At 41.2% G+C, this 115,343-nt stretch carries 105 protein-coding genes, 1 tRNA gene, 5 pseudogenes and 1 riboswitch (1 of these 112 running past the window's edge); of the genes and pseudogenes, 104 read left to right on the top strand and 7 right to left on the bottom strand.

The window, feature by feature from the left end:
- Positions 1-29: 29 nt before the first annotated feature.
- The gene (locus EYS05_RS06330; RefSeq protein ID WP_138276822.1) at positions 30-578 is read left to right on the top strand and encodes a stage V sporulation T C-terminal domain-containing protein; all 549 of its coding nucleotides are present in this window, start codon (positions 30-32) and stop codon (positions 576-578) included.
- A 69-nt stretch (positions 579-647) separates the two neighbouring features.
- On the opposite strand, the gene EYS05_RS06325 is transcribed toward EYS05_RS06330, so the two are convergent.
- Both EYS05_RS06325 and EYS05_RS06320 read right to left on the bottom strand, forming a co-directional pair.
- On the bottom strand, positions 648-1,211 hold the full coding sequence (locus tag EYS05_RS06325; protein ID WP_059086458.1) for a M15 family metallopeptidase: 564 nt from the start codon (positions 1,209-1,211) through the stop codon (positions 648-650).
- 72 nt (positions 1,212-1,283) lie between these two features.
- Positions 1,284-2,744 carry a nicotinate phosphoribosyltransferase gene (locus EYS05_RS06320; protein WP_138276821.1) on the bottom strand — a complete coding sequence of 487 codons (1,461 nt, stop codon included), beginning with the start codon at positions 2,742-2,744 and terminating at the stop codon, positions 1,284-1,286.
- A 275-nt stretch (positions 2,745-3,019) separates the two neighbouring features.
- Between EYS05_RS06320 and EYS05_RS06315 the strand changes: the two genes are divergently transcribed.
- The 40 genes and pseudogenes from EYS05_RS06315 to EYS05_RS06135 all read left to right on the top strand — a co-directional run bounded on the left by EYS05_RS06315 (position 3,020) and on the right by EYS05_RS06135 (position 43,647).
- Positions 3,020-3,091 (top strand) — tRNA-Gln (locus tag EYS05_RS06315).
- A gap of 145 nt (positions 3,092-3,236) precedes the next feature.
- Positions 3,237-3,944, top strand: a complete 708-nt coding sequence (locus EYS05_RS06310) for an acyl-[acyl-carrier-protein] thioesterase (protein WP_015526738.1) — start codon at positions 3,237-3,239, stop codon at positions 3,942-3,944.
- A gap of 64 nt (positions 3,945-4,008) precedes the next feature.
- Positions 4,009-4,710: an L-ribulose-5-phosphate 4-epimerase gene (locus EYS05_RS06305; RefSeq protein ID WP_138276820.1), complete on the top strand. Its 702-nt coding sequence runs from the start codon at positions 4,009-4,011 to the stop codon at positions 4,708-4,710.
- Between the two features lie 204 nt (positions 4,711-4,914).
- Positions 4,915-5,157, top strand: coding sequence for a helix-turn-helix domain-containing protein (locus EYS05_RS06300; RefSeq protein WP_138276819.1), 243 nt, complete (start codon positions 4,915-4,917; stop codon positions 5,155-5,157).
- A 193-nt stretch (positions 5,158-5,350) separates the two neighbouring features.
- Positions 5,351-5,521, top strand: a riboswitch (Lysine riboswitch).
- A 185-nt stretch (positions 5,522-5,706) separates the two neighbouring features.
- Positions 5,707-7,293, top strand: coding sequence for a Na+/H+ antiporter NhaC family protein (locus EYS05_RS06295; protein ID WP_442858070.1), 1,587 nt, complete (start codon positions 5,707-5,709; stop codon positions 7,291-7,293).
- 178 nt (positions 7,294-7,471) lie between these two features.
- Positions 7,472-8,314, top strand: coding sequence for a CvfB family protein (locus EYS05_RS06290; RefSeq protein WP_021652585.1), 843 nt, complete (start codon positions 7,472-7,474; stop codon positions 8,312-8,314).
- 106 nt (positions 8,315-8,420) lie between these two features.
- On the top strand, positions 8,421-11,888 hold the full coding sequence (locus EYS05_RS06285) for a DNA polymerase III subunit alpha (RefSeq protein ID WP_138276817.1): 3,468 nt from the start codon (positions 8,421-8,423) through the stop codon (positions 11,886-11,888).
- 68 nt (positions 11,889-11,956) lie between these two features.
- The gene (pfkA, locus tag EYS05_RS06280; RefSeq protein ID WP_059086454.1) at positions 11,957-12,946 is read left to right on the top strand and encodes a 6-phosphofructokinase; all 990 of its coding nucleotides are present in this window, start codon (positions 11,957-11,959) and stop codon (positions 12,944-12,946) included.
- Positions 12,947-12,954: 8 nt separating this feature from the next.
- Complete coding sequence (locus EYS05_RS06275; protein WP_243119244.1) at positions 12,955-14,349, top strand: TrkH family potassium uptake protein; 1,395 nt, start codon at positions 12,955-12,957, stop codon at positions 14,347-14,349.
- A gap of 13 nt (positions 14,350-14,362) precedes the next feature.
- On the top strand, positions 14,363-15,022 hold the full coding sequence (locus EYS05_RS06270; RefSeq protein WP_138276816.1) for a potassium channel family protein: 660 nt from the start codon (positions 14,363-14,365) through the stop codon (positions 15,020-15,022).
- Between the two features lie 36 nt (positions 15,023-15,058).
- A complete protein-coding gene (locus EYS05_RS06265; RefSeq protein WP_138276815.1) occupies positions 15,059-15,835 on the top strand; it encodes a TrmH family RNA methyltransferase in 777 nt (258 codons plus the stop codon).
- Positions 15,836-15,850: 15 nt separating this feature from the next.
- Entirely contained in the window at positions 15,851-16,291 is a 441-nt protein-coding gene (locus EYS05_RS06260) for an NfeD family protein (protein ID WP_118515154.1), read from the top strand.
- Positions 16,292-16,294: 3 nt separating this feature from the next.
- Positions 16,295-17,236 carry an SPFH domain-containing protein gene (locus tag EYS05_RS06255; RefSeq protein WP_118515152.1) on the top strand — a complete coding sequence of 314 codons (942 nt, stop codon included), beginning with the start codon at positions 16,295-16,297 and terminating at the stop codon, positions 17,234-17,236.
- Between the two features lie 26 nt (positions 17,237-17,262).
- Positions 17,263-18,261: an ornithine carbamoyltransferase gene (gene argF / locus EYS05_RS06250; RefSeq protein ID WP_138276814.1), complete on the top strand. Its 999-nt coding sequence runs from the start codon at positions 17,263-17,265 to the stop codon at positions 18,259-18,261.
- A complete protein-coding gene (locus tag EYS05_RS06245) occupies positions 18,261-19,067 on the top strand; it encodes a biotin--[acetyl-CoA-carboxylase] ligase (protein ID WP_138276813.1) in 807 nt (268 codons plus the stop codon). The genes argF and EYS05_RS06245 overlap by 1 nt, the downstream gene beginning before the upstream one ends.
- A 131-nt stretch (positions 19,068-19,198) precedes the next feature.
- Complete coding sequence (locus tag EYS05_RS06240) at positions 19,199-19,567, top strand: DUF6145 family protein (protein ID WP_118515146.1); 369 nt, start codon at positions 19,199-19,201, stop codon at positions 19,565-19,567.
- Positions 19,568-19,576: 9 nt separating this feature from the next.
- On the top strand, positions 19,577-20,545 hold the full coding sequence (dusB, locus tag EYS05_RS06235) for a tRNA dihydrouridine synthase DusB (protein WP_138277693.1): 969 nt from the start codon (positions 19,577-19,579) through the stop codon (positions 20,543-20,545).
- A 114-nt stretch (positions 20,546-20,659) separates the two neighbouring features.
- Positions 20,660-21,610, top strand: a complete 951-nt coding sequence (locus EYS05_RS06230) for a glycosyltransferase family 2 protein (RefSeq protein WP_138276812.1) — start codon at positions 20,660-20,662, stop codon at positions 21,608-21,610.
- A 268-nt stretch (positions 21,611-21,878) separates the two neighbouring features.
- Positions 21,879-22,364 (top strand): transcription elongation factor GreA, encoded by a 486-nt coding sequence (gene greA, locus EYS05_RS06225; RefSeq protein WP_015526720.1) that lies wholly within the window; start codon positions 21,879-21,881, stop codon positions 22,362-22,364.
- A gap of 64 nt (positions 22,365-22,428) precedes the next feature.
- Positions 22,429-24,450 (top strand): lysine--tRNA ligase, encoded by a 2,022-nt coding sequence (gene lysS / locus EYS05_RS06220; protein WP_118626599.1) that lies wholly within the window; start codon positions 22,429-22,431, stop codon positions 24,448-24,450.
- A gap of 230 nt (positions 24,451-24,680) precedes the next feature.
- Positions 24,681-25,148 (top strand): DUF6075 family protein, encoded by a 468-nt coding sequence (locus EYS05_RS06215; protein WP_005421540.1) that lies wholly within the window; start codon positions 24,681-24,683, stop codon positions 25,146-25,148.
- Positions 25,135-25,299, top strand: a complete 165-nt coding sequence (locus tag EYS05_RS17455) for a hypothetical protein (protein WP_002594292.1) — start codon at positions 25,135-25,137, stop codon at positions 25,297-25,299. The genes EYS05_RS06215 and EYS05_RS17455 overlap by 14 nt, the downstream gene beginning before the upstream one ends.
- A 17-nt stretch (positions 25,300-25,316) precedes the next feature.
- A complete protein-coding gene (locus tag EYS05_RS06210) occupies positions 25,317-26,093 on the top strand; it encodes a ParA family protein (protein WP_005421541.1) in 777 nt (258 codons plus the stop codon).
- On the top strand, positions 26,086-26,991 hold the full coding sequence (locus EYS05_RS06205; protein WP_138276811.1) for a ParB/RepB/Spo0J family partition protein: 906 nt from the start codon (positions 26,086-26,088) through the stop codon (positions 26,989-26,991). Before EYS05_RS06210 ends, EYS05_RS06205 begins: the two co-directional genes overlap by 8 nt.
- Positions 26,972-28,147 (top strand): DUF6017 domain-containing protein, encoded by a 1,176-nt coding sequence (locus EYS05_RS06200; protein ID WP_005421627.1) that lies wholly within the window; start codon positions 26,972-26,974, stop codon positions 28,145-28,147. The genes EYS05_RS06205 and EYS05_RS06200 overlap by 20 nt, the downstream gene beginning before the upstream one ends.
- Before the next feature lie 6 nt (positions 28,148-28,153).
- A complete protein-coding gene (locus tag EYS05_RS06195; protein ID WP_005421628.1) occupies positions 28,154-28,492 on the top strand; it encodes a DUF6050 family protein in 339 nt (112 codons plus the stop codon).
- A 110-nt stretch (positions 28,493-28,602) separates the two neighbouring features.
- Positions 28,603-28,959: a helix-turn-helix domain-containing protein gene (locus EYS05_RS06190; protein ID WP_082246469.1), complete on the top strand. Its 357-nt coding sequence runs from the start codon at positions 28,603-28,605 to the stop codon at positions 28,957-28,959.
- A 114-nt stretch (positions 28,960-29,073) separates the two neighbouring features.
- Positions 29,074-29,223 (top strand): hypothetical protein, encoded by a 150-nt coding sequence (locus EYS05_RS17450; protein ID WP_005421631.1) that lies wholly within the window; start codon positions 29,074-29,076, stop codon positions 29,221-29,223.
- A 169-nt stretch (positions 29,224-29,392) separates the two neighbouring features.
- Complete coding sequence (locus tag EYS05_RS06185) at positions 29,393-30,043, top strand: sigma factor-like helix-turn-helix DNA-binding protein (protein WP_005421632.1); 651 nt, start codon at positions 29,393-29,395, stop codon at positions 30,041-30,043.
- A complete protein-coding gene (locus EYS05_RS06180; RefSeq protein ID WP_005421633.1) occupies positions 30,033-30,455 on the top strand; it encodes an RNA polymerase sigma factor in 423 nt (140 codons plus the stop codon). Before EYS05_RS06185 ends, EYS05_RS06180 begins: the two co-directional genes overlap by 11 nt.
- 505 nt (positions 30,456-30,960) lie before the next feature.
- Entirely contained in the window at positions 30,961-36,870 is a 5,910-nt protein-coding gene (locus tag EYS05_RS06175) for a SpaA isopeptide-forming pilin-related protein (protein WP_138277692.1), read from the top strand.
- Between the two features lie 70 nt (positions 36,871-36,940).
- Entirely contained in the window at positions 36,941-37,087 is a 147-nt protein-coding gene (locus EYS05_RS17445) for a hypothetical protein (RefSeq protein ID WP_174235837.1), read from the top strand.
- Positions 37,068-37,586 carry a PcfB family protein gene (locus EYS05_RS06170; protein ID WP_005421637.1) on the top strand — a complete coding sequence of 173 codons (519 nt, stop codon included), beginning with the start codon at positions 37,068-37,070 and terminating at the stop codon, positions 37,584-37,586. Before EYS05_RS17445 ends, EYS05_RS06170 begins: the two co-directional genes overlap by 20 nt.
- Entirely contained in the window at positions 37,583-39,109 is a 1,527-nt protein-coding gene (locus EYS05_RS06165; protein ID WP_138276810.1) for a VirD4-like conjugal transfer protein, CD1115 family, read from the top strand. Before EYS05_RS06170 ends, EYS05_RS06165 begins: the two co-directional genes overlap by 4 nt.
- Positions 39,110-39,670: 561 nt before the next feature.
- Positions 39,671-41,488: a reverse transcriptase/maturase family protein gene (locus EYS05_RS06160; protein WP_055057444.1), complete on the top strand. Its 1,818-nt coding sequence runs from the start codon at positions 39,671-39,673 to the stop codon at positions 41,486-41,488.
- Between the two features lie 107 nt (positions 41,489-41,595).
- A pseudogene (locus tag EYS05_RS06155) lies at positions 41,596-42,036 on the top strand (TraM recognition domain-containing protein); the annotation flags it as partial.
- A gap of 145 nt (positions 42,037-42,181) precedes the next feature.
- Complete coding sequence (locus EYS05_RS06150) at positions 42,182-42,340, top strand: Maff2 family mobile element protein (RefSeq protein WP_002595213.1); 159 nt, start codon at positions 42,182-42,184, stop codon at positions 42,338-42,340.
- A 154-nt stretch (positions 42,341-42,494) separates the two neighbouring features.
- On the top strand, positions 42,495-42,767 hold the full coding sequence (locus tag EYS05_RS06145; protein WP_002584334.1) for a helix-turn-helix domain-containing protein: 273 nt from the start codon (positions 42,495-42,497) through the stop codon (positions 42,765-42,767).
- A complete protein-coding gene (locus EYS05_RS06140; RefSeq protein WP_002584333.1) occupies positions 42,727-43,104 on the top strand; it encodes a TnpV protein in 378 nt (125 codons plus the stop codon). The genes EYS05_RS06145 and EYS05_RS06140 overlap by 41 nt, the downstream gene beginning before the upstream one ends.
- Before the next feature lie 51 nt (positions 43,105-43,155).
- The gene (locus tag EYS05_RS06135) at positions 43,156-43,647 is read left to right on the top strand and encodes a nucleotidyltransferase domain-containing protein (protein WP_009266803.1); all 492 of its coding nucleotides are present in this window, start codon (positions 43,156-43,158) and stop codon (positions 43,645-43,647) included.
- A gap of 118 nt (positions 43,648-43,765) precedes the next feature.
- Here EYS05_RS06135 and EYS05_RS06130 read toward each other — a convergent pair whose 3' ends face one another.
- Positions 43,766-44,572 carry a helix-turn-helix domain-containing protein gene (locus EYS05_RS06130; RefSeq protein ID WP_002584331.1) on the bottom strand — a complete coding sequence of 269 codons (807 nt, stop codon included), beginning with the start codon at positions 44,570-44,572 and terminating at the stop codon, positions 43,766-43,768.
- A gap of 483 nt (positions 44,573-45,055) precedes the next feature.
- Between EYS05_RS06130 and EYS05_RS06120 the strand changes: the two genes are divergently transcribed.
- The 8 genes from EYS05_RS06120 (at position 45,056) to EYS05_RS06085 (ending at position 50,640) form a co-directional block, all read left to right on the top strand.
- Positions 45,056-45,244: a hypothetical protein gene (locus tag EYS05_RS06120; RefSeq protein WP_002584330.1), complete on the top strand. Its 189-nt coding sequence runs from the start codon at positions 45,056-45,058 to the stop codon at positions 45,242-45,244.
- Positions 45,241-45,582, top strand: coding sequence for a DeoR family transcriptional regulator (locus EYS05_RS06115; RefSeq protein ID WP_002584329.1), 342 nt, complete (start codon positions 45,241-45,243; stop codon positions 45,580-45,582). The genes EYS05_RS06120 and EYS05_RS06115 overlap by 4 nt, the downstream gene beginning before the upstream one ends.
- Complete coding sequence (locus EYS05_RS06110; protein WP_002594808.1) at positions 45,575-45,871, top strand: DUF3847 domain-containing protein; 297 nt, start codon at positions 45,575-45,577, stop codon at positions 45,869-45,871. The genes EYS05_RS06115 and EYS05_RS06110 overlap by 8 nt, the downstream gene beginning before the upstream one ends.
- Before the next feature lie 311 nt (positions 45,872-46,182).
- On the top strand, positions 46,183-46,437 hold the full coding sequence (locus tag EYS05_RS06105; RefSeq protein ID WP_002594807.1) for a CPCC family cysteine-rich protein: 255 nt from the start codon (positions 46,183-46,185) through the stop codon (positions 46,435-46,437).
- Positions 46,438-46,458: 21 nt separating this feature from the next.
- Positions 46,459-46,863: a hypothetical protein gene (locus EYS05_RS06100; RefSeq protein ID WP_002594806.1), complete on the top strand. Its 405-nt coding sequence runs from the start codon at positions 46,459-46,461 to the stop codon at positions 46,861-46,863.
- Between the two features lie 182 nt (positions 46,864-47,045).
- Positions 47,046-48,626 carry a MobQ family relaxase gene (mobQ, locus tag EYS05_RS06095; RefSeq protein WP_138276809.1) on the top strand — a complete coding sequence of 527 codons (1,581 nt, stop codon included), beginning with the start codon at positions 47,046-47,048 and terminating at the stop codon, positions 48,624-48,626.
- Positions 48,627-48,689: 63 nt separating this feature from the next.
- Entirely contained in the window at positions 48,690-49,334 is a 645-nt protein-coding gene (locus EYS05_RS06090; RefSeq protein WP_138276808.1) for a CHC2 zinc finger domain-containing protein, read from the top strand.
- Positions 49,303-50,640 carry a virulence-associated E family protein gene (locus tag EYS05_RS06085; protein WP_138277691.1) on the top strand — a complete coding sequence of 446 codons (1,338 nt, stop codon included), beginning with the start codon at positions 49,303-49,305 and terminating at the stop codon, positions 50,638-50,640. Before EYS05_RS06090 ends, EYS05_RS06085 begins: the two co-directional genes overlap by 32 nt.
- 28 nt (positions 50,641-50,668) lie before the next feature.
- Here the strand turns inward: EYS05_RS06085 and EYS05_RS17885 are convergent, their stop codons facing one another.
- Positions 50,669-50,908, bottom strand: coding sequence for a hypothetical protein (locus EYS05_RS17885; protein WP_021682886.1), 240 nt, complete (start codon positions 50,906-50,908; stop codon positions 50,669-50,671).
- Between EYS05_RS17885 and EYS05_RS06075 the strand changes: the two genes are divergently transcribed.
- The 17 genes and pseudogenes from EYS05_RS06075 (at position 50,882) to EYS05_RS05995 (ending at position 78,230) form a co-directional block, all read left to right on the top strand.
- A complete protein-coding gene (locus EYS05_RS06075; RefSeq protein ID WP_002304371.1) occupies positions 50,882-51,079 on the top strand; it encodes a hypothetical protein in 198 nt (65 codons plus the stop codon). The genes EYS05_RS17885 and EYS05_RS06075 overlap by 27 nt on opposite strands.
- A complete protein-coding gene (locus EYS05_RS06070) occupies positions 51,080-52,750 on the top strand; it encodes a recombinase family protein (RefSeq protein WP_138276807.1) in 1,671 nt (556 codons plus the stop codon). It begins immediately after the preceding gene.
- A gap of 91 nt (positions 52,751-52,841) precedes the next feature.
- Positions 52,842-52,922 (top strand): annotated as a pseudogene (locus EYS05_RS06065) (Maff2 family mobile element protein); the annotation flags it as partial.
- 27 nt (positions 52,923-52,949) lie between these two features.
- On the top strand, positions 52,950-53,819 hold the full coding sequence (locus EYS05_RS06060; protein ID WP_118401264.1) for a VirB6/TrbL-like conjugal transfer protein, CD1112 family: 870 nt from the start codon (positions 52,950-52,952) through the stop codon (positions 53,817-53,819).
- 23 nt (positions 53,820-53,842) lie between these two features.
- The gene (locus tag EYS05_RS06055) at positions 53,843-54,214 is read left to right on the top strand and encodes a PrgI family protein (protein WP_044924576.1); all 372 of its coding nucleotides are present in this window, start codon (positions 53,843-53,845) and stop codon (positions 54,212-54,214) included.
- Entirely contained in the window at positions 54,192-56,999 is a 2,808-nt protein-coding gene (locus EYS05_RS06050; protein WP_044924578.1) for a VirB4-like conjugal transfer ATPase, CD1110 family, read from the top strand. Before EYS05_RS06055 ends, EYS05_RS06050 begins: the two co-directional genes overlap by 23 nt.
- 101 nt (positions 57,000-57,100) lie before the next feature.
- Positions 57,101-57,787: a class B sortase gene (gene srtB / locus EYS05_RS06045; protein WP_243119243.1), complete on the top strand. Its 687-nt coding sequence runs from the start codon at positions 57,101-57,103 to the stop codon at positions 57,785-57,787.
- A gap of 17 nt (positions 57,788-57,804) precedes the next feature.
- Positions 57,805-60,234 carry a CD1108 family mobile element protein gene (locus tag EYS05_RS06040; RefSeq protein WP_044924580.1) on the top strand — a complete coding sequence of 810 codons (2,430 nt, stop codon included), beginning with the start codon at positions 57,805-57,807 and terminating at the stop codon, positions 60,232-60,234.
- Between the two features lie 23 nt (positions 60,235-60,257).
- A complete protein-coding gene (locus tag EYS05_RS06035) occupies positions 60,258-60,587 on the top strand; it encodes a DUF4315 family protein (protein ID WP_242650107.1) in 330 nt (109 codons plus the stop codon).
- A complete protein-coding gene (locus tag EYS05_RS06030) occupies positions 60,577-61,242 on the top strand; it encodes a CD1107 family mobile element protein (RefSeq protein ID WP_005421646.1) in 666 nt (221 codons plus the stop codon). The genes EYS05_RS06035 and EYS05_RS06030 overlap by 11 nt, the downstream gene beginning before the upstream one ends.
- Before the next feature lie 72 nt (positions 61,243-61,314).
- On the top strand, positions 61,315-63,408 hold the full coding sequence (locus EYS05_RS06025; protein ID WP_005421647.1) for a type IA DNA topoisomerase: 2,094 nt from the start codon (positions 61,315-61,317) through the stop codon (positions 63,406-63,408).
- 26 nt (positions 63,409-63,434) lie between these two features.
- Positions 63,435-71,213 (top strand): DEAD/DEAH box helicase family protein, encoded by a 7,779-nt coding sequence (locus tag EYS05_RS17880; RefSeq protein ID WP_138276806.1) that lies wholly within the window; start codon positions 63,435-63,437, stop codon positions 71,211-71,213.
- 59 nt (positions 71,214-71,272) lie between these two features.
- A pseudogene (locus EYS05_RS06015) lies at positions 71,273-75,993 on the top strand (DUF3849 domain-containing protein).
- A complete protein-coding gene (locus EYS05_RS06010) occupies positions 75,990-76,223 on the top strand; it encodes a transposon-transfer assisting family protein (protein WP_005421654.1) in 234 nt (77 codons plus the stop codon). Before EYS05_RS06015 ends, EYS05_RS06010 begins: the two are co-directional and overlap by 4 nt.
- Entirely contained in the window at positions 76,220-77,071 is an 852-nt protein-coding gene (locus tag EYS05_RS06005; protein WP_005421655.1) for a YodL domain-containing protein, read from the top strand. The genes EYS05_RS06010 and EYS05_RS06005 overlap by 4 nt, the downstream gene beginning before the upstream one ends.
- Before the next feature lie 108 nt (positions 77,072-77,179).
- Entirely contained in the window at positions 77,180-77,689 is a 510-nt protein-coding gene (locus EYS05_RS06000; protein WP_118316749.1) for a helix-turn-helix domain-containing protein, read from the top strand.
- The gene (locus EYS05_RS05995; protein WP_138276805.1) at positions 77,673-78,230 is read left to right on the top strand and encodes a hypothetical protein; all 558 of its coding nucleotides are present in this window, start codon (positions 77,673-77,675) and stop codon (positions 78,228-78,230) included. Before EYS05_RS06000 ends, EYS05_RS05995 begins: the two co-directional genes overlap by 17 nt.
- Positions 78,231-78,287: 57 nt before the next feature.
- Here EYS05_RS05995 and EYS05_RS05990 read toward each other — a convergent pair whose 3' ends face one another.
- The 3 genes from EYS05_RS05990 to EYS05_RS05980 form a co-directional block, all read right to left on the bottom strand.
- The gene (locus tag EYS05_RS05990; protein ID WP_005421657.1) at positions 78,288-78,917 is read right to left on the bottom strand and encodes a PBECR4 domain-containing protein; all 630 of its coding nucleotides are present in this window, start codon (positions 78,915-78,917) and stop codon (positions 78,288-78,290) included.
- 320 nt (positions 78,918-79,237) lie between these two features.
- The gene (locus tag EYS05_RS05985) at positions 79,238-80,899 is read right to left on the bottom strand and encodes a relaxase/mobilization nuclease domain-containing protein (protein ID WP_044924582.1); all 1,662 of its coding nucleotides are present in this window, start codon (positions 80,897-80,899) and stop codon (positions 79,238-79,240) included.
- Position 80,900: 1 nt separating this feature from the next.
- Entirely contained in the window at positions 80,901-81,308 is a 408-nt protein-coding gene (locus tag EYS05_RS05980) for a plasmid mobilization protein (protein ID WP_005421659.1), read from the bottom strand.
- Between the two features lie 368 nt (positions 81,309-81,676).
- On the opposite strand from EYS05_RS05980, the gene EYS05_RS17350 reads away from it, so the two are divergent.
- The 38 genes and pseudogenes from EYS05_RS17350 to EYS05_RS17990 all read left to right on the top strand — a co-directional run.
- The gene (locus EYS05_RS17350) at positions 81,677-81,817 is read left to right on the top strand and encodes a hypothetical protein (protein WP_005421660.1); all 141 of its coding nucleotides are present in this window, start codon (positions 81,677-81,679) and stop codon (positions 81,815-81,817) included.
- 67 nt (positions 81,818-81,884) lie between these two features.
- Positions 81,885-83,237, top strand: a complete 1,353-nt coding sequence (locus EYS05_RS05975; protein ID WP_044924584.1) for a PqqD family peptide modification chaperone — start codon at positions 81,885-81,887, stop codon at positions 83,235-83,237.
- A 17-nt stretch (positions 83,238-83,254) separates the two neighbouring features.
- Positions 83,255-84,454: a TldD/PmbA family protein gene (locus EYS05_RS05970; RefSeq protein ID WP_044924586.1), complete on the top strand. Its 1,200-nt coding sequence runs from the start codon at positions 83,255-83,257 to the stop codon at positions 84,452-84,454.
- 220 nt (positions 84,455-84,674) lie between these two features.
- Positions 84,675-85,916 (top strand): hypothetical protein, encoded by a 1,242-nt coding sequence (locus tag EYS05_RS05965; protein ID WP_005421663.1) that lies wholly within the window; start codon positions 84,675-84,677, stop codon positions 85,914-85,916.
- Positions 85,917-85,929: 13 nt separating this feature from the next.
- The gene (locus tag EYS05_RS05960; protein WP_005421665.1) at positions 85,930-86,652 is read left to right on the top strand and encodes an ABC transporter ATP-binding protein; all 723 of its coding nucleotides are present in this window, start codon (positions 85,930-85,932) and stop codon (positions 86,650-86,652) included.
- Position 86,653: 1 nt separating this feature from the next.
- Positions 86,654-87,934: a hypothetical protein gene (locus EYS05_RS05955; protein ID WP_138276804.1), complete on the top strand. Its 1,281-nt coding sequence runs from the start codon at positions 86,654-86,656 to the stop codon at positions 87,932-87,934.
- Between the two features lie 169 nt (positions 87,935-88,103).
- Positions 88,104-89,798 (top strand): IS1634 family transposase, encoded by a 1,695-nt coding sequence (locus tag EYS05_RS05950; RefSeq protein ID WP_005421670.1) that lies wholly within the window; start codon positions 88,104-88,106, stop codon positions 89,796-89,798.
- Between the two features lie 14 nt (positions 89,799-89,812).
- Positions 89,813-90,058 carry a hypothetical protein gene (locus EYS05_RS05945; protein ID WP_005421672.1) on the top strand — a complete coding sequence of 82 codons (246 nt, stop codon included), beginning with the start codon at positions 89,813-89,815 and terminating at the stop codon, positions 90,056-90,058.
- A gap of 214 nt (positions 90,059-90,272) precedes the next feature.
- Complete coding sequence (locus EYS05_RS05940; RefSeq protein ID WP_005421676.1) at positions 90,273-90,641, top strand: helix-turn-helix domain-containing protein; 369 nt, start codon at positions 90,273-90,275, stop codon at positions 90,639-90,641.
- 1 nt (position 90,642) lies between these two features.
- Positions 90,643-91,371, top strand: coding sequence for a LytR/AlgR family response regulator transcription factor (locus tag EYS05_RS05935; protein ID WP_044924590.1), 729 nt, complete (start codon positions 90,643-90,645; stop codon positions 91,369-91,371).
- On the top strand, positions 91,358-92,674 hold the full coding sequence (locus EYS05_RS05930) for a sensor histidine kinase (protein ID WP_005421679.1): 1,317 nt from the start codon (positions 91,358-91,360) through the stop codon (positions 92,672-92,674). The genes EYS05_RS05935 and EYS05_RS05930 overlap by 14 nt, the downstream gene beginning before the upstream one ends.
- Before the next feature lie 100 nt (positions 92,675-92,774).
- Positions 92,775-93,182, top strand: coding sequence for a response regulator (locus tag EYS05_RS05925; RefSeq protein WP_005421680.1), 408 nt, complete (start codon positions 92,775-92,777; stop codon positions 93,180-93,182).
- A gap of 152 nt (positions 93,183-93,334) precedes the next feature.
- Positions 93,335-93,484, top strand: a complete 150-nt coding sequence (locus EYS05_RS05920) for a cyclic lactone autoinducer peptide (protein ID WP_082246472.1) — start codon at positions 93,335-93,337, stop codon at positions 93,482-93,484.
- Position 93,485: 1 nt separating this feature from the next.
- A complete protein-coding gene (locus EYS05_RS05915; RefSeq protein ID WP_005421682.1) occupies positions 93,486-94,076 on the top strand; it encodes an accessory gene regulator B family protein in 591 nt (196 codons plus the stop codon).
- A 246-nt stretch (positions 94,077-94,322) separates the two neighbouring features.
- Positions 94,323-94,775, top strand: a complete 453-nt coding sequence (locus EYS05_RS05910) for a sigma factor-like helix-turn-helix DNA-binding protein (protein WP_044924595.1) — start codon at positions 94,323-94,325, stop codon at positions 94,773-94,775.
- The gene (locus EYS05_RS05905; protein ID WP_005421685.1) at positions 94,741-94,998 is read left to right on the top strand and encodes a helix-turn-helix domain-containing protein; all 258 of its coding nucleotides are present in this window, start codon (positions 94,741-94,743) and stop codon (positions 94,996-94,998) included. The genes EYS05_RS05910 and EYS05_RS05905 overlap by 35 nt, the downstream gene beginning before the upstream one ends.
- Before the next feature lie 387 nt (positions 94,999-95,385).
- On the top strand, positions 95,386-95,577 hold the full coding sequence (locus tag EYS05_RS05900) for a DUF6462 family protein (protein ID WP_044924599.1): 192 nt from the start codon (positions 95,386-95,388) through the stop codon (positions 95,575-95,577).
- Between the two features lie 108 nt (positions 95,578-95,685).
- Positions 95,686-95,850 (top strand): CopG family transcriptional regulator, encoded by a 165-nt coding sequence (locus tag EYS05_RS05895; protein ID WP_334290502.1) that lies wholly within the window; start codon positions 95,686-95,688, stop codon positions 95,848-95,850.
- 36 nt (positions 95,851-95,886) lie between these two features.
- Positions 95,887-97,125, top strand: a complete 1,239-nt coding sequence (locus EYS05_RS05890) for a site-specific integrase (RefSeq protein ID WP_044924602.1) — start codon at positions 95,887-95,889, stop codon at positions 97,123-97,125.
- A 164-nt stretch (positions 97,126-97,289) separates the two neighbouring features.
- Positions 97,290-97,760 (top strand): annotated as a pseudogene (locus EYS05_RS05885) (methionine--tRNA ligase subunit beta); the annotation flags it as partial.
- A 289-nt stretch (positions 97,761-98,049) separates the two neighbouring features.
- Positions 98,050-98,307, top strand: coding sequence for a DUF6462 family protein (locus EYS05_RS05880; RefSeq protein ID WP_243119241.1), 258 nt, complete (start codon positions 98,050-98,052; stop codon positions 98,305-98,307).
- 286 nt (positions 98,308-98,593) lie between these two features.
- Positions 98,594-99,571, top strand: a complete 978-nt coding sequence (locus EYS05_RS05875; protein WP_138276802.1) for a LacI family DNA-binding transcriptional regulator — start codon at positions 98,594-98,596, stop codon at positions 99,569-99,571.
- 44 nt (positions 99,572-99,615) lie between these two features.
- On the top strand, positions 99,616-100,881 hold the full coding sequence (locus EYS05_RS05870) for an ABC transporter substrate-binding protein (RefSeq protein WP_138276801.1): 1,266 nt from the start codon (positions 99,616-99,618) through the stop codon (positions 100,879-100,881).
- 144 nt (positions 100,882-101,025) lie between these two features.
- Positions 101,026-101,928 carry a carbohydrate ABC transporter permease gene (locus EYS05_RS05865; RefSeq protein WP_138276800.1) on the top strand — a complete coding sequence of 301 codons (903 nt, stop codon included), beginning with the start codon at positions 101,026-101,028 and terminating at the stop codon, positions 101,926-101,928.
- Between the two features lie 32 nt (positions 101,929-101,960).
- A complete protein-coding gene (locus EYS05_RS05860; protein WP_138276799.1) occupies positions 101,961-102,776 on the top strand; it encodes a carbohydrate ABC transporter permease in 816 nt (271 codons plus the stop codon).
- A 15-nt stretch (positions 102,777-102,791) separates the two neighbouring features.
- The gene (locus EYS05_RS05855; protein WP_138276798.1) at positions 102,792-103,469 is read left to right on the top strand and encodes a PIG-L family deacetylase; all 678 of its coding nucleotides are present in this window, start codon (positions 102,792-102,794) and stop codon (positions 103,467-103,469) included.
- A gap of 26 nt (positions 103,470-103,495) precedes the next feature.
- On the top strand, positions 103,496-104,698 hold the full coding sequence (locus EYS05_RS05850; RefSeq protein ID WP_158293308.1) for a M20 metallopeptidase family protein: 1,203 nt from the start codon (positions 103,496-103,498) through the stop codon (positions 104,696-104,698).
- A complete protein-coding gene (locus EYS05_RS05845; protein WP_138276796.1) occupies positions 104,685-106,034 on the top strand; it encodes an L-cysteine desulfidase family protein in 1,350 nt (449 codons plus the stop codon). The genes EYS05_RS05850 and EYS05_RS05845 overlap by 14 nt, the downstream gene beginning before the upstream one ends.
- A 13-nt stretch (positions 106,035-106,047) precedes the next feature.
- Positions 106,048-107,424, top strand: coding sequence for a family 4 glycosyl hydrolase (locus EYS05_RS05840; RefSeq protein ID WP_138276795.1), 1,377 nt, complete (start codon positions 106,048-106,050; stop codon positions 107,422-107,424).
- Positions 107,421-108,326, top strand: coding sequence for a carbohydrate kinase family protein (locus tag EYS05_RS05835; RefSeq protein WP_138276794.1), 906 nt, complete (start codon positions 107,421-107,423; stop codon positions 108,324-108,326). Before EYS05_RS05840 ends, EYS05_RS05835 begins: the two co-directional genes overlap by 4 nt.
- Positions 108,327-109,080: 754 nt before the next feature.
- Positions 109,081-109,245 carry a hypothetical protein gene (locus EYS05_RS17440; RefSeq protein ID WP_174235835.1) on the top strand — a complete coding sequence of 55 codons (165 nt, stop codon included), beginning with the start codon at positions 109,081-109,083 and terminating at the stop codon, positions 109,243-109,245.
- A 25-nt stretch (positions 109,246-109,270) separates the two neighbouring features.
- Positions 109,271-110,944 (top strand): IS66 family transposase, encoded by a 1,674-nt coding sequence (locus EYS05_RS05830; RefSeq protein WP_138276793.1) that lies wholly within the window; start codon positions 109,271-109,273, stop codon positions 110,942-110,944.
- 115 nt (positions 110,945-111,059) lie between these two features.
- Positions 111,060-113,144 (top strand): ATP-binding protein, encoded by a 2,085-nt coding sequence (locus EYS05_RS05825; RefSeq protein ID WP_243119240.1) that lies wholly within the window; start codon positions 111,060-111,062, stop codon positions 113,142-113,144.
- Positions 113,145-113,268: 124 nt separating this feature from the next.
- On the top strand, positions 113,269-113,577 hold the full coding sequence (locus EYS05_RS05820; RefSeq protein WP_138276792.1) for a type II toxin-antitoxin system RelB/DinJ family antitoxin: 309 nt from the start codon (positions 113,269-113,271) through the stop codon (positions 113,575-113,577).
- Positions 113,574-113,912 carry a type II toxin-antitoxin system RelE/ParE family toxin gene (locus tag EYS05_RS05815; RefSeq protein ID WP_138276791.1) on the top strand — a complete coding sequence of 113 codons (339 nt, stop codon included), beginning with the start codon at positions 113,574-113,576 and terminating at the stop codon, positions 113,910-113,912. Before EYS05_RS05820 ends, EYS05_RS05815 begins: the two co-directional genes overlap by 4 nt.
- A gap of 87 nt (positions 113,913-113,999) precedes the next feature.
- The gene (locus EYS05_RS05810) at positions 114,000-114,209 is read left to right on the top strand and encodes a DUF6462 family protein (protein ID WP_138276790.1); all 210 of its coding nucleotides are present in this window, start codon (positions 114,000-114,002) and stop codon (positions 114,207-114,209) included.
- Positions 114,210-114,302: 93 nt separating this feature from the next.
- The gene (locus EYS05_RS17435; RefSeq protein ID WP_165853800.1) at positions 114,303-114,473 is read left to right on the top strand and encodes a hypothetical protein; all 171 of its coding nucleotides are present in this window, start codon (positions 114,303-114,305) and stop codon (positions 114,471-114,473) included.
- Positions 114,474-114,509: 36 nt separating this feature from the next.
- Positions 114,510-115,343, top strand: a pseudogene (locus EYS05_RS17990) (tyrosine-type recombinase/integrase); it runs 401 nt beyond the window's last position.

The raw sequence follows: 115,343 nt of genomic DNA, 5'->3' as shown, positions 1-115,343 counted from the left end.
AACAGAAAATACAGGAGGAATTCAGGAAGATGAAAGCAACGGGAATTGTTCGCAGGATTGATGATCTGGGCAGGGTTGTGATTCCAAAAGAGATACGAAAGACACTGCGGATCAAAGAAGGAACGCCACTGGAGATTTTTACAGACAGGGAAGGACAGATCATTCTGAAAAAATATTCGCCCATTGGAGAGCTGAATACGTTTGCTGCGGAATATGCGGAAGCATTGGTGCAGACCACCGGACTGACTGCCTGTATTACAGATCGTGATCAGGTCGTGGCGGCATGTGGCAGCGGAAGCCGGGAACTGGAAGGCAAAGAGATCAGTTCTGATCTGGATGCAGTCATTGCCGGCAGAGAATGCAGACTGATCAGTAGGAGCAGCAGGGAAAATATCCCGATCATTGTTGATGACAGTGATTCTTTTGAACGAAAAATGATACAGCCTGTCCTGTGTGCCAGCGATGCGATCGGGGCTGTGATCCTTCTGGCCAGAAGTGAAAAAGCGGAAATGGGTGACACGGAGCGTGCACTTGTCCGCACAGCAGCCGGTTTTCTTGGCAGACAGATGGAGCAGTAGGGCGTGCATAGAAAGCAGGAAAAATATCCGCAGAGCTGTATATAAATATCAGATACCGGAAGCAGCAGATCAGGGAGGGTGCGGACACCGTGAAGGAAAGCAGTGGTATTCTTCCAGAGTCAGATTTGTGATAGTGAGCCAGGAAGCCAGAGGTTTGGTCACATAGCGGATGTGCCATGGCTCGTAAGGGATGCCGGTGATCTCCTCTTTGTTTTTGGGGTACCGGAGGATAAAGCCATAGAGCGGAGCGTTCTTTTTCAGCCAGCGACCTTCACCTGTTGCGGAAAACCTTTCGGAGAGCTCCATATGGATGGAAGGGCAGGAGACATCCAGAGCAAGTCCGCTCTGGTGCTCACTTGTTCCTGGCTCTGCAACGAAAGGACTTCCTGTAAAAAGCTCCTTCTGTCGCTGGTAGGAACGATATCCGGAAACTGCCCACAGGTTCAGACCGCATCTGTGACAGGCATGGAAAAGCTGGGAAGCGGCTTTTGCAGCCTGATACTCCAGAAGTCGCTTCGGATCTCCCGGTGCTGCTTCAAATGGAAGTCCGATATCGATAAGATGTTCCGGCACAAAGGCTTCCGGTAGAGGATGCTCCCTACTGATCAGCCGGGTATAAAATTCTCTGTGCAATAAAAACCCTCCTTTCCTTATCCATAAGCTTATGATAAGAAAGGAGGGTTTATGAATGCTTATTTCTGTTTATCAGAGCTCTTTTTCACTCATTTCTTCCAGGAGAGCCTTCTTCATGTCATAGAGTGACTGGGAGAGATCTACATAAACCTTCTGCGGATTAACGAAACGTCTGGATTCATCCCACAGTGTGTTCTGCTCCTGTTTGCAGTAGTCGCGGAGTTCCATGACAGATGGAGACTTGTAAACGCTCTTACCATCTTTAATTACCGGAACAAGGAGCTCACGGAGTTCGTAGGTTCCGCCAAGAACCTTGGTCTTTTTCCAGGTGTCAACCGGGTCGAAGATCACCATAGTTTCTTCCGGATCGAATTTCTCATCTGCAAGGCAAATCAGATCGGCCTTGATCTTGCCGGTCTTCTTGCTGTAGATACGGTATACAGTCTTGTTGCCCGGGTTGGTAACCTTTTCTGTGTTTTCGGAAAGCTTGATCTTCGGCTGGAAGGCATCGCTGTCAGCGTCCTTTACAGCGGCAAGTTTATATACGCCGCCGAATGCCGGATTGTTATCGGCTGTGATCAGCTTGGTTCCGACGCCCCAGGAATTGATCTTGGCATCCTGGGCCTTCAGGCTTTCGATAAGATATTCATCAAGATCGCTGGATGCGGAAATGGTAGCATCATCGAAACCGGCAGCAGCCAGCATCTTGTAAGCTTTTTTGGAAAGATATGCAAGATCACCGCTGTCGATACGGATTCCATAGTTCTTCAGCTGGATACCTTCCTCACGCATCTCCTCAAATACACGGATCGCATTGGGAACACCGGATTTCAGGACATCGTAGGTGTCAACCAGAAGAGTACAGGAATTCGGGTAAAGTCTCGCATAGGTCTTAAAGGCAGTGTACTCATCCGGGAAACTCATGATCCAGGAATGAGCATGTGTTCCGAGAACCGGAACGTTAAACATCTGGCCGGTCAGTACGTTGGAAGTACCGGCACATCCGCCGATCACTGCAGCTCTGGCACCGAAGATCCCGGCGTCCGGACCCTGGGCACGGCGAAGACCGAATTCCATGATGGGATCGCCTTTAGCTGCGTGGCATACACGTGCTGCCTTAGTGGCAATAAGACTCTGATGGTTCATAATGTTCAGGATGGCCGTCTCTACAAGCTGAGCTTCCATGATCGGTGCGATAACCTTGACCATCGGCTCTCTCGGGAAGATCACGGTTCCCTCCGGAATTGCGTAGATATCACCGGTGAATCTGAAGTTGCTCAAATACTCAAGGAAATCATCCTCAAAGATGCCAAGACTTCTCAGATAGGTAATGTCTTCTTCTGAGAAACGGAGATTTTCGATGTATTCGATCATCTGCTCCAGTCCTGCACAGATGGCAAAACCGCCTTCGCACGGATTGTTGCGGTAGAACATGTCAAAGACAACGGTCTGGTTGGTAGGGTTTTTGAAATATCCCTGCATCATGGTAAGCTCATAGAGGTCCGTGAGCAGAGTAAGGTTATTTGCTCGCATAGCGTTCTCCTTTGGATGCCTCCGGATATTGTGACCGGAGGGAAATACACGGTTGTTTCCGCTCTTTTTATTATACGGCTTATTATAACACAAAGGAGTGGATTGTAAAATTTTTTTTACTGCGTAAACCCGCATATAATAAGGAATTTTAACAGCAGTTTAAGAAATTTTGAAAAAAAATAAAAAAAATTAAAAAAAGGGGTTGCAATTTCAAAAAAGCTGTTATATAATAACATCCGTCGCAAGCGATAAGGCAAGCGAAAAACAAAACACATAGGGCTATCGCCAAACGGTAAGGCAACGGACTCTGACTCCGTCAGTTCAAGGTTCGAATCCTTGTAGCCCTGCTTCTTAAGTACCTCAGTTGCGAGGTACTTTTTTTGTACTCAAAAATAAGAAGATATTCGCAATCCGCTGCGCCCCAAAAAAACAAGTGCGTTTCTTCCTGCAAAGTGTTACAATAAAGTATAGACAGTATGACAGGAGGCACGAATGAGTTACAGTTTTGAGAGTCGAGTAAGATTCAGTGAGATCGGAGAAGATGGCTGTCTGACGCTGCCGGGAGTTCTGGATTATTTTCAGGATTGCTGTACCTTTGAATCCGAGCAGACAGGAGTCGGTATGGAAGTATTAAAGGAACAGAAAAGAGCCTGGGTACTTTCTGCATGGCAGGTGATCGTGAAGCGGTATCCGAAGCTTGGTGAAAATATAAAAGTAACAACAATTCCTTATGGATTCCGTGGATTTATCGGAATGCGTAATTTTATTCTTGAGACAATGGATGGTGAGAAGCTGGCATGGGCCAATTCCTACTGGTCCTTTATCAATACAGAAACCGGTCTTCCGGAAAAGCTGACACCGGCAGATACAGATCCCTATGATCTGGGCGAAAAAATAGAGATGGATTATGCACCAAGAAAGATTGCGCTTCCGAAGGAACGGGAAGTGCAGAATGCTTTTTCCGTACAGAAGCATCATCTGGACACCAATCATCATGTGAACAACTGTCAGTATATCCGGATGGCAGCGGATCATCTGCCTGAGGATTTTAAAGTTGGTCAGCTTCGTGTTGAATATAAACGTCAGGCAGTACTGGATAATGTTATCATTCCGGAAGTATATATGACAGAAAATAAAGAAGCTGTAGTTCTCAACGCGGAGGATAAAGAACCTTACGCAGTAGTTGAGTTTACAAAATAAATACAGGCGGTAGAGATTAGTACATCGTTTTTGAAACAACTATACCGTAAAAGGAGGGCGCGCTATGCTTGAAAAATTAAAAGAAGAAGTTTACAGAGCAAATATGGATCTGCCCAAATATGGTCTTGTTACCTTTACATGGGGAAATGTCAGCGGGATCGACAGGAAGCAGGGACTTTTTGTGATCAAGCCAAGTGGTGTGGATTATGACAAGCTGACACCGGAAGACATGGTAGTGGTAGATCTTGATGGAAATAAAGTAGAAGGAAGATATAATCCATCCTCTGATACACCGACACATGCAGTTCTTTACAGAGCGTTTCCGAATATCGGCGGCATCGTACATACCCACTCATCCTGGGCAACAAGCTGGGCGCAGGCAGGCAGATCGATCCCGTGTTATGGAACCACACATGCAGATTACATTTACGGAGAAGTACCATGTGTGCGTAATCTGACCAAAAGAGAGATCGAAGAGGCATATGAGAAGAACACGGGAGTTCTTATTGCTGATTATTTCAAAAACAAAGATTATGAAGCAGTACCGGCTGTGCTGTGTAAGAACCACGGACCTTTTACCTGGGGTAAGGATGCTCATGAGGCAGTTCATAACGCAGTTGTTCTTGAGGAGGTTGCCAAGATGGCATCTCGCTGCGAGCTGATCAATCCGGATGTAAAACCGGCACCGCAGGAGCTTCAGGATAAGCATTACTACAGAAAACATGGTGCAAATGCATATTATGGTCAGGTAGGACAGGAAGACTGATCAGAAGAAAAAACAGTTTGACCCGATGGTGGATCGTTAATATCCGCCTGAGTGGAAATGCCGCGGAACAGTACCGCGGCATTTTTTGTCGAAAAATGCAGAAAATGTCAGATTTGCTGACCTTTAACACAGGTGCCGCCGAAATATATGCTAATGTCAAGAAAAATGCAGAACATTAACACATTTATTAAAATAGGTGGCAGGATGAAAATATACACTTATCAGGGAAAAAAGAACGTTTCCGGAGAAAAAATACGCCAGATGAGGAATATGAAACGGATGTCGCAATCTGCGCTGGTAGCAAAAATGCAGGTGGAAGGAGTGATGCTGGAGCGTGACAGTATCAGCCGGATCGAAGGAGGAGAACGTTTTGTAGCAGATTATGAACTGCGAGTGTTTGCAAAGGTGCTGGGAGTGGATGTGAAGTGGCTTCTGAATGAGCAGTAAATAAGGCAATATTGGATTACAGTTCGCTGGTAATATTCCGCGAAGCGTGTTACTGAAAACGGAGTGAAAAGTAACAATATTGGTCTGAATGGCAGGAATCTGTGTAAACTACTTGATATTTATGTCGGAAACTGCTACAGTATAAAGAAAAAAAGATGGCCGGGAAGTCCTGCGGAGGGCAAACGGTCACGGATAAGAAGATAGAGGCGCGGATTTTATCAGTATTTATGGATGCAAGGCCCTGGCAGGCCGTTCATAAAGAAAGGAAAATTTGCCGAAGTGCTCTGGAAGGCCAGATGACAGGGTGCTGGGATAACGCAGAATATGCGTTGTACTGTCACGGATGTGGAGCGCTATCGGTAGCACTTCGGGAGATCTGCATTTAATATGCTGAATGGAGATTTTCTGACAGGCTATTAGTTAAATAAGGATTATTTAACCGGAGGTGTTCTTAAGAAGAGACAGCCTCCGTTTTTTTGTCCCCGAAAAGGGAGGAGAAAAATGAGTAAAAAAGCAGGAACAGCATTGTCTGTTATGGCAATGGTATTCATGGGCGCACTGGCAAGTCCCCTGACTGTGCTGGCTGCGGATGCGGAGGAGACTTACCAGCCTGCTCTGTATGCAACGATCTGGGCACTGCTTCCACCTCTTGTTGCGATCGTCCTTGCACTGATCACAAAAGAAGTATACAGTTCTCTGTTTGTGGGAATTGTAGTAGGAGCACTGATCTATTCCGGATTTAAATTTGAAGGAACGGTAACACAGATTTTTGAGGGAGGAATCATCAAGGTTCTTTCTGACAGCTATAACGTAGGTATCCTGATCTTCCTGGTTATCCTGGGATCTGTGGTATGTATGATGAACAAGGCCGGCGGCTCTGCCGCATTCGGACGATGGGCCAGCAAAAAGATCCATACACGTGTGGGCGCGGAACTTGCAGCGATCATCCTTGGAATCCTGATCTTCATTGATGATTATTTTAACTGCCTGACAGTAGGAAGCGTTATGCGTCCGGTAACTGACAGACATCACGTATCCAGAGCGAAATTTGCATACCTGATCGATGCGACAGCCGCTCCGGTATGTATCATCGCACCGATCTCATCCTGGGCTGCTGCAGTCAGCGGATTCGTAGAGGGACAGGATGGACTTGCGATTTTTGTAAGAACCATCCCGTATAACTTTTACGCGATCCTTACTATTGTAATGATGGTTGGCATGGTACTGATGAAAACCGAGTTTGGTGCCATGAGAACACATGAGATCAATGCTCTGAACGGAGATCTTTATACAACATCTGCAAGACCGTATGAGAATGCAACGGATGATGAGACACCGAATCCGAGAGGAAAGGTGATCGATCTTGTGATCCCGATCGTTGTGCTTGTTATCTGCTGTGTCATCAGTATGATCTATACAGGAGGATTTTTCAGCGGAACAGATTTTGTTACCGCATTTTCACAGAGTGATGCCTCTACAGGCCTTGCAATGGGAAGTGCTTTTGGTCTGGTGTTTGCCATTATTTTCTATATGATCCGCCGTGTGATCAATTTCAGAGACTGTATGGGATGCATCCCGGAAGGCTTCAAGGCTATGGTACCGGCGATCATGATCCTGACCTTTGCATGGACACTGAAGGCTATGACAGACTCACTTGGTGCAGCGGTATTCGTAGAAGAAGCAATGCGTTCTGTTGCCGGTGGTATTGAAGTTATCCTTCCGGCCATTATTTTCCTGGTGGGATGTGGACTTGCATTTGCTACAGGTACTTCCTGGGGAACCTTTGGTATCCTGATCCCGATCGTTGTTGCGGTATTTGAGAAATCCAGTCCTGAGATGATGATTATTTCCATGTCTGCCTGCATGGCAGGTGCAGTTTGCGGAGACCACTGCTCACCAATCTCCGATACAACGATCATGGCTTCCGCAGGAGCACAGTGTGATCATGTGACTCACGTTTCCACACAGCTTCCGTATGCGATCCTGGCTGCGGCAATATCCTTTGTAACTTATATTGTTGCAGGTTTTGTAAAAACAGCATGGATCGCTCTTCCGGTGGGAATCGTGCTGATGCTGATCGTACTTTTTGTCATTAAAAAGATGAACCCGATGCCGATTGAGAAACCAACAGAATAACAGACTAACCCAATGTGGGGGCAGATTTCCCCATGAATGGCAAATAAAAGGCAGTGACGGAAAGAAATTTCCGAAGCTGCCTTTTTTGTGCTTTCTATAATAATTCTCTTATGTTATAATGCAGGACAGACAGCAAATAGTAAATGATCATATATAGTTTTAAGGAACAGGAGTAAGAATGATAGAATTAGGTAAAAAACAGAAATTACTGGTTGTAAAAACCGTGGATTTCGGAATATATCTTGGAGAGGACCGAAACGCACCTCAGAATGAGCGGGTGCTTCTTCCGTCCAAGCAGGTACCGGAAGGAACCAAAGCAGGTGATGAGATCGAAGTATTCATCTATAAGGATTCCCAGGACAGACTGATCGCAACGACCCGTGAGCCGATGCTTCAGGTGGGACAGACAGCAGTCCTTAAGGTAAAACAGGTCACCAGGATCGGTGCTTTTCTTGACTGGGGACTGGAGAAGGATCTTCTTCTTCCGTATCATGAGCAGACCAACCGGGTCCGTGAAGGCGAGGAGTGTCTGGTAGCTCTTTATGTAGATAAGAGCAGCAGACTCTGTGCAACCATGAAGGTGTATCATTATCTTTCCACCAGAACTCCTTATGTACCGGGAGATTCGGTAAAGGGGCGTGTCTATGAGATCAGCGGGAATTTCGGCGTTTTTGTTGCGGTAGATGATAAATATTCCGCTCTGATCCCGGCACGGGAGGCAACAGGCAAGTACAGACCGGGAGCTATTCTTGATCTTCGTGTCACAGAGGTGAAAGAGGATGGCAAGATGAACGTCAGTGACCGCCAGAAGGCTTACATCCAGATCAATGAGGATGCAGAGAGCGTATTCAGCGTGATTGAGGAATTTGCAGGGGTGCTGCCATTTGATGATCATGCTTCACCGGAAGTCATCAAGAGAGAGTTTGGCCTCAGTAAGAACGCATTCAAGCGTGCAGTCGGTCATCTGATGAAGGAAGGAAAAGTAGAGATCCGTGACAAGAGGATCTACATTAAAAAATAACAAGGTGTTGACCGGCTCCGGATCAGACACGCTCCGGCACGTTCAGAGAAAAGTGCAGAGCGGGGAGGATCCGGAGCCCTGTTTTTTTACGATAAGGAGAATAAATTTGGAGTTTACACATTTACATGTCCATACAGAATACAGCCTTCTGGATGGCTCCAATAAGATCAAAGAATATGTAGCCAGAGTAAAAGAGCTGGGTATGGACAGTGCGGCGATCACTGATCATGGCGTTATGTATGGTGTCATTGATTTTTACAGGGCTGCAAGAGAAGCCGGGATCAATCCGATCCTCGGATGTGAGGTTTATGTGGCTCCGGGCTCCCGTTTTGACAGAGAAGTGGGAAGTGGGGATGACCGTTATTATCATCTGGTCCTGCTGGCTGAGAATAATCAGGGATACAGCAACTTGATGAAAATTGTATCCAAGGCATTTGTGGAAGGGTTTTATTACAAGCCACGTGTGGATCTGGAGCTTCTGGAAAAATATCACGAGGGTATCATTGCCTTAAGTGCCTGCCTGGCAGGAGAGGTCGCCAGATATCTTGCACGTGGAATGTATGAGGATGCCAAGATCGTGGCATTACGTTATCAGGATATTTTCGGAAAAGGAAATTTCTTTCTGGAGCTTCAGGATCATGGGATTCCGGAGCAGCAGACAGTAAATCAGCAGCTTCTCCGTATGCACAGAGAGACGGGGATCGATCTGGTTGCCACCAATGATGTGCATTACACTATGGCAGAGGATGCGGAACCACATGATGTTCTTCTTTGTCTGCAGACTCAGAAAAAGCTCAGCGATGAGAACAGAATGCGCTATGAGGGCGGCCAGTATTATGTGAAATCGCCGGAAGAGATGGCGAGGCTTTTTCCATATGCGCTGGAAGCGCTGGAAAACACGCACAAGATCGCGGAGAGATGTCATGTGGAGATTGAATTTGGTGTGACCAAGCTGCCGAAATATGATGTGCCGGACGGACTTACCTCATGGGAATATCTGAACAAGCTTTGCCATGAGGGACTTGAGCAGCGTTATCATCCGGTAACAGAGGAGCTGAAAAAGCGCCTGGATTATGAGCTGTCTACTATCAAAAATATGGGATATGTAGATTACTTTCTCATCGTATGGGATTTTATCAAATATGCCAGGGACAACGATATCATGGTTGGTCCGGGACGAGGTTCTGCCGCAGGAAGCCTGGTTGCCTATACACTTGGGATCACCCAGCTGGACCCGATCCGGTATGATCTGCTCTTTGAACGTTTCCTGAATCCGGAGCGAGTATCCATGCCGGATATCGATGTGGATTTCTGCTTCGAACGGAGACAGGAAGTTATTGATTATGTAAGAAGAAAATATGGTGATGACTGCGTGGTTCAGATCGTTACCTTCGGTACGCTGGCAGCCCGCGGTGTCATCCGTGATGTGGGCCGTGTTCTGGATATGCCTTATGCCCAGGTGGACACCATTGCCAAGATGATCCCACAGGAGCTGAATATCACCATTGACAAGGCACTGGGAATGAATCCGGAGCTTCGCAAGGCTTACGAGGAACAGGACGATATCCATCGTCTGATCGATCTGGCAAAACGTCTGGAGGGGCTTCCGAGGCATACCTCCATGCATGCGGCAGGTGTTGTGATCAGCCAGAAGGATGTATCGGAATACGTACCCCTTTCCAGAGCACAGGATGGTTCCATTGTCACGCAGTTTACCATGACAACACTGGAAGAGCTGGGACTTCTGAAAATGGATTTCCTGGGCCTCCGTACCCTGACGGTTATTCAGAATGCTGTGAAAATGGTGGAAAAAAGTACCGGTATGCTTCTGGATATGCAAAAGATCGACTACAACGATAAAAAGGTACTGGATTCCCTCGGAACAGGACGTACTGACGGCGTGTTCCAGCTGGAGAGCGCCGGAATGAAAAGCTTCATGAAGGAGCTGAAGCCGCAAAGTCTTGAGGACGTGATCGCGGGAATTTCGCTTTACCGTCCGGGCCCCATGGATTTCATTCCGCAGTACATCCGCGGAAAAAACCGTCCGGATACCATCCGTTATGATTGTCCGCAGATGGAGCCGATCCTGAAGCCGACCTATGGCTGTATCGTATACCAGGAGCAGGTTATGCAGATCGTCCGTGAGCTTGCAGGCTATACCCTTGGACGAAGTGACCTGGTACGCCGTGCCATGTCCAAGAAAAAAGCTTCTGTTATGGCAAAAGAACGCCAGAATTTCGTTTACGGAAATGCCGAAGAGGGAGTACCGGGATGTATCGCCAACGGTATTTCCGAGGAGATCGCAAACAAGATCTACGATGAGATGACAGATTTTGCAAAGTATGCCTTCAATAAGTCTCATGCTGCCGCTTATGCGGTGGTCTCCTATCAGACGGCATATCTCAAATATTACTATCCGGTAGAGTTTATGGCTGCACTGATGACATCCGTTGTGGAAATGCCAAACAAGGTTGCCGAGTATATTTCTGTATGCCGCCAGATGGGGATCCGGATCCTTCCGCCGGATATCAATCATGGTGTTTATGGCTTTTCTGTTGACAATGGTGCCATTCGTTATGCACTTTCTGCCATCAAGAGTATCGGCCGTCCGGTAATCGAGGGGATCGTGCGGGAGCGTGAGGAGCACGGAGAATATACCTCCCTGAAAACATTTATTGAGCGAAATATCGACCAGATCAACAAGAGGGTTGTGGAAAATCTGATCAAGGCCGGAGCGCTGGATTGCCTGGAGGGAAACCGGAATCAGAAAATGACGGTTTATACGCAGATCATAGACAGTATCAACCAGGATAAGAAGCATACCATGGCGGGACAGCTGAGTCTTTTTGATATTGCGCCTGAAGAAAATAAAAACGAATTTGAGATCCGTATGCCGCAGGCAGCAGAATATCCGAAGGAGACGATACTGACCTTTGAGAAGGAAGTTCTCGGCATCTATCTCAGCGGTCATCCGCTGGAGCGTTACCGGAATATGATGGAAAAAATGATCTCTGCAAAAACTTCTGATTTTCAGCCGGATGATGAAACAGGGATACCGGAGGTTTACGATAATCAGAAAGTGATCGTGGGCGGAATGATCACGGATAAAACCATAAAATATACAAAGAATAATAAGGTAATGGCGTTCCTTACAGTGGAGGATCTGGTAGGCACCGTGGAGGTTGTGGTATTTCCGCGTGATTACGAAAAATGCCAGATGTTCCTGAATGAAGATGCCCGGCTCTTTATTCAGGGAAGAGTATCCGCAGAAGACGACAAAGCCAGTAAGCTGATCCTGGAAAAGGTCCGTCTTTTTGATGATATGCCAAGAGAACTGTGGCTCCAGTTTGAAAGCCGGGAAGAGTACGCAAAAGCCGAAACCGGTCTGGTAGACGATCTGATGGAGTCCAGAGGAAACAGCACGGTGGTTATTTATCTCAAAGATGTCAAGGCAATGAAGAAACTTCCCCCTGCTTATCAGGTCCATATCGAGGACTCCTGGCTGGAACGCATGTGTGAAAAATATGGAAGTTCCAATGTTAAAATTGTGGAGAGAGTATTGAAAAACTTATAAAAATGCTATAAACTATACCCGAATATGTGTATTACAATAGGTTGTTTCATAAGATGGAGGATAACAATATGGCAGAGAACAAAATCAAAACGATCGGCGTTTTGACCAGTGGCGGTGACGCACCTGGAATGAATGCTGCAATCCGTGCTGTTGTCAGAAGAGGATTAAGCAGCGGACTGAACGTAAAGGGAATCTATAAAGGATACAGCGGTCTCTTAAATGAAGAGATCAGAGATATGACAGCAAAGGACGTTTCCGATACGATTGAGCGAGGCGGAACAATTCTTTATACTGCCAGATGTGCAGAGATGAGAACAGAGGAAGGACAGCAGCAGGCTGCAGAGATCTGCAGAAAGCATGGGATCGACGGCCTTGTTGTTATCGGTGGAGACGGTTCCTTCGCAGGTGCTCAGAAGCTTGCGAACCTTGGAATCAACACCATTGGCCTGCCGGGAACTATTGACCTTGATATCGCATGTACCGAGTACACCATCGGTTTTGATACTGCTGTAAATACAGCTATGGAAGCTATTGACAAGGTACGTGATACATCCACATCCCATGAGAGATGCAGTATCATCGAGGTTATGGGACGTAACGCCGGATACCTTGCAGTATGGTGCGGTATCGCAAACGGTGCTGAGGATATCCTGATCCCGGAGAAATATGATTATGACGAGCAGAAGCTTATTGACAATATCGTAGAGAGTCGTAAGAAAGGCAAGAAACACCATATCATCGTAAATGCTGAGGGCATCGGCCATTCAGAGGCTATGGCGAAACGTATCGAGGCTGCGACAGGCATCGAGACACGTGCAACTATCCTTGGTCACATGCAGCGCGGTGGAAGCCCTACATGTAAGGACCGTGTATATGCGTCCATGATGGGTGCTCTCGCAGTAGATCTTCTTGTTGCCGGAAAACGCAGCCGTGTGGTTGGATACCGTCATGGTGAGTTTGTTGATTTCGACATCAATGAGGCTCTTGCAATGCAGAAGAATGTAGATTCCTACATGTGGGAGGTCTGCAATTCTCTTTCTCATAATTACAGAAAATAAAAATATTTATGAACTTAAAAAAAGTTTCAGACGGATTGCATAAACTGAATACGTCACAAATAATTGCCCTCGGCTTTGCGGGGGTGATTTTTGTAGGTGGACTTATTTTATGGCTGCCGTTCTGCAGCGCACCCGGGCAGGCTGTTACCTTCCCGGATGCTGTTTTTACAGCGGCGACCAGCGTATGCGTGACAGGACTTTCCACAGTTGTCATGGCAGTTCAGTGGAGCCCCATTGGAAAAGCGGTTATCCTGTGCCTGATACAGATCGGCGGGATTGGACTGATCGCACTGGCAAATATGATATTCATCAGCCTCCGGCGGAAAATCTCCCTGAAAAACCGGCGGATCATCAAGGAATCCTATAACCTGGATGAAATGGGTGGAGTCGTGTCTGTAGTCCGCAGTGTGGTGAAATGCGTGTTTCTTGCAGAAGGAATCGGTGCGCTCCTGTATGCGTTTTGCTTTGTACCGGAATTTGGAATAAAAAAAGGTCTGGTGCATGCCATATTTCTGGCGGTATCTGCATTCTGCAACGCAGGGATCGATCTTTTCGGGGAAACAAGCCTTTCGGTATATGTGAGCAATCCGCTGGTCAATATCACTACGATTGGCCTGATCATTGTGTCAGGTCTTGGATTTATCGTCTGGTGGGATCTGTGGGATAAATTCCGCAAGGTTCTGAGAAAAGAGCTTTCCCCATCCAGAGTTTTTCGTGTACTGCGGCTTCAGAGCAAGCTGGTCCTTACGATGACCGGGATCCTAGTATTTTCAGGAGCATTTCTGGTATTTATCTTTGAATCCGGAAACCCTTCCACGCTGAAGGGGGCACCACTGGGAACAAAGCTCATGGCATCCTTTTTCCAGTCAGTGACAACACGTACGGCGGGATTTTATACCATGGATCAGTCGCTTTTGTCCACACCTACCGTGATCATTTCCCTGCTGTGGATGTTTATCGGAGGATCACCCATGGGCACTGCCGGTGGTGTGAAGACTACTACCATTGCGGTTCTGATCCTTTCTATTGCAGCATATCTTCAGGGAAAAAAGGATGTAGAGGTATACGGCCGCAGGATCCGTGAGAGCTATCTCCGTTCTGCCATGGTTGTTGCAGGAACCAGTGTGCTGATCCTTTTTACCATGACGGTGCTTTTGTCCGCAGTAATGCCGGGAGTGGATCTGGCAGATGTTTTATATGAGATCACTTCTGCGGGGGCTACAGTAGGACTTTCCAGAGGACTGACACCTCAGCTGAATGTGGCAGGCAAGTGGATCGTGATCCTTACCATGTATCTGGGACGTATCGGACCGCTGACACTTGGAACAGCAGTTGTGATGCGTGTACGCAACAGGCCGGGAAGCACCACGCATCTCGGTGAAGAAGATATCATGATCGGTTAAACAGGAGAATAGAATGAAAAATAAATCTTTTGCCGTGATCGGGCTTGGACAGTTTGGAATGACTCTGGCGGTGACGCTGGCAGAGTCAGACTGTGATGTCCTTGCCATTGATGACAAAGAAGAAAATATCGAAGAGATTTCCGAAAAAGTAACCTATGCGGTAAAAGCAGATGTCCGTGAACCGGGAATCCTGAAGGCTCTGGGAGTTCAGAATGTGGATGTAGCCATTATCGCAGTTGCCGAAAATCTGGAAGCCAGTATTTCCGCGACCATGCAGGCCAAGGATCTGGGAGTGCCCTTTGTAGTTGCAAAAAGTATGAATTCTCTTCATGGACGTATACTTGACAAAATTGGTGCAGATAAGATCATTTATCCGGAACAGTCCATGGGACTGCGGGTTGCCAGAAATCTTATGTCCGGCGGGTATCTGGATGTGTTTGAGCTCTCTGCGGAGTTTAGTATGGCGGAGTTTTCCATACCGGCATCCTGGATCGGAAAAAATCTGATAGATCTGAATGTGCGGGAACATTTTCACATTAATATTATTGGCATCAAGCAGGGTGAAAATGTCACGGTAGATCTGGATCCGTCCGAACCGCTTCCGGACAACTGTTCCATAATCGCTATCGGAAAAAACAAGGATCTGAATGCAAGTCGTGAGGAATTACGTTGACCGAATGCGGATTGCCAGAAGGAGAGAAATGAAAGTATGATAACCAGTGTGTCAAATGCAAAAATAAAAAATGTCATGCAGCTGAACCAGAAGGCAAAAGCCAGAAGAGAGCAGGGCCTTTTTGTGGCAGAGGGCCGGAAAATGTTTCTGGAAGCACCGGAAAGCTGGGTTTCCCAGGTGTTTATCTCCGAGACAGTTTCCCGGGATGGAGAGCTGATGTCCCGGGCAGAAAAATATCCCTGTGAGATCGTGAAGGATTCTGTATTCCGTCAGATGTGTGATACCAAGACTCCCCAGGGAATCCTGACAGTTCTGAAGCTGCCTTCCTGGAGCGAGGAGGAGGTACTGGCGGGGGAAAATCCTCTGGTCATGGTTCTGGAGGATCTTCAGGATCCGGGAAATGCGGGAACCATTCTCAGGACCGGTGAGGGCGCCGGCGTAAGCGGAGTTTTCCTCACAAAAACCTGCGTGGATATCACAAATCCCAAGGTGATCCGTTCTACCATGGGTTCCATTTACAGAATGCCTTTTCTATACGTGGAAGATGTGGTATCATTAGAAAAGAAGCTGAAAGAAAAGGAAATCCGCAGTTTTGCAGCTCATCTGAAGGGCGAGAATTCCTATGATCAGGAATCCTATAAGGGCGGTACCGCATTTTTTATCGGAAACGAGGGAAAGGGCCTGACCGATCAGGCAGCGGAGGCAGCAGACTGTCTGATCCGCATTCCCATGTGCGGAAAGGTAGAATCGCTGAATGCTGCCATGGCATCAGGAATCCTGATGTACGAAGCTGCAAGACAGAGAAGAGAATAAGAGAGGAGGGGTTTTATGACACCTTTGGCCTGGCTTGGAATACTGGCAATTTTACTGGTAATTGAAGCAATCACGGTAGGACTTACCACTGTCTGGTTTGCAGGCGGTGCTTTTGTGGCGTGCATTGCCTCGTGGCTTGGAGGGGGAATTGTTGTACAGCTCCTTTTATTTTTCGGAGTTTCCGTGGTGCTTCTTATCTTTACCAGACCTCTGGCGGTCCGCTACATGAACAAGGGCGTGGAAAAGACCAATGCAGAGAGTCTTCTGGGAAAAAGAGCCGTAGTGATACAGACGGTCAACAACCTGGCCCAGACCGGGCAGGTGAGGATCAATGACATCGAGTGGACTGCACGGACCGCAGATGACGGGGAAGAAATTCCAACAGGTGCAGTGGTTGAGATCGAAGAGATCCGCGGAGTGAAGCTGATCGTAAAAGAACTTAGCAAGGAGGGCTAAATTATGGGTGGAGTTGTTGTTTTGCTTGTAGTCATCGTTCTTGTGCTGTGGGTACTTGCATCCTGCATACGCATTGTACCACAGGCCTATGCAGTGGTACTGGAACGTCTTGGTGCTTACAAGGCTACCTGGAGTACAGGAATCCATTTCAAGGTTCCGTTCATTGAGCGTGTTGCAAGAAGAGTAAACCTGAAAGAACAGGTTGTGGATTTTCCACCGCAGCCGGTAATTACCAAAGATAATGTAACCATGCAGATCGATACGGTTGTATTTTTCCAGATCACAGATCCGAAGCTTTACGCATATGGCGTTGAGAATCCGATCATGGCTATTGAGAATCTTTCTGCTACAACACTTCGTAACATCATCGGTGATATGGAGCTGGATGAGACACTGACATCCCGAGAGGTTATCAATACCAAGATGCGTGCGTCCCTTGATGTGGCTACAGATCCATGGGGAATCAAGGTTAACCGTGTGGAGCTTAAGAACATCATTCCTCCGGCAGCCATCCAGGATGCTATGGAGAAACAGATGAAGGCCGAGCGTGAGAGACGAGAAGCTATTCTGAAAGCAGAAGGAGAGAAACGTTCCACAATCCTTGTTGCAGAGGGTAAAAAACAGTCCGCTATCCTGGATGCTGAGGCTGAGAAGCAGGCGGCGATCCTTCATGCGGAGGCTCAGAAGGAGCGTATGATCAAAGAGGCTGAAGGACAGGCACAGGCAGTTCTTAAGGTACAGCAGGCAACTGCAGAAGGACTTCGTATGATCAAGGAAGCAGGAGCAGATGAATCTGTTCTTACTCTGAAGAGCCTGGAGGCTCTTACAAAGGTTGCTGACGGCAAGGCAACGAAGATCATCATTCCGTCCGAGATACAGGGCATCGCAGGGCTGGCAACATCCCTGAAGGAAATCATGACAGATAAAACGGCAGAGCAGAAATAGATCCGCAGCCGTGAGGAGGACATATTATGAATCTTAAAGGAAGAAATTTCCTGACATTGAAAGACTTTACACCGGAAGAGATTACTTACATGATCGACCTTGCAGCAGATCTGAAGGCCAAGAAAAAAGCAGGAGAGCTTCATGAGTACTACAGAGGCAAGAATATTGCTCTGATCTTTGAAAAAACAAGCACAAGAACACGCTGTTCCTTCGAAGTGGCAGCTCATGATCTGGGAATGGGTTCTACCTATCTGGATCCCACAGGCTCCCAGATCGGAAAGAAGGAGAGCATTGCAGATACTGCAAGAGTTCTCGGAAGAATGTATGAGGGAATCGAGTACCGTGGCTTCGGTCAGGATATTGTTAAGGAGCTTGCGAAGCATGCAGGTGTACCGGTATGGAATGGTCTGACAAACGAGTATCATCCGACACAGATGCTTGCAGATATGCTGACAGTACGTGAGCATTTCGGCAGACTGAAAGGTCTGAAGCTTGTATACATGGGTGATGCCCGTTACAACATGGGTAACTCCCTGATGGTTGTATGCTCCAAGCTTGGTCTTGATTTCGTAGCCTGCACCAATAAGAAATATTTCCCGAATGATGAGCTTGTAGCACAGTGTCAGCAGTGGGCAGAAGAGGCAGGTTCCACCATCACTCTCACAGAGGATGTGGAGGCAGGAACAAAAGATGCGGATATCATCTACACAGATGTATGGGTATCCATGGGCGAGCCTGACGAAGTATGGACAGAGCGTATCCACGACCTGACACCATACAAGGTTACCAGACATGTAATGGAGAACGCCGGTGAAAAGGCGATCTTCCTTCACTGTCTGCCGGCATTCCATGATCTTAAGACAAAGATCGGAAAAGAGATGGGCGAGCGTTTCAACCTTACAGATATGGAGGTTACAGACGAGGTATTCGAGTCTCCGCAGTCCAAGGTATTCGACGAAGCTGAGAACCGTATGCACACCATTAAGGCTGTGATCGTTGCAACATTAGGAGAGCCGGAGAAATAATGTCAGATTTATTTAATGAAGAAATAATTTCACAGGCAACACATACAAAATGGGCGGGCAAAACCGTCCATTTTGCAAGAGAAACAGATTCCACCAACCTCTGGGGAAAACGTGCCTGGAGGGAAGAAGGCGCAGGACACGGAGAGCTGTTTGTGGCAGAATATCAGTCCGCAGGACGCGGACGTTTTACAAGACGATGGAGTGCGCCGCCGGACAGTGCCATTACTATGAGTATCCTTATCTGCCCGGAATTTTCCCCGCAGAAGGCGCCGATGCTGACACTTGTTATGGGACTTTCAGTTGCACAGGCAGTAGCAGAGATCGGACTTGATGTAGGGATCAAATGGCCTAACGATGTTGTTGTTTCCCGCAAAAAGATCTGCGGTATCTTAACCGAAATGACCATGAAGCAGGATAAGATCGGCTGTGCAGTTATCGGAGTGGGAATTAACGTAAATATGAAAAGCTTTCCGGAAGAAATGGCAAACAAGGCCACCTCTCTGTATCTGGAAAGCGGACATCCTTTTGACAGGGCACAGGTAGTCGGGCTTGTGATGGAGCATTTTGAGGAAAATTATGAGAGATTTGTACAGACAGAGGATCTCAGCGGCCTGAAGCCGGATTATGAGAAAATGCTGGCGAATCTGAACCAGCCGGTACGTGTACTGGATCAGAATGATCCATATGAGGGGACCGCAAGAGGGATCAATGCCGGCGGAGAGCTTCTGGTAGAGCGTGCAGACGGTACAGTCGAGGAAGTAAATTCCGGAGAGGTTTCTGTACGTGGTTTATACAGCTATGTGTAAAACATGCAGCACAGACCGGATAAAATTTCCGGCAGCGGTTTTCCGGTGATGCTTTATTGCAGTAGTGGAAGAAACAAGAATCTCCCTGCTTTAGCTGTGGGGAGTGTCAAGTTATAAATAAAGGAGATTTTATGTATCAGGATAACATTGTGCTCTGCGGAGCAAGCTCTTATGAGCAGAAATATTATTTTAACCAGGATTTTGCGTCTCTTCCTGAGACGGTAAAGCAGGAGCTGCAGATCATGTGTGTGCTTTTCACAGAGGATGTAGGAGGAATCCTGACACTGGAATTTGATGAGGATGGAAGTCTGCAGTTTAAGACTGAGGCCCTGGAGGCAGATGCCCGTTTTGACGAGATCGGAAGTGCACTGAAGATCAAGGAGCTCCAGCGTGACAAAAGAGAGCTTCTGGAATCTCTGGAAATGTATTACAAGGTATTTTTCCTGGGAGATATCCCGGATGAGGAACTGCAGAAAAAAGCAGATGCCGTTGAGGACTGATCCATGAAGATGCAGTGGAAGATCGGAAATGTGGAGATACCGAACCCCTTTGTGCTTGCACCGATGGCAGGTGTTACGGATCTGGCATTTCGAAGACTTTGCAAGGAGCAGGGGGCAGGCCTGATCTGTATGGAGATGGTCAGTGCCAAGGCGATCTCTTTTCATAATAAGAATACTGAGGCACTGATGGAGATCGATCCCGGTGAGCATCCGGTGTCCATGCAGCTTTTCGGCAGTGAGCCGGATCTTATGGCAGAGGTGGCAAAAAGCATCGAGGAGCGTCCTTTTGACATTCTCGATATCAATATGGGATGTCCGGTTCCCAAGGTGGTAAATAACGGCGAGGGCTCCGCACTTCTGAAAAATCCGAAGCTGATCGAAGAGATCGTACGGAGCGTTTCCGGGGCGGTTTCCAAGCCGGTAACGGTAAAAGTACGCATCGGATTTGATGAAAACACACCGGTGGATGTGGTGGAGATCGCAAAACGGGCGGAGGATGCAGGCGCAGCAGCTATTGCTGTGCATGGAAGGACCAGACAGCAGTATTATTCCGGTCAGGCGGACTGGGATGCTATCCGCAGGGTGAAGGAAGCGGTGACTATTCCGGTGATAGGAAACGGAGATATCGTTTCTCCGGAAACTGCAGAAGCCATGTTTAAAGAAACTGACTGTGACGCTGTGATGATCGGTCGTGCAGTACGTGGGAACCCTTGGATCTTCCGGGAACTGAACCACTATTTCCGCACCGGGGAAAAGCTTCCCAGGCCAACCGCAGAGGAAGTATGCGAGATGATCCTGCGCCATGCCGAAGATCAGATCGCGATCAAGGGTGAGTATACCGGAATCCGTGAAATGCGGAAGCATGTAGCATGGTATACAGCCGGTATGCGCCACAGTGCGGGAATCCGGAGAGAATCTAATAATATTTCAAGTTATGAAGAGCTGAAAAAGCTTACAGACATGGTACTGGGGCGATAAAAGAGAAAAGTATGTCGGAGAAAACGAAACGTTCTATTGACAAGGAACGGGGCGCGTGCTACAGTCAATTAGCGGGAATCCGCAGAAAGTTTTTTGTTTTACAGGAGAAAAATAATGACAGATAAAATAGCAGTTTTAATTCCTTGCTACAACGAAAGCAAGACGGTAGCAAAGGTTATCCGCGATATGAAAAAAGCACTTCCGGAAGCTGTGATCTATGTATATGATAATAACTCTACAGATGGAACAGACGAGATCGCCAGAAAAGAAGGAGCAGTTGTCCGCTATGAGTATCAGCAGGGAAAAGGAAACGTGATCCGCAGTATGTTTCGGGATATCGATGCGCAGTGTTATCTTATGGTAGATGGTGACGATACTTATCCGGCAGAGTTTGCAGCTGAAATGTGCAGCAAGGTTCTGGAGAAAGACACAGACATGGTAGTTGGTGATCGCCTTTCTTCTACATATTTTACAGAGAACAAGAGACCTTTCCACAACTTTGGAAACAGCATCGTAAGAGGTTCCATTAACCGTCTTTTCAAAAGCAACATCAAGGATATCATGACAGGTTACCGTGCCATGAGTTACCGCTTTGTAAAAACATTCCCGGTACTTTCCAGGAATTTTGAGATCGAGACAGAGATGACGATCCACGCCATCGATAAGAACATGCAGGTTGAGAATGTAGTCATTGAATATCGTGACAGACCGGAGGGAAGTGAGTCCAAGCTGAATACTTATGCAGATGGATTTAAGGTTCTGAAGACTATTGTGAAAATGTTCAAGAATTACAAGCCGCTGGAGTTCTTCTCCCTTATCGCAGCAGTGCTGTTTGTGGTGGGAATGGCATTCTTTATTCCGGTGCTGGTACATTTTCTGGAGGTTGGGACAGTGGAAAAGATCCCGACACTGATCGTCAGCGGGTTTGTGATCCTGACAGCTATCATCTGCTGGTTTTCCGGGATCATCCTTTCTACACTGGTCAATCAGCATAAGCAGGATTTTGAGTATCAGACACAGATGGTGACTAATCGTTATAAAGACCTTTTTCCGGAGAAGAAATAAGGAATCAGACCGGGCAGGATAATACAGAAAAGCCGTGTTGAAATCTGGGATTTCGCGCGGCTTTTTTACATACTTCAGGGATCCTTTTTCGACGTGGAATGCTTGACAATACTGGGGCTTTTCGGTATAATACAGGAATTGTGAATATCCTGAGATTTTTACGCCCTTTTTTAGAAAAAAGAGCTCTTGGGAATGGTAGCAACAGAAATATCCGAAGCTGTATTTTTTTCAGAAAAAACAGCGCGGTTTTGAAAGGAAGTAAGGCAAAATGGAAGAAGCAAAGAAGAACTTACTCACATATGCAGGACTTAGAAAACTGGAAGACGAGCTGCACGATCTGAAAGTTGTTAAGAGAAAAGAAGTAGCAGGAAAGATCAAAGAGGCCAGAGAGCAGGGAGACCTTTCCGAGAACGCTGAGTACGATGCAGCAAAGGATGAGCAGAGAGATATCGAGGCACGTATCGAGGAGATTGAGAAGATCCTCAAGAACGCAGAGGTTGTAGTAGAGGACGAAGTCGATCTTGACAGAATCAGCGTAGGCTGCAAGGTTAAGGTTCATGATTATGAGTTTGAGGAAGACATGGAGCTGAAGATCGTGGGTTCCACAGAGGCTAACAGCCTTGAGGGAAAGATCTCCAATGAGTCTCCGGTAGGTAAAGCGCTGATCGGTGCACACACCAACGATATCGTTGAGGTTGAGATGCCGTCCGGAATCATGAAATACAAGGTTCTTGAGATTCAGAGAAACGTATAAAGCAGACAACGGAGCGGATCGCAGAGATCCGCTTGAACGACAGATAGATTAAGGAGGCCAACAAGTGGCAGAGCAGAAGAAGCAGGATGTAAACCAGCTGCTGAAGGTACGTCGTGACAAACTGGCAGACCTTCAGGCAAATGGCAGGGACCCGTTTCAGATCACAAAATTTGATCAGACACATCATTCCCTTGAGGTAAAGAATCTCTATGAAGCACATGAGGCAGAGCTTCTCAAAGATCGCAAGGAGCTTGATGTAACAGGTCTTGATGAAGAGCAGGCAAAAGAGGCTCAGAAGAAGGATTATGAAGAAAGAAGAAGCATCATGGACGCAAGCCCGATCCACGTATCGATCGCAGGACGTATGATGTTCAAGCGTGTAATGGGAAAAGCTTCTTTCTGTAATATCCAGGATTTACAGGGCAACATTCAGGTTTATGTGGCAAGAGATGCCATTGGAACCGATTCCTATGCAGATTTCAAGAAATCTGATATCGGTGATATTTTTGGTCTGGAGGGATTTGCTTTCAGAACAAGAACAGGTGAGATCTCCATTCATGCAGAGAAGATGACTCTTCTTTCCAAGAGCTTACAGATCCTTCCTGAGAAATTCCACGGACTGACAGATACAGATACCCGTTATCGTCAGAGATATGTGGATCTTATCATGAACCAGGACAGCAAGAATGTATTCATCAAACGTTCCCAGATCCTTAAAGAGATCCGTAACTTCCTTGCAGGACGTGACTTCATGGAAGTAGAGACACCAATGCTGGTTTCCAACGCAGGCGGTGCAGCTGCAAGACCATTTGAGACACATTACAACGCACTGAACGAAGACGTTAAGCTTCGTATTTCCCTGGAGCTTTATCTTAAGAGACTGATCGTGGGCGGACTTGAGAGAGTTTACGAGATCGGCCGTGTATTCCGTAACGAGGGTGTTGATACCCGTCACAATCCGGAATTCACTCTGATGGAGCTTTATCAGGCATATACTGATTATGAGGGAATGATGGAGCTGACAGAGTCCATGTTCCGTTACCTTGCAGAGAAGGTCTGCGGTTCCACAAAGATTTCCTACAATGGTATCGAGATTGATCTTGGAAAGCCTTTCGCACGTCTGACCATGAACGATGCCATCAAGAAATATGCAGGAATCGACTTTGACGAAGTAGCAGATGATGAGGCAGCCAAGAAGCTTGCTGACGAGCATCATATCGAGTATGAGGATCGTCATAAGAAGGGTGATATCATCAATCTCTTCTTCGAGGAGTACTGTGAGAAAGAGCTGATCCAGCCGACATTTATCATGGATCATCCGATCGAGATCTCTCCGCTGACCAAGAAGAAACCTTCCGATCCGAACAAGGTAGAGCGTTTCGAGCTCTTTATCAATACATGGGAAATGTGTAACGCATATTCCGAGCTCAACGACCCGATCGATCAGAGAGAACGTTTCAAGGCACAGGATGCCCTTGCAGACGCAGGTGATGAGGAAGCCAACCACACAGATGAAGACTTCCTGAATGCACTGGAGATCGGTATGCCGCCAACAGGTGGTATCGGATACGGAATCGACCGTCTCGTTATGCTCCTGACAGACAGCCAGGCAATCAGAGACGTACTTCTGTTCCCGACAATGAAGTCACAGGGTGCTGCTAAGAACGAAGCAAACAATGCAGCACAGGAAACAAAGCCAGTTGAGAAGATTGATTTTTCCAAAGTAAAAGTTGAGCCATTATTCGAAGAAATGGTTGATTTTGATACTTTCAGCAAGTCAGATTTCAGAGCTGTAAAGGTAAAAGCATGTGAAGCAGTTAAGAAATCCAAGAAGCTGTTACAGTTCACTCTGGACGATGGAACAGGCACAGATCGTACCATTTTAAGCGGTATTCACGCTTATTATGAGCCAGAAGAATTGGTTGGAAAAACACTGATCGCTATCACAAACCTGCCACCAAGAGCTATGATGGGAATTGATTCTTGTGGAATGTTACTTAGTGCAATCCATGAGGAAGAGGGCGAAGAAAAACTTCATCTTCTGATGGTTGATGACCATATTCCAGCAGGTGCGAAGTTATACTAAAAATCAAAAAATGTGTTTGTAAAAGTTGCATACTACAACAAAAGTACAACAAATTTTTGTTGTATAATACGTGATAACACTTGATATTACGTTGTTGTGCTTATGAATTGAGCTTTATAAATGTATCGCAAGGACATTTTCCTAAGAGAAATTTTAGGGAAGTGTCCTTTTTTTGTTGTAGTCGAAATCCAAATTAAAGTAAAAAATAACAGTTTAAAGGAGAAGAAGCAATGACAAACACAGCGTTAAGAGCAGGGAATAGCAATTCTCGCACAATTACTTTCAAAAGCAAGGAACACGAAAAATTTTATATGGAATATCTGAAAAAATGCAGATATCAGGATGTCTACCATCAGGCTCTGGTTTATTGCCTGGGTATTGACAGAGATACGAGAAATAATGTGGATAAAATCTATAATTTTAAAACTGGATGTGTAAAAACGGAATGCCTGCAGGAAGGATGGCAGACCAGTGGAAGTTTACGGATCGTCCGCATGGCATTTAATCTTTACTGCAATGGGACACCAAGTGTCGGAGATTATGAAGCAGAGGAAGATCAGTTAAAAGAGTGCCAGTATTATACCGCAGAAGATCTGTTTTGCTGCGGATATGCCCGGTATTTTTGGGAAGCCATTAAAATCCGTTATCCAGAGTATTGTTTTTACAAAGACTGGGAGGATATGTATGCTGAAAATTAGATTACAGGGTACTTTAAAGGATATTCAATGGTTCCGTCGTATTTTGGAAAAGCATAAAGAATTGGATGTTCTGGAAGTATCGGATGCTTATGCAAATAAAGGAACAAGCAAATATTTTCGTGTTTATGTTGAAGTAGAAGAAAAAGAGTAAATCGGAGGAAAGTATATATGTGTAAGGTAATTGCTATTGCAAATCAGAAAGGCGGAGTAGCCAAAACAACGACAACAATCAATCTGGGAGCTGGACTGGTGAAGTCAGGGAAAAGAGTAGTCCTGGTAGATGCTGATCCACAGGGGCATTTGACAATGGGATTGGGATTTCCCAAAAATCTCAAGGTAACATTAAAGAGTATGATAGAAAATATTATCATGGGACTGGAATTTGATCCGAAAGAAGCAATTCTGCACCATGAAGAGGGTGTTGACCTGATTCCGTCCAATAAATTGCTTGCCGGAATGGATATGTCTTTATTTACAGTAGAGGACAGAGAAAAGGTATTGAAAGAGTATCTGGAACTGCTGAAGGATGAGTATGATTATATTCTGATTGACTGTATGCCATCACTGGGAATGCTGACGATCAATGCTTTAAGTGCAGCGGACAGTGTTCTGATTCCGGTGCAGCCACAATATTATGCGGCAGATGGACTCATGGAATTATTGAAGATGGTAAAGGGAATCCATCAGAGATTCAATCCGGATTTACAGATAGAAGGCATTTTATTCACAATGGATAATTGCCGTTACAATAATGCGAAGAGAAACAAACAGGCGATTAAAACTACATATGGAAATGACATTAAGATTTTTGAGCAGACGATTCCGAGAACAGAAAGCCTTGCAGAAACAGCATCGGAGGGTGTAAGTATCTTTGCTTATGATGGAAAAAGCAAAGGGGCAGACAGTTATCTGGAACTGGTTCAGGAGGTGTTGAAACATGCGTAGACCGAAAAAAGATATTCAGCTCACCTCTTATGATGAATTACTGGGATTAGAGGAAACACCGGAAAAGAGTATGAACCAGGTTGTGGAAATAGATCTGGCAAAGCTCTATCCCTTTAAAAATCATCCGTTTCATGTAAATGATGATGAAAAAATGGCGGAAACCGTAGAGAGTATTAAAACTTATGGTGTTTTGACTCCTGCACTGGTAAGACCTCGATCCGAGGGTGGATACGAGATGATTTCCGGTCACAGAAGAAAAAGAGGCTGTGAACTGTGCGGAAAGACGACCATGCCGGTTCTTGTCCGAAATTATACGGATGATGAAGCAGTCATTATTATGGTTGATTCCAATATTCAGCGTGAAAATCTACTGCCAAGTGAAAAAGCTCATGCCTATAAGATGAAATATGATGCAATGAAGCATCAGGGAAGTAAAGGCGAAAAATATACAGCAGATATGGTAGGGGAAGCTGCCGGGGACAGTGGGAGAACTGTACAGAGATATATCCGTCTGGCAGCATTATCCGATGCTCTGTTGGAATATGTAGATAATAATAAGATTCCTATGATTGTGGGAGAAAAGCTGTCTTATCTGAAACCAGAGGAACAGGAGTGGCTTCTGGAAGTGATTGCCAATAGCAGTATCTTTCCGACAAAGCAACAGGCAGAACAGTTAAAAGAATGCAGTGCAAATGGAAAATTAAACCAGAGTTATATCTATGCTGTTTTATTAAAAAAGGAAAGCAGTAAGATCAATGTGACGATCCCGGCAAAGAAAATCGGCAATTATTTTCCGGAGACATATTCTAAAGAACAGATAGAAGAAGTCATTTTCATGCTTTTGGATAAATGGAAAGAAAACAAAAAAGGAGTAGCAGATGCAGAAGATACAGTTTGATTATTTTACAGGGATGGAAGCGGAACAATACAGCTTCTATCGTGTCCCTAAAGTGCTGTTTACAGAATCCTGCTTTAAAACTCTTTCTTGTGAAGCAAAGGTATTATACGGTCTGATGCTGGACCGTATGAGCCTGAGCATTAAAAACAGATGGCTGGATTCAGAGGACAGAGTATACATTATCTTCACTGTGGAAGAAATTGCAGAGCTGATGAACTGCGGAACTCAAAAGGCAGTGAAACTGGTAAAAGAGCTGGACAGCAGCAATGGGATTGGATTGATAGAGAAGAAACGTCTGGGACTGGGAAAACCGAATGTTATTTATGTGAAAAATTTTATGATCAGAGAGGTTCCAGATCAAAAGCCGACAGGTAATTGTGCAGATCTGCAATCTGAGCAGGAAGATCATAAAAAAATTGCAGATTTGCAATCGAAACAGGAAAGACATAAGGAATGTGCAAATTTGCAACAAGAAGCAGAAAACAAGGGGAAAACAGGCATTTCTCTGAATTATGAAAATCATCATTCAGGAGTAGTGAAAACCACAATTCAGGATTGGGCAGAATCACAATTCCAGAATAGTGAAAATCACAATTCAAGAATGGTGGAAATCACAAATCCAGAATTTCCAGAATCACAATTCCAAAATAGTGAAAATCATCATTCCGGAATAGTGGAAATCACAAATCCAGAATACCCGAAATCACAATCTAATAATACTGATATTAACAAGACTGATATTAGTGAAACTGAGATAAATCAATCTTATCCAATCACATCAAATAATTTCCCAAAGAAAAAAGATGTGATGGAGGAGATGAGAGCATATCGTGAAGTGATTCACGAAAACATAGATTATCAATATCATGCCAAGGAAGATGTAGATGAACTGGTAGAACTGATAATTGAAGTTATGATGATGCCGGAGGATAGTATGATTCGCATTGCAGGAGTAGAAAAACCAGTTGCTTTGGTGAAAAGCAGGTTTATGAAACTGAACTATTCACATATCGAATATGTGTTGTTCTGCCTGAACCGAAATACAACTAAGGTTGGAAATATTAAAGCCTATCTTCTGACTGCCCTGTATAATGCCCCGGCAACGATAAACAGTTATTATCAGGCAGAAGTTAATCACGATATGTATGGAGGATAAAGGAACATGAAGAAGATGATTAAAAAAGTGATAGCCCCAGTGCTGGTGATTACGGTATTGTTTGCAGTATTAAGACCGTTTTGTATTCAGGATGGAGAGTGCAATTATTTCTTGCTGTTACTTCTGATGGGGATACCGTTTGGAATAGGAAAAATGTGTGTCTGGATGGTTCCAAGAGGTTTTGACCTCGGAGGAACGCTGGCAGTATGGACAATGAATCTTCTGATTGGAGGATTAATAGGAAGCATCGTTCTTCTGGCAATGATTGGACAGGCGATCATTTATCTCTGCGTTTTTCTGATTACACTTCTTACAGGAATACATAAAATACCGAGAATAAAATGAAATAGATTTTTTGAAAAGCAGCTAAGACAAAAATTAGCTGCTTTTTTTCGGGAAACTTTGCGACACGATGGCGTAAAGTTGGAACAAATTGCAGGAAAGGAGACACCGTATTGAGCAATCGTGCAATTTCCACAGAACTTATTGAATTGGGAGAACGGATCAGAAAACGCAGACAGGAAATGAAGTTGTCACAGGAATCTTTTGCGGAAAAAGCAGGTATCAGTGTCAATACGGTCAGCAGAATTGAAGGCGGGCAAACTGCAATGTCTGTTGAGATTTTCAGAAAGATGATTGAGATATTGGAAATAGATGCCAATATCCTGCTGGGGAAAGAGGCAGGTGATACAGAAAAGCAGGAATCATTTCAGGAAGTGCTTTACCGTATTCAGAAGATGGAATGGAAAGAGCAGAAAATTATCATGCAGACCATAGATTCTCTGATAGACAGTTTTAATGAATACAGGTGAAATTTCACCATATATGGGGTGTAAAATAAAAAAACTCCCCATATATGCTAAGGATAATAGAATCCTGTGTTGTTAAAATGGAAAACAGAGAGATAAAGAAGGGAGATAGGATGGATGACCAGAGAAGAAAATTTGCTTTATAGGAGGCAGTGTCCTTATGATGCAATGGGAGACTATTCTGTTTTGATGGAAAATGAAAAGAACATAAAAGCAGAAAGAAATACCAAGAAGTCTGATCCTGGCATCAGACGGAAAATAAAGTAGAGAATATTGTAACTATTAGAAAGGGCAGTAAGGAAGTTTCAGGCTCTCGTTAAAAAAAACGGGTGTACCGGAAGCTGTTTTTTACTGCCCTTTTTGTCAGTTGATCAGTAAGAATCCTATCCTTTCTGCCGATGGGCACCTGTTGCCAGCAGGCAGAAAGGTGGTAATTATGCTTACATTGCAGGAATTGAAACAAGTTGTAAGTAACAGGGAAGAAAGAAGAAAGGTTCCGTCCGCTAAATATTTAAGAGAAAACGATGTAGCAGTTGCGAAGCAAAGGTTGATGGATTGTGCGGAAATTATCGCATATCAGACCGGATATGTTCTCTATTGTGTGGGGGACTATGCAACGGTTTTTCCGTTATTTACCTGTCGAGATTATGTGTATGAAGCAGAAAGAAAAATAGCAGTTGTTGAGGAGAATTTTTTTGATGATCAACCCTGGTATGTAAGGCTGATATTAGAAGGCGAAGACCGGCTGTGGAGAAACAGGGAAACACGAGAACATAATAATTGCATTTCGTATAGCTGTATTTCCGAAGAATGGTGCGAATTGGCAGATAAAGGACAATGTCTGCTTGAAAGAATCATTGCAGAGGAAACAGTCAGGGAGTTGATGAATCTGTTGACAGAGCGACAGAGACAGATGATCCAGCGTATTTATTTTCAGCAGCAGACACAAAAAGAAGTCTCGCATGAACTGGGTATTACAGTTCCGGCAGTATCAAAGTGCATTTCACAGGCAATGCAGAAAATGCGGAATAATTCGGATGACTCTGCCAGAGTATTGAAAAAAGGAGACTGGAAGTATGCCTGGTAAAAAGCCAAAAGAAAGACAACGCTATATGCTGCGTGTAAATGATACGCTTGTGGAAGTTACCAGGGCAGTATATCTGGCTTGGTATCAGGCTGGAAGAAAAGAGCGATACCAGGTTGAAAAAATGCAGAGGCATGGAGTATGTAGTATGGAGGAATTACAGGAAAAAGGCTATGACTGTTCTTTTTCGGTATTATCACCGGAAGAAATCATTATCAGATTGTCAGAAATACAGGAACTGGAAGAAGCTCTGGGATATTTGACTAAAGAGGATGCGGAACTGATAACGCTATTGTTTTTTGAAGAATTTACAGTAAAAGAAACAGCACAGTATTTTGGGTGCTGCCCAAAGACGATCAGAAACCGGAGGAAGAAAGTATTGGAGAAATTAAAAGAACAACTGGAAAACACATAAAACAATGTTGAAATAAAAATATCTAAAAAATTTTTTAAACAGGTTAATTTTTGCCCTTTCACACATGCAGTTAGTGAAGGGGCAAATGTCTATTTGCAATTCAAGAAGATAAATCCCCTTAAAAATTGCACCTTGACAATTTCATACCAGCAGCGAGAGGATACCCGGAATTTTTCAGCTACGCATTTTTGCGGCGGGAATCCGGTGAAAACGTGAAGGGATACAGATGGGAGGCACCCTTTGCAGGAACGATTACGAATTACCTCTTGCGGCTTAATGCTTGATCCTGAACTTTACCTGAGTGTCATTCCTGTTTTACAGGATGACAGCAGATACCATGTGGCGGTGTTTCAGTAAAAGGCACTGCCATATGAATGTGCTGTTATCAGAGGTATTTCTGTATCAGCAATAAGATGTGGGAGGTGGTTCCAATGATTGAATAATGCAGGTGTGAGCCTGCATGAAAATAGAACAGATAATAGAAGAAAGAGAGGATTCAGTCAAAATGAAAATGAGATTCAAAAGATTCTTGTCCGGATTTATGGCAGTCGCAACACTGGCTTCTGTCATTATTCAGCCAGTAGCAGTTTCGGCTTCTGAATTAGAACCAGAAGAAATACCATTTGAACAGCAGTATGCAGAATTAAAAGATGTTCAGGATTCCCTTGATCCGGATGAGATCGTAAAGGCAAATGATATTGAACTTTCTTATGGGCAGGAATTTGATGTAGAAGTTGATCTGTCTGGAATCGAAGGTGTAGATGAAAGTAAGATTAAGGTTTTATTCCATGAAGCAAAGAATGAAACGGGTACAGATTTTGACACACATACACCAGATACTTACAAGGCTGTCTATGCAGTAAAACCAGTCAGCGGTCATCCTGCTTATAGAATCAGCAGAAACATTACAGTGAAAGAACCGGAAACAGAAGTACAGTCAGAGCGTGCTTCAGAAAGTACGGTAAATGTTGAAGATGATACTGGAGATACAGAGCAGAGCGAGGAAGATTCGGAATCGCACTGGGAAACACAAAATTCTGAAAGCACAGCAGATTTGGAATCTGAATTAACCGTTTCAGAAGCACTGGAGCAGGCAGAGAGTAATGGAATTGATCTGTATGCAATGAATGAAGGCGAAACAGTAACCTTTATGGCTGCGGCAGGCAATGCCAGAAGTTCACAGCAGGTTTCTGTGACCAGAGGGGCAGAATACCGATATGCAGATTATGGATATGGAACATATCTGACTTATCAGTATACTGTAAAATTCGGCAATATATCTGCCACAGCATACTGTGTGCAGCCATCCAAACCAGGGCCTGGAAGTGGAACTTATACGATCAACAAGGTTGGCGATGGAAAAGCACTTGCGAAAGTATGCTATTACGGTACAAAGGCTTCCGGTGATGATGGATTTTTTATAGAGGAAAACGGATACGGCAATTTAAGTGCAGGAGCCAGATTTATTCTGGTACATCTGGCAGCATCTTATGCAAATGGAAGTGGAGATGCTTTTTCAGGTGCAAATAGTACAGCACAGAATCTGGCAATGAAACTCTATAATTACTGTATTTCACAGCCGGAAATTCCAGATGTGGCAATGTCCTTTTCGGATGCAGATGTAAAAGCCTATGTGGATGGCAACAGTCAGAGAACAAAGGATATTACATTTAATGCGGATGCGTTACAGACCATTACCATGAAACTTCCGGCAGGTGTACAGCTTCATAACCTGACAACAGGTAAAACAAGTAAAGCCGGAGAAAGTGTGGAAATTTGTGGTGGTACAAAGTTTTATCTGTCCGCACCATTAACACAGGTGAGTGATGTGGCAGGAAGCTGGTCTGCAACCATGAAAGGAAGCATTACCAAAGATTATTCAGCTTATAAGATTTCAACAGGTTCCGGAAACCAGGATCTGGCTCTAGTATTTGGCGAAGGCGTTGACGATGAGAAATATGTAGATTTTAAAGTATCCTGGGTACAGCAGGCAAGTGTTAAGGTGATCAAGAAAGATGCCAAGTCAGACGCAAAGCTGTCTGGTGCTGTGTTTGGATTATACAGTGATGCAGAATGTACCAAACTGATCACACAGTTACCTGCGACGGATGAAAACGGTGAAGCGTCCGTACAGATCACCAAGACACAGGATACCGTATATCTGAAAGAGATTACAGCTCCAAGCGGATACCGTATCAATGCGACAGCTTATAACGTGAAACTGGAAGTCAGCAAGACCACAACTGTTACTGTTCCAGATGAAGAACAGATGGGACAGCTTACCGTTTATAAAGAAGGTGAGGTTCTGGTTGGTGCAGATGTGACAGAAAATGGCACAACATTTAAGTATGAGAAACGCAGACAGAGTGGTGCTGTTTATGATGTGTATGCTGGAGAAGATATTAAAACTGCCTATGGTACAAAGATTTACAGCAAGGGTGATCTGGTAAAAGAGAATCTGACAACAGATACAAACGGAGCTACCGTTCTTAAAAATCTGTATCTTGGTACATATATCGTAAAAGAGAAACAGGCTCCGACAGGATTCTATAATGCCGGAGAGGAAAAGACAGTAACATTATCCTATGCAGGGCAGAATGTGGACATTGTTTTCACTGAGACAACCTTTACTAATGACAGACAAAAAGTAGAAGTAATGGTAACAAAACAGGATGAAGATACAGAAAATCCGCTGGATGGCGGAATTTTTGGACTTTATGCTGCAAGTGATATTACCAATGTGGATGGAACCATCATTGTAAAGAAAGGGACACTGATCGAGAAAGCGACAACAGGAACAGACGGAACAGCGAAGTTTACAGCAGACCTGCCGCTTGGATTTTCTTATGATGTGAAAGAAGTGCAGGCCCCGGAAGGGTATGTGAGAAAAACAGATGATGTTTATACGTTTGCTTTCTCTTATACGAATGATAAAGAAGCAAAACAGACATTTAAGCATACATTCAAAAATGAACGTGTAACAGCTAAGATTTCTCTGCAGAAACAGGACAAAGAAACAAAAAAGGCAGTTCCACAGGGCGATGCAACTCTGGAAAAAGCAGTTTATGGATTGTATGCTCGTGAAGATATTGTGCATCCGGATGGTGCTACTGGTGTGATCTATAAAGCAGGAGAGCAGGTTGCCACTCTTACGACAGATAAGAATGGACAGGCTTCTGTGGATGGCTTATATCTTGGTAATTACTATGTGAAAGAGATTACTCCGCCAACTGGTTATCTGGCGGATGAAGAAGAACATGATCTGGTCTGCAATTATGAGGGAGATCTTGTAGCAGAGGTAAATCGTGAGTGTCTGTCTCTGGAGCAGGTAATGAAACAGCCATTCCAGATTATCAAAGCAGCAAATAATGGAAAGACTGACGCAGATTTATTGAAAGGGGCAGGATTTACTGCTTATCTGGCATCATCCCTGAAAGTAAAAGAGGATGGAAGCTATGATTTTGATTCTGCAAAACCGGTAGTGATCGGAGAAAATGGTGCAACAGAAATCTTTACAGATGAAAAAGGTTATGCCTGCAGTATTGCGATTCCTTATGGAACTTATATTGTGCGTGAAACCACAACGCCTCATAATTACACTCCGGTAGATGATTTTACAGTGCGTATCACTGAGAACAACCCGAACCAGCCACAGACATGGAGAGTGCTTCTGGATGACGAGTTTGAAGCGAAACTGAAAATTATCAAACAGGATGATGAGACGAAAAAGGCAGTACTTCAGAAGAATACAGAGTTCAAGATTTTCAATATGGACACTGAAAAATATGTGGAGCAGGTAACAACTTATCCGACTACGGTAAAACATAAATCCTATTTTACAGATGAGCAGGGATATTTGATTCTTCCGCAGAATCTTAAAATCGGACATTACCGCATTGAGGAAGTAAATGCACCTTATGGATATACTTTGAATGAAAATTACTATGAGGTAACAGTTGATTCCAATACTGCATATCAGATGGATGGAACTTCCGGGGATGTGATTATTGAAGCAGTTTATGAGAACCATCCAGTTAAGGGAGAACTGACTATCGCGAAAAAAGGCGAAGTTCTGGACGGATTCAAGGATGATTTTACATATCAGACAGAAAATCTGGAAGGGGCAGAGTTTGAGATTTACGCTGCCGAGGACATCTATACTGCAGATTTCCAGAAAGATGATAATGGAAATCGTATTCTGGAATATGCGGCAGGAACACTGGTAAAAACGGTCACAACGGATAAAGATGGTAAAGCGGTTCTGAAAAATCTTCCGCTTGGAAGTTATAAGATTGTCGAACAGACAGCACCGGATGGCTTTGTTTTAAACAGTGAAGCACAGATCATTACTTTCTCTTACAAAGATCAGGAAACACCAGTCATTGAGCAGACAGCTATCTTTGAAAATGACCGTCAGAAAGTAGAAATTTCTGTGGTAAAACAGGATGCTGATACAAAAGCAGCCGTTGCAGGAGCAGAGTTTGGGCTTTATGCGAAGAATGACATGGAAGCTCATGGAACTGTGATTGTGAAAGCTGACACACTCCTTGGAAAAGCTGTTTCCGGAGAAGATGGAAAGGCTGTATTTACACAGGATCTGACATTCGGTGAGTATTATATCAAAGAACTTGCAGCACCAAACGGTTATGTATCTTCTGATGAAATTCTGGAAGTAAAAGCAGAATATCAGGGACAGGATGTTAAGGTAGTACAGTTATCTTCTGTATTTAAGAACCAGCCTACAAAGGTTGTGGTTTCCAAGTCTGATTTAACTACTGGCGTGGAATTGTCGGGTGCGACACTTACTGTTCTGGACAAAGATGGAAATGTAGTTGATACATGGAAATCTGTAAAAGGAGAGCAGCATCTGATTGAACGACTTACCGTAGGGGAAACCTATACTCTCAGAGAAGAAATGGCTCCTTATGGATACCTCAAGGCAGAAGAGATCACCTTTATGATTGAGGATACTGGGGAAATCCAGAAAGTGGAAATGAAAGATGATGTGCCGACAGGAACGATTATCATCAATAAACAGGGAGAATTTCTGGATAAAGTAACTGCACTGGATTCTGTTGGAGGATGGATCAGCCATTTATTCCAGTATGTAACAGGCAGCCTGAAAGATGTTACTTTTGAAGTATTTGCTTTGGAGGACGTGAAATCTGCTGACGGAGAAAGTGAAGATTATTATAAAAAAGATGAGCTGGTGGCAACCATTACAACAGATGATACCGGTATTGCAAAAATATCCGGACTTCCGCTTGGTAAATACTATGTAAAAGAAAAAGCTACAGTAGAAGGCTTTGTTCTGGATGATGAAGCAAGAGAGATTGATCTGACATACCGGGATCAGGATACTGCAGAGGTTACTTACTCTGCTGACTGGCAGAATAACCGCCAGAAAGCGGAAGTGGAAGTTGTGAAAAAAGAGAAAGATTCTGATCGTGTACTGGAAGGTGCGGTATTTGCCCTCTGTGCCAAGGACGATATTACAGGAGCAGACGGAAAAGTAATTCTGAAAGCAGATACTGTGATCGAGGAACTGGCAACAGACAAAGAAGGAAAGCTGACTTTTACGGCAGATTTACCAATTGGTTTTGCGTATTATATCAAAGAAACATCTCCGGCACCTGGATTTGCAACGACAGATGAAACACAGGAGTTCACGTTTGAGTATGGAGGTGCAGAAAAGGAAAAAGTATCTTATGCTTTTACCTTTGAGGACGAGCCGACTGTAATCGAGATCACCAAGACTTCCCTGACAGACGGAAAAGAACTGGAAGGAGCTAAGTTACAGGTAACTGACGAAAGCGGTAAAGTTGTAGATTCCTGGACTTCCGGTAAAGAAGCTCATATCATCAAAGAACTGGTAGTCGGACAGAAATATACTCTGACAGAAACAAAACCGACAGATGGCTATGTGACAGCAGAAAGCATCACGTTTACCGTTGAAGATACTGCAAAGGCACAGAAAATCGAAATGAAAGATGATGTGACCAAGGTAGAAATTTCCAAAACAGATATTTCCGGTAAGGAACTGCCAGGAGCAAAACTGACAATTCTTGATAAAGATGGTAAGACAGTAGAGAGCTGGACTTCTGAGGAAAAACCACATTACATAGAAATGCTTCCGATTGGGGAGTATACACTTCGGGAAGAGTCAGCTCCTGATGGATATCTGGTAGCGGAAGATGTGAAGTTCACAGTGGAGGATACTGGGGAGATCCAGAAAGTAGTGATGAAAGATGAGGTAAAACCGGAAGAAACACCAACACCGGAAACACCGTCTACACAGGTAACAGATACACCGAAAACCGGAGATGATACACACATGCTGATTTGGATTCTGCTTGCGATTGCAGGCATGGCAGGCAGTGTATCAGCAGTCTGGATTACAAAAAAAAGAAAATAAAAGTTAATGTAGGGGCATTTATGGGCAGCAAAGTCATAGATGCCCTTTTGAATGATGAAAGGGGTATAAAATGAGAATGTTATTGATTATTGCAGGGATTCTTCTGGTGTTAGCAGTCAATTTTGTTCTGTACTGCTGTATCCGGGTAGGAGCAAAGGAAGATCGTTTGTTGGAAAACCATAGAAAGGAACAGATTGATGCAGGAAGAAGTGAATGAAAAAACAGTGTCCCTGTGTATCACTGGTGGAAAAGTGACAGCCCGTTTATTGAAACAGGCAATGATGCGTTTTCTGGCAGCGATGGAGAAAGAAAAAGCAGAGAAAGCAAGAAAACAGCAGGTAAAGGGACCGCCAGACAAAGATTATCATGGAAAGCAGAGTTTAAAGAAGCTGGCACAGCAGAATGTTCAGCTTTCCAACATTGAGATTACGGATAACAACATCAAGGCTTTTGAAAAAGTGGCAAAAAAGTATGGCATTGATTTTAGCCTGAAACGTGATAAGTCCGTAGATCCACCCCGATATTTCGTTTTCTTCAAGGCAAGGGATGTGGATGTGATGACTGCGGCATTCCGGGAATTTACCGGAAAGACGCTGAATAAAACAAAGAAACCGTCTGTCCGTAAGAAATTACAGCAGGCAATTGCAGCCCGCAGCCAGGATAAACAGAGAGAACGGGAAAAATCGAAAGAAAAACAGAAGGAGCCGACCTTATGAGTGGGATAAAAAATATAAAGAAAAAACTGAAAGGATTTCAGGTGCGTCCCCCGAATGCAGAAGTGATAAAAAAGGTTCTGTTGTATATTCCGTATGTGGTTGTATTTTATGTGGTAAATAAATGCACCTGGCTGTATCAGTATTGCAGGGGCAGTACAGTAGTGGACAGGCTGATGGTTCTCCTTATGAACTATCCGTTAGCGTTTAAAAAGTTGCTGCCAAGTATACAACCGAAAAGTCTGGCTGCGGGAACTATTGCTGCAGTCAGTGTGTGGGCAGTGGTGTATTTTAAGGGAAAAAATGGAAAGAAGTTTCGCCAGGGAGAAGAATATGGTTCTGCCAGATGGGGAAATGAAAAGGATATAGCCCCTTTTATTGATCCGGTCTTTGAGAACAATATTCTGCTGACACAAACGGAACGTCTGACAATGAACAGCAGACCGAAGAAACCAAAGTATGCCAGAAACAAGAATGTCATAGTGATCGGGGGATCTGGCAGCGGTAAGACCAGATTTTATGTGAAACCACAGCTTATGCAGATGCCGGATAATGTGAGCTTTGTAGTTACTGATCCCAAGGGGACAATTATCGTAGAATGTGGTAAGATGTTAGCACGAGGGACACCGAAGAAAGATAAAAATGGGAAAATCCTGCGTGATAAAAATGGCAGAGTGGTAATGGCTCCTTACAAAATCAAGGTGCTGAATACCATCAACTTTGCCAAAAGTATGCACTATAATCCGTTTCATTACATTCGTTCGGAAAAAGATATTCTGAAACTGGTAAATACGATCATGGTAAATACCAAAGGAGAGGGAGAAAAATCTTCCGAGGATTTCTGGACAAAAGCGGAACGTCTGCTGTATTGTGCTTTGATTGGGTATATCTACTATGAAGCACCGGAGGAAGAACAGAATTTTTCAACCCTGCTGGAATTTATCAATGCCAGTGAAACCAGGGAAGAAGATGAAGAGTTTAAAAATGCAGTGGATCTGTTATTTGAGGAGCTGGAAAGAGACGAGCCGAACCATTTTGCAGTAAGGCAGTATAAAAAATACAAACTGGCGGCAGGAAAGACAGCAAAAAGTATTTTGATTAGTTGTGGTGCAAGACTCGCACCCTTTGATATTGCAGAGCTGCGGGAGCTTATGTCTTATGATGAGATGGAGTTGGATATGATTGGAGATCAAAGAACAGCATTGTTTATTGTAATCTCTGATACGGATGATACTTTTAACTTTGTGGTTGCCATGATGTACAGTCAGCTTTTTAACCTGTTATGCGACAGGGCCGATGACGTTCATCATGGAAGACTACCTTATCATGTGAGAATCCTCTGTGACGAGTTCGCAAATATTGGACAAATTCCGAAGTTCGATAAGCTGATTGCAACGATCCGAAGCAGAGAAATCTCCGCATCTATTATTCTGCAGTCACAGTCACAGCTCAAGACCATTTATAAGGATGCAGCGGAAACCATCACAGGAAACTGTGTGCGCCCAGAAGTCGCCAGCGCATTATAAATTCGGCGGCGTGGTATTTATGGAATACTGCCTTTAGCAAGCAGTAGGTAAAAGTATCAAGTGATGAAAAATCACAGCCTATTATTCTACAACTTATCCGAGAGGGGAAACCCGAAGGGGAGTGTAGCATGTTGTCGCTTTTGTCAATGGATAAAAGCCTGAATGATAAGGTACTAATCCTGTGTATCTGAAAATTCAAGAATAAAAATTCGTGTATGAGGTACAAAGCTAAACTGCCTGAACGATAGCCAGAGTGGGGGAATCCGCACTCCGCATACGAAAAGGATTGAAACGTATGCTATTCCATGTTGGTTTCATTTCGCAGTTATGAAAGCAAGCGATACTCATGGAAGGACAACCGCAAGACAGCGGGTAAATGGCGAAAGTCGGTGCCGACAACACGAAACGCTAATTCCATAAATACTAACTGGGGATGACCTAAACCTGGTAACGGGCATGGTCACACAGCTCCCATAGTAGTCTGAGACGTTAATGACGTTCACATGGCGAAGGGGAGCAGCTTATTTACTAATACGATATGAAAGGACGGTGCGAGAGGCATTGAGAAATCCAATCCAAGTATTAAGTAGTTTGACGGAAAAGTCAAAGAATGAATCTTACAGGTTTCAAAGATTATATCGGAATCTGTACAATCCAGAGTTCTATTGGCTTGCATATAAAAACATATATGCAAACACAGGCAGTATGACTGCCGGTGCAGATGGAACTACTATTGATGGCATGAGTGACGAAAGAATCCAAAGGATTATTGAATCCATGCGAGATAAAAGTTACCTGCCAAAACCTGCACGCAGGGAATATATTGCTAAGAAAAACAGTAATAAAAAGCGTCCGTTGGGAATCCAGTCGGGCAATGACAAACTGGTGCAGGAAGTAGTGAAGATGATTTTAGAAAGCATTTATGAGCCTGTGTTTAAGAAAACATCTCATGGGTTCAGACCAAACAAAAGCTGTCAGACAGCATTATACCAGATACAGAAAACCTTTACGGGAACGAACTGGTTTGTTGAGGGCGATATACACGCCTGCTTCGACAGTTTTAATCACCACACAATCATCAGATTGCTGAGAAAACGTATTGATGATGAAATGTTTCTACAACTCATCTGGAAATTTCTAAAAGCAGGCTATATGGAGCAATGGACGTACAATCGGACATACAGCGGAGTACCGCAGGGTTCAGGTGTCAGTCCAGTGCTTGCAAATGTGTACCTTCACGAATTAGATAAATTTATGGAGGAATATGCACAGAAATATAACCGAGGAAAGAAGAAACAAATGAACTCCGACTACAAGAAAGTTGTCAAAAAGGCATCCTATTATAGATGTATGGGCAAAAAGAAGTGGGCGGATTTATCTCCAGAAGAACGCTGGGAACGCAATAAACATTTGAAAATGCTTGAAAAGCAAACACGACAGCTAACTCCGACCGAACCTTTGGATGAGACGTATAAACGGATTCAGTACACCCGATACGCTGATGATTTCATCATTGGAGTAATTGGGAGCAAAGCGGACGCAGAACAGATGAAAGCTGACGTCGGCAGATTTCTCAGGGAAGAACTGGATTTGGAAATGTCCGAAACCAAAACCAAAGTTACGCATACAGGAGACAGAGCCAGATTTTTAGGCTATGACATTACGGTATCCAGAAGTCAGGATTTAAAGAAATCCGCAGGAGGATACAAAATCAGAAGCAATGCAGGAGTGGTGAAATTACTTGTACCCAGAGAAAAATGGGTGGGAAAGTTACTGGAATATCATGCAATCAAAATCAAGATTAACGAAAACGGAAAAGAAAGATTTGTAGCCCTACACAGAGGAAAACTGGTAAATCAAAGCGATATAGAGATTCTGGCAAGATATAATGCGGAAGTTCGTGGACTTTACAACTATTATGCCATAGCAAATGATTCCTTCAAGATAGGCAGATTTGCCAATCTTATGAAGTACAGTATGTACAAGACATTTGCCTGTAAGTATAAAACAAATGTTCACGAAATCAAGCGCAGATATTGTGTTGGAGGTCTGTTTACAATCGCATACGATACCAGAGCAGGAAGGAAAATCACGACCTTTTACAGAGACGGGTTTAAGCGAAAAGAATCAGCTACGAAGTTTGACAATGTGAGCGAACTTCCGCAGTTCTCAAAATACGCTAAAACCAACACTCTGAAACAGAGAGTGGAACGCCATACCTGTGAACTTTGTGGAAAGGATTGCAGAAATCTGGAAATCCATCAAGTAAAGAAACTAAAAGACTTAAAGGGCAATGCGGAGTGGGTACTCCTTATGCGCAAAAGGAGACGGAAAACTCTTGTGGTATGCCCTGAATGTCATAAACTGATTCATTCTTAATACCGTAAATATAATAAGCGGAAAGCCGTATACATCGAGAGGTGTACGTGCGGTTTGGGAGGGAGGGGACGCAAGTCCTGCAAAGGATGAGCTGAACCTTACCTCATGATACCATGCTGTTCCTTGGTGGAAAGGAAAGTACCACTCTGAAAGAAATTTCAGAGACACTGGGAAAGGAAACAATTGATTTATATAACACTTCTGATACAAGAGGCCAGAGCAGATCTTATGGTCTGAACTATCAGAAAACGGGAAAAGAACTGATGAGCCGGGATGAACTGGCAGTCATGGACGGTAACAAATGTATTTTGCAGCTTCGTGGTGTCCGTCCGTTTTACAGTGATAAATTTGATATTACAAAACATAAACGGTATAAGCAATTATCCGATTATGATAAAAAGAATGAGTTTCATGTGGAAGAATATATGAAACATCAGATGGAAGTCCGGTTAAGTCCGGAAGAAGCGTTCGACCTTTATGTGTATGAAGGCAGTGAACTGGAAAAACAATCAAATAATGAAAATGAAGGCATAGAGCATGTAACGTAAAACATACATAGCTCTTTTTTTATGCCCTTTTGGGAGGTAGCGATATGCGTAAGCATGAAAGACCGCCCATCAGGGCGGAACCCTCTGAGTAGTGACCGTTTGAAAATCACAATGAAACAGCAGTTACGAAAGGAGAACATAGATTATGGCGTTTTTTACATCCGCAATTAATATTTTACAGACTCTGGTTGTTGCAATCGGAGCTGGTCTGGCAGTTTGGGGAGTTATCAATCTCCTAGAGGGGTATGGAAATGACAATCCCGGAGCCAAGTCCCAGGGAATCAAGCAGTTCATGGCTAATTAAAGGGAACAAAAAGAAAGGAAAAGCCAATCCAGACGGTATCAGCGGCAGGCTACAAGAATAAATTGTGATTTCACAAGATTGGTGCTATAATAAGAGAAAAGTTCCTGCCGGGGCAGCCGCTCCGGTGGTATGGATAGAAAGGCAGGAAAACAATATGCACATCAGCTATAAACCACTCTGGCACACACTGTTAGAGCGTGATATGAGAAAAGAGGATTTAAGGCTTGCTGCTGGTATGACAACAAATATGATTGCCAACATGAGCAAAGAGGGAAAGCACATCAGCATGGATACATTAGCCCGTATCTGCGAAACGCTGAATTGTGAGATTACCGATGTGATTGAGTTAGTACCAGACGAGCCTGCTTCCACAGGAGGTAAGGAACATGAGCGAATTGAAACCAAGAATAAAAGAAAACGGAATTGATTATATCCTTGTTGGAGATTACTACATCCCGGACTTGAAGTTGCCGGAGGAACACCGCCCCATCGGAAAGTACGGACGGATGCACCGGGAATATTTAAGAGAAGTCTGCCCAGCCAGATTACACACATTGACCCTGACCGGGGAATTGTGGACATATCTTGCAGACCTGAACGAACAGGCACAGAAACGGTTAGACACCATCATGGAGCAGATGAAAGCTGCCGAGGGCGTGACCGAGGAATTGAAGCGTACCCGTCAAATGGAATGGGTGCAGCGTTGCAATAACATTCACAACCGGGCAGAAGAAATTGTTTTACATGAGATGATTTATTCATAACGGTATGGTAGAATGATTATTACAAATTAGAAGTTGTAAAGGAGACTTTGTATGGGTAGAAAAGAAATAACAACAAAAGAAGATTTAATGAAAGTAATAGAATTATTCGAAAATACTGGAATTACATACTGGTTGGATGGCGGATGGGGTGTAGATATTTTAGCTGGTAAACAAACAAGAATTCATAGAGATATAGATATAAATTTTGATGCTCAACATACGGAAAAATTGTTAAATGTGCTTTTGAATCTGGGCTATAAAATTGATACAGACTGGAAACCGGTTAGAATAGAGTTATATAGTGATGAACTTGGTTACTTAGACATTCACCCGTTCGTTTTAAATGAGGACGGAACTTCAAAACAAGCTGATTTAGAGGGTGGCTGGTATGAGTTTGAAAAAGATTACTTTGGTAGTGCTTTTTTTGAAGGAAAAACAATTCCTTGTATATCCTTAAAAGGCCAAAGAGTTTTCCACTCAGGTTATGAATTAAGAGATAAAGATAAGCATGATATTTCAATTCTTGAAAGTTTATCAAAATAACATTGCTGTAATTTCTAAGATAAATTCCACTTTATCGCTTTGAAATTTTAACTGAATAAGTATAGCACCAACCGCTGCTACATGGAAGCAAACACAACCATGCAACAGCGGTTTTTCTTTACCGTTTTTTCCTTTGACTGATAGGAGTTCCTGTTTTCTTTGATTTTTGTAGAATCCGAATGAGCCAGCGAAATTCTTCGTCTGACAGATTTTTATAGTTGATGCCGAGCTGCTTGCAGTAAAGGACAACCAGCTTTTCATCCCGACTGCCCTTGAAATTTTCAACCGCTTCCAAATTTTCTTTCAATTCATCGGCAACGGTGGTCTGGGGCGCACTCTCGCTGTCCTTTTTGTGGGCTTCCCGAATATCCCGGATAATGAGATTGAGGTCATCAAGAACCATGTGGCTGAAATATTCATCATCGCTGATATGGGCGGCTTGCAGCACTTTCAAATGCGGGTCGTCTTCGCCGGGGCGATACCGTTCAATGATTTCATGCCGGACAGTATCGACAAGGGCGTTGAGGTTTTGAATCTGCATGGTGGCAATCCCATCTACATAAATCTCAATGTCCGCAAGAAACTTGATAAAGTCCTTATGAGTGGCAAGCTCACAGAGCAGACGGTTGTTAATCCGACCGCCTTTCAGAAGTGCCACCATCTCATCATTCAAATGCAGCTCTGTTAGTGGCGTGTTGATCTGCTCCCGGTTCTCTGTCCGGCACAGCAGATAATCAACGGAAACCCCATAGAAGTCTGCCAGCGTGATAAGGTTGCCATGATTGATTTCCTTATAATCCTCTTTTTCATAACTGCCAAGAGCTGATTTGGAAATGCCCGTCAGCTCTGATAATTCTTCCAGATTTAAGCCTTTGTCCTTGCGGAGTTCCCAAAGGCGTTCCTGTATGCTTGTCGCTCCTTTCATGGGCGCACGCTCCTTTCCGGCGGTTTCATTACTGCCGCTTAACTGGATTATATCATACTTTCCGCAATCGTGGAAATTTCTGATTTTTACCCTTAATTCCTACTTTGTGGACATACGGCACAGGGCACAAAAATGTTCTATGATACAGGTAGTTCATCGATGGATTATTCCAATCGAATGACCAGCCTGTGTGGGATATGCTTCCCCGGCGATGTAGCGCCATGACTTTTGGCAGGGATATGGAGGAACCCTGACCGAAACGAGCGTACCAAAGGGAGCGATACGCCGCTGTGAGATTCAGGGGAGGAACGACACCGGGGAGAACTGGCGAACTGATACCGAAATGATACCGAAACACGACAATCTGATAGGGGGATAGTCTACCCTATCGCTGATACTTCTGGAGATTTTAGACGGCTCTATGACCGTAATTTTGCCGAAAATCGCCCCGAAACTATACACTAAAACGGGAGGAAACGCAATATGCCGAGAATGAGCAAAAAGAGGAAGCATGAGCTTTCTTTTTACCTCAATGACCGGGGGCGTGTCACTTACAACGAATTATGCCGGAAATGCAAGCATGGGTGCAAGCAGAGCTTCCGGGCGGTTGTGGTTGACTGCCCCCGTTATTTATCCAAAAGAGCAAAGAAAAAGGAGGAACACACCGAATGAATTTTGAATTTATGACGATAGGCACACCGTTGCCGCCCTGTATGCCCTTTCCCAGAGCGTTGACAGGATTTCCAGTCAGCAGCACCGCAAAGGTCATGTACTGCCGGATGTTGGACGCTATGCTATCCAACGGACAGGAGGACGAGAACGGAATCCTGTTTATCTGCTTCCCTGTCACAGCCATTGCCGCAGTCCTGTCCCGCAGCCCCATGACGGTCAAGCGTTCTCTGAATGAACTGGAAACCGCCGGACTGATCATGCGAGTGCGTCAGGGCGTTGGAGAACCAAACAGGATTTATGTGCTGATACCGGGAAAGGAGGACGCTGCCCTTGCCTGATACCTCAAAGCTGGAAAAGCTCAACCGAGAGTTGGAAAAGAGTGAAAAGAAACTGCGGAAAGCCATCAATGATGAAAAGGCATTGCAGCACCAGCTAAAGCAGCTTACCCGAAAAGAACGGACACACCGGCTCTGTACTCGTGGCGGTATGCTGGAAAGTTTTCTGCAAGAGCCGGAACGCCTGACAGATGATGATGTCATGCTGTTGTTGAAACTCATTTTTCACAGGCAGGACACGCAGGAACTATTGAAGAAACTGCTGGAACGGGAGAAGCCGGAAACCCCTTAGTTTACTAAGGGCGCAATTATACACCACCCAAAGGTTGGTGCATTGCGTTCTCCGAAGGCTCCTCGCCGGAGGGCTGTGATTTTCCGCAGTCAAGGTCTGCTCCAAATCATACAGGGGACGCTACGCTTCCCCTGCGCTGGCTGCCGCCAGCTACCCTTTTGTGGACTTGCCATCTGGGGACACCTTGCGCTGTAAGCTGTTCCCAGCCGACAAGTTTCATAAAATATGCTATCTTTTCGATAATCGATGAAGTATAATAAAGTCAGAAATAAATCAGGAATTTGAGGTCAAGGCTTAAACGGGAGGTTTATATGAAAAAATACCAATGTCCTTGCTGCGGATATTTTACCTATAATGTTCCGGCAAATGAAGATTGTGGGTATATCTGTCCCGTTTGTTTTTGGGAGAATGACCCGTTCATTGCTTCTGATAACGAACCAAGCGACTCTAATCATGGAATAACACTAAAAGAAGCAAAATTAAATTTCTCAACATTCGGAGCTTGTGAAAAAGAAATGGTGTGTTATGTCCGACTACCAAGAGATGATGAAAAAGAAATTTCATAGTAGTGTGTAAAGGAGAATCAAATGAAGCATAAAAAGTTTTTGTTAATTGCACTGATATGTTTAATCGGTATAGGTATTAGCTTTCTTTTGTTTTCTGCTCATAGACCATTCAAAGATTTAGAGGCAGCAGATATTACTTCGGCAAGTGTTCGGTTATCGCCACCTGATACAACAATTCAGATAGTAGAAACAGAGGAATTAGTATCATATCTCAATGAGGTAGTTATTTACAATAAGGACAACTCATATACAGAATATGCCGGACAAGCAGTTATTTTCACTCTGTCTTTGGCAGATGGTTCTCAAGTGGAGATTATAGCATACAATCCATTTATTATAATTGACGGTATTGGTTATAAATGCAAATATGAACCTTGTGAAGCTCTTAATCATTATGCTAATGAGCTAATGACAAGAGAACCATAATTTTTAAGTGTACCATCTACCCATCGGGTCAACTTGTCCCGAACTTTTACAGCTAAATATCCGCCGCCCTCACAGCGGCACACCGAGCAGGAAATCTGAAAAAGGTCTCCTGCTTTTTTTCTGCCAAAATGAGGTGGTAAAACGCCACCCCATCCACCAATTACCGAAAGGAGGGACACGAAATGCCCTGCCCACACAACGAAATCACGATTGTTCAGCGCAGCCAGCGACAGTCTGCGGTTGCCGCCGCTGCTTACCAAAGCGGCAAAAAGCTGTTCTGTGAATACGACCAGCAAGTGAAGCACTACCCGGAAAAGCGTGGTATTGTCCACAATGAAATTCTGCTCCCGGCAAACGCCCCACGGTCGTATGCAGACCGCAATACCTTATGGAACGCCGCCGAAGCGGTGGAAAAGCAATGGAACTCCCAGCTTGCAAGGCGGTGGGTGCTTACCATCCCAAGAGAGATACCACCCGACCAGTATGCTGTCCTTGTCCGGGAGTTTTGTGAGCAGCAGTTTGTTTCCAAAGGCATGATTGCTGATTTTGCAATCCATGACCCCCATCCGCCGGGACACAATCCCCACGCCCATGTCATGCTCACTATGAGGGCAATGGACGAACATGGAAAATGGCTTCCCAAGAGCCGCAAGGTTTATGACCTTGACGAAAACGGGGAACGGATAAAACTTCCGTCCGGCAGATGGAAAAGCCACAAGGAGGATACGGTGGATTGGAACGACCAGAAGTATTGCGAAATCTGGCGGCATGAATGGGAGGTCATCCAGAACCGCTATCTGGAAGCCAATGACCGCCCAGAGCGTGTGGACTTGCGTTCTTATGCCAGACAGGGGCTTGATATTATCCCTACTGTCCATGAGGGAGCTGCTGTCCGGCAGATGGAAAAGCGGGGTATCCAGACGAACATCGGCAACCTGAACCGGGAAATCAGAGCCGCCAACCGCCTGATGAAGTCTATCCGGCAGCTCATTCAAAACCTCAAAGGCTGGATTACCGAGCTGGGAGAAAAACGAAAAGAACTGCTTGCACAAAAGGCGGCGGAGGAAGCGACACTTCTTCCCAATCTGCTGATGAAGTATATGGAGATACGAAAGGAAGAACGGAAGGACTGGACAAGGGCTGGACAGAACCGGGGGACTTCACAGGACTTAAAGGCAGTCAGCGAAGCCCTGTCCTATCTCCGGCAAAAGGGGCTTTCCACTGTGGAGGACTTAGAAGCATTTCTGGAATCTTCCGGGAAATCAGCCGCCGATTACCGCAATCAGATGAAGCCAAAGGAAGCCCGCAGCAAAGTGATTGACGGGATTCTTGCCAGCCGGACAGACTGCAAGGAATGTAAGCCTGTCTATGAGAAGTACCAGAAGATATTTTTCAAGAAAACAAAGGAGAAATTCAAACAGGAACACCCGGAGGTTGCCCGATATGCGAAAGCCGCCGCCTACCTTGCCAAGCACCCAGACGATAAGGACAGCACCCAAAAGGAGCTGCAAGAGGAGCAGGAAACGCTTCACAGCGAAATCGCAGAGCTGAAAGTACCGCTGACCGAGGTACAGGCTGATTTGAAGAAGCTGCGGGATATCCGTTACTGGGTACGGAAAGCCACCCCCGGCACAGAGGAAAGCAAAGAACCGCCCAAGAAGCAGCCTATCAAAGAAGTCTTACAGGATAAGGCAGACGAGAAAAAACCACAAAGAACCGCCCCGGTACAGGCGAAACACCGACAACAGGATATGGAACTTTAACAGGCACTTGCCATTTTCAATCAGAGAATGTCAGGTGCTTTTTCTTTTTTAGGAGGGATAGATTTGAATGTATTTGAAGCTGTGAAGCAGTCCGTCACAACAAGACAGGCTGCGGAGCATTATGGAATCCGTATAGGTCGGAACGGGATGGCTTGCTGCCCGTTCCATCATGATAAAACCCCAAGTATGAAGCTGGATCGGCGTTACCACTGCTTCGGCTGCGGTGCGGATGGGGATGTGATTGATTTTGCCGCCGCTCTGTATGGGCTGGGAAAGAAAGAAGCCGCCGTACAACTGGCACAGGACTTCGGGCTTTCCTATGAGGACTGGAAACCGCCGGGAAAGGCAAAAAAGCCAAAGCCCCGGCAGAAATCCCCGGAGGAACAGTTTCAGGAAGCAAAGAACTGCTGCTTCCGTATTCTTGCCGATTATCTCCACCTACTTCGAGTGTGGAGAAAGGAATATGCCCCGCACTCCCCGGAGGAAGCCTTTCATCCCCGGTTTATAGAAGCCTTACAGAAGCAAGATCAAGTGGAATATCTGCTGGATGTGCTGCTGTTCGGGGAAACAGAGGAAAAAGCGGCTTTGATTACGGACTACGGAAAGGATGTGATACAGCTTGAACAGCGAATGGCAGAGCTTGCAGCCGCAGACGCAGCAAGAACTAAAAAACACCATGAACGCCATGCAGCCACCCCAGAACATTGAGGAAATCAAGGCGGGGCTGGAAACTACCGAGAAAGGCGGTGTCCGTCAGAGCATACGGAACTGTCTGACCGTATTCCAGCGTGACCCGCTGCTTTCCGGGGCTATCGCCTACAACATCCTGACTGACCGCAAGGACATCATAAAGCCCATCGGCTTTCAAAGGGAAAGCACCGCCCTGAATGATACGGACATGAAGTATCTGCTTCTCTATCTGGAAGAAACCTACGGGCTTACCAATGAGAAAAAGATTGATAACGCCATCGGGATTGTGGCGAATGAAAACAAGTACCATCCCATCCGGGACTATCTCAATACCCTTGTGTGGGACGGGACAGAGCGAATCCGTTTCTGCCTGCGGCACTTTCTGGGGGCTGACGCAGACGATTACACCTATGAAGCGTTGAAGCTGTTCCTGATGGGTGCAATCTCACGAGCCTTTCAGCCGGGGTGCAAGTTTGAAATCATGCTCTGTCTGGTCGGCGGTCAGGGGGCTGGCAAGTCCACTTTCTTCCGTCTGCTGGCAGTCCGGGACGAGTGGTTCTCCGATGATTTGCGGAAGCTGGACGATGACAATGTGTACCGCAAGCTGCAAGGTCACTGGATTATCGAAATGTCGGAAATGATGGCAACCGCCAACGCCAAGAGCATTGAGGAAATCAAGTCATTTTTAAGCCGGCAGAAAGAGGTTTACAAGATACCTTATGAAACCCACCCGGCAGACCGCCCCCGTCAGTGCGTGTTTGGCGGCACTTCCAATGCCCTGGACTTCCTGCCCCTTGACCGTTCCGGCAACCGCCGCTTTATCCCCGTCATGGTGTACCCGGAGCAAGCCGAGGTTCACATTTTGGAGGACGAAGCTGCTTCCAGAGCCTATATCGAGCAGATGTGGGCGGAAGCGATGGAGATTTACCGAAGCGGCAGGTTCAAGCTGGCTTTCAGCCCCGCCATGCAGCGCTATCTCAAAGAACACCAGCGGGATTTTATGCCGGAGGACACCAAAGCAGGGATGATACAGGCGTATCTTGATAAGTACACCGGGAGCATGGTCTGCTCCAAGCAGATCTACAAGGAAGCCTTGAACCATGCTTTTGACGAGCCGAAGCAATGGGAAATCCGGGAAATCAACGAGATTATGAACCAGTGCATTTCCGGCTGGAGGTACTTCCCGAACCCAAGAATGTTTTCAGAATATGGCAGACAAAAGGGCTGGGAGCGTGAAAACCCGGCAACGGACTTAAGCAACCCGTCTGAAAAAACGATGGACGGTTTTGTGGAGGTCACAGAACAGATGGAGCTTCCATTCTGAAAAGGACAGCCCGTTGCACCCCCTGTTGCTATCCCGTTGCCGAGCCGGTTGCCGGGGAAAAACCTTTATTTCCGGGCTTTTCTCCCTTATAACAACCAAAACAACAGAAAAATAAAAGAAAAGTATAAATAGTAACCATCGCCAGATTGAGATTGTTTGCAAGGTCTTTTGAAGCCCGTTGCCGGACTTCGTTGCCGACACCCTCTGTCTGGCTATTTTCATGTATGGAGGATAACTGCCTATGGCAAAAAACAAAACAGAGATTCATGTTACAACGGTGTTTGACGGGGAACTGGACGCCACTGATGTGTTCGTCAGCCTGATTTCCCAGAAATACGGAAAGACAAATACAAAAGAATATCTTGCTAAAAAGAAAGATATAAGCTATAATGAAGATGAGGTTCAAAAGAGCCAGATACCGTCTGGATTGTGTGGGTAAATGGCTATGATGAACGAAATGGAATACAGAACAATCGGAAAGGCACTTGCCGGGGGCTATCGTGCAGCGGTCTATTGCAGGCTGTCAAAGGACGATGACCTGCAAGGCGAAAGTGCCAGTATCGCAAACCAGCGTGATATGCTGGAAAAATACTGCGAAAAGCAGGGATGGGAGGTTGTGGCAGTCTATCAGGACGATGGCTTCACAGGTCTTAACATGGAGCGTCCTGATTTACAGAGAATGTTGAGAGCCATTGAGCGCAGGCAAATCAACCTTGTCATCACGAAAGACCTCAGCCGACTGGGGCGTAACTATCTGCAAACCGGGCATTTGATTGAGGACTTTTTCCCAAGGAACGGTGTCCGCTATATCGCCATGAATGACGGTATCGACACCCTGCGGGATAACAACGATATTGCCCCATTCAAGAATATCCTGAACGAGATGTACAGCAAGGATATTTCCAAGAAAGTCCATTCCTCTTATCTTCTGAAAGCGCAGAAAGGACAGTTTACCGGGTGTCTTGCCCCGTTTGGATATCGGAAAGACCCAGAGGACAAAAACCATCTGCTCATTGACGAGGAAACCGCCCCGATTGTGCGGCTGATTTTCGGATATGCCCTGAACGGTCATGGTCCGAACTATATCCGCAGACGGCTGGAGGAAGAAAAAATCCCCTGCCCCACATGGTGGAACCGGGAACGGGGGCTTCGCAATACCCGCACCAAATGGGAAAAGAAAGACCCGGAAAACGGGCGGTATATGTGGGACTTCTCCGTTATCAAAGACCTTTTGATGAATCCCGTCTACACCGGGGCGATTGCTTCCCAGAAAAAGGACTACCGTTTCAAAATCGGCACGATTGGGGAAAAGAAGCCGGAGGACTGGATTGTGGTGGAGGGGCAGCATGAACCGCTGATTGATCGCATGAGCTTTGACATTGTGCAGAACAAGCTGAAATTCCGCCAGCGTCCGGGGCAGACTAATGAAATCAGCCTGTTTGCCGGACTGTTAAAATGCGGCGAGTGTGGGAAGTCGCTGACGGTACGCTACACAAACGCAAAACATCCCCAGCAGATTTATTCCTGCAAGACCTACAATGCCTTTGGAAAGAACCACTGCACCCAGCACCGGATTGACTATGACACCCTTTACAGCCATGTGCTGCGGAAAATCCGGGAATGTGCCAGAGCTGCCCTGATGGACGGGGAAGCGGTTGCTGACCGCCTGACCAATACCTGTGAAGCCGAGCAGCGGGAACAGCGGGAAGCAATGGAACGCTCCCTTACAAGGGACGAGGAACGGATTGAGGTTCTGGACAAAATGGTCATGCGGCTTTATGAGGATATGATTGCAGGGCGTATCAGTGAGCAGAATTTCAACACCATGCTGGAAAAGACACAGACCGAGCAGACGGAGCTTAAAACAAAAGTGTCCGAGGGCAGAAAGCGGCTGTCCGATGAAGTCCAGCTTGCCAATGACGCAAAACAATGGGTGGAAGCCATTCAGGAATACGCCAACATCACAGAGCTGGACGCAGCCACCCTCAACCGCTTAATCAAAGAAATCGTCGTGCATGAGCGCATTGACGAAAATAAAACAAGACACATTTCTATCGAAATTCATTTTAATCTCAAACCCATCCCGGAGGTGGAACAGGTCACTGCCTGACCTGTCCCGCCGGGACGGTTCTCTTAAAAAATACCATATAGATTTTTTGTACGCCGCCGCCCGCCATCGAGCAGAGTTTTACACCTAATTGGGGATAAAACAGCTTATGGCAGGTGGAGGTGTCGTTCTGATCGGTACACAGCTTGTACCATTACTGGCGAATTTGTTTTAGCCGGGGCAGTAGGAAAGGAGAACACGCATGGATAAGATTTTTGAGTCCATAGAAGAATGGATGCGTAACCTCCTTACAGGCATGGTCAGCTCAAACCTGACGAACATGTTTACCGATGTGAATGAAAAAACCGGTGATATTGCAAGTCAGGTTGGGCAAACGCCCCAGGGCTGGAGTGGCAGTATTTTCAGCTTGATCCAAAATCTGTCGGATTCTGTGATCGTACCGATTGCCGGAATGATCATAACCTTTGTGTTGTGCTATGAGCTGATTTCCATGCTCACCGAAAAGAATAACATGCATGATATAGATACATGGATGTTTTTCAAATATTTCTTCAAGATGTGGGTTGCAGTATGGTTCGTAAGCAATGCTTTTACGATCACAATGGCAATTTTTGATGTTGGACAGAATGTAGTGAACCGGGCTGCAGGTGTTATCAACCAGCAGACGGCAATCAATATTGATTCGGTAATCACCTCGATGGAGACAGCAATGGAATCAATGGAAATAGGAGAGCTGATTATACTGGCACTGGAAACGCTTCTGGCGAGTCTGTGCCTAAAGGTTATATCCGTTTTTATAACGGTTATTTTGTATGGCCGTATGATAGAAATTTATCTGTATTCGTCAATCGGTGCAATTCCATTTGCCACTATGAGCAATCGGGAATGGGGACAGATTGGCAGCAATTATTTAAGAGGATTGTTTGCACTGGCATTTCAGGGATTTTTTATTATGGTGTGTGTGGGCATTTACTCTGTATTGGTTGCCAACATACAGGTATCAGACAATGTGCATACAGCGCTGCTCAGTGTAATGGCTTATACAGTAATACTGTGCTTTAGTCTTATGAAAACAGGTAATTTCTCAAAGAGCATCTTTAATGCACACTAAATGTGGAAAAGGAGACGATGAAAATGGCTTTTGTATCAGTACCAAAAGATCTGACAAAAGTAAAAAATAAAATTATTCTCAATCTTACAAAACGACAGCTCATCTGCCTTGGTATTGCAGCGGCAGTAGGGCTTCCGTTTTATTTCCTGTCAAGGGGATTGATTGGTTCGAGTAATGCGGCAACCGGAATGTGTCTGTTGATGCTTCCGGCTTTTTTATTTGCCATGTATGAGAAAGATGGACTTCCTTTAGAGAAAGTCCTCAAAAATGTGATTACAGTAAAACTTATCCGTCCTCCGGTACGGAAGTATGAGGTGGAAAACCTCTATGAAAAAAAGAGAATTCTGACAAAATCGAAAGGAGGTACCGTTCGTGGAAAAAGTAAGAAACGATAAAGAAGAATTTTCCCATCTGGATGACTGGTGGTTGGATGAAGAGGATTCTGCTGATGGTTTACCAGTGTTTGATCCGGACGAGACAGAAGATTATGCAAAGGACAGACAGCGTTTGACGGGAGTACCGATGGTTACGGGGTATGAAGCACTGGAGCGACACCGAGGTGTCCGCAGACCAAGACGTAAATTAAGCAGACGGGAAAAACATGCCTGGAAAAAAGCCCAGAAATATGAATTGAAATTACATAAGGCACACGAAAAGGAAGAAAGAAAACTTGCGAAGCAGGCGGCAAAACAGGCTGCTCGTGAAGAAAAGGCGGCACAGAAACAGGCAAAGAAAGCAGAAAGGCATAAAAAAAAGACAAAGCCGCCGGGTTCTGTAAAATCCAGTGGGAAAAAAGGTGTTGCAAAGAAAATATCCAGCACGAATAAAGACAGTAGAAATAAAGGGAAAAACATTACCGCACAGCAGTCCATTCCATACAGGGAAATGGGAAAAGACGGAATCTGTCGTGTGGAAGATGGTTACTATTCTAAAACAATCCGCTTTTATGATATTAACTACCAGTTAGCTCAGAATGAGGATAAAAATGCGATTTTTGAGAACTGGTGTGATTTCCTGAATTATTTTGACAGCACCATCCATTTTCAGTTGTCCTTTATCAATCATCACAGCAACATGACGGAATATGAAGATGTGATCCGTATTAAAAAGCAGAATGACAGTTTTGATGATCTGCGTATGGAGTTTGCCCAGATGCTTAGAAATCAGTTGGCAAAAGGAAATAATGGTCTTATCAGAACCAAGTATATTACGTTTGGGATTGAAGCTGACAATATCCGGGAAGCAAAACCAAAACTGGAACGTATCGAAACAGACATACTCAATAATTTTAAGGTTTTCGGGGTATCTGCATATCCGTTAAATGGTGCGGAGCGTTTGCAGATCATGTATGAAACATTCAACCAGAATGTCAAAGTACCATTCAGATTCAGCTATGATGATATGCTGCGTACCGGGCTGAACACAAAGGATTATATTGCACCATCCAGTTTCCTGTTCAAAAATGGAAAGGATTTTCAGATGGGAGATACCGTCGGAGCAGTATCTTATCTGCAGATTTTGGCACCAGAGCTGACAGATAAAATGCTTGCTGAATTTCTGGAAATGGACTGTAACCTGCTTGTTAATCTGCATATCCAGTCCATCGACCAGATGAAAGCAATCAAGCTGGTAAAGAGTAAGGTTACTGACATTAACCGTATGAAAATTGAGGAACAGAAAAAAGCGGTACGCTCCGGATATGATATGGATATTATCCCGTCTGATCTGAATACATACGGTGGGGAAGCGAAAAGACTTCTGGAAGATTTACAGTCAAGGAATGAGAGAATGTTCCTTGTAACTGTGGTGTTCTTAAATACAGCGAAAAATAAACAGGAGTTGGAAAATGTGGTATTTCAGACAGCAGGCATTGCACAGAAATATAACTGTGCATTGAAAAGACTGGACTATCAGCAGGAACAGGGGCTTATGAGTAGTTTGCCGCTTGGAAGAAACTGGATTCCGATCAAGCGGGCGTTGACTACTACATCAACAGCTATTTTTGTCCCATTTACAACTCAAGAACTGTTTATGGGTGGGGAATCTATCTATTATGGGTTAAATGCGCTGTCTAATAATCTGATCATGGCAGATCGGAAAAAATTGAAGAATCCAAATGGGCTGATACTTGGTACTCCTGGATCTGGTAAATCCTTTGCGGCAAAAAGAGAGATTACTAATGTATTTATTGTCACAAAAGACGACATTATCATCTGCGATCCGGAGGGAGAATATTTTCCACTAGTCCGGGCATTTAACGGGCAGGTTATCCGTATTTCTCCGACCAGTCATGATTACATCAATCCAATGGATATTAACATCAATTATGCGGATGATGACGATCCGCTATCTCTGAAATCAGATTTTATCCTTTCACTTTGTGAACTGGTAGTAGGAGGGAAAAACGGTCTGGAACCAGTGGAAAAAACAATCATTGACCGATGTGTACGTCTGGTATATCAGGACTATCTTGCTGATCCGGTTCCGGAGAAAATGCCAATCCTGGAAGATTTATATAATCTGCTTCGCAAACAGGAAGAGGCAGAGTCGCAGAGGCTGGCAACGGCACTGGAAATCTATGTAAATGGTTCCCTGAAGGTGTTTAATCACCGTACAAATGTAGAGTTGAACAATCGTCTGGTATGTTTCGATATTAAAGACCTTGGTAAACAGCTAAAAAAACTTGGCATGTTGATTGTTCAGGATCAGGTTTGGAACAGGGTAACAGTCAACCGTTCTGCCCATAAATCCACCAGATATTATATTGATGAGTTTCATCTGTTGCTGAAAGAGGAACAGACAGCAGCATACAGTGTGGAAATCTGGAAGAGATTCCGTAAGTGGGGCGGTATCCCGACTGGTATCACACAGAACGTAAAAGATCTGCTTGCTTCAAGGGAAATCGAGAATATCTTTGAAAACTCGGACTTTATCCTGATGCTCAACCAGGCATCCGGGGATCGACAGATTCTGGCAAAACAGCTTAATATTTCAACACACCAGCTTTCCTATGTAACAAACAGTGGAGAGGGAGAAGGGCTGATTTTTTATGGAAATACAATTATTCCATTTAAGGACAGATTCGATAATACCCTTATGCTTTATGCGTTAATGTCATCGAAACCAGAAGATGTAGAGAAGCGTGAAAAACTCGGCATCAAAGGCAGAGACGATAGTTAAAGGGGTGACAGCAGAGCATGAGAAAATGGGTGGCAGGATTGTTACTTTCTATATCTGTTATATTGCTTACGATCAGTCTGTATTTCTTAATGGGATTTTTTATGCAGGAAAGACAGGATAATCAGTTACAGCAGGAACTGCAGGAGCTAATGCAGAAAAGAGAGGATGAACCGGAAGAAGATGTTTCCGGCGATTCTTTGATAGAGGTGGACGCTGGAATTTTGGCATTGCATGAAGAAAATCCGGATTGTATTGGCTGGCTGACCATTGATGGAACGCAAATAGACTATCCGGTCATGTACCGGCCCGAAGATAAAAATTATTATCTGCATCGGGATTTCAATGGGGAATATTCTGCAAATGGATGTTTATTTCTGGCAGAGGAATGTGTACCAGGGGATTCGGACAATCTGATCATATATGGACATCACATGAACAGTGGGAAGATGTTTGCTGACCTTGAGAAATATAAGGACGAAGGATTTTACGAAGAACATCCGACAATCCTGTTCCGCACGATATGGGGAAATGAACAGTATCAGATATTTGCAGCATTTACAACGCCCGTTTATACAGGAAATGATTTTGATTATTACAGTTTTATCAAAGCTGGAACAGTGGCTGATTATAAAAAATTTATTGCTTCCGTTAAGGAAAAATCACTTTATCAAACAGGAACAACAGCAAAATACAGAGATAAGTTACTTACACTGTCTACTTGTGAGTATTCCCAGAAAAATGGGCGTATGGTACTGGTTGCAAAGAAAAATAACGGAAAATTATCATAGATCAGGAGATGATGACCATGCAGGAGCATGAATATAAAGCAAGGGACAAGACTGTCCAGAAGATGAGCCGGGATGGACTCAGGGAAAAAAATCTCCGCAGTAAAAAGGAAAAGCGGATTACCGGACGTGAGACAGATGAGAAGAAAACAGCCGGACACAGGGAACAGGAGCTGGACTTTGGAAAGGTCAGAAAAACTCATACTGCAGAAGAAACAGTTGAGGGAGTGAAAGAAGGAAAACACAGACTGCAGTCCAGACACGCTTTTCTGGAACAGGAAGAAATTGCGGAAGCGGAGGAAATGGAAAACTCAGAAATGAGTGATGATAAAGCAGGCGGGGAGAAATCTCCGCCTGTTTCACGTTCCAGACTTCGGAAAGATAGTATCCGGGGGCATCCGGAACGGAAATTTGAACGTGATTCTGAAATAACAGAACCGGACAGGCAAAACCGAAAGAAAAAGATGGTCACAGCCTATGCAGCAAAAGAGCAGAAACTCTACCATGAAAAGGCAGAAGTTGATGAAAAATCAATGGAAGACTTTCGGGAAGAGATCAAAAGCAAGACAAAAAGGGAACAGATACGAAAAGAACAGAAGAAATCAAAATCCCGGCTTTCCTTTGAAGATGAAAGCAAAGGTGTGATTCCTGGCAGTGGGATGGCAAAAAGGGGAGCTTCCGCCGTTTCGGAAACGGTATCTGATTATAGTCAGAAAAAGGTCAGAGAAGATACCGATGATAATGCTGCCCTTGATGCGGCAGATCAGATGGAACTTGCAGGAGAAAGTCTTGCAAGAAAGTCTATCTACGTTCGGGAACGATTGAAAGAGAACCGACAGAGAAATAATCGGTTAAAGGAATCTGTTCTGGAAGAAACAGAAAAATTCCGCTTGCAGTTTGGCACCAGTGCTTCCAATGAGGCGAAAAAGGCGGTTCAGAAAGAAGCAGAGCAGAAAAAACAGACTGCCCTAAAGAAATTATTGCAGAAAAAGCGTTACCAGAAGCAGTATCAGGCTGCGAAACAGGGAAAGGCTGTGAAAGACGCAGTGCTTGTAAATGCACAGCGATTTACAGAAAAAGCCAAAGCTGCGGTCAAGGAAATTGTGGCACAGAACAGAAATATCCTCTTGTCCATAGGAGTTCTGGTTCTGCTGTTTGCGTTGATGGTAACAAGTCTGTCAAGCTGTGCTGCGTTATTCCAGGGCAGTTCCAATGCTATTATTTCTACCAGTTATTCCAGTGAGGATGAAGATATTTATGCTGCGGAAAATGCTTATGTGGCATTGGAAAATGCACTGAATGAGCAGATCAATCAGATGAAGGCAAACCATTCCGACTATGATGAGTTCCAGTTCCAGATTGATGAGATCGGACACAACCCGTATCAGCTTATTTCTTATCTGACAGTCAAGTATGGCGGTTTTACCTATGCAGAGGTTGCAGATGAGATTCAGAAGATTTTTAAGGAACAGTATGGCTTATATACGGATTCAACACGGGAAACCGTAACAGAAAAGAAAACGGTCAGAGTTGGAGAATCACTGGGACAGGTTGTAACCAGTGGATATTGTAACTGCCCGATTTGTTGCGGACAGTGGAGTGGAGGCCCGACTGCAAGTGGAGCGTATCCACAGGCGAATCACACGATTGCGGTGGATGCTTCTAATCCATTTGTGCCAATGGGAACTCATGTCATTATGAATGGTGTGGAGTATGTAGTTGAGGATACAGGAAATTTTGCACAGTATGGTGTGCAGTTTGATGTATTCTACGGCGATCACGCTTCTGCGTCAGCACATGGGCATCAGACCTGGGAAGCATACATAGCAGACAGCAATGGAAGTCAGGAAGTGGAAGTAACGACAACAAGAGAAGTGAACCGGCTGGATGTAACACTTACGAACCATAACCTGGATGCAGTTTTAAGAAACCGTATGACAGATAAGGAACAGGAGCAGTATGACGCTTACAACAAATACTATGGAAATCGTGATTATCTGTTTGACCTTAACACAATTCCGACAGGTGGGGCAGGTTTTGGATATGATATTCCGGCAGAAGCACTTTCTGATCCGCAGTTTGCCAAGATGATCCGGGAAGCGGAAAAATATCTTGGTTATCCGTATGTCTGGGGCGGTGCATCGCCATCTACCAGTTTTGACTGCTCTGGTTTTGTATGCTGGGTAATCAATAATTGCGGAAATGGATGGAACGTGGGAAGAACAACAGCGGACGGGCTTCGTTCTTATTGTTCCTATGTATCTCCATCTGATGCAAAGCCGGGAGATCTAATCTTTTTCCAGGGAACTTATGATACGCCGGGAGCGAGCCATGTTGGAATTTATGTAGGAAATAACATGATGATTCATTGTGGAAATCCGATTCAATATACAAGCATTGCAAGTTCTTACTGGCAGCAACATTTTATGGCATTTGGCAGAATTCACTAGAAGGGAGCGAACAAGAGATGAATATGCGATTAAAAAAGGTTCTGGATGATATTCAGAAAACTGAAAACAAGATTCTGGAACTGCAGGAGCATGTAAGGCAACTGAGAATCCAGAAAAAGCAGATGGAAGATGCAGAAATCATTAAGGCAATCCGTTCCATGAAAATGGATAGCCGAAAGATGCTGACTTTTCTGGATGGAATTCAGAACGGAACAGTTACCATGCAGTTTGATGAAGAGGGCAATCTTTCTATGGATAATTCTGAAACGGGTATAAAGAAAGAAGAAAATATGGATAGCGAAATGTCAACCGGACTGATAGAAGAAAGAGAGGATTTGGAAGATGAAGAATAAAGTAATGAAAAAAGTTTTAATGATTATGCTGTCGGCAACGATGCTGATTGGTTCTGCCAGCGTGACCGCATTTGCACAGGCAAATGAAAACGCAGAGCAGACTGAAACTGCGGAACAGGTGATAGAAGAACAGCCGGCGGAGCAGCCTGCCACAGAGGGAACACCATTTTCCACGCCGGGAAACGGACAGCTTGTGGATGATAAGGAGAATGACAGCTCCAAGCAGTTTCTGACTGTCCAGACAAAGAATGGAAATACCTTTTATATGGTTATTGATCGTTCCGGTACTTCCGAAAATGTGTATATGATGTCACTGGTAGATGAACAGGATCTGGCAGAGTTCTTAGATGAAAATGAGGAAACCGAGAAAAAAGAGGAATCTGCAGTTGTTCTTCCGGAAATAACCACAACACCAGAACCGGAAACTACCGTACAGCCAGAAACAGAAGTAAAACCGGAATCCAGTGGTAATAAAATGTTTGGTTCTGCAGTTCTGGGTGGAGGCATTGTACTTGTATTCGGTGGTTTAGCTGCTTTTGCTTTAAGTAAATTCCGAAAGAAAAAAGAGGACGGAATTGTAGAGGAAGGTCTGGAATTTGCTGATGACAGTTACATCAATGAAGATGAAGAAAATGCAGAAGATCAGCAGAAATAACAAAAGATCATAAGGTATGGAGAAAGGGCAGTTCTTTATGGACTGCCTTTTTGACAGGAACAGGAGGAAAACATGGCGAAATTTTTAGTGATTGCAGAGAAACCGAGCGTGGCACAGAGCCTTGCAAAAAATTTATCTGCTTATCAGAGAGAGGACGGGTATCTGGAGGGGAACAGTTGCATTGTCAGTTGGTGTCTGGGACACCTGGTAGAATATGCACCACCGGAATTTTATGACGAAAAATATGCAAAATGGCAGTTTGAGGATTTGCCGATCATCCCGGAAGTATGGAAAGTACAGGTATCAGAAGATAAAAAGAAGCAGTTTGAAGTGTTGTGCAGCTTAATGAACCGGGAAGATGTAGCGTATCTGGTCAATGGCTGTGATGCTGGAAGAGAAGGAGAACTGATTTTTAAAAGAGTTTATGATCTGGCAGACTGTCGAAAACCAGTGAAACGTCTGTGGATCAGCTCAATGGAAGATGAAGCGATTCAGAAAGGCTTTCAGTCCTTAAATGATGGGAGAGAATATGCAGGGCTTTGTAATGCTGCAGTATGCAGGGCACAGGCGGACTGGCTGATTGGAATGAACGCAACGAGAGCTTACACAACCAGATATTTCAAACGTCTGGTAGTTGGCAGAGTGCAGACACCAACGCTTGCCATGCTGACGGAAAGAAAAGAGAAAATTGAGCATTTCAAGAAAGAAGCCTATTATAAGGTTTCCCTGTCAGATGGGAAACTTACGGTAACATCAGAGAGTATCCCGTCAGAAATGGATGCGGAAGAATTAAGAAAACTTTGTGATGGGACAGAAGCACTGGTTACAAGGGTAAAAAGAGAACAGAAAAAGACTTTCCCGCCAAAACTTTATGATCTGACCAGTCTGCAGAGGGAAGCAAATCGTTTTTTCGGATACACTGCCCAGAAGACACTGGATATGCTGCAGGAGCTGTACGAAGAAAAGATGGTTACCTATCCGAGAACAGACAGTCAGTATGTAACCGAAGATATGAAAGAAACGGTAAAAATGCTTGCCGAAGGCATGGCAGATTTTCTTCCGTTTCTGGAATTTGGACAGATTATGGGAAACATAAATCGTGTGGTTAATAATGCAAAGGTATCTGATCATCATGCAATACTGCCGACAAAAGAAGCAATGGAAAAAGGCATGGGAGGACTTTCCAGTGGAAAGAAAAATCTGCTGATGCTGATCGGACAGCAGCTTGTTCAGGCAACAGGGGAAGAGTACCTTTATGAGCAGACAGAAATTTCCGTACAGTGCAAAGAACATGAATTTACTGCAAAAGGAAAGCTGCCTGTGCAGATGGGCTTCAAAGAAGTGGAAGAAGCCTTTCGGAAATACTGTGTAAAGGATAAGAAATCTGATGAACCGGATAATAAGACAGAACTTCCAGAAGGATATGAGGAAGGAATGACTCTTGCGTCTGTGAAAGCAGAGAAGAGTACACATTACACTTCTCCGCCGAAGATGTTTACCGAAGATACCCTGCTTGCTGCAATGGAAACAGCAGGGAATAAGGAATTTGATTCTGAAACAGAGAAAAAAGGACTTGGGACACCGGCAACCAGAGCTAATATTATAGAGAAGCTGGTAGCTTCGGGGTACGCAGAACGTAAAGGAAAACAGATTCTTCCTACAGTGGCAGGATGTGAGTTGATTCATGTAATGCCGGAGAATCTGAAATCTGCAAGTCTGACAGCAGAATGGGAGAATCAGCTTCTGATGATGGAAAAGGGAAAAATCCAGGAAGATGAATTTATGAATGGGATTGTATCCCTGATTAATGAGATTCTTTCTTTGTGCAGGGCGATCCCGGAAGAAGAACGGAATCGTTTTCAGACTGCAAGGGAAGTAATTGGAAAATGCCCAGTGTGTGGTTCTGACGTATACGAGGGAAAGACCAATTATTACTGCTCTGACAGAAGCTGTCAGTTTGCTCTGTGGAAGTCGAACCGCTTTCTGGAAAGTATGAAAAAGTCGATGGATAAAAAGATGGCGGTGGAGCTTCTGAAAAAGGGGCGTACCCATGTGAAAGGATTGTACTCCAAGAAAAAAGACAGCAAATTTGATGCCGATCTGGTACTAGGGCTGGAAGATGGAAAAGCCAGATTCAGTCTTGAGTTTCCTAAAAAGAAGAAATAAAGCACAGACGGAAGGAGGAATGAGTTATGGCTCATTTAGATGAGATACGGGGACTTGCAGAATATCATGCAACCCGTATCAGCAGTTCACCGCGAGATTGGATGAATTATCTGGATACTGCAGCCAGGCTGTATCGGTATCCATTTATGGATCAGCTTTTGATCCACGCACAGCGTCCAAAAGCAACTGCCTGTGCTTCTTTGGAATTATGGAATGAAAAAATGCTGCGGTGGGTAAATCGAGGAGCAAAGGGAATTGCTCTTTTAGATGAAACTATGCAGAAAACAAGATTCCGGTATGTATTTGATATTCAGGATACTCATAAGGTAAAAGGTGGAAGAACACCGTATTTGTGGCAGTTACAGGAGAAACAACAAGATGCCTTATTAAACCATTTAGAAGAAGTTTACGGACTGGAAGCTAAGGATGCAGGCAATCTTTCTGATGCACTGATGGCAACAGCAAAATACATGGTGGAAGAAAACCTGGATGAATATCTGGATGGCTTGACGTATGTGACAGAAGGAACGTACCTGGAGGAGCTGGAAGAAGATACCATCCGCAGCGAATTTCGCAGTCTGTTGACAGACAGCATTTATTATACGCTGGCTTCCAGATGTGGGCTTGATCCGTTGGAACGGCAGGAAGAAATGGACTTTGTACATATCACAGATTATAACAGCTTATCAGTGCTGACATTTATTGGAAATGCAACGAGCATGGCCAGTGAGTCTGTGTTAGTGGATATTGGAAGATTTGTACACCGTATTTCATTAGAAGAAATGAAAAAGGGTATTGAAAATTCGGAAGAAAGGAATTATAATAAATTTAACACGTTAATTCGCGAAAGCGAAGAGAATAACAACAGAATCATAGAAAACGAATATCCACAGGAAAATGAAGGAGGAAATGAGCATGGAACTGACATATCATCGCAAAGGGGATTATCTGTTTCCGAATCTGACAATCCAGGAGACAGAAGCACAGATTGGGAAATACGGAATGCTGCGAAGGACATTTCTGAAAGAACACAAGAACAGCCTGTATCAGAGTCTGTTGCTGACAGGGAAATTGAACAGCCATCTGGAAGAAATCGAGAAAACAGCACAGAAGAGATTGGAAGTACAGATGGAGAAACTTTTGGAGAAGAATCCGGCACCGTCGAAAGAGGAGAACCCGATGGCGTGGACAGCCCATATGAACAGTCTGACGGCAACAGCGGAAGAGAGCATCTTGACGGAATTGGTGTACAGCTAATTGAAGATACAAGTGAAGATCAGTTAAGTAAAGCAGAGGAAGAAATTGCCTCTGCTTTATCTTTGCCCGAACTTCCATCTGTAAATGAACAGAAAAGGGAAATCGAAAACAGAATAGCTGCCCGCTATGCCGGGGAGATTGCCATTCCAAGTGAAGTGGTTGATGAGGTTTTAAGAACCGGGGGAAACCGAAGTAAAAGCCAGCTTCGTATTATCTATAATTTTATGAGTGAACAGACACCGGAAGAATATACGGAGTTTGTAAAGCGGGAGTATGGAACTGGTGGAAAAGGTTTTGAAATCAATGGCATGGAATATTCTGTCTGGTTTGACGAAACGGGATTGCAGATTGCAGTAGGGCATACCGTTACCGATCAGATTCTGGATAAAGCGTTTTTATCCTGGGAAGATGTGAGTGGACGTATCCATCAGCTTTTGAAACAGGGCGAATATGCACCGCAGTCGGTACTGGATGTTGCAAGGGAAAATGCAGTAAAGGAACATGCACAGTCACTTGCCTATATGAAAGCAGACATGGCAGAGGGTGTGGCAGAACTTGTTTTTGATGAAGAAGATTTACCATATCTTCGCAGTATTTATCCGGAAATAACAGATTATCTGGAAGAGAAACTGACAGATCCGCAGTGGTTGACAGATCTGAATGAGCGTCTGGAAGGACTGGCAATGGCTTATGAGGAAGATAAAAGTATTATGCGGTTCCGCACCTATAATCCGGTCAGAATATCCGGTCAGTTTCAGAAATTTGCTGCAGAAGTAATTCCATACAGTGCAAGAGATGAATTCGCATGGCAGGAACATAAGGTGTTTATTACCCAAGATGAAATAGATGCTTTTCTTGCCGGTGGAGGTCCGTATTCGGATGGAAGGCTTTATACCTATTCTTTTTATCTTCTGAATGAAGATGATAAGGCAAGGACAGATTTTATCAAGGAAAAATATGGGATAGGCGGTCAGAGCCATGCTTTATGTGGGGCAGATAATTCACATGCAGATTATGACGGGAAAGGGTTGAAGCTGGAGAGAGGGGACTATGGGAATCCAGATACTTCGGTGTTGCTGCCCTGGGCAAAAGTGGCAAAAAGAATCGGCTACCTGATTGATAACCAGCAGTTCTTACGTTCCGCAGATTATTCCCGTATGCCGGAATATGAGAGGGAACGGATTGCAGGAAAAGTGATCAGCTTTTATGCAAGACTGCCAGAAGAAATCGAGCGTCCGTTTAAGCAGGATTTCTTTAATGAAGAAGCAAGAAAAGAACTTCCTGTTATGCTGAATGATTCGGAGCAGTCGCAGAAATTATTACAGGCGATGGATGATGCTCTGGCGATGCTGCCATTGGATTTTGAATCAGTAAATGAAACTTATGAGAAGAAATTACAGCTTTTGACGGAAGTACATCAGTATGTAGAGGGTAGCTATACGATTTTTCCGGCACAGGAAGTACCAGATCAGGCAGATGGCTTAAATGGATATCAGATGTCTTTATTTGATATTGTGAGTGCTTCCGAACCAGAAGAAGATATAGAAGATGCGGAACCGGAGCAAATTATCAGTGAACCAGAAGCAGAACCGGAAATAAAAACAGAGGAAGAAACAGGACCGGAAGATATAAAAGAACAGATTGTAGAGCAGGAACCTCATAATTTTCATATTACGGACGATGACCTTGGCTCTGGCGGTCCAAAAGCAAAGTTTAAAGCAAATATGGAAGCTATCCGGCTGCTGAAAGAACTGGAACAGGATCAGAGATTAGCAACACCGGAAGAACAGGAAGTGTTGTCAAGATATGTTGGATGGGGCGGCATTCCCCAGGCTTTCGAGGAAAGAAACAGTGCATGGAAAGAGGAATATACGCAGTTAAAAGGAATCCTCACACCAGAAGAATACAGTGCAGCAAGGGCATCAACGCTGAACGCCTTTTATACTTCTCCGACAGTTATTAAAGCAATGTATGAAGCTCTTGGAAATATGGGACTGAAACAGGGAAATATCCTGGAACCGTCCTGTGGAGTAGGAAACTTTATGGGACTTTTACCGGAAAGTATGGGTGCTGCAAATATGTATGGTGTGGAGCTTGATCCGGTTTCCGGGCAGATTGCAAAACAACTTTACCAGAAAAACAGGATTGCAGTACAGGGATTTGAGGAAACCAGTTACCCAGACAGCTTTTTTGACTGTGTAATCGGAAATGTACCGTTTGGGGCATATCAGGTCAGTGACCGCAAGTATGACAGATACCATTTTATGATCCATGATTATTTTATTGCAAAATCCTTAGACCTGGTACGTCCGGGCGGAGTGGTGGCAGTTGTCACATCAAGCGGTACGATGGATAAACAGAATCCGGAAGTCCGACAGTATTTTGCAAACCGGGCAGACCTGCTGGGGGCAATCCGTTTACCGAACAATGCTTTCCAGAGAAACGCCAATGCCAGTGTGGTTGCGGATATTCTGTTTTTTCAAAAAAGGAACAGGGCTGCAATCACAGAGCCAGACTGGGTACAGTTAAAAACTACACCGGAAGGCTATATGGTCAATTCCTATTTTGCCGACCACCCGGAAATGGTACTTGGGGAGTTCACAACAGAAAGTACCCAGTACGGAAAACAGGAAGTGACGGTAAAGGCAAAAGAGGGAGCAGATCTGGCAGAGCAGTTAAAAAAAGCAGTAAAGCATATCCAGGGAACTATTACAGAGCAGGAGATTTCGGATACGGAACTGGAAGAACAGGTGGTATCCATACCAGCAGATCCGAACATTAAGAATTTTAGCTTTGCACTTGTCGGAGAGGATATTTATTACAGGGAAAATTCTGTTATGAATAAGATGGAACTTCCCGTTATGACAGGCGAGCGTGTCAGAGGCATGGTTGCCATCCGGGATGCAACAAACAGGCTTCTGGAACGGCAGTTGGAAGAATGCAGTGATGAAGAGGTTGCCAGCTTACAGGCTGAATTGAATCAGGTTTATGACAGCTTTACTGCAAAGTATGGGCTTCTTAGCAGCAATGCGAATAAAAGAGCGTTCAGCATGGACAGCAGCTATTGCCTTTTGACTTCCCTTGAATTTCTGGACGAAAAGGGAGAGTTGAAGCGGAAAGCAGACATATTCACGAAGAGGACGATCCGCAGGGCAGAGCCGGTAACATCGGTAGATACGGCAAGTGAGGCACTGGCGGTATCTATCGGGGAAAAAGCAAAAGTAGATATTCCTTATATGATGGAGCTTACCGGGAAAACAGAGGAAGAGGTCACAGAGGAGCTTACGGGGGTTATTTTCAAGAATCCGCTTACGGATAAATGGGAGCCATCCGACGAGTATCTTTCCGGGAATGTCAGGGAGAAGCTGAACATTGCAAGGCAGTTTGCAGAAAACCATCCGGAATATATGGTCAATGTGCAGGCGCTGGAACGGGTACAGCCGAAAGACCTGGATGCTTCCGAGATTGAAGCAAGGCTTGGTGCAACATGGATTTCCCCGGACTATATTACAGAGTTCATGGCAGAAACATTCCATACACCACGACAGCATATCAATTATGAGCGTATCAAAGTACAGTATGCGGAAGTGACCGGGCAGTGGAACGTAAAAGGAAAGAACGTGGACAGCAGCAATAACCCGCTTTCCACCGCAACTTACGGAACACAGAGGGCAAATGCTTACAGGCTGTTGGAAGATGCACTGAATCTGCGTGATACAAAAATCTATGACACAATACATGATGCGGATGGGGAACACCGGGTACTGAACCGGAAAGAAACTACCCTGGCACAGCAGAAGCAGGAACTGATCCGGGAGGAATTTAAAGAGTGGATCTTTAAGGATATGAGCCGACGGGAAACACTCTGCAAGATTTATAATGAACGGTTTAACAGCATCCGACCAAGGGAATATGATGGCAGTCACATCCAGTTTGTCGGAATGAATCCGGAAATTAAGCTGATGGATCATCAGAAAAATGCGGTGGCACATATCCTTTATGGAAATAATACCCTGCTTGCACACTGCGTAGGTGCAGGCAAGACGTTCCAGATGATTGCAGCCGGCATGGAGAGCAAGCGTCTGGGACTGGCACAAAAGAGCCTTTATGTGGTTCCAAACCATTTGCTGGAACAGTGGGGAAGCGATTTCTTACGCTTATATCCGGGAGCGAATATTCTGGTGGCAACAAAGAAAGATTTTGAACCGGCAAACAGAAAAAGGTTCTGTTCCAGAATTGCAACCGGGGATTATGATGCGGTCATTATTGGACACAGCCAGTTCGAGAAAATTCCTCTTTCCAGGGAAAGGCAGATTGCATTATTGGAAGACCAGATTGCAGACATTACCTATTCTATCGAAGCGGCAAAAGAGGAAGCAGGACAGCAGTATACCATCAAACAGATGGAAAAAACAAAGAAAACCCTGAAAGCAAAACTGGAAAAACTGAATGACCAGACACGAAAGGATGATGTTGTGACTTTTGAGCAATTAGGCGTGGACAGGCTGTTTGTGGACGAGTCACATTTTTACAAGAACCTTTTTTTATACACAAAAATGCGGAATGTGGCAGGCATTTCACAGACCGATGCACAGAAAAGTTCGGATATGTTTATGAAATGCAGGTATATGGATGAGATTACCGGAGGAAAAGGAATCACGTTTGCAACGGGAACACCTGTATCAAACAGTATGACTGAATTATACACCATTATGAGATACCTCCAGTATGATACTTTAATGAATATGGGAATGGGACATTTTGATTCGTGGGCAGCAACTTTTGGAGAAACAGTTACGGCAATCGAATTGTCACCGGAAGGGACGGGTTATCGTGCAAAAACACGATTTGCCCGTTTTTTTAATCTTCCAGAGCTGATCTCAATATTTAAGGAAGCTGCGGATATTCAGACCGCAGATATGCTGAATCTTCCAGTACCAGAAGCAGAATATATCAATGAAGTGTTAAAGCCGAGTGAGGAACAGAAAGAAATGGTGGAAGCCTTTTCAGAACGTGCCGAACAGGTCAGGGGCGGTATGGTAGATCCAAGGGTAGATAACATGCTCAAGATTACCAACGACGGAAGAAAATGTGCATTAGACCAGAGGTTGTTAAATGATATGCTGCCGGATGCAGGGGAAAGCAAGGTAAATGCCTGTGTGGAGAATGCTTTCCAGGTATGGGAGGACGGAAAAGATACACAGGCTACCCAGTTGATCTTCTGTGACCTCAGCACACCGAAAACTGACGGAACGTTCAACGTTTATGATGATGTGAGAAACAAGCTGGTGGAACGGGGAATCCCGAAAGAGCAGATCGCATTTATCCATGAGTACAATACGGAGGTAAAAAAAGCGGAGCTGTTTGCAAAGGTGCGGGCCGGGCAGGTAAGAATCCTGATGGGTTCCACTCCGAAACTCGGTGCTGGTACCAACGTTCAGGACAGACTACTTGCACTGCATCATCTGGACTGCCCCTGGAAACCGTCTGACCTGGAACAGCAGGAGGGACGTATTCTCAGACAGGGAAACCAGAATGATAAAGTAAAAATCTTCCGGTATGTAACGGAAAATACGTTTGATTCGTACATGTGGCAGATTCTGGAAAACAAGCAGAAGTTTATTTCGCAGATCATGACCAGTAAATCCCCGGTTCGTGCCTGTGAGGATGTAGATGATACAGCCCTGTCCTATGCAGAGATTAAAGCACTGGCAACAGGAAACGAATACATCAAGGAAAAAATGGATCTGGATGTGCAGGTAAGTAAACTGAAACTTCTGAAAGCAAACCACACCAGTCAGATCTATCGCCTGGAATCGGATATTGCAAAGCGGTATCCGGTACAGATTACAGCATTAAAAGAGAAGATTGCCGGTATGCGTGTAGATGCAGATGTGGTAAAAGGAATAGATTTACAGGATAATGACCACTTTGCAATGACAGTCGGTGGAAAGCTGTATACAGATAAAAAAGAAGCGGGAGTTGCACTCATTTCAGCAGCATCCAGTTTGAAGTCCGTAAAATCAGCCGGGCAGATCGGGGAATATCATGGTTTTGCACTTTCTTCAGAATACAATTTCCTGTCAAATACCTATACCATGACGATCAAGGGAAAATGTTCTTATAAGATTGAGTTCGGAAAGGATACCTTGGGCAATATCCAGAGGATTCACAATGCACTTTCTGCAATCGAGAAAAAGCTGGCAGATACTGAGCAGAATCTGGAAACGGTACAACAGCAGTTAAAGACCGCACAGGAAGAGGTGCAGAAGCCATTTCCGAAAGAAGCGGAACTGAGTGAAAAAATGGAACGTCTGGCAGAATTAAATGCCATGCTCAACATGGATGAGAAAGGGGGAGAAAATCTTCTGGCAGATGAAGGCATTGGGGAAAACCCGGAAGTAAATGTACCAGAGGAACGTCAGGACAGAATCGCTGACAGTGTTCATAAAACGTCTATTCTGGAAAGACTGAAAGAACAGAAACAGCAGGAGCAGACAAGCGAAACACAGCAGAAACCAAAAAAGAAACACGAACAGGAGTTATAAAGGGTATCCCGTCAGAGTGACCAGAGCTTTGGCGGGATTTTTCTATGGAGGATTTGATTATGGCAAACAGAGAAGAACAATTAAAGCAGATTACAGAGCAGTTGGAACAGGGCGTTGCAGAAATATTCACATCAGAAAAATATACTGAATATCTGAAAACAATGGCAAAGTTCCATAATTACAGTTTCAATAATACTCTGCTGATCGCCATGCAGAAACCGGAAGCGACACTGGTAGCAGGGTACCAGGCATGGCAGAAGAAATTCAACCGGCAGGTAAAAAGAGGGGAAAAGGGCATCCAGATCATTGCCCCGGCTCCGTATAAAGAGAAACAGGAGATTGAAAAAACTGATCCGGAAACAGGAGAGATTGTGATCGGGGAAGATGGACAGCCGGAAACAGAAGTAGTAGAACGTGTCATTACAAGATTCCGGGTTACGACAGTATTTGATGTCAGTCAGACCACAGGAGAACCGATTCCAGAGTTTGAGGTATCGGAACTGGAGGGGATGTTCTGATCTACCATGATTTTATGGAAGCATTAAAGATGGTTGCTCCGGTTCCTATCCGCTTTATTGAGATTGACGGCGAGGCGAAAGGCTTTTATCAGCTTGTCGATAAATATATCGCTGTCCAACCAGGCATGAGTGAAGCGCAGACTATGAAAACAGCGGTGCATGAAACCGCACATGCAGTATTGCATGATCGTGACCAGATGGAAGCGGAGGGCATCGTAAAAGATCAGCTTACAAGGGAAGTGGAAGCAGAAAGTGTTGCCTATGTGGTATGTAACCATTTTGGACTGGACACATCAGAGTATTCTTTTTCCTATATTGCAAGCTGGTCTTCCGGTAAAAATATGAAAGAGCTTCGTGCTTCTATGGACACCATCCGTAAGACTTCTGCTGATATGATCGGACAGATTGAGGAAAAGCTCAGAGAACTTCAGATAGAAAGACCAGAGCAGGAAGCAGCCGTTGTGGAGCAGACAGAAGAAATGAGTGCCATGCAGTATGCAGAACAGACCATTAACCGTCTGGAGCAGGAACGGACGATTTTCAACAATGACCAGAGAAATCTTATCGTGAATTTTGCTTATAAACTGGATGATAGGGAAGCGACGGAAAAACTGGCAGAGAATCTTTCAGAATCTATTCTGAATGGAAATAGAGAAACGGTACTAAAACTGATTGGAGAAGCTGAGGAACAGATTGACAGTCTGCCGGATTCGATGATCGGTTTATCAGAACTGCACGAAGCCGGATTTTATTCAGAAAGTATGCTTCCACTTACCAGGGAACGGGCAGTGGAATTGCACCATGAGGGAGTAACGGTTTACGGACTGACCGGAGCAGTGGGTGGTCAGGAGCAGTCGCAAAGAGTTATGAATCTGGAACTGGATATTTTACAGCATGACGGGTTATTCGGAGTGACAAAATTTGAATGGGACAATTACCGGAGAAGTCAGGAAACGGTTATGACACCGGAAGAAAAAGCAAAGATCAAAGAAACACTTCTTTTAGAAAGTGATGGAAACCGCTATGGAATTTACCAGATCAACAGCGGACAGGAAGAAAGAGGGTATCAATTTTTAAGCCTGGAAACGGCAAAAGAAATGGGATTTACCGTAGATGGCAAAGACTATCAGATGGTTTACAGTGAAAGACTGAGAGATGCTACGACACTGGATAACCTCTTTGAGCGTTTTAATATAGAACGACCAAACGATTTTACCGGACATTCCATGTCAGTCAGTGATGTGATCATTATGAACCGGGGCGGCAGATTAACCGCATACTATGTAGATTCTTTTGGATTTACAGAACTGCCGGACTTTGTGGCACAGAGAGCTGAAATGTTAAATGCCAATCCAGTAAAAGCATATCCGGAAGTTTATATGGGAACTTTGGAAAAGGCTATGCAGGAGAGAAATGTAGATGCTTATCTGGATTCCAGAAAACTGAATATCGACTGTAAAAATGCAATCGAACAGGCAATCGCAGAGGGCTTTGACGGTATGCGTTTAAATCCAGATACTGCAGTAAGCGTGGTTGAGAAATACGGGGAAGAACGGGTTGCCTTTGTTCTTGCAAATACATTGAAACAGCTTTCCCATGATGGAAGATTTTCTGATGGCAATAAACGATGGGCAGATGGCATTGATATTCCGGAAAATATCAGCCGGGGAATGGATCTGAACAGGGACTATATTGTGGGCAGTCATCCTGCAGTCCTGAATGGCTTCATTGATATGGCAAGAAAAGAAATCCGTACCTGGAAACTGGAGGAGGTGCTTGGTGTGAAAAATCAGCATATCACTGAAACTACAAGAGGATATGAAGCAGACGGACATACAGGCACTTGGTATGTGATGGATATGAAAACGTATCATGGGGAGCGATTTTTCCAGATGCGGAATGAGGAATACGGTCAGGACGTGGCGGATATTATCGTATCGGAAAATGGAACACTGGTGGCAGAAGACATCTGGCATGGATTTGATGAAGGAGCCAGGGAAGCTATTTCAGAATATCTGGAAGAAAATGGTGCAACGGTATATGACCTGATGGATATTCCAGAACAGGCAACAGTTATCTTAGCAGACGGAACAGTTATGAAAATCATGGAACAGCAGCCAATCAGTACGGACACATGGGAGCCGACACTGACCGGACAGAATCTGCAGGGGGAAGAACAGAAATTCAGTTTTTTCGAGATACATAAAGTCAGAGAAAATAATGGCATTGACCTGAAAATGCCAGAAAATCATTATATTGACCAATATTATGTGATCGAAGATCTGGCAGCAAAAGGTGGGATGAAGATCGAGAGATATAAGGATTTGGGAGCTGCCCTTGGAGCATATTACTCTCTGCCTAATCATAAAATGAAAGCTCTTGGAATTGAAAATACAGCACCGTTGCGAGGTAGTCTTGATTTTATTCAGTGCAAGAATGGAATAGATACATTGATTTATGATTGCCAGGAAGTGGAAGGATGGCTGAATCCGCAGATATACAATACTTTTAAAGAGATAGGAAACAGTCTGGCAGTGCATGATACAGAGATAGCATACCAGATTGGAGATCAGTATTTTACAATTCATACGGTAGAAGATGGTTATGATTATACATTCTATGATAAAGATTATCTGGAACTGGATGGCGGCGTTTATGATGATCCGACTATTTCTATTACTGAAGCAATGGAGAATATTTTGGAAGAGGAAGGACTTTCGATAGAAGATGCAAGCGTGATGGATTATGAAGAACTGTATGCAGAAATTGAATATGCAGAAGAAGAGAGACTGGAGAAGATACAATTTGAACGTACTTGCCCAAAGGCTTTTTTTGATGGTTATGACAGGGAAGCGGCATTAAAAAGTTATGAGGGAATAACCGTACAATTTAAAATGTCTGGTATGTATTTAACAGTGCAACCGACGGAGGATGGCTATAAATACCTGGTTTATGATCAGGAACTTCATGAAATTTCAGGAGATGCCTGTGGAAATCCAGAAGATTCTATTCAGAAAGCAATGTATGCCAGCTTGAAAAATGAAGGATTGGAAGATGTTGAATGTGTAAAAGTTGATGACAGGGAGTTTCGGGATAAGGTAATCAGTCATTCTAAAGAAGTGCTGGCCAGTGGAGATGTTCGATTCACTTCGGAACTTGGCAGATGTGAAACAGCATTGAATGGGATGGACAGGGCAGAAATTGAATATGAAGTTTTATTTCATGCAAGAGCTGTTCTGGAAGAAATGGGACTGGAAAATGAAGTTACATTGATTGGGGCGAGAGTACATGGTTCCAGAAGCAGAGATGACCTGTATCGTGCAGATTCTGATCTTGATGTGGTGCTTTCTTATCGAGGAAATATTCGGGAGGATAGTTTTTTTAACGAATTGAATTCCTATGGTATGGCAATAGCAGGCATTAAAATAGACATTAACCCAATCTCAGAAGAAAGGATTACCCTAGCAGAATATATAAAGGAATCCGAAGCCTATCTTGATCAGCAGGAAATCAAGAAACTCGCAGTGGACTTGGATAATTTTAGTTATGAGTATGATACTTATGAATATAAAGATAGTGTTGAAAATAGGGAAGAACAGGTCGAGAAAATTACAGAGGATATTTTGAACAAGGATACAGCAGGTTTAAAAGACTGGCTGACTGAGGTGTCGGAAGAATCGGATATAGACAGTGATGTAGTCACTGCCCGGTCATTACTGTCACGTCTGGAAAATGCAGAAACACTCTCTGTTTTTACCAGGCAGCCAGAGCAGAAACAGCCAGAAGCCACGATCACTTTTTATGTTGCGGAGTGTATGGAATTTCCTGTTATGGGTGAGTATCATGAGAACCTTACCCTGGAAGAAGCATTACGCATTTATGAAACGATTCCTGCAGATCGCATGAATGGAATAAAAGGTGTTGGATTTGAACTGCATGATGGAAGTGATTATGACGGACCGTATGATCTTATGCGACTGGGAAAAGTTGACCGGGAAGATGTGGATATGATTCAGCATTATAAGGAAAGTCCATTAGTACAAAAAGCAATGGATGATGTGGAAAAATATTTTGCCCAAAAGCAGGAGCTTACGAAAATAGAGGAGAAGCCTATACAAAAAGAAAACGTTCCGCAACCAAAGAGCAGAAAAGAATCCGTTCTTCAGGCACTCAGAGAGCGTCAGGCGAAAATAAAAGAGCAGGAGCAGAATACGTCGAAAGAAAAATCCAAGGCACATAAGAAGGGAGATGTAACATTATGATGGTAAGGTTTGAGGAAGATGAATATATAGCAGTCGCAATTTTTGATGCAGGAAACCGGATTCAGACAATGGAAGCGATGGATGAGATTTTTTCCTATCTGGACGAAGATATGAAACTGCTGATTTTTACAACGATTCAGAAGCTCTACTATCTTAGCGATGAGGGATATGAAGAACTGCAGAAAACGGTAGAAATCTATAAAGCAGATCTGGAGGTGGATGGAGAATGAGTGCAAGTCAGTTTGCAGTTTATCAGCTAAAAAAGAAACCGGAATTGAGAAATCTTCTTTTCCGAACCTATGAGGAACTTGCAAAGGATCAGATTCCTGTGCAGATGGAAAATTATGAACAGGTGTATCTGGGAACAATGAAGCTGGGAGAAACACCGGAGCAGATAAAAAAGGAGCTGGAGAAGAAACAGCCGCACAATTATAAAGGTCATGCAGTCAGTACCAGTGATGTGCTGATCCTGAATGATGAGGGGGTCATGACCACTTACTATGTAAACAAAGACACTTTTATAGAGATTTCTGATTTTATGAAAGTCATATCTTCAGAAAGCGGTGGACTTACCAAAGATACAGTTGGATATGAAATAGAGGGAAAAGACGGAACATGGGAAGTAATAGATTATCTGTTGATAGAGGGAAAAAATTATTTTCTTATGGAGCATGAACAATATGGGAAAGATGTTGCGTATGTAGTCTTAGATCAGAACGGGAATGTGCTTGTAGACGGTACTTACAATGGATTTGATGATGTAGTAAAACAGAAGATTCTTGATTCGCTTCATCCGCCAGTGCAGGAGCAGACAGAAGACTATAAACCGAAACTGGATAACTGGCAGAAGTATATGGAGAATGGAGAATACCTGCGAAGTGCGGAAATCACAGAGGAAGCAAATTATAATATGATTGACGGACTTAAGAATAATGCTGCACCAAAAGATAAAAAGAACCGTCAAAAAGAATCTGTCCTTACAAAACTGAATGAGAAAAAGGAAGAAGTTGCAAGACGAAGTGGGCAGAAAACTATGCGGGAAGTGATGGGACAAGACATAGAACATAGTAAAAAGTGAAAAAACCAAAAAGCAATAGTTAATTGCGGAAATGTAAAGTCTTATTGCTTGCTCTAATTGCGGAGCAACAGTATAATATAATCAAATAAAAGGAAGGAGGGGCGACTCATGAATAGATCAAAAGATAGTAATCAAAATATTGCAAAGACGATTCTTAAGATAAGGCAGGATAATAAGCTTTCTCAGGAACAATTTGCTGAAATAGTAGGGGTGACAAGACAGGCAGTGTCAAGGTGGGAAATGGGAATTTCTGCACCTAATATTAATACTCTTATTTTAATGAGTGAGAAATTTAATATTCAAGTTGACGAAATGTTAAAATCAAGAGACGTTGATGAAAAAAATGATAATAAAACGACTCCCCCTAAAAAGAATAAAAATTATAGCATTACATTTTTACTTATTGGTATTTTGGGATTAATAAGTACTCCTTTCTTTGCGGAATGGCAACAGAAAAGAAATATGGAACTTTTTAAAACAGCTTATGAGCATTCATATGACTACATTTTTGAATACCCACTATCCATCATTCTAATATTGGCATTGATGTTCATAGGTTTAGGCACATATTTTACTTTAAAGAAAAAAAGGAGGCGATTGGATGAAAAAAATGATTAGTTTTTTAACAGTGCTTGTACTTAGCATAGTGACAATGTTACCAGTAAAAGTAATGGCTGCAGAATATCCGCATAGAAATAGTGAAGTAAAACATGTAAACTTGTTATCTGATAAAACAGAGTATGAAATACAGCCACGAACAGATGGATATTATTACTGGAAAGTTGACAGTAAAACAAATCAGGGAACAACTTATGGTTCATGGAGATTGGGACCACAGGGGGCTGGGCCTGGTACAGTTACTGTAAATAAAACAGATACAGTGACGAACACAATTAGTGGTTCATATACCAGTACAGGTGATATATCTGCTTCTTTAGGAGTAACGATTGGAAAGAGTCAGTCATATTCTGTGCAGTATAGTTTGCCTGTTCCTAGTGGAAAAACCTATCAGATTAAGTATAGGCCGCTGTATACAAAGTATAAGGTTGTTCAGAGACAGTATTACAAAATTGATGGTTATTCCTCTGCAACCAATAATACAAAAACCTGCTATGTAAATGTTTTCTATGACTGGGGATTTAGCTATAATGTGCTTTGATATAAGTGAAAAGTAGTTTAGAATAATGATGATGGATAGTTTGAGGAAAAGATGGCGTTATGCGCCATCTTTTCCTGGCTTGGTGAGATAGTCATATTCTTTCGGAAAGGTAATGGTATCCCAGTCGATTTTTTTGGCCTTATAAACTAATTCCTGATAAGGGGAAGTTGAATTTTTTCGACGATATGTAGCGATTACCTGCTGTGAAATTTTAGTAACTGTGCGAATATCTGTATTCAGTACTGTATTTGGCACATATTCAGCACGATGAGTTTTTACAAAGCCAAGGCAGGCTTTTACGCCACCAGTTAATTTTTCTGTATATAATTTTGGATTGCATCCGTTAAAATCTCCAACCATTTTAGCTGATATATTTTTAAGCATAAGTTGTGGAAGAATTTCAAGTTTTAACTGAGTAGTTCCATCAGATGCGAAGGAAAAATCTTCAGGACTTAATTTATGGTTTAAACAGCGCTTGTAAAAATCAGTAGCAGTAGTGCCATCAATTAATTTAATGCCTGTAAGGTGAAGAAAATTATATGGATAAAAACTTACTTCCAGAGAAGAAATATGTTTATGCTTGTCTTTTAAAATAAATAAGAGCTGATAGCCATTGAGATTTTCTTCGTATTTGGCAGCACAATCTATAATGATAGAAATGGCCTGCTGTTTGTTGTATTTTGTCATATTATGACCTCTGCAATATGTATAAAATATTTAAAGGGAGATTACAATACCGTAGCATTGTGCATCTCCCTTATAGACTGATTTTTCTGTTGTCCGCCAACACTCCAGCCCATATGTCTGGCTTTGCTTTCAGGTTTTTCTGTTGCCTGCCAACTCTCCGATTCATGTTCGGCTTTCGTTTCGGATTTTAGGTGTCAGCCACACCAACAGGATGTCGCCTGTTTTCCTATTCATAGTATATGCGAAAAAATGAATTTAGTCAACGGAGAAAGTGAAAAATAATTTGGAACAATAATTTGGAAAATTTTTTATCGAGATTTTTAACGGAAACAAGAATGTTCTTGTGACGTTTCGTGCAGAGATTCCTGTATATGTGGGTGATTAAGAATGATATCCACATTGGAGCATACTGTACGAAGTTCACGTTCATATTCACGCCGGGAGTTAAATTCATCTCGCTGTACTGTCTGCAATTCTGTTAAACGACTCTTTTCCTCACGCAACATTTTCAGAGTAGGGAGTTTTTTGCCCTGTGCTTTTTCTTTGAGTACTCGGAGAGCAGACTCATAAAGGGTGAGTTCTGCCCGGTGATCTTCATAAAATTTTTCTTTATTTCGACTTTTTCGGTAATCGAAATAGATGGATTTATTGGCAAGGTACTGTCCGGTGTAATGAATCTGTTCATTTATACTTTTTAAAGAGTCATCTGTGGATTTCAGAGTATTTTTGGCATCAGTGCTTTGGGCGGAGGCATTGGAAAGGGCAGTATCTAAATCTTCCTTGCTCTGGAAACCATGTTCCTGTACATAGGCAACTGTCTGAGCCATCATCTTAAGATTAGACAGCTTTACTTTTTGTGCGTATGCCTGACTTTGCTGTGCCTTGATACAGTGCTGTAAATCTGTTACAAGTCGTAAATCAGATTTTATAAAAAGGAAAGAGTGTGTAGTTTCGTCAGTTTGGATAGAAGCTGACGATTTTGACTTTTCTGAAAAATCTGTAACTGGTCTGTCAGTAGAATGTGATTTTTCTGCGTGTTGCCTGCTGGAGTTATCCTGGAATACCTGCAGAAGATGATTTTCTTCATAAAGCGTTCCAAGATTTCTTCCGGTGATGTATTTTTGACGATTAGGATGCAGGTAGCTGTATCTGCCACGACTGACTTTAAATGTAATATTATATCTATCAGACAGCAATCTGGAAAATTCTTCTTGTGATGTTGCCTGTGAAGAAACCGTATCAATCGCATCACGAAGGTATTGCTTTTCCGTTTGAAATGTTGTCTGTCTTGGAGTAAGTCCTTTCTTTTTCAGTTCTGTATTGTGTTCATCGAGATTTTTTTGACCTCTGCGTTTTGCCCAGTATTCTTTTTCGGATATTTTTCTTTCCGCAGATGTCAGAAGATCTACTTGGTTTAGTCCATTGGAATGACACATATCCATAACTTTTTGTTTTAAGTAAATTCGGTATCTGTCAGAAAGATGATGTTTGTATCCAGATTTTGAATCCCGGTCAAATTCTATATAGGGCTGTGGCTCGGTATCATACTTTCGCACACTGTTGATTACAATATGTACATGAATATTTCCACTGCCATTATGTCCATCAGTGTGGGTGCAGACAAGAGCTTGGTGCCCGGGAAAATTCTCTCTGGCATATTCCACGCCAAGTTTCTGTGCCTGCTCTCCGGTCAGACCATGTTCTTCCTGATCTTTAGGATCAAAGCTGATGATGTAGTGATGCGACTTAATCTCATTAAAAGATTGATTTTTATGAAAGAAAGCGTTAGTTTCCCGACATTCCGCATCAAATGTAAACGGATCACAGTTTATACCATCCAGATAATATTCTTCACGAAGAAGCATATTCCCATTATCATCAAGAATTGGTTTTTGCGTATATTCATCATGTTGGAAAATCAGATAGCGTTCAGCTTCTCCATAGTCGGCATTCTTGCTTGCAATATGTTTCAGGATTGCCATATCAGTTTTCTCCTGTGTTATTTCTATTATTTGCATTGACAGTGGTAAAATCTCCAGCCAGTTTTATTACTTCATATTTTAATTTATAAATTTCAGAAATGCTCTTTTTGATTTCGTTGCGCATTTCCTGAGAATGGAGTCCACCAGTATTAAAGTAACGAGCTATCTGGTTCAGATTGCTACCAATCTTTCCAAATTCAGCAATTAATTTTTTTAACTCCGGTAAATCTGCCACAATTTCATATTTCACAATTACTTTTTTATTTGTTATCTGTTTACGGACATACTCTGCTAACGGGAGACTTGTTGCTTTTGCGTTTTCTGCAATTATTTCATATTCAGTATTGGTGAGACGGAGCATGATATGACGAGTATGCCGTAAGTTTTTATCTTTCTTTGGTCGTGCCATTTTATAGTTCCTTTCAAAATAAAGATATTTCTATATATAAAGCCGATTTAAAAATATCAGGCGGTAACACAATAAAAATATTTATGGATTTTTCGTGATAGATATGATCACGATGCGACTGTTTTTTTACAGGAGCCAAGTCTGCATATTAGTGAAAAATGTATTATCTGAGGGTATGGGGAGCAGAATCCCCATCAAGATTGCCGGAAAATCGAAAGTCACGGAGTGAGTTTTGAGTTACTCAGGCGAAACTTGCTCTGGTATTAATAAAAATTACATGAGTAGTCGTAATAATTACATTGTTAGATAATAAAACCAAAATATATGTATAATCAGAATATAAACAAAAAGAAAGGAGGAAATGCTACATGTTAAATCCAAAATATGAAAGAACAGAAACTGCGGCTTGTGCAGGATGTACAGCAGCTCAGATTTTAGTAGGATTTGCACCAGATATGAATTATCTGACACTTGCATGCATTAGTAATGTTACTGCACTTGCTTACTAAATTCAAAATTTTTACAGAAAATAGCTACCAGTTTTCTGGTAGCTATTTTTGGAAAGGAGGAACATATATGTATCCATTATTAAAATGGAATGTTGTTTTAGTGAAGCAATATGAGAAATCATATATTTATAATTTAAGTAGAAAAGAAAATGGTATTATTGTGTCAAGCCATTTTATGTATGAAATAATTAATAAGGATGCCACATATATATTAGAATTGTGTAATGGTGCAAGAAAAATTGAAGATATCGTGAAAATATTATCTGAAAAAATAAAGCAAAAATCAGAAGATATAGAAACCATAGTGGACGAGTTTTTGCAAGAAAGCGTAAAAAAGGGATATATAGAATTTAGGGAAAAACCAAATATACAAAAAATCAAAGTTTTGGGAGATAGTGAATCATATACTCCTTTTCATGCGGAATTTGAGATTACTAAAAAATGTCCATTAAAATGTTTACATTGTTATAATAACTCGGGAAATAAAAAAGATGACGAATTATCATCAGATGAAATAATAAAAATTATGAGTGATCTGAAACAATCTGGTGTTATAAAGGTAGCATTAACTGGGGGTGAACCAACTGCCAAAAAAGGTTTTACAGATATTTGCAGATATGCATCTGAGAATTTTTTAGCAGTAGCAGTAATGAGTAATGGTTATTTAATAACTGAAAAGATATTGCAAGAAATTTCTGAGTGTAAAAATAATACAGTCTTTCAGATTAGCATAGATGGAAACAAAGAACATCATAATATGATAAGAGGTGTGAAAGACTCGTATGAGAAGGCCTGTAATGCCATTACCCTTTTAAAGAAATATGGATTTAAAGTTGCTATTTCTTCTACATTTAATAAAGATAATATTTGTGATATAGAAGAAATAACACGAACAGTAAAAGAACTGGGAGCTATGCAAATAACATATGGTTTGACTATGGATGTGGGAAGAGCTGCATCAAACGAATTAGCGAATCAATTAAATGTAGAAGAATTTTATAGCATAACATTAAAGATGAAAAAAGAATATAGTTCAATAAATTTTTTTGTTAATGTTTCGGATGAAGTTGGAGGGAAAGCAGAAAATGTTTCTTATAAAAATAATTGTGGATTAGGTTTAAATCAAATTGCAATTCGAGAGAATGGGGATGTTTCTCCATGTGTATGTTTTTTTTATTCAATGGGAAATTTAAAAAAGAATAAGCTTTCACAGATTCTTACAAAAGATGTTGGAAATACAATAAAGGATTTAATGTCACCGAATTTTTATCTATGTCATGAGTGCACAAATGGAAACAGTTGTACACAATGCATTGCTAATGTATATGAGAGTGAATTAACAAAGACGAATTGTAACTGGAGAACAGAAAATGAACGGGTTCTTAAAATATTAAATCAAATATTGAAACCTATACAATGAAATTGAGGAAGGTTTGGATGAAAATAGAAAAAAATTCAACAGAAATAATTCAGGAATATATGGTTTATTACTTGAATGGTGAAAGATTTGCTTCTAGTACGATGCAGGGAGGAAAAAGGGCGTATACTATTGAAAATTACGATAGACGATTATATGTCGAAAATAGTAAAGATATTTTTAGTAAAGAGAAAGAAAATATATTAGATAAATTAGATATAGGGACTCTTATGTATGAAAATTTGGTACATAGTCTAAAAGTGGTAGGAACGGTAAAGAGAGTCCTTATTTCTATGATCTTGCAAAAACATAAATATGTATTTGAAAAAGAAAAAACGGATATGATAAACAATGTCTTTGCAGAAGTAAATGTGACATATATGTTAGATGAAAGAATAATTCCTGTTGTTAGAAGAAGAAAAGTAATAAACGGAAATATTTGTAGTGCTTTGCAAGAAATTGTAAAGAGTATAGTGGAAAAATATAAAAATATTACAAAATTAAAAATTAGAAATCTTCAAACTGCAAAGTATAATGTAATATTATGTCCAGGGCAGGGAGGGGTTTTGATTCATGAAGGTATTGGGCATAATTTAGAAGGCGATATTTATTTTAAAAAAGAAAGTCTTCTAAATAATATGTTAAAGAAAAAGATATTTAATAAACAAATCAATATAAGTGATAGTTGTAATGAAATTGATTATATATATTACAACTTATCGTCGGATGGAAGTGTTACACAAAACGTTGATTTAGTAAAAAATGGAGTTATTAATGGATTGCTTAGTGATATGTATATATCCTCTTGTTATGGCGTTGAGGATACTGGGAACGGTAGGTGTGCAACATTTGAAAATATGGCGTTACCACGTATGCGAAATACATATTTACACAATGGAGAAAAAACAGCAAATGAAATAATCGATAATATGAGAGAGGGGATCATTGCTTTAGAATTAGGTGGCGGGAGTGTAGATATTGTATCAGGTCATTTTGTTTTTAATATTGCATTAGGAGGATATGTAAGAAATGGAGAAATTGTATCAATTTTACCACCATGTTTATTAGAAGGAAATGTTTTGAAAACATTAAATTCAATAAGTGAAATTGGAAATGATTTGGAATTTAAGTTTGCAAAATGTGTTAAAGATGGGCAGGAACTGGATGTATCTTATGGATGTCCAACTATTAAATTAGAAAGTCAACAAATATTTTTTTAAAGTTTTGATATAAGCCTGTAAATAAATCGTAAATGTAAAGGAGAGGCTGTCTGAAAACTAAAAAAGTCAGATTTAAAAGCGTAAGTTAAGAATCAATTTGAAATATCATTAAAAGAATAATGTGGAGCTAGAAGACGGTTTAACTATTCATTTTAAGACAAAAGTGGATGATGAAAACCATGTTAAATCAGTTTTCGAACAGACTGAGGGGGAGGTGCATATGCAGATTATTCGTTTATCAGACAATATACAATTAAATGATTTTGAATTTCACGGTGCAAATGAAGAAGTTTTTAGTTCTGCATCTTGGAACGAAGAAATCCGTATTATTGATGGAAAGCAAACTATTATTAAAGGTGTAATAAATGGAAGTTCAATTCGAAAGAAGATCAAAAAAAAGATTTTATGTAAAATGTATAATGGTGTATATAAAAATGAGGATATTAGATTCGAAGATTTAAAGAACGAATATATAGAGTTACCTCTTAATATCGAAGAAAAGGGTGTCCTAAAAAGTAGCGTTGCACAAAAAAGTAACAGATTAGAACTCGGTGAAATTATCGTAAATAAAAGAGATTATAAACAACTGTATTTCAAATTGAAAAATGAATTAGGAAAACAAAATATAATGCTGATTGAAATGAATGGAATATGTCAATATGTATTATTCAATTTAATGACTTCAGATGGCATTAAAGGATATGGATATAAAAATGTAATTAATACTAATTTAGTGTATAGAATTGGCGAAAGAATAGAAAGTAAGTCGCAAATATTTTTGGGAACAGATATATATAGTTGTTTAGAAAAAACATTTGCTGAAACTGCTTGGGAAAAATTATGTGAAAAAGTCAATCTAAAAAAGTTTGTTCCAAATGATATAGATGAACTAATAATCCAAAGTAATGTTTTGGCTAAAATCGTTTATATTTATTATTTTACGATGCATGTAAACAACTTAAAAAACAGAAGCATGGAAATTAGTGAATTTTTAACAATTAAATTAAATGATTTTGATAATAAAACTGTTGGAGGAAATATAGATGGTTCAGGAAGGGCACTTAAAGAACAATATATATGTAAAGAAGGAAAAGTTTCATTATCTTATAGATCATTACGAAGATATGATTATCGTGAAAATATTCGATATAAACTGGATAAAATAAAAATTCTATCAGGAAATATAGATATAGAATTAAAGAAAAAGGGACATATCGTTTTAGTAGATAAAATTTGTGGTATAGAGGAAAGCTTTAATCCGATTACTATGGATTTTACAGCATTTTTATATGGGAAAGAATATCAGCATGGAAAATTAAAAAGCAGAATTGAAATTTCTACTAAAATAAATCTAGAAGATATACTTATAAAAATCTGTGGAGTTGGAAATAAATGCAAATATGAATTAGATGGAAATATATTAGCACCAGACGTAGTAGTAAAAAGAACAATATTAAAATAATGAGGGATCAGATATGTACTTAGAATTAAAAAATATAAACTTTTCATATGGAGAAAATGTTATTTTAAAAAATGTAAATTTTGGAGTGGAAAAAGGAGAAATTACAGGATTAATCGGAGCTAACGGAGCCGGTAAAACGACAATTATATATAATATCGTAAAAAAGCTTATTCCTAAAAGCGGTGAGATATTATTAAATGGAAAGTTGCTGAAAGATATTCAAATGGATGAATTGAATATTGCATATATTCCGGATGAACCTGTTTATTATGAAGAGTTAACTTTGATGGAGCATTTACAATTTGTTCATGCGTTATATCCATCAAATGATATAGATATACAGGAACTTGTAAAGCGTATGGAATTGCAGCCTCATTTACATAAAATTCCAAGTATGCTATCGAAAGGAACCTTGCAAAAAATGTTGATTGCAATAGCAATGCTGCGAGAATATGAGGCTTTTATTGCAGATGAACCTTTTAATGGATTAGATCCAAAACAAATTAAAGAATTTAAAAATTTATTAATCGAATCAAGGGCTAATAATAAGGCAATACTGATTTCTACACATTTATTAGATATGGTGGAAGAGTTATGTGATAAATATATTATGATATGTGCAGGTGAAGTTATTGCAGCTGGAAGTAAACAAGAAATTGCAAAGAAATATGGACTTGATAGTAAAAAAAGTGTAGAAGAATTGTATCTTCAGATTATTGAAAGTAGGGAGCAATGAGATGAAAGTATATAAATTTTTAGCTTTAAATAAAATTAGAGAAAAAGTTCGGCTAATAAGAAATATGTATATACCAATTGTTGGATTAATAATTTTTTTAGCAATGGTGCTTTCTATAATAGGAAAAGATTTTTTTAACATAATTAAATCTATAAAAATGTTTGATAGTAAAATCTATTTTATATCCTTTTTGTGTATGTTGGCTTCTATTATCTGTAAGATGAGAAAAAACAGTATGCCGCAAATCGTTGTAAAGCCTATGACTCTGTATTTATTTAATACAAGAAAAATTAGAGATGTATTTGTGCTCAAGTATGCTTTTTTTGTAATAAAATATGTGCTATTGTCATTGCTGTTGGCATTTTGTACATGCGGAAGTTTTCAATCAAATAAATATGTGATGGTATTTGGGGGGTATACTATATATTTGATTGAAGGGTTGTTAGTTTCTTGGAATATTTATAATGTAATAAAACAATCATATATATATATATGGAAAGCGATTTTTGTTTTTTTGAGTATTTTAACACTTACAAGTTGTACTTCTGTAATAATAGAATTTATTAATTTGGTTTGTATGATTCTGATATTTATATATACGGCAAAATATTTGAATATAAATTATTTGAAATATGAGAATGATATTAAGTATTTAGATAAGGTTTTGGTAGCACAAAATAATAACGATACCATATTACTAAATCAGTACTCAAAAGAAAAAATTGCAAGAAAACTTTATGGAAAAGAATATATGCCGGACTTTTTAAAAAAATATCCATTGGTGTGGAAAGCAGTTATATCAATTAGTAGGATTGGTAAACTACCAATTATTATAGGAATTGTATGTTTTTCCTTAACTTTTATGATATATACGCTGCCAGTATTCTGGAGTATACCAGTATTGGAGTTTAAAGAAATACGATATTTTTTGCTAATTTTTGGCGTCTTTTCATTATTTCAGTTTAGTATACAAGCTTTTTTTAAACAATTATCGGATCTTGTGGAAAAACAAAAAAATGGATTATATATACCTTTTAAGTTATCTAAAATTATTTTGCAATTTTCAATTATACCAACCATATATATTATAATTATGTCAGTAATAGTAACAATTCTATTAAAAAGTCGTATTTATTTAAGTATTATTTTTGGAGTGATAATGGTGATGTATATATGGATAACGATGTACTTTGGAATAAAAAATAAAAATTTATTAAATAAGATATACACTGTATTAAGCATTATAGTTTTCTTGTTATCGAGTATACTTATGATTAAGTAAAAAGATTGAGCAAAGGTTTGTGGTAAATTGCAAGTAATTTTTCCACCTAAAGAAAAAAGAACAAAATAAAATCATAAAAAATCCCGGTTTTCTGCGGTTTTCCGTTGCGGAAGATCGGGAAATATAGTACAATTATTTTAGGCGGATAACCGCCTAAAAGGAGGGCGTTATGTATCTGGATTTTTTAGTGAAAGTACCAACTGTAAAAGGCAAGATCACACGGAGAAAAAAGTCAAATGTTGTATATATAGAGTATGAGTATGACCGGGTTTATGATCCATCCAGAAAGTATACTTTTCCCAAAAGAGTAACGATTGGAAAACTGTCAGATACGGATCTGGAACTTATGAGACCGAATCAAAATTTCCTGAAATATTTTCCTGATGCAGAGCTTCCAGAATGCAAAAACAGGACTTACAGAAGCAGTTGTCTCAGAGTAGGAACATACTTTGTACTGCGTAAGATCATAGAAGAATGCAGATTGAAAGATATCCTTGGAAAGTATTTTGAACCGCATGATATGGGGCTGTTTTTAGATCTGGTTGTTTATTCGATCATAGCAGAAAATAATGCAGCACAATACTATCCGGATTATACATACAACCATCCACTTTTTACGGAAAAGATGAAACAATACAGTGATTCGAGGGTATCAGACTTTTTGAATTCAATAACAGATAACCAAAGTACAGGCTTTCTGAATACATGGAATGAGTCACGGGATTACCGCGAAAAGATCTATATTTCTTATGATTCAACGAATAAAAACTGTCAGGCGGGAGATATAGAAATGGTCGAATTTGGGCATCCGAAAGTAGATGTGGGAGAGGCAGTATTTAATTATACAGTTGCGTATGGCACCCGTAATCAGGAACCATTATTTTATGAAAAATATCCTGGCAGCCTGAATGATATCTCCCAGCTTCAGTTCATGTTGGATAAGGCATCTGGATATGGTTATAAGAAGATCGGATTTATTTTGGACAGGGGTTATTTCAGCTGCGAAAACATACAATATATGGACAAATGTGGGTATAGTTTTATAATCATGGTAAAAGGGATGTCTGCCCTTGTAAATGGATTGATCCTGGAAAATAAAGGGACATTCGAGAATAAGCGAGCAAACAATATCTATGAATATGGAGTTTACGGAAAGACAATACGGCACAGGCTGTATGCAAGTGATAAAAAAGAACGTTATTTTCATTTGTATCATAGTATTTCAAAAGAAAGTGCAGAACGGATAGAGATTGAAAACAGGATCAACCAGATGACACAGTATCTGAAAAAGTATCAGAATAAAGTGAAGGAATTCGGCCCTGGATTTGAGAAGTACTTTAACCTTCATTATGATGAAAAGAGCCAGGCTTTTGTATTGCCGGAAGAACGCAACAGTGTGTTAGAAAGAGAACTCGATCTGGCAGGATATTTTTGTATCATTACATCGGAAAAGATGAGTGCGAAGGAAGCAATCGAGCTATATAAGAGCAGGGATGTATCGGAGAAACTGTTCCGTGGAGATAAATCATATCTGGGAAATAAGAGCATCCGGGTGTATTCAGAAGAATCAGCAAGAGCGAAGATATTTGTTGAGTTCGTAGCTATGATCGTGCGCTGCAAGATGTATATAAAACTAAAAGAAGAGATGAAAAAACTGGATAAGAGACCGAATTATATGACTGTACCGGCGGCACTAAAAGAGCTGGAAAAAATAGAAATGGTACGCCAGTTAGATAATATATATCGGCTGGATCATGCAGTAACAGCGAATCAGAAAGTAATATTGAAAGCTTTTGGACTGGATACAAACAGTATAAAATACTTTGCATCAGAGCTGAGTAAGGAACTGAAAAAAGCTGAATAAGGAAGGGAATAAAGATGGCAAGAACAAGAAAAACAAGCAGGGAAGCATTGGAAGAAAAGATTGAAAAAGCAGAGGCTGATGTTATAGCAGCGAAGAAAAAATATGATCAGGCAACAGCAAATCTGAAAGAGCTGCTAGACAAGCGTGATGCCATAAGGAAAGAAGAAATCCTGTCAGCGGTTGTAAAAAGTGGACGGTCATATGAGGAGATCATGAACTTTTTAAATGCAGGATCAGATGGAGAAAAGACAGAAAAATAGAATTATTTTGAGTCACATATATAGTGTCACTCGATTTAGACGGAAAAAGACTGGAAGTTCACATTATATTTGATGCTTTCAGGGGGCTTGTATTTTTGAAAATAGGGAAAATTGGAGTTTATAATTAAAGGTAATTGATTACTTCTATTATTTGTACCGACTGAAAAGAATTAAGGTAGCATGATAGTAAAATATGTTTAAGAGGTAACCAATTATGGAAAGTCGTATCAAACAACTTCGTGAAAAAAGAGGGTTAATACAAGAAATTTTGGCCGCAGAATTAGGAATAACACAACAGATGCTCAGTAAATATGAAAGAGATGTTACGTTTATTAAAGTAGACATTCTAAAAAAAATAGCGGTATATTTTAATGTGACAACAGATTATTTGTTAGGGCTATCAGAGGTTAAGAGAGATTTACAGGGACAAATGAAAGTGAATGAGACGTTGGACGAATACTATGATCTTGTGGAGATATACAAGAACCTGGATAAATATGATCAGGAAATGATATGGTCAATTATACAAATTATTAAAAAATTGGATGAAAAGAGAAAAAGGGAACAGAAGAGAGTGGATTAAAATGCTAAATATAGCAATTTGCGATGATGATATACAGATTACAGGAACGATTGAAAATTTAGTACGAAAAATAGCAAACAAAAATTTTGTTGAAGTAGAGACGGAAGTTTTCTGGAATGGACAAGGTTTGCTGGATGCTATTATAAAGGACAGTAAATTTGATATTATTTATCTTGATATTGAAATGCCGAAAGAAGATGGTATCTCAGTAGCAAAAAGAATAAGAACGTATGACAAAAATGTTTTGATTATTTACGTCACAAGCCATGAAAATCATATGAGAGACTCTTTTTCTGTTCGTCCATTTCAATTTCTCGTGAAGCCAGTAGCTGAAGAACAGATGGAAACATGTTTTAAAGCTGCATTCAGTGATATAAATAATACCGATTTTTATTTTCGATATAGTTATAAGAGAATAAGTTATAAAGTTCCGGTAAGAGACATTTTATATTTTGAAAGCAATAGACGAAAAATATCCATTGTAACAGAAAAAGATACCTATGAAGTATACGAAAAACTGAATGAGATTGAGAAAAGCTTGAAGAACTGTAAAATGCCGTTTTTACGTGTGCATCAATCTTTTCTTGTAAATTATAGACATGTGGATGGATTGGCATATGACTTTGTTATAATGGATAATGGAAAGAAGATTTCAATCAGTGAAGATAGAAGAAAAATGATTAGTGAACAGTACTGCTCGATGGAGGATACATTTTATGTTGGTGAATAAAATGTTGATGAATGTGACAGAGATATTGCTCGTAATATTTGCGATATTTCTGTTTTCTTGCTATTTTTCTATATTTTTTACAAGAAGAAAGAAAAAGATAACAATTGTAATTGGCTACACCATTTTTGCAGTCTGGCAGTTAATGCTTTTGAATGCCAGTATATTACCAGTTTACATCAATATAAGCGTTACAATTGTAATAACATTTATTTCAGCTATGTGTGTTTATGAAGGAAGGAATTTGAATAAATGTATTTTTGTTCTGGCTTTTAATGCAATTTGGATGATGATAGAAACAGTAAGTGGTTATATACTTTCAATCTATTGTAATCAATTTAGATATTCTCAGATGTACGGAATCCTAGGATCAGTCATATCAAAAATATTATTTTTACTGATTATATTTGCACTAAGAAAAATATTTTCGGTAGGTGGAATTACAGAATTTTCTGTTAAATACAGTATTATGTTAATTTTAATTCCAATTGGAAGTATTTATGTTATGAATGAGGTTTTCTTATTTAGCTACAAAATAAATAATGATCGTGCATATTTTCATTCTGCAATTGCTGCGATTATTTTGCTGTGCTTAAATATATTGATTTTTTATATTTATGTGAAGTTGACGGATGATTTACAGTTAAGGCGGATGACTTCAGTTTATGAACAACAATTGGAATTATGTGAACGACATCAACAAGAAAGAGAACTTTCCATGTTGCAATTAAGAGACATGAAACATAATATGAAAAATAATCTAGTATCTATTCTTGCTTACGCAGAGAAAGGAGAAGACGAGAAAATCATAGAATTTATCCAGGACATAATGGATGAAAGTGGCTTATCAATATCTGTGGTTGCCAATAGTGGCAACATTGTAATTGATTCACTACTTGGATATTGGTATGTAACAGCACAAAAGAAAGGGATAGATTTTTCTTTGGATATAAAGATTCCTATGAAGATGGAGTTTAAGGGTGCGGATATATGTCTGATACTTGGGAATTTATTAGAAAATGCTGTAGAAGCGGCTGAAAGGGTAAAAAAGAAGAAGTACATAAAAATCCAAATGAAATATGATAAAGGCAATCTGCTGATATTTTTAATGAATAGTTACCAGGGGCAATTAATAAAAATGAAGGATGAGAGACTGAAATCTACGAAATCCGATGCTGGAAATCATGGCGTTGGTTTGCCGTCAGTTTATCGAGCTGCAGCGAAGTATAATGGAATAGTTACAGTTGATGATTCTATACCAGAAAGATTTCTGGTGAGAGTCGTGTTGTACGGAGAAAAGGAATAATTACACGAATAGTCGGAATTATTACAATGTAAATAATGTTTGAAATAACATGATAAAATGTAAAAATAATTTTACGATTTGAACGTCATGGTAGGGTAGAATGAAAAAGATATTATTGTTTAGTGATCATAGAGAAATATTTAAAACTACAAATAAAATAACAAAAGGAAAGTATAAACTGAAGTGGTGCACCTATGATTGGTCGGATGATGATAAGCATTTTACTCCAGATGTTATTATTATGTATTTTAATAAAAAAATGGTTGAAAAAGGAACATTTGAATTTATCGTCAGAGTAAAAGGGATATTGGGAAATACAATTCCAATTCTTGCTTTGATTGAAAATGGGACAAAGCAGGATATTTTTTCGGTATTGAAGGCAGGAGTGTATGATTATTTGGAGAATGTGGAGGATTTACAAGAATATCAAAAAAAAATAGAAGAGATATTATTGTGGATATGGTACTTAAAAAAGTATGGTTCTCAAAAAGGTTGTAATGATCAATGAATTCATTGCAACCTTTTTTGTTAAGAAATATTGGTGTTTGTAGTAGTGCCATAGGAAAAAGTTACATGAATACTCGTTTTTTTTACAGAAAAAGAAATGGAATGTATTTTTGTAGTATTGTTTTAAAAAGAAAACGAAAGGAGAGTTTTACTATGAATATGAAAAATGTAAAAGCTCAGTCAGCGAAAGCACTGGCAAATGTATCTTTAAAACTTGGAAAAGTGTCAGCGGATAGTGCATGTTGCTATATCTTTCACCAGCCGAAAGTTCCGAAGGACTTGAAAAAACTTAAAAAGATTTGAAATGAGACGGCTGTCAGAAAAATTAACAAAATATGTTATTAAGACCGGTGCAGTTCCTTCGGAATCATATGACATATATCAATATGGCTTTCAGATTGGACTTGAGATGCTATGCTGTTTCGTAACTTGTTTGAGTATAGCAATATATATGCATATGATTCCGGAATTTGCAATATTTACGGGGATTTTTATGTTGCTACGGACTTATGCAGGTGGCGTGCATCTTAACAGTTTTGGATCATGTTTTATATGTTCAGTCACTGTACAGACAATAGCAATGTATTTTAACAGTAAATATAAATTTACGGTAGGTACAGCATGGCTTCTTATATTAGTAAGTGCGATATTGATATTGAAAGCTGCACCAGTAGAGTGTGTCAATCGAGAACTTGATGATACTGAAAAAGAACACTGCAAAAAAGTAACCATGAAAGTCTTAATTGCTGTTATTGTATTTGCTGGTTGTTGTACACTTGCAGGAATACTAGCCATACTTTCCTTAGTTGCACTGACTTCCTTTATAATTTTAATCTCTCAGTATGTTGGTATTTTGAAATATAAAATTGAAAAGAGCAAGAATAAGCGGAGATGATAAAAAATTGTTTCCGCTTTTTTTATTATATGGAATGGAGGAAGAAAATTATTTTTGAATATTAGATTATTTATATGAAAACGTCCAATGGATTTCAATCCATAAGGACGTTTTTTGTATATCATAAGAACTTTTTTATAGAGTTTTTCTTTTAAACCCGAACAATGGGGGCTTCCCAATCGGGATAAGGGTGAAAGGGAAAAAGACCTTTGCTCATATCTCATGGTCGGGAAGGAGGTGAACTCTATGGAGCAATCTTCTTCCTACGATGAGAAAAGGGTAATGCACCAGTTTGATCGAAAATGCAAATTGGCACTAAAGGGCGAAATAGTGGATTATGAAAGGCATTTAGCTTATCTTAGAAAACATGAAACTTTGTTTTCAGAATTATCTGAACAAGAGATGGAGAGCCTTTCTATATTTGATGAATATGAATTGGAAAAAAGCTATTTTCGGGCAGGCGGTTATGATGTAGAGGTAAAAAATGCTCTATTGGCAGAAGCATTAACTGCACTGACAGAGAGAAAAAGGGACATTATTCTTTTGTCATACTTTATGGAAATGAATGATGCGGATATAGCAAGAAAACTGAACCTGGTAAGAAGTACGGTACATGAGCATCGTACACGATCGCTTGAAATATTAAAGATTATGCTGGAGGAAAATGCAGGTGAAAACGGAAGAAAAAAGCGTAAATAATAAAAAATTGATACCGTTTTGGGTAATCGAAAGAGCATTGGAGGGTGACATTCAGGCGATAAATAAAATTCTGAAACATTATGAAGGATATATTGCAAAATTATCGGTCAGAAAAATGTATGATGAGTATGGCTGTGTTCATTATTGTGTAGATGAAACACTTCGCAGACGTCTGGAAACAAAATTGATAAAAACAATTATTGGATTTAAAATAGTTCGCTAAAAAACATTTGAAAGCATCCCTTTCTGCTGAAAAAGCTATTTAGCATTGTTTGTACCTTGAAAATTTAATATTTATCCTGCAGGACATATGAAACAGAGGAGCTATATAGCAAATACGCCAAGACTGTCTGCATTATAACTTTGCGACATCGTGACGCAAAGTAGAAATGTTGTAAACGAAGAAATATCAAAATGATATTGAAGTAAAGGCACGAGCGATAAATATTTGACTGTGATCAGGAAGTGGGATTTTTGTGGCGAAGATACTGTTTCTGATAATGATACTTCCGGGAAGGCTACCCGGTCTGGAAAGATGGTGAAATACCAATGAAGCTGTTACCCGATGGCTGCCTGTGGGATTGTTATAAATTGGGAAAGGAGCGAAAGAATGCAAAGACATATTATAAATAGGAAAAGATTTGTTCGTTATAAAGAAGGTGCAGAAATATACAGCATGTGTCAAAGTAAGTTTGAAAAAATGGCAAAGGAAGCAAATGCTGTTTATAAGCTGGATAAATTGGTACTGGTGAACTGTGATATTTTTGAGGCATATCTGGAAACATTCCGAACCGGTATTTAGTGATAAATAGTATTGCAAGAGTTTTTGTGCTACGAAAAGTATTGACTTTTTGCACGACAAAAAGTATAATGTAATCAAGCTATGAAGGAGGTGCATACGGTGGCTAAAATGGGGAGACCGAAAGCAGAATCCCCTAAGAAGAAAAATGTAAGTTTCCGCTTAACAGAGGAAGAATATCAGAAATTGTCAGAGTATGCAGCGAAGCATGAGCTGACTACAACACAAACGATACAAAAAGGTATTGAGCTTTTATATCAGATGCCAGAAAAGTAACACAAGGACTCCTTGCTACATTAGGAAGGAGTTACAGTGGCAAAAGCAAGAAAAGATAACAGAGGCAGGGCCTTACGCAAAGGCGAGAGTCAACGCCAGTCCGACCTGATGTACATATACACTTATACAGATCCATTTGGAAAAAGAAGATATACATATTCCAAGGATTTGGTTAAGTTAAGGGAAAAAGAGCAGAAATTGTTGAAAGACCAATTAGACGGTCTTGATGTGTATGCTGCGGGAAATGCCAATCTTAATTTTGTATTTGATAGATATATTTCTACGAAAACAGAGTTGAGACGAACAACATATACCAATTATATGTACATGTATGATCATTACGTCAGAGACAGTTTTGGAAAGAAGAAAATCGGTGAAATTAAATATTCAGATGTACTGTACTTTTATTATCATTTGATAAATGAAAGAAAATTGCAGGTTAATACACTGGAAACGATTCATACGGTGCTTCATCCAACATTTCAGTTAGCAGTGCGAGATGATATTATCCGAAACAACCCATCTCATGGTGTAATGTCAGAAATAAAAAAGAAACCAGGGAGGAATCATGGAGTGAGACATGCGTTGACAGTAGAACAGCAGAGAGCATTTATGAATTATACATCGAACAGTCCGGTATTTAATCATTGGGCACCATTGTTTACGGTTCTTTTAGGTACAGGATGTCGTATAGGTGAGATTATTGGGATTCGATGGGAAGATATTGATTTAGAGAAACGACTGATCAATATTAATCACAGTGTTACATATTATCCACGCAGAGCAGAAACAACCAAATGCGAATTTGCTGTTTCGTTACCTAAAACAGAGGCGGGCATTCGTACAGTTCCGATGATGGAGCCAGTATATAATGCTTTTATGGAAGAGTATGAATATCAGAAAGAAAATGGATTCAGTACCGTTACACTGGACGGTATGGAGGGATTTATATTTACAAATCGGTTTGGCAATCTTCATAATCCGCAGGCAGTCAACCGGACAATCAAACGCATCCGGGAAAACTACAATGCAGAAGAAATTTTAAAAGCAAAAAAGGAGAAAAGAGAGCCGATCATTATTCCACATTTTTCCTGCCATCATTTGAGACATACTTTTTGTACGAGATTCTGCGAAAATGAAACGAATATTAAGGTGATACAGGCAGTTATGGGACATGCAAATATTGAGACAACGATGGATATATATGCCGAAGTCACCGATATGAAAAAAACAGAAGCAATAGAAAAATTATCACATAATTTAGACATATTCTAGGAAAGAGTCCTTGTGGGTTCGATTCTATGAGGTGCAACAGAATTATGTGGTGTGCAACAGAACTACAACAAATACATACTGAATAATACCTTATAATAGGTTGAAGTCTTTTTGAAAATAATGTATAATACCTGACAGTACGGGATAGTATGGTAAGCGAATCAGTTTTCCCGACAATGAAGTCACTGGACGCTGATAAGAAATCTGCGAAGTCAGAAAACAGCACTTCCACAGCAGCACCGGAGAAAGAAGAAGTTATCGACTTCTCCAAGGTAAAGGTAGAGCCTTTATTTGAGGAATTTGTTGATTTCGATACTTTCAGCAAGTCAGATTTCAGAGCTGTAAAGGTAAAAGCATGTGAAGCAGTTAAGAAATCCAAGAAGCTGTTACAGTTCACTCTGGACGATGGAACAGGCACAGATCGTACCATTTTAAGCGGTATTCACGCTTATTATGAGCCAGAAGAACTGGTTGGAAAAACACTGATCGCTATCACAAACCTGCCGCCAAGAGCTATGATGGGAATTGATTCCTGTGGAATGTTACTTAGTGCAATCCATGAGGAAGAGGGCGAAGAAAAACTTCATCTTCTGATGGTTGATAACCATATTCCGGCAGGTGCAAAGCTGTACTAAAATTAAATATAAAATGTCTAAAACCATGATGTCAGACCGCATTTGACAACAATTTGACAACAAAATTTGGGATAATAATGAATCGTTATGAAGCATGACGAATTTCAGGTGAAAGGACACAGGTTTGAGAATGAAATCAAAATTGATTCACTGGATCAATGATTGATATGCATGACAACAAGAGCACTTCTTAGAGTTTAATCTGAGAGGTGCTTTTTTTCGTACTCAAAAATATATCCCGGCAGTCAACTTCTGTAAAACAGTGAATCTAATTTTGGAGGAAAATATCATGGATAAAAATTATAAACCAATCACAAGTATGAAGGAAGTACCAGAGCAGCTTAGAAAATTACGCCGACAGTATCTACGTTATCAGCAGGCAGAGATTATTTACAGTATTTCTCATAAGAAGCTATTTGAACTTGCCAGTGATGCAGGTGCGATTTACAGAATAGATGGAACCGTATTGATCAAGCAATGCAGTGTAGTGGATCATAAAATGAGCAATGATACGTTCACGTTTCTTCTGGAAAACAGGGCGTGCTGACTTTGTGTAAGAAGTACATTTGATAAAATGTGTTACATCATGAGGATCTTATTTATAAGTTTCTGGATCTAAATAAATGGAGAGAAAAGAAAACACGTGGTGAAAAATGATGTTTCGGTGAAATACATGAAATAAAAATGAAACAAATGAAACGGGGTTGACATTTTATACATTGATTCTTATAATTTCAAATATAAAATTGGTAAAAAGATACAACAAACAATGCAGAACAGCAAAAAAGAATGTGAAATACGTTGAAAAAAGGAGGTGATGATATGGGGCAACAATAAGAGATGTTGCAAAAAGGGCAGGAGTATCACCAGCTACGGTTTCAAGATATTTTCATGGGAAAAATGTTGTAACAACGGAAACCTCCAAGAGAATTGAAAAAGCAGTCCGAGAACTTTCATATAAACCTGTATATAAACAAAAGAATCCCGGTGTAATTGCTGTTTTAATTCCAAATCTTAAGCTGGCATATTTCAGTGAGGTTCTAAAGAATTTCCTAGATGCGGTTCCGAAATATGGTTGCAGAATGATATTTATTCCTGTTGTGGGTCAAGATGAGTCTTATAAACAATATTTTAAAGAACTGGATATCACGGGCGTAATTTATCTGGAGGAAAATACAAATCAGGATATGCTCAATTATATAGCGGCTAAGAATATTAAAATGGTGATGTTTGGTGCAATCAGTGAGGATCAGCGCTGCAAAATGATTCATATCAATGATTTGGCAGCAGCACATGAAGGCGCGAGATATCTTCTTGAACTTAAGCATGAGAGAATCTTGATTATATCGGATTATCCTAAGAGTATCAGCTCCGGATTTCAGCGTATTGCAGGATGCAAAAGAGCTTTCGAGGAATATGGATTGGAATTCGATGCAGATCGAGTGAAATATGGTGAGTTGACATATAATAGTGGGTATCGTATAACCACGCAGGCACTTCAACAGGGAATTTCTTTTACAGCAGTATTTGCATTCAGTGATGAAGCTGCATTGGGGGTTATCAGTGCTCTGGCTGAGAGAGGGTTAAGAGTTCCGGAGGATGTTTCCGTTATGGGATTTGACGGGATTAGTTTATCTAGGCAGGTAACTCCCAAGCTAACAACTATCCGTCAGCCTATCAAAAAAATGATAGAGCAGACATTGGATACTTTTCAGAACCAGAAAAGGGAAGAAAACATAGAAATTACATTACCCTACAAACTGGAAGAAGGAGAAACCTGCATTCTCAATCAGAAAATATTAAAAGAATAGAAACAGTTAATAATGATAAAAAAGTACAAATTTGGAGGGAAAACATGAAAAAAAGAATTTGTAAAATGCTGACACTTGTAATGACTGGTTCAATGGTCTTAGGAGTAACTTCACCGGTGCATGCAGAGAAAAAAGATGATGTTACTAAAATTTCTTTTGCAATTTGGGATGAGGTTCAGAAGCCGATATTTGATGAGATTATTGAGAAATTTGAAACAGAGAATCCTGATATTGATGTAGATTTACAGTTAACTCCTTGGTCACAGTATTGGACAAAGTTGGATGCTGCAATGGGATCAAATAGTGCGGCAGATGTATTTTGGATGAATACATATCTTCCTAAATATGCAGAGGCTGGTGTTTTGGAACCGCTTGATGAATATATTGAAAAAGATGAAATTAATATGGATGATTACGTAAGTGTTTTGAAAGACTCTTATAATTATAAGGATGTTCAATACTGTATACCAAAGGGAATGGACACGGTACAGGTATTTTTCAATAAAGCTATTTTTGAAAAATATGGGGTAGAAGAGCCTCAGACCGGATGGACATGGGAGGATATGACAGATATTGCAAAACAGTTAAAGACTAAAATTACAGAAGCAGGATCTGATGAATATCCGATACTAATGGAACTGGATGCCCAGCCTTCTTTTTTCAACTTTATCAATCAATCAGGAGGCTTTGTGCTCAGTGAAGATATGAAAACAGCAGGTTTTGATCAGAAAGGAACGGTGAAAGCGTTTAGTGATATGGTATCACTTATGGATGAAGGTCTGATGCCAGGAAGCGAAGTGCTTTCGGATACAAAGGGAACAGATTTGTTTCTGTCTCAGAAGGGAGCCATTCTTTTCATGGGATCCTGGAAAACATCTGTTATTGATGAAGCGAGTTTCGCTGATCAGATAGGAACTATTGCTATGCCCGCAAAAGAAGCAGGAAATCAGAGCGTTATTGGCGGATTGGGCTATGCAATCAATGCTAACAGTGAAAACAAGGATGCGTCGTGGAAACTTGTAAAATATCTTTCAGGGGAAGAGGCTAATAAAATGCAGGCAGAAGCGAAGGTAGATGTTCCGGCACTGATTAGTGCCCAGCAGTATTATAAAGCAGATCACATAGATGTAAGTGTAATTTTCGAAGCAGCAGAAACTGGATTTCCATTTCCAACATCTACAAGCGTTGCAGAATGGCTTCCTGCTGTAACTGAGATTTCAGCAAAGATATTTGCAAAAGAATTAACTCCGGAAGAGGGATGTTCACAGATGCAGGAAGTAACACAGAGTGCTTTGGACAGCGAATCATAAGATGGATTGGAAGTGTTGCTAATAATGAAATGAGCAACACTTCCTTTTTTCCAACGAATAAGCTGCAAAAAAGCTGTTCAATTATGAATAAAATAGCGAAGGCAGATTTCGAATCTATGCTTAATTGACAGGAGAGAATATTTGATGAAAAAAAATAAAGTGGATTCACTAAGGCATCGGGAAATAAGGACAGGTTATCTAATGATTGCGCCATTGATGTCAGGAGTCATCGTATTTTTTATCTGGGCATTTTTTCAGAATGTTTATTATAGTTTTACAAATAAGTCAAGCTTTGGCATTCCCAAATTTGTTGGACTTGAGAACTATGTAAAGCTTTTTCATGATGAAGCGTTTTATCAGGCATTTATTAATACGATATTATATGTAGTTATTTGTGTACCGGCAGTTGTGATTCTGGCGATTTTGCTGGCTGTATTATTGAATTCTAAGGTAAAGGGAATTGGTTTTTTCAGAGTATGCATCTTTCTTCCGGCAGTTACTTTACCGGCCGCAATTGGACTTTTGTGGAAATGGTTGATGAATTATAAATTTGGTATTTTCAATGAAATTCTTGGAAAGTTTGGAGTGAATCCAATTGCATGGCTTTCTGATCCTAGAATAGTGTTGTTTTCTATTTCTATTGTATTTATCTGGGCAAGTGTTGCATATCAAGTAATTGTATTGTTAGCCGGATTACAGGGGATTCCGGTGTGTTACAAGGAGGCTGCTGAAATTGATGGAGCGAATGGGATTCAGCGTTTTTTTAAGATTACATTACCGCTGTTATCGCCATCTATATTTTTTGTATGTGTAACAACTGTTATTAATGTATTCCAGATTTTTGATTTTATTTATCTGATGATTCCACAGGGAAGCAGTGGAACTGCAGCATCCAGATCGCTGGTTACATATTTTTTTGAACAATCTTTTGTAAAATTTCATAAGGGATATGGTGCAGCAATCAGTCTGGTGCTGTTTTTTCTGATTTTAGTGATTACAGCAATTCAGATGATCTGTCAGAAGAAATTGGTATTTTATGATGATTAATGAGGATCAGGACGTAGAAAGGAGATTATATAATGAAAAAAAGAAAGTGGCAGGTATATCTGTTACTTGTTCTATGTGCTGCTGTGACAGTATGTCCATTTATATGGATGATTTTGACATCTTTCAAATCCTATGAAGAAAGTATTCAGATACCACCAACAATTTTTCCGAAAATTTTTACAGTGGAAAGCTACCAGGAGATTGTAGCCAAGTTTCCGTTTCTTAGTTTTTACATCAATACATTTTTGGTCTTGATTTTTACAATTGTGATTGAGTTACTGATATGTTCTATGGCTGCATATGCGTTTGCCAGATTGAATTTTCCGGGAAGGGATGTAATTTTTATCGTCCTTTTGGCATTACTGATGGTTCCAGGACAGATTTTCCTAGTTCCCAATTATGAGATCATGGTAAAGCTACATTTGGCAGATACGGTAACAGCATTATGGATTCCTAAAATATTCAGTGCTTTTGGTACATTTATGTTATGTGAATTTTTTAAAGGACTTCCGAAGAGTTTAGATGAAGCAGCTATGTTAGATGGATGTGGATTTTTTCAGATTTATTATAAGATTTTATTGCCGTTATTAAAACCTGCATTGTCTTCTTTAGCAATTTTGACAGCAATATCTACATTTAAAGATTTGATGTGGCCGTTAATTGTAAATAATTCTATGGAGAAAATGACATTATCTGCTGGTCTTGCAATGCTTATCGGAGAGCATACAACCTATTATCCGCAGGTCATGGCGGGAGGCATTATTGCGATTCTTCCGATGATAGTACTATTTTTCTTTTTCCAGAAACAGTTCGTAGAAGGAATTGCAACCACAGGAGTAAAACAGTAGTAGGGGGAATAGATTATGGTTGATATTTTAGCAGTTTGTGCACATCCAGATGATTTGGAAGTCTGTGCTGCAGGAATGTTTGCAAAAGCAAAAAAAGAAGGATTAAAAACAGGGCTTGTAATTTTTACCAGAGGGGAAGCGGGAGGTTATGCGGAGCAGAGGGAAAGAGAAGCAGAGGCAAAAAAAGCCGCAGAAATTTTAAAGCTAGATTATTTTGAAATGCTAAATTTTCCGGATGCAGGCGTCTATTTCTGTAAGGAAGCAGTGGATGCTTTGATTCCACATTTGCGAAAGTGTTCTCCAAAATTTGTTTTAACACTTTTGGAGGATGATTATCATCCGGATCATACAGCTGTATCAAGAATTACAAGGGCGGCTTGTTTTACGGCTGGATTGAAAAAGTATTCAGATGATGATACTGACTGGCATTATGATGCGCTGATCTATTTTGGCGCAGATAATAGAAGCAATCGTCGCAGACCAGATATCTACGTAGACATTTCAGACGTAATAGAAATAAAGAAAAATGCTTGCCTGGCACATACATCTCAGAATATTCTTCCATATGCAATGAGTTTATCAGAGGAATATGGAAGAGATGCAAAAACAGAGTTTGCTGAGGGAATTTATTTAGGACATAGCATCACCATTGATAGTATTGCAGATCTTTTGAGAGACTGCAAAAAGATGTAAATAAGATTTTGGGGGAGGGATTAAGAGTGAAAGTTGATTTTTACCAAAAGGCCAAAGAGGCGGAGGAAGAAATTAAAAGATATTATACCCATCTCCATAAGCACCCGGAGTTGTCCGGGCAGGAATATCAGACACAGGAATGGATTCTTAGTCAATTGAAACAATGGGGAGTGGAATGCAGGACATGTGCTGATACGGGTGTATATGCAATAATTCGAAGCGGAAAACCTGGTTATACGATTGCTTTTCGTGCAGATATGGACGCACTTCCAATTCAAGAACAGACAGGACTTTCATGGAGCTCGGAAGAAAATGGTGTTATGCATGCGTGTGGACATGATGCGCATATGACAGTGCTGCTTGGCTGTATTCGGATTTTACATGAAAATCGGGAGCAGCTATATGGAAATATAGTATTTTTATTCCAGCCGTCTGAGGAACATCAGGGTGGTGCTGCCCGTATGATTGTAGATGGAGCAATGAAAACTCCGAAGCCGGATTTGATAGTTGCTTTTCATGTATGGCCACAAAGAGCAGGTACTATTACCTGCATGTCAGGACCTGTAATGGCACAACCGGATGCGTTTTCTATTGAACTAATAGGGAAAGGTGGACATGGAGCAACACCTCACATTTGTAGGAATCCGATTCCAGCAATGGCGGCGTTGATCAATGCAATCGGAAATATTACAGCAAATGATATATCAGCGCAGGAAACAGCAGTTGTAAACATTTGCCGGATTCGATGTGGCGAAAAATATAATATTATTGCAGAAAAAGGATATCTGGAAGGAACAATTCGAACTTATGATACAAAAGTGCGGGAAGAGATTATTCGACGTCTGAAAAAACTGACCACATCTATTGCAGATGCCTGGGAAATAGAGGGATCCTATTATATGGATTCAGGATATCCGGCAACGATCAATAATAAAACGGCAGCTTGCTGGGCAGCTGAGATTTTGAAAAAGGAGATTCCGGAAGTGGAGATTTTAACAGAAGGAGAACCATCTATGCTAGGAGAAGATTTTTCATGTTATGGAACAGTATGTCCATCTCTGTTTCTGAGACTAGGCTGTTGGAAAGAGGATGAAAAACGGCATTTTCCACTACATAGTAGTTGTTTTGAGATTGAAGAATCAATATTGTTGGATGGAATTGCAGCCTTTTGTATTCTGGCATCTGCATTTTCGGAAAAGGGGTTTGAGAGGATAAATGAAAAATACTGAAAGGATGTATAGGGGTAGCAGCAAAAATTGTCAAAAAACGTTTGAAGATTTAAAGGATGGTAGAGAGAGAATAGAAAAAATCTGTCGAGAGTTGTTAAAAAATGAAATTATCGTAGCCCTTGGATGTACAGAACCGGGAACGATTGCTTATGCAGCGGCGTGTGCGAAGGAGATTTTAGGTGCGATTCCGAATCATATGGAGATTTATGTGAGTGGTAATATTTTGAAAAATGTGAAAAGTGTAGTTATTCCAAACACTCAAAATCTTAAAGGGATAGCGGAAGCTGCTTTTTGCGGAATTGTAGGAGGCAATCCGAAACGAAAGTTGGAAGTTTTGAATACTTTGACTATGGCAGACGTTGAAATGGTACGAAAGCTTGTAGCGGAAGAAAATATGTACGATGTGCATCTTTCGAGAGTACAAGAGCCCCTATATGTACGAGTTGAATTGATTAGAGGAGAGCATACCTCTCTGGTGGAAATTCAGAAAAATCATCTTAATATAACAAAGGTACAAAAAGATGGGAAAGATATTACAAGGCAATATCAATACAGAGAATGTGTTGGAGAGGTTAATGGCAGTGAATATAAGCTAAAATTGAAAGATATTTACAATTTTGCATATGAAACAGAAATTGGCGATTTGGAGAATCTCATGAAATTGCAGATCACCCACAATGGGAGAATAGCAGAAGAAGGAATGAAAAATGATTATGGAGCGAAGGTAGGGAAGAATTACCTGAAATTGCATGAGAAAGAAAAAACAGCCGTATTAGCGGCATACGCAGCAGCAGGAAGTGATGCCAGAATGGGAGGAAGTATTCTTCCGGTAGTTGCTAACAGCGGCAGTGGAAATCAGGGAATTACTATTGCGGTGCCTATAGCTATTTATGCCCAGAAAGAAAATAAAAGTAACGAGATGCTGTATAGAGCATTGATATTTGCAAATTTGGTTTCAATTTATATTAAAAGAGGTATAGGAAAGTTGTCGGCATATTGTGGTGCAGTTAATGCGGGATGTGCTGCGGTTTGTGGAATTGCATATTTGGATCAACAGCCATTATCAGTAATTGAAGACATTATCACAAATACATTGGCAACGATATCAGGAATGTTATGTGACGGAGCAAAGCCATCTTGTGCTGCAAAAATAGCTATGTCAATTGAGACAGGTCTTTTATCCTATGAAATGGCAAAAAATCAATGCCGTTTTATAAGTGGGGAAGGAATTGTTGGAAAAAATGCGGATAAAACTATTGAATCTGTTGGCATAATTGGGAAAGATGGCATGAAAGAGATGGATAGTAAAATTCTGGAAATTATGATGGGAAATTAAAGGAGATGATGTTATGAAATTAACAGTTATTGGTGGATGTGGTTCACGAAGCTTGATGTTGGCAAAATGTTTGGCACAGCATGCGGAAGACCTTGACATTACAGATGTTGTATTTATGGATATAGATAAAGAAAGAGTCCGGGTGTTTGGCTCTATGGTGAGAGAGGTATTTTCCAGAATTGCACCTTATGTTCAGTATCTCTGTACAACAAATGAGAAAGAGGCTGTAATGGAGGCAGATTTTGTTATTACAACTATTCGTGCGGGAAAAGAAGAAAGCCGTATTATTGATGAACGGGTAGCACTAAAGAATGGGGTAATAGGGCAGGAAACGACAGGCGTTGGTGGCTTTGCTATGGCACTTCGTTCTATTCCAACATTAATTTATTATTGTAGGTTGATTGGTGAGTATTCTAATCCAAACGTTATGGTATTTAATTTTACAAATCCAGCTGGTCTTGTAACGCAGGCATTAAGAAATCAGGGATATTCGTTTGTGTATGGTATTTGTGATGCACCGTCTGGATTTTTAAGACAGGTAGCAGCTTTGTATGACTTGGAATATTCTGATTTAAAGGTGCAGCTTATAGGATTGAACCATTTATCTTATTTTACCAGTGTAAAGAAGGATGGACGGGAAATACTTTCGGAAATTTTGAAAGATTCACGGCTTTATGAACATACAGATATGCGTTATTTTGAGCCAAAGCTTGCACAACATATTGGTTGTATGCTGAATGAATATCTGTATTATTTTTATTATAGAGAGAAAGCTCTTCGGAATATTCAGAAAATAGGGGAAACACGAGGAGAAAGAATTAAGAAAATCAATGATCATATGTTGAAGGAACTTGGACAGTATGATGCAGCAAGAGATTTTGATAAAATGTTAGAAATCTACAGTGAACATATTTATATGAGAGAAAGTAATTATATGCAGGGGGAAACTTCTGTGGCAAGAGATGAGGCTTGCATTCCACGATTTGAACTTTATACAAAAGATGAAGGTGGATATGCAGGGGTTGCACTGGCATTTATGAAAGCAAAGATTACTGGTACAAAAGGAGAGATGATTTTGTGCGTCCCCAATCATGGAACTGTGGATTGGTTAGAAGATTCAGATATAATAGAGGTATCCTGTAATATTTCAAAGAATGGGGCCACACCGAAGAAAGGTCTATATGAATTACCAGAATGTGCAAAACAGCTGATTCGTACTGTGAAATGTTATGAGAGACTGGCCGCAGAGGCGATTGTGGAACGGAATACAGAAAAGGCTATTGACGCATTGATGATAAATCCACTGGTAAACTCATATTCTTTGGCAGTAAAACTGTTAGGGGAATATCTGGAGGTCTATAAGGAGTATACAGGAGGATGGACATTATGAATAGCGTAGGTGGATTTGGAATTGCCAATGTGGATATCATTTTTGGAAATGCTGACAGAATTCCAAAGCTTGGAGAAGAGATTTATACGCCAAGCTGCTTTAAGCAACTTGGCGGAGGTGTAGTTGCAACACTGATTCAGCTTTCAAGGTTGGGTGTTCCGGTGAAACTTGCAACTTATATAGGAAATGGTTCTCTTAGTAAATATCTTGTAAAAAAATTGGAAAAGGAAAAAATAGAGTACATTAACATGTTATCAACGGATGAAGAAGATCCAGTTACTCTCAGTTGTATTGTTTCCTGTGAACAGGACAGAGGTATTGTTTCCTATAAACCTAAAGAAGAAGCGTTTGGGGTGGACAGTAAAAAAATTTATGAATTTTATAAGGATTGTAAAATTGCTTTTCTTTCTCTTGAACAGAAAGAGTTTTGTAAATCTTTGAAAGAAGCAGGATGTATTATCGTGTTGGATTCTGCATGGAATGATATGTTAAGTTTGGAATGGTATTATGATGTTTTTCCGTATGTGGATTATTTTATTCCGAATTCCATGGAGGCGATAAAAATAACAGGCGAAGAAAATCCGGAAAAGGCATTGGAAAAATTGGGTCAGTATTTAAAATATCCAATTGTAAAAAATGGAAATAAAGGATGTCTTTATAAAGAGGATGGAGAGATTCATACTGTTGAACCGCTTCCAGTAAAACATGTAGATTCAACGGGTGCAGGTGATGCATTTGCAGCTGGATTTATGTATGGATTATATTATGATTATAGTTTGGATGATTGTATACGGTTTGGAAATATTACCGGCGGGTATGCGGTAACAAAAATGGGATGTTTAACTGCAGAAATAGATGAACAGAAACTTTTAAATTATTTTCATAATATTTATAGGAGATAATGGAGAGAAGAATTTTTAAATAAATGTTTACACAAAGCGAGGAGATATTTTTCCTTCATATAGAATGATGAAATATAAGAGTCCTATATTTTCTGAGTGACATATAACAGGGAAAGCTAAAAAGCAATTTCGAAGAGCAATAAATAGAGGAAAAATTTAAAAATGGCCGGATCAGAAAGAGGAATTTATCCTAGATGGGGGGCGACTGCCAGTTCCTGGAACCGGTGCTGCATCACGGAGAAAGACAGAAACACCATCTTCAGGTGGAAATCCTTCCGGATTCTCCTGAAGGGAGTACGCCTTTTTATCTGATGTCGTTTATTATTGCTTGACGCAAAAAACCAGATGCCATATACTGTAACTGTTCATCGGAGGGTTGATTGTTCGACGGAAACAATGGCTGGATAAGATGACAGGCTGAGATGCCTGTTGCTTATCCGTTACTGTTCAGGGGTATGTATAAGTCGTTGTTAAAAATGACGAAATTTATTTTTTTATTTTGTGGATAATCATTTTCAGCAGGAAAAACTGTGTTTATAGTTTTTTCTGCTGCTCTTTTTATGAACAGTTATACACCGGGTTCTGCTTTTAAGTCCTCTTTTTTTGAAGTCTCAAGATTTACATTAATACTTTTTTATCATAAAACAAATAGTTTATCCACAGTCAGAATGACGAAAGAGTGTTTTCTGGTAATTCGCTTTTTTTCTACGTTTTTGTTATACTCTTTTTAACAAAAAACACGAGAGGTTTCTTCATGGACATTGATTTAAAAGAAGAGCTTAAGAAACGCGATGAACTTCTTGCTGGTTATTTCAAACAGATTGAGATCCAGGAGGAATTTATCCAGAAACAAAAAGAATTGATCGAATATCTGGAAGATCATATTTCTAAGATCACAGACATAATCAGTGGCGTTTGATTATAACTGTGCTGGAGGGAAATATATGCCTGATGCTTATGATCACATCACACTCATGTGCCGGCTGAAAGCCACACAGGCCAGAAATAAAGAACTGGAATCCGGCGAAAGATATATCCAGCTGAAAGAACTCCATCAAAAGGAGTACAGACTTTATGAACATAAGATCCGGAAGCTGGAATCTGCGATAGCAGATGCACATAAAGAGGCAATCCGTGTACGTAACTACTGGTTTCAGGTTCTGGAAGACATGCTTTTGGAGTTTGAGTCTATGCAGAAAAAGGCAGCCCAGGAACTTCAGGAGATGGAGAAGCGGGTCCTTCTTGCTGAAAAACAAAGAGATGATGCACTGGATAAGGTAAAAGAACTCCGGCTTTTGTTTTACGAAACAGCTGCCAGACTGGAAGAAGAACAGGGAAAGAATCTGAAACTCCGTGCACAGATAAACCGGGATTATGAAAACTCATCGATTCCTTCCTCAAAAACCATTAAGCGTAAAAAGATCACAAACAGCAGGGAAAAATCAGGCAGAAAGCCAGGCGGCCAACCCGGTCATAAAGGACACAGCCGAAAGAAACAGGAGCCTACACATCCTATAATACTTCTTCCTCCACCAGAAGAGGTGAGTGAAGACTGTGCTTTTAAAAAGACTGGAAAAACGATCATAAAACAGCTGGTAAGCATCCGTATGATGCTGGATATGACGGAATATCATGCAGATGTTTATTATAACAGTAAAACGGGCGAACGTGTACATGCTGCATTTCCGGATGGTGTTGTTGATGATGTAAACTACGATGGCAGCATTCGGGCATTTTTGTTTCTCCTGAACAATGACTGTTGTACTTCTATTGATAAGAGCAGAAAGTTCCTGTCAGATCTGACAGGTGGAAAATTAAACATTTCTAAAGGAATGGTAAGTAAACTCAGCAAAGAGTTTGCTTTAAAAACTGAGCCTGAGCGCAGGTCTGCTTATGCAGATATGCTGCTTTCTCCAGTCATGCATACAGATTGTACAAATGCCAGAGAGAACGGAAAGAGCTGTTATGTATATGTCTGTGCAACACCTGACGGAAAAGCTCTTTATTTTGCACGCAGAAAAAAGGGGCACGAAGGTGTAAAAGGAACTGTTGCTGAGGATTATCAGGGAATCCTTGTCCATGATCATGATATCACCTTCTACAACTATGGGGAAGATCATCAGGAATGTCTTGCACATGTGCTGAGATACCTGAAATCCAGCATCGAAAATGAACCAGATCGAACCTGGAACAAAAAGATGCATTCATTGATACAGGAAATGATCCACTTCCGAAATAAGTCCCAGGTGCCATACACCCCGGAGACAGAAAAATCTTCCGAGTTTGAAAAACAATACCTGAAGATACTGGAAACTGCCCGAAAGGAATACGAGGACATTCCAGCAAACACTTATTATAGAGAAGGGTATAATTTATTCCTGAGAATGGAGAAATACATACGGAATCATCTGCTGTTTTTGCATGATTTCCGGATACCTGCTACTAATAACGAAGCGGAAAGGCTTCTGAGGAATTATAAGCGGAAACAGGCGCAGGCTGTGACATTTAGGAGTTTCGAGAGTATCGATTATCTCTGTCAATGCATGAGCATGCTTATTTTGATGCGGCTGGAAGAACCAGAGAATATATTTGACAGAGTGTCCAAGATATTTGGATAAAGAAAACCGATGGCTTTGACTGTTATCAGTCTACACCATCGGTTTTCTTAAGTCCAGCTAACCTCTGAACAGTAACTAAAATTTTTTGCGAATTAAAAAGAGGTGAAAAATTAAATTGAGAATAATAAAAAACTCTGGTAGAATGAAAATTATCAATATGTTAAGGTGTAAAAAACGGAGTTTGGAAGGGGCGAAATTAATGGCTGTTTTTTCAATTGATTTACCTGGGCGTGTAAAAAATTTTGAGTTACCAAGAACAAAACCATTGATGCCATTATTTGAAACAATAGTTAATTCGATTTATGCGATTGAGGAAAGACAGCAAAATGAGGAGAAAATAAATGGCTATATTAATATTGAAATAATACGTGAACCGCAAATGAGGGTTCAGACAGTGGGAATAGACAGTAGTATAAATGATATTACGGGTTTTGTAGTAACTGATAACGGAGTTGGTTTTGATGAGAACAATATGAAATCCTTTCTTCAGTCTGATTCTACGTATAGAGCTGAAAAAGGCGGTAAAGGTGTTGGGAGGTTTGCTTGGTTAAAAGCCTTTAAAGAAGCGGATATAGAAAGTTCATTTATTGATGCAGGCGAATGGGTTAGAAGAAAATTTTGCTTTACATTGGAGCAAAATGAAATTAATGATTCGTTGGAATCTATTGAACCTCTGACTGATAATAAAACAATAGTAGCTTTGAAAGAATGTTTGGCTCCATATAAGAAAAATCTTCCTAAAAAGGGAGAAGTTATTGCTACTAAAATAATGCAACATTGTTTTATTTATCTGATGTCTGCAAAGTGTCCGGTCATAAGAGTAGCTGATGAAGATCAGACATATAATATTAATGAAATGTTCGATGAGCGTATTAAAAAGGAATCTGAAAAAATCGAATTTGAGATTGGAAACGAAAAGTTTTCATTATTGCATACGCAGATTGAAGATGCTGCATTTGGGGCAAGCAAACTGTATTTATATGCAAATGATAGAATGGTTCAAGAAATAAATCTCGAAAAAGAAATTGTAGATTTGGATAAGAATCTATTTTCTGCAAAGGGTTATTATTATGCAGGAATTTTGTCGGGTGAGTTTTTAGATGAAAATGTAGGAACAAACAGAACTTCTTTTGAGATTTCGGATACAGCTGAAGATGAATCTGAGATAAGTATGGATGATATCATCTCAAATGTCGCACAAAATGTTCAGATATATTTGGCTGATTACTTATCCGAGGTAAAAGGGAAAAAAGAAGAAAGAGTTCGGACGTATATAAAAGATGAAGCACCACAATATGGACATCTCTTGAAGTATATGCGAGAGGATGTTGAGGCAATCAAACCATATCTTCCAGATTCTAAATTAGATGATGAATTGTATAAGATTAAGAGAAAGTTTGATAATCAGTTAAAAAAAGACAATCAGGATATTATTAAAACGCTGGAAGTAGGAGCAACAAGTTTAGATTCTTATCAGGAAAAATTCCAGAAACAATTTGCTAAAATTAGTGAAGCGAATAAAGCGTCCTTAGCAGAATATGTAGCACATAGGAAAGTGATTCTGGAATTATTGAAAAAAGGTATTCAGTCGGATGATTTTGGAAAATACAGTAAAGAAGCATATATTCATAACCTTATATATCCTATGCGAAGAACGTCAGACGAAATTGAATATCAGGCTCATAACTTGTGGCTTATAGATGAAAGATTAGCATATTGCGAATATGTGTCATCAGATATTCCATTTGATAATAATCCAAAAGAAGATAGAACTGATGTAATGATATTAGATAAACCTGTCGCTGTTTCGGATGAGCCTAATACTGGACGAGAATACGAAACAATTGTGATTTTGGAATTGAAGAAACCTATGAGAAATGATTATACACAGGCAGAAAATCCAATTATACAAATGCTGGGATATGTTGATAAGATTAGTTCTAATGAGATGAAAGATAAAAATGGGCGACTTATAAAAACGGGAACTAATACCCAGTTTTATTTATATGCGGTATGCGATATTACATCTAAGCTGAGAAAAATTGCAGAAGATTTTGATTTTATTGAAACTCCGGATAAACGTGGAATGTATAAATACCACGACAAAAAGAGAGCATATATTGAAATCTTATCGTTTGATAAAATCATTGATGATGCAGGAAAAAGGAACAGAATACTATTTGAAAAACTTGGCATTTAACATGAAGGCTGTTTATAGAAATATAGGCAGCCTTTTAAGTTGAAAATGAAATTAAAAAAGATTGCGAATTGCTTGTAATTTGCAATCAAACGAAATATAATGAAGAAAAAAGGAGGCGATATCTATGGCAAGAACAGCAAATGTATTTGCACGTGTTGAGCCTGAAGTGAAAGAACAGGCAGAGCAGGTGCTTGATAGACTTGGAATTCCAATGTCCAATGCGGTAGGAATGTTTCTGAGACAGATTGTACTCCAGAGAGGAATTCCTTTTGAGATGAAACTTCCAGCTTATGAGGAGCCTGTTGCATATGGCTCTCTGACAAAGGAACAGTTCAATGCAGAAATAGGAAAAGGCATGGAAGATATTAAGGCTGGCAGAGTGTATTCAGCAGATGAAGTTGAAGCAGAAATGAAACAGGAATTTGGTATATGAAATATAAAGTGATGTATACAGCCGGAGCAAAGAAAGATCTGCGAAATATTTTCAGATATATTTCAGAGGAACTGTTAGCTCCGGAGAATGCTGCAGGACAGACAGAGCGGATTATGACGGCAATTCGGAAACTGGATACTATGCCAAATAGAAATCGGCTCTATGAGGAGGAACCGTGGCACAGCAGAGGACTTCGATTCTTTCCGGTGGATAATTATCTGGTATTTTACAAAACAGATGATGAAACTGAGATAGTATATGTAGTGCGAATTATGTATGGTGGACGTGATGTTCATAAACAGTTAAGTCAAACAGAAGACGTTTTAGTAAATTAAAACAGAATATGGAACAAAAACACGAGCAGTTAGTCTACGAAAAATAGGTTAGCTGCTTTTTTTTATGCAAAAAAGGAGGTGCCGTGTATGGGATATGCACGTAAAGATGTAGAGAAAACAAAGAAATTAGCAAAGAAATTTGTCCGCTATCAGGAAGGGGCAGAGCTTTATAGCATTGGACTGACAAAGTTTCAGGAACTGGCGAAAGAAGCCAAAGCAGTGTATAAGATTGACAAGGTTGCTCTTGTAAACTGTGAGATATTTGAAAAATATCTGGAGACATTCCGGATTGCGTAGGGAACAGAAGAAAACTGTGGAAGGACGAAAAATAGGGATTGACTTCTTGTCATACGAAAATTATAATGTGAATGTGGAGGAATAAGAACAGATATGGCGAAAATAGGAAGACCAAAGTCGGAAAATGTAAAAAAGAAAGTGTTGAGTATCCGGGTGGAAGATTCTATGTATAAGTGTATCTGTGATTATGCCAGGAAACACAAAATGACTGTGACAGAAGTTGTCTTGCAGGGACTGGAAAAAGTATTGAACAGACCTGAATAATATGTAGTCCTTCCTTTATTTGAAGGAGGATTTTATATGGCACAGACAAGAAAAGATCTGCGGGGCAGAGCCCTGCGGAAAGGTGAATCACAGAGACATTCAGACGGGAGATATGTATATACTTATACGGATCCTCTCGGAAGATGTAAATATGTTTATGCACAAGACCTTGTAACGCTTCGGGAAAAAGAAGCACAGCTCATGAAAGATCAGATGGACGGTCTGGATATTTATGTTGCCGGAAAGGCTACAATAAATTTTGTATTTGACCGTTACATGAGTCTCAAAAACAATCTGAAACCAACGACCAAGAGCAATTATCTTTATATGTATGACCGATTTATCCGGGATATATTTGGAAAGCGGAATATAGCAGAGATTAAGTATTCTGATGTGGCGCAGTTCTATAATCATCTGACCAAGAAGCAGGAACTGAAGATCAACACATTGGAAACCATTCACACGTTATTGCATCCAACTTTTCAACTGGCTGTAAGGGATGACATTATCAGAAAAAATCCTACGGATGGAGTCATGGCAGAATTAAAAAAAACTTAGGCATGAAAACCGGTGTGAGACATGGGCTGACAATTCCACAGCAGAGAGCATTTATGGAATATATTGCTACGCGTCCGATTTATTTTCATTGGTGGCCGATTTTTACGATTTTTCTTGGAACCGGATGCCGAATCGGAGAAGTTTTAGGGCTTCGATGGGAAGACATCAATTATGAAAAGCGAATTATCAGTATCAATCATAATCTGACGTATTATCCGGTAGGAGAAGACAGGGCATCAGAAAATCACATTTCAACGCCGAAAACAGAAGCCGGTATGCGTACGATTCCCATGTTGGACACAGTGAAGGATG

The sequence above is a fragment of the Blautia sp. SC05B48 genome (genome assembly GCF_005848555.1).
Classification (GTDB): domain Bacteria; phylum Bacillota; class Clostridia; order Lachnospirales; family Lachnospiraceae; genus Blautia_A.
The sequence above is the reverse complement of the archived record's forward strand: the minus strand, read 5'-3'. Positions and strand labels throughout refer to the sequence as shown.

Excerpts from the sequence above, each read along its gene's own strand:
- EYS05_RS06330 (WP_138276822.1), top strand. The coding sequence starts at position 30 with ATGAAAGCAACGGGAATTGTTCGCAGGATTGATGATCTGGGCAGGGTT.
- EYS05_RS06320 (WP_138276821.1), bottom strand. The coding sequence starts at position 2,744 with ATGCGAGCAAATAACCTTACTCTGCTCACGGACCTCTATGAGCTTACC.
- EYS05_RS06310 (WP_015526738.1), top strand. The coding sequence starts at position 3,237 with ATGAGTTACAGTTTTGAGAGTCGAGTAAGATTCAGTGAGATCGGAGAA.
- EYS05_RS06305 (WP_138276820.1), top strand. The coding sequence starts at position 4,009 with ATGCTTGAAAAATTAAAAGAAGAAGTTTACAGAGCAAATATGGATCTG.
- EYS05_RS06300 (WP_138276819.1), top strand. The coding sequence starts at position 4,915 with ATGAAAATATACACTTATCAGGGAAAAAAGAACGTTTCCGGAGAAAAA.
- EYS05_RS06295 (WP_442858070.1), top strand. The coding sequence starts at position 5,707 with ATGGGCGCACTGGCAAGTCCCCTGACTGTGCTGGCTGCGGATGCGGAG.
- EYS05_RS06290 (WP_021652585.1), top strand. The coding sequence starts at position 7,472 with ATGATAGAATTAGGTAAAAAACAGAAATTACTGGTTGTAAAAACCGTG.
- pfkA (WP_059086454.1), top strand. The coding sequence starts at position 11,957 with ATGGCAGAGAACAAAATCAAAACGATCGGCGTTTTGACCAGTGGCGGT.
- EYS05_RS06275 (WP_243119244.1), top strand. The coding sequence starts at position 12,955 with ATGAACTTAAAAAAAGTTTCAGACGGATTGCATAAACTGAATACGTCA.
- EYS05_RS06270 (WP_138276816.1), top strand. The coding sequence starts at position 14,363 with ATGAAAAATAAATCTTTTGCCGTGATCGGGCTTGGACAGTTTGGAATG.
- EYS05_RS06265 (WP_138276815.1), top strand. The coding sequence starts at position 15,059 with ATGATAACCAGTGTGTCAAATGCAAAAATAAAAAATGTCATGCAGCTG.
- EYS05_RS06260 (WP_118515154.1), top strand. The coding sequence starts at position 15,851 with ATGACACCTTTGGCCTGGCTTGGAATACTGGCAATTTTACTGGTAATT.
- EYS05_RS06255 (WP_118515152.1), top strand. The coding sequence starts at position 16,295 with ATGGGTGGAGTTGTTGTTTTGCTTGTAGTCATCGTTCTTGTGCTGTGG.
- argF (WP_138276814.1), top strand. The coding sequence starts at position 17,263 with ATGAATCTTAAAGGAAGAAATTTCCTGACATTGAAAGACTTTACACCG.
- EYS05_RS06245 (WP_138276813.1), top strand. The coding sequence starts at position 18,261 with ATGTCAGATTTATTTAATGAAGAAATAATTTCACAGGCAACACATACA.
- EYS05_RS06240 (WP_118515146.1), top strand. The coding sequence starts at position 19,199 with ATGTATCAGGATAACATTGTGCTCTGCGGAGCAAGCTCTTATGAGCAG.
- dusB (WP_138277693.1), top strand. The coding sequence starts at position 19,577 with ATGCAGTGGAAGATCGGAAATGTGGAGATACCGAACCCCTTTGTGCTT.
- EYS05_RS06230 (WP_138276812.1), top strand. The coding sequence starts at position 20,660 with ATGACAGATAAAATAGCAGTTTTAATTCCTTGCTACAACGAAAGCAAG.
- greA (WP_015526720.1), top strand. The coding sequence starts at position 21,879 with ATGGAAGAAGCAAAGAAGAACTTACTCACATATGCAGGACTTAGAAAA.
- EYS05_RS06215 (WP_005421540.1), top strand. The coding sequence starts at position 24,681 with ATGACAAACACAGCGTTAAGAGCAGGGAATAGCAATTCTCGCACAATT.
- EYS05_RS17455 (WP_002594292.1), top strand. The coding sequence starts at position 25,135 with ATGCTGAAAATTAGATTACAGGGTACTTTAAAGGATATTCAATGGTTC.
- EYS05_RS06210 (WP_005421541.1), top strand. The coding sequence starts at position 25,317 with ATGTGTAAGGTAATTGCTATTGCAAATCAGAAAGGCGGAGTAGCCAAA.
- EYS05_RS06205 (WP_138276811.1), top strand. The coding sequence starts at position 26,086 with ATGCGTAGACCGAAAAAAGATATTCAGCTCACCTCTTATGATGAATTA.
- EYS05_RS06200 (WP_005421627.1), top strand. The coding sequence starts at position 26,972 with ATGCAGAAGATACAGTTTGATTATTTTACAGGGATGGAAGCGGAACAA.
- EYS05_RS06195 (WP_005421628.1), top strand. The coding sequence starts at position 28,154 with ATGAAGAAGATGATTAAAAAAGTGATAGCCCCAGTGCTGGTGATTACG.
- EYS05_RS17450 (WP_005421631.1), top strand. The coding sequence starts at position 29,074 with ATGACCAGAGAAGAAAATTTGCTTTATAGGAGGCAGTGTCCTTATGAT.
- EYS05_RS06185 (WP_005421632.1), top strand. The coding sequence starts at position 29,393 with ATGCTTACATTGCAGGAATTGAAACAAGTTGTAAGTAACAGGGAAGAA.
- EYS05_RS06180 (WP_005421633.1), top strand. The coding sequence starts at position 30,033 with ATGCCTGGTAAAAAGCCAAAAGAAAGACAACGCTATATGCTGCGTGTA.
- EYS05_RS06175 (WP_138277692.1), top strand. The coding sequence starts at position 30,961 with ATGAAAATGAGATTCAAAAGATTCTTGTCCGGATTTATGGCAGTCGCA.
- EYS05_RS17445 (WP_174235837.1), top strand. The coding sequence starts at position 36,941 with ATGAGAATGTTATTGATTATTGCAGGGATTCTTCTGGTGTTAGCAGTC.
- EYS05_RS06170 (WP_005421637.1), top strand. The coding sequence starts at position 37,068 with ATGCAGGAAGAAGTGAATGAAAAAACAGTGTCCCTGTGTATCACTGGT.
- EYS05_RS06165 (WP_138276810.1), top strand. The coding sequence starts at position 37,583 with ATGAGTGGGATAAAAAATATAAAGAAAAAACTGAAAGGATTTCAGGTG.
- EYS05_RS06150 (WP_002595213.1), top strand. The coding sequence starts at position 42,182 with ATGGCGTTTTTTACATCCGCAATTAATATTTTACAGACTCTGGTTGTT.
- EYS05_RS06145 (WP_002584334.1), top strand. The coding sequence starts at position 42,495 with ATGCACATCAGCTATAAACCACTCTGGCACACACTGTTAGAGCGTGAT.
- EYS05_RS06140 (WP_002584333.1), top strand. The coding sequence starts at position 42,727 with ATGAGCGAATTGAAACCAAGAATAAAAGAAAACGGAATTGATTATATC.
- EYS05_RS06135 (WP_009266803.1), top strand. The coding sequence starts at position 43,156 with ATGGGTAGAAAAGAAATAACAACAAAAGAAGATTTAATGAAAGTAATA.
- EYS05_RS06130 (WP_002584331.1), bottom strand. The coding sequence starts at position 44,572 with ATGAAAGGAGCGACAAGCATACAGGAACGCCTTTGGGAACTCCGCAAG.
- EYS05_RS06120 (WP_002584330.1), top strand. The coding sequence starts at position 45,056 with ATGCCGAGAATGAGCAAAAAGAGGAAGCATGAGCTTTCTTTTTACCTC.
- EYS05_RS06115 (WP_002584329.1), top strand. The coding sequence starts at position 45,241 with ATGAATTTTGAATTTATGACGATAGGCACACCGTTGCCGCCCTGTATG.
- EYS05_RS06105 (WP_002594807.1), top strand. The coding sequence starts at position 46,183 with ATGAAAAAATACCAATGTCCTTGCTGCGGATATTTTACCTATAATGTT.
- EYS05_RS06100 (WP_002594806.1), top strand. The coding sequence starts at position 46,459 with ATGAAGCATAAAAAGTTTTTGTTAATTGCACTGATATGTTTAATCGGT.
- mobQ (WP_138276809.1), top strand. The coding sequence starts at position 47,046 with ATGCCCTGCCCACACAACGAAATCACGATTGTTCAGCGCAGCCAGCGA.
- EYS05_RS06085 (WP_138277691.1), top strand. The coding sequence starts at position 49,303 with ATGAACGCCATGCAGCCACCCCAGAACATTGAGGAAATCAAGGCGGGG.
- EYS05_RS06075 (WP_002304371.1), top strand. The coding sequence starts at position 50,882 with ATGGCAAAAAACAAAACAGAGATTCATGTTACAACGGTGTTTGACGGG.
- EYS05_RS17885 (WP_021682886.1), bottom strand. The coding sequence starts at position 50,908 with ATGAATCTCTGTTTTGTTTTTTGCCATAGGCAGTTATCCTCCATACAT.
- EYS05_RS06070 (WP_138276807.1), top strand. The coding sequence starts at position 51,080 with ATGGCTATGATGAACGAAATGGAATACAGAACAATCGGAAAGGCACTT.
- EYS05_RS06060 (WP_118401264.1), top strand. The coding sequence starts at position 52,950 with ATGGATAAGATTTTTGAGTCCATAGAAGAATGGATGCGTAACCTCCTT.
- EYS05_RS06055 (WP_044924576.1), top strand. The coding sequence starts at position 53,843 with ATGGCTTTTGTATCAGTACCAAAAGATCTGACAAAAGTAAAAAATAAA.
- srtB (WP_243119243.1), top strand. The coding sequence starts at position 57,101 with ATGCAGGAAAGACAGGATAATCAGTTACAGCAGGAACTGCAGGAGCTA.
- EYS05_RS06040 (WP_044924580.1), top strand. The coding sequence starts at position 57,805 with ATGCAGGAGCATGAATATAAAGCAAGGGACAAGACTGTCCAGAAGATG.
- EYS05_RS06035 (WP_242650107.1), top strand. The coding sequence starts at position 60,258 with ATGCGATTAAAAAAGGTTCTGGATGATATTCAGAAAACTGAAAACAAG.
- EYS05_RS06030 (WP_005421646.1), top strand. The coding sequence starts at position 60,577 with ATGAAGAATAAAGTAATGAAAAAAGTTTTAATGATTATGCTGTCGGCA.
- EYS05_RS06025 (WP_005421647.1), top strand. The coding sequence starts at position 61,315 with ATGGCGAAATTTTTAGTGATTGCAGAGAAACCGAGCGTGGCACAGAGC.
- EYS05_RS17880 (WP_138276806.1), top strand. The coding sequence starts at position 63,435 with ATGGCTCATTTAGATGAGATACGGGGACTTGCAGAATATCATGCAACC.
- EYS05_RS06010 (WP_005421654.1), top strand. The coding sequence starts at position 75,990 with ATGATGGTAAGGTTTGAGGAAGATGAATATATAGCAGTCGCAATTTTT.
- EYS05_RS06005 (WP_005421655.1), top strand. The coding sequence starts at position 76,220 with ATGAGTGCAAGTCAGTTTGCAGTTTATCAGCTAAAAAAGAAACCGGAA.
- EYS05_RS06000 (WP_118316749.1), top strand. The coding sequence starts at position 77,180 with ATGAATAGATCAAAAGATAGTAATCAAAATATTGCAAAGACGATTCTT.
- EYS05_RS05995 (WP_138276805.1), top strand. The coding sequence starts at position 77,673 with ATGAAAAAAATGATTAGTTTTTTAACAGTGCTTGTACTTAGCATAGTG.
- EYS05_RS05990 (WP_005421657.1), bottom strand. The coding sequence starts at position 78,917 with ATGACAAAATACAACAAACAGCAGGCCATTTCTATCATTATAGATTGT.
- EYS05_RS05985 (WP_044924582.1), bottom strand. The coding sequence starts at position 80,899 with ATGGCAATCCTGAAACATATTGCAAGCAAGAATGCCGACTATGGAGAA.
- EYS05_RS05980 (WP_005421659.1), bottom strand. The coding sequence starts at position 81,308 with ATGGCACGACCAAAGAAAGATAAAAACTTACGGCATACTCGTCATATC.
- EYS05_RS17350 (WP_005421660.1), top strand. The coding sequence starts at position 81,677 with ATGTTAAATCCAAAATATGAAAGAACAGAAACTGCGGCTTGTGCAGGA.
- EYS05_RS05975 (WP_044924584.1), top strand. The coding sequence starts at position 81,885 with ATGTATCCATTATTAAAATGGAATGTTGTTTTAGTGAAGCAATATGAG.
- EYS05_RS05970 (WP_044924586.1), top strand. The coding sequence starts at position 83,255 with ATGAAAATAGAAAAAAATTCAACAGAAATAATTCAGGAATATATGGTT.
- EYS05_RS05965 (WP_005421663.1), top strand. The coding sequence starts at position 84,675 with ATGCAGATTATTCGTTTATCAGACAATATACAATTAAATGATTTTGAA.
- EYS05_RS05960 (WP_005421665.1), top strand. The coding sequence starts at position 85,930 with ATGTACTTAGAATTAAAAAATATAAACTTTTCATATGGAGAAAATGTT.
- EYS05_RS05955 (WP_138276804.1), top strand. The coding sequence starts at position 86,654 with ATGAAAGTATATAAATTTTTAGCTTTAAATAAAATTAGAGAAAAAGTT.
- EYS05_RS05950 (WP_005421670.1), top strand. The coding sequence starts at position 88,104 with ATGTATCTGGATTTTTTAGTGAAAGTACCAACTGTAAAAGGCAAGATC.
- EYS05_RS05945 (WP_005421672.1), top strand. The coding sequence starts at position 89,813 with ATGGCAAGAACAAGAAAAACAAGCAGGGAAGCATTGGAAGAAAAGATT.
- EYS05_RS05940 (WP_005421676.1), top strand. The coding sequence starts at position 90,273 with ATGGAAAGTCGTATCAAACAACTTCGTGAAAAAAGAGGGTTAATACAA.
- EYS05_RS05935 (WP_044924590.1), top strand. The coding sequence starts at position 90,643 with ATGCTAAATATAGCAATTTGCGATGATGATATACAGATTACAGGAACG.
- EYS05_RS05930 (WP_005421679.1), top strand. The coding sequence starts at position 91,358 with ATGTTGGTGAATAAAATGTTGATGAATGTGACAGAGATATTGCTCGTA.
- EYS05_RS05925 (WP_005421680.1), top strand. The coding sequence starts at position 92,775 with ATGAAAAAGATATTATTGTTTAGTGATCATAGAGAAATATTTAAAACT.
- EYS05_RS05920 (WP_082246472.1), top strand. The coding sequence starts at position 93,335 with ATGAATATGAAAAATGTAAAAGCTCAGTCAGCGAAAGCACTGGCAAAT.
- EYS05_RS05915 (WP_005421682.1), top strand. The coding sequence starts at position 93,486 with ATGAGACGGCTGTCAGAAAAATTAACAAAATATGTTATTAAGACCGGT.
- EYS05_RS05910 (WP_044924595.1), top strand. The coding sequence starts at position 94,323 with ATGGAGCAATCTTCTTCCTACGATGAGAAAAGGGTAATGCACCAGTTT.
- EYS05_RS05905 (WP_005421685.1), top strand. The coding sequence starts at position 94,741 with ATGCAGGTGAAAACGGAAGAAAAAAGCGTAAATAATAAAAAATTGATA.
- EYS05_RS05900 (WP_044924599.1), top strand. The coding sequence starts at position 95,386 with ATGCAAAGACATATTATAAATAGGAAAAGATTTGTTCGTTATAAAGAA.
- EYS05_RS05895 (WP_334290502.1), top strand. The coding sequence starts at position 95,686 with ATGGGGAGACCGAAAGCAGAATCCCCTAAGAAGAAAAATGTAAGTTTC.
- EYS05_RS05880 (WP_243119241.1), top strand. The coding sequence starts at position 98,050 with ATGGATAAAAATTATAAACCAATCACAAGTATGAAGGAAGTACCAGAG.
- EYS05_RS05870 (WP_138276801.1), top strand. The coding sequence starts at position 99,616 with ATGAAAAAAAGAATTTGTAAAATGCTGACACTTGTAATGACTGGTTCA.
- EYS05_RS05865 (WP_138276800.1), top strand. The coding sequence starts at position 101,026 with ATGAAAAAAAATAAAGTGGATTCACTAAGGCATCGGGAAATAAGGACA.
- EYS05_RS05860 (WP_138276799.1), top strand. The coding sequence starts at position 101,961 with ATGAAAAAAAGAAAGTGGCAGGTATATCTGTTACTTGTTCTATGTGCT.
- EYS05_RS05855 (WP_138276798.1), top strand. The coding sequence starts at position 102,792 with ATGGTTGATATTTTAGCAGTTTGTGCACATCCAGATGATTTGGAAGTC.
- EYS05_RS05845 (WP_138276796.1), top strand. The coding sequence starts at position 104,685 with ATGAAAAATACTGAAAGGATGTATAGGGGTAGCAGCAAAAATTGTCAA.
- EYS05_RS05840 (WP_138276795.1), top strand. The coding sequence starts at position 106,048 with ATGAAATTAACAGTTATTGGTGGATGTGGTTCACGAAGCTTGATGTTG.
- EYS05_RS05835 (WP_138276794.1), top strand. The coding sequence starts at position 107,421 with ATGAATAGCGTAGGTGGATTTGGAATTGCCAATGTGGATATCATTTTT.
- EYS05_RS17440 (WP_174235835.1), top strand. The coding sequence starts at position 109,081 with ATGGACATTGATTTAAAAGAAGAGCTTAAGAAACGCGATGAACTTCTT.
- EYS05_RS05830 (WP_138276793.1), top strand. The coding sequence starts at position 109,271 with ATGCCTGATGCTTATGATCACATCACACTCATGTGCCGGCTGAAAGCC.
- EYS05_RS05820 (WP_138276792.1), top strand. The coding sequence starts at position 113,269 with ATGGCAAGAACAGCAAATGTATTTGCACGTGTTGAGCCTGAAGTGAAA.
- EYS05_RS05815 (WP_138276791.1), top strand. The coding sequence starts at position 113,574 with ATGAAATATAAAGTGATGTATACAGCCGGAGCAAAGAAAGATCTGCGA.
- EYS05_RS05810 (WP_138276790.1), top strand. The coding sequence starts at position 114,000 with ATGGGATATGCACGTAAAGATGTAGAGAAAACAAAGAAATTAGCAAAG.
- EYS05_RS17435 (WP_165853800.1), top strand. The coding sequence starts at position 114,303 with ATGGCGAAAATAGGAAGACCAAAGTCGGAAAATGTAAAAAAGAAAGTG.